This window comes from Pseudomonas sp. PAMC25584 (assembly GCF_058135675.1).
Window position 1 is genome coordinate 6,074,628 of record NZ_CM176870.1, and the last position, 115,343, is coordinate 6,189,970.

100 protein-coding genes and 4 pseudogenes (2 of these 104 cut by a window edge) are annotated in these 115,343 nt (G+C 61.8%); 51 read left to right on the plus strand and 53 right to left on the minus strand.

The window, feature by feature from the left end; all coding sequences use genetic code 11:
• Nucleotides 1-884: the 3' portion of an ABC transporter substrate-binding protein gene (locus tag ACS5Q8_RS28535; RefSeq protein WP_426099905.1), read on the plus strand. The gene continues 709 nt to the left of window position 1, outside the view; only the last 884 of its 1,593 coding nucleotides appear in the window; its start codon lies off the left edge, out of view; it ends in the stop codon at nt 882-884.
• A 44-nt stretch (nt 885-928) separates the two neighbouring features.
• On the opposite strand, the gene radC is transcribed toward ACS5Q8_RS28535, so the two are convergent.
• Nucleotides 929-1,603: a RadC family protein gene (gene radC, locus ACS5Q8_RS28540; RefSeq protein ID WP_247398338.1), complete on the minus strand. Its 675-nt coding sequence runs from the start codon at nt 1,601-1,603 to the stop codon at nt 929-931.
• A gap of 143 nt (nt 1,604-1,746) precedes the next feature.
• Between radC and coaBC the strand changes: the two genes are divergently transcribed.
• The 4 genes and pseudogenes from coaBC to argB all read left to right on the plus strand — a co-directional run bounded on the left by coaBC (nt 1,747) and on the right by argB (nt 6,011).
• Nucleotides 1,747-2,955, plus strand: coding sequence for a bifunctional phosphopantothenoylcysteine decarboxylase/phosphopantothenate--cysteine ligase CoaBC (coaBC, locus tag ACS5Q8_RS28545; RefSeq protein WP_276195448.1), 1,209 nt, complete (start codon nt 1,747-1,749; stop codon nt 2,953-2,955).
• A gap of 5 nt (nt 2,956-2,960) precedes the next feature.
• Nucleotides 2,961-3,416, plus strand: coding sequence for a dUTP diphosphatase (gene dut, locus ACS5Q8_RS28550; RefSeq protein ID WP_276195449.1), 456 nt, complete (start codon nt 2,961-2,963; stop codon nt 3,414-3,416).
• Nucleotides 3,417-3,667: 251 nt separating this feature from the next.
• A pseudogene (locus ACS5Q8_RS28555) lies at nt 3,668-5,083 on the plus strand (phosphomannomutase/phosphoglucomutase); the annotation flags it as partial.
• A 22-nt stretch (nt 5,084-5,105) separates the two neighbouring features.
• Nucleotides 5,106-6,011, plus strand: a complete 906-nt coding sequence (argB, locus tag ACS5Q8_RS28560; RefSeq protein WP_017846055.1) for an acetylglutamate kinase — start codon at nt 5,106-5,108, stop codon at nt 6,009-6,011.
• Nucleotides 6,012-6,081: 70 nt separating this feature from the next.
• Here the strand turns inward: argB and pyrE are convergent, their stop codons facing one another.
• Nucleotides 6,082-6,726, minus strand: a complete 645-nt coding sequence (gene pyrE / locus ACS5Q8_RS28565; protein ID WP_017526814.1) for an orotate phosphoribosyltransferase — start codon at nt 6,724-6,726, stop codon at nt 6,082-6,084.
• Nucleotides 6,727-6,808: 82 nt separating this feature from the next.
• Between pyrE and crc the strand changes: the two genes are divergently transcribed.
• Nucleotides 6,809-7,588, plus strand: a complete 780-nt coding sequence (gene crc, locus ACS5Q8_RS28570; RefSeq protein ID WP_003195493.1) for a catabolite repression control protein Crc — start codon at nt 6,809-6,811, stop codon at nt 7,586-7,588.
• Between the two features lie 59 nt (nt 7,589-7,647).
• On the opposite strand, the gene ACS5Q8_RS28575 is transcribed toward crc, so the two are convergent.
• Together ACS5Q8_RS28575 and rph are read right to left on the minus strand one after the other, a co-directional pair.
• Complete coding sequence (locus ACS5Q8_RS28575) at nt 7,648-8,016, minus strand: DUF4870 domain-containing protein (RefSeq protein ID WP_443695095.1); 369 nt, start codon at nt 8,014-8,016, stop codon at nt 7,648-7,650.
• 22 nt (nt 8,017-8,038) lie between these two features.
• Nucleotides 8,039-8,761, minus strand: coding sequence for a ribonuclease PH (rph, locus tag ACS5Q8_RS28580; RefSeq protein WP_003213280.1), 723 nt, complete (start codon nt 8,759-8,761; stop codon nt 8,039-8,041).
• Nucleotides 8,762-8,990: 229 nt separating this feature from the next.
• On the opposite strand from rph, the gene ACS5Q8_RS28585 reads away from it, so the two are divergent.
• From ACS5Q8_RS28585 to ACS5Q8_RS28610, 6 genes are all read left to right on the plus strand, one after another.
• On the plus strand, nt 8,991-9,854 hold the full coding sequence (locus ACS5Q8_RS28585) for a YicC/YloC family endoribonuclease (RefSeq protein WP_276195450.1): 864 nt from the start codon (nt 8,991-8,993) through the stop codon (nt 9,852-9,854).
• Nucleotides 9,855-9,864: 10 nt separating this feature from the next.
• Nucleotides 9,865-10,485, plus strand: coding sequence for a guanylate kinase (gene gmk, locus ACS5Q8_RS28590; RefSeq protein WP_276195451.1), 621 nt, complete (start codon nt 9,865-9,867; stop codon nt 10,483-10,485).
• A gap of 166 nt (nt 10,486-10,651) precedes the next feature.
• Nucleotides 10,652-10,915: a DNA-directed RNA polymerase subunit omega gene (gene rpoZ, locus ACS5Q8_RS28595; RefSeq protein WP_247398362.1), complete on the plus strand. Its 264-nt coding sequence runs from the start codon at nt 10,652-10,654 to the stop codon at nt 10,913-10,915.
• Between the two features lie 60 nt (nt 10,916-10,975).
• Nucleotides 10,976-13,081, plus strand: coding sequence for a bifunctional GTP diphosphokinase/guanosine-3',5'-bis pyrophosphate 3'-pyrophosphohydrolase (gene spoT / locus ACS5Q8_RS28600; RefSeq protein WP_276195452.1), 2,106 nt, complete (start codon nt 10,976-10,978; stop codon nt 13,079-13,081).
• Nucleotides 13,082-13,105: 24 nt separating this feature from the next.
• A complete protein-coding gene (locus tag ACS5Q8_RS28605) occupies nt 13,106-13,486 on the plus strand; it encodes a RidA family protein (protein WP_003176922.1) in 381 nt (126 codons plus the stop codon).
• A gap of 56 nt (nt 13,487-13,542) precedes the next feature.
• Nucleotides 13,543-14,286: a hypothetical protein gene (locus ACS5Q8_RS28610; RefSeq protein WP_276195453.1), complete on the plus strand. Its 744-nt coding sequence runs from the start codon at nt 13,543-13,545 to the stop codon at nt 14,284-14,286.
• A 155-nt stretch (nt 14,287-14,441) separates the two neighbouring features.
• Here the strand turns inward: ACS5Q8_RS28610 and ACS5Q8_RS28615 are convergent, their stop codons facing one another.
• Complete coding sequence (locus ACS5Q8_RS28615; protein WP_276195454.1) at nt 14,442-15,293, minus strand: SDR family oxidoreductase; 852 nt, start codon at nt 15,291-15,293, stop codon at nt 14,442-14,444.
• A 189-nt stretch (nt 15,294-15,482) separates the two neighbouring features.
• Between ACS5Q8_RS28615 and exbB the strand changes: the two genes are divergently transcribed.
• The 6 genes from exbB (at nt 15,483) to ACS5Q8_RS28645 (ending at nt 22,322) form a co-directional block, all read left to right on the plus strand.
• Nucleotides 15,483-16,493 carry a tonB-system energizer ExbB gene (exbB, locus tag ACS5Q8_RS28620; RefSeq protein ID WP_276195455.1) on the plus strand — a complete coding sequence of 337 codons (1,011 nt, stop codon included), beginning with the start codon at nt 15,483-15,485 and terminating at the stop codon, nt 16,491-16,493.
• A gap of 6 nt (nt 16,494-16,499) precedes the next feature.
• Nucleotides 16,500-16,925 carry a TonB system transport protein ExbD gene (exbD, locus tag ACS5Q8_RS28625; RefSeq protein WP_247408689.1) on the plus strand — a complete coding sequence of 142 codons (426 nt, stop codon included), beginning with the start codon at nt 16,500-16,502 and terminating at the stop codon, nt 16,923-16,925.
• Nucleotides 16,922-17,671, plus strand: a complete 750-nt coding sequence (locus tag ACS5Q8_RS28630; RefSeq protein WP_443695097.1) for an energy transducer TonB family protein — start codon at nt 16,922-16,924, stop codon at nt 17,669-17,671. The genes exbD and ACS5Q8_RS28630 overlap by 4 nt, the downstream gene beginning before the upstream one ends.
• A gap of 168 nt (nt 17,672-17,839) precedes the next feature.
• Nucleotides 17,840-18,760 (plus strand): hydrogen peroxide-inducible genes activator, encoded by a 921-nt coding sequence (locus ACS5Q8_RS28635; RefSeq protein WP_247406180.1) that lies wholly within the window; start codon nt 17,840-17,842, stop codon nt 18,758-18,760.
• Between the two features lie 8 nt (nt 18,761-18,768).
• Complete coding sequence (gene recG / locus ACS5Q8_RS28640) at nt 18,769-20,844, plus strand: ATP-dependent DNA helicase RecG (protein WP_276195457.1); 2,076 nt, start codon at nt 18,769-18,771, stop codon at nt 20,842-20,844.
• A gap of 77 nt (nt 20,845-20,921) precedes the next feature.
• Nucleotides 20,922-22,322 carry an aminoacyl-tRNA deacylase and HDOD domain-containing protein gene (locus ACS5Q8_RS28645; RefSeq protein ID WP_276195458.1) on the plus strand — a complete coding sequence of 467 codons (1,401 nt, stop codon included), beginning with the start codon at nt 20,922-20,924 and terminating at the stop codon, nt 22,320-22,322.
• A 108-nt stretch (nt 22,323-22,430) separates the two neighbouring features.
• On the opposite strand, the gene ACS5Q8_RS28650 is transcribed toward ACS5Q8_RS28645, so the two are convergent.
• The 13 genes from ACS5Q8_RS28650 to tagH all read right to left on the minus strand — a co-directional run bounded on the left by ACS5Q8_RS28650 (nt 22,431) and on the right by tagH (nt 39,908).
• A complete protein-coding gene (locus ACS5Q8_RS28650) occupies nt 22,431-22,805 on the minus strand; it encodes a helicase (protein WP_094774023.1) in 375 nt (124 codons plus the stop codon).
• 124 nt (nt 22,806-22,929) lie between these two features.
• Complete coding sequence (gene tagQ / locus ACS5Q8_RS28655; protein ID WP_276195459.1) at nt 22,930-23,859, minus strand: type VI secretion system-associated lipoprotein TagQ; 930 nt, start codon at nt 23,857-23,859, stop codon at nt 22,930-22,932.
• 84 nt (nt 23,860-23,943) lie between these two features.
• Nucleotides 23,944-25,656 (minus strand): formylglycine-generating enzyme family protein, encoded by a 1,713-nt coding sequence (locus tag ACS5Q8_RS28660; protein ID WP_276195460.1) that lies wholly within the window; start codon nt 25,654-25,656, stop codon nt 23,944-23,946.
• Complete coding sequence (locus ACS5Q8_RS28665; protein WP_276195461.1) at nt 25,649-26,833, minus strand: FtsX-like permease family protein; 1,185 nt, start codon at nt 26,831-26,833, stop codon at nt 25,649-25,651. Before ACS5Q8_RS28665 ends, ACS5Q8_RS28660 begins: the two co-directional genes overlap by 8 nt.
• On the minus strand, nt 26,833-27,537 hold the full coding sequence (locus ACS5Q8_RS28670) for an ABC transporter ATP-binding protein (protein ID WP_276195462.1): 705 nt from the start codon (nt 27,535-27,537) through the stop codon (nt 26,833-26,835). Before ACS5Q8_RS28670 ends, ACS5Q8_RS28665 begins: the two co-directional genes overlap by 1 nt.
• Nucleotides 27,537-30,512 (minus strand): serine/threonine-protein kinase, encoded by a 2,976-nt coding sequence (locus tag ACS5Q8_RS28675; RefSeq protein ID WP_465159682.1) that lies wholly within the window; start codon nt 30,510-30,512, stop codon nt 27,537-27,539. Before ACS5Q8_RS28675 ends, ACS5Q8_RS28670 begins: the two co-directional genes overlap by 1 nt.
• Entirely contained in the window at nt 30,509-31,228 is a 720-nt protein-coding gene (locus ACS5Q8_RS28680; protein WP_276195464.1) for a PP2C family protein-serine/threonine phosphatase, read from the minus strand. Before ACS5Q8_RS28680 ends, ACS5Q8_RS28675 begins: the two co-directional genes overlap by 4 nt.
• Nucleotides 31,229-31,882 carry a type VI secretion system-associated protein TagF gene (gene tagF, locus ACS5Q8_RS28685; protein ID WP_276195465.1) on the minus strand — a complete coding sequence of 218 codons (654 nt, stop codon included), beginning with the start codon at nt 31,880-31,882 and terminating at the stop codon, nt 31,229-31,231.
• On the minus strand, nt 31,879-35,379 hold the full coding sequence (tssM, locus tag ACS5Q8_RS28690) for a type VI secretion system membrane subunit TssM (protein WP_276195466.1): 3,501 nt from the start codon (nt 35,377-35,379) through the stop codon (nt 31,879-31,881). Before tssM ends, tagF begins: the two co-directional genes overlap by 4 nt.
• A complete protein-coding gene (locus ACS5Q8_RS28695; protein ID WP_276195467.1) occupies nt 35,376-36,665 on the minus strand; it encodes a DotU family type VI secretion system protein in 1,290 nt (429 codons plus the stop codon). Before ACS5Q8_RS28695 ends, tssM begins: the two co-directional genes overlap by 4 nt.
• A 6-nt stretch (nt 36,666-36,671) precedes the next feature.
• Nucleotides 36,672-38,006: a type VI secretion system baseplate subunit TssK gene (gene tssK / locus ACS5Q8_RS28700; RefSeq protein WP_276195468.1), complete on the minus strand. Its 1,335-nt coding sequence runs from the start codon at nt 38,004-38,006 to the stop codon at nt 36,672-36,674.
• A gap of 18 nt (nt 38,007-38,024) precedes the next feature.
• Nucleotides 38,025-38,534: a type VI secretion system lipoprotein TssJ gene (tssJ, locus tag ACS5Q8_RS28705; protein ID WP_276195469.1), complete on the minus strand. Its 510-nt coding sequence runs from the start codon at nt 38,532-38,534 to the stop codon at nt 38,025-38,027.
• A gap of 45 nt (nt 38,535-38,579) precedes the next feature.
• On the minus strand, nt 38,580-39,908 hold the full coding sequence (gene tagH / locus ACS5Q8_RS28710; protein WP_276195470.1) for a type VI secretion system-associated FHA domain protein TagH: 1,329 nt from the start codon (nt 39,906-39,908) through the stop codon (nt 38,580-38,582).
• A 393-nt stretch (nt 39,909-40,301) separates the two neighbouring features.
• Here tagH and tssA point away from each other — a divergent pair, with 393 nt between their 5' ends.
• The 11 genes from tssA (at nt 40,302) to ACS5Q8_RS28765 (ending at nt 53,034) form a co-directional block, all read left to right on the plus strand.
• Nucleotides 40,302-41,324 carry a type VI secretion system protein TssA gene (gene tssA, locus ACS5Q8_RS28715; protein ID WP_276195471.1) on the plus strand — a complete coding sequence of 341 codons (1,023 nt, stop codon included), beginning with the start codon at nt 40,302-40,304 and terminating at the stop codon, nt 41,322-41,324.
• Between the two features lie 54 nt (nt 41,325-41,378).
• Nucleotides 41,379-41,885: a type VI secretion system contractile sheath small subunit gene (tssB, locus tag ACS5Q8_RS28720; protein WP_247406909.1), complete on the plus strand. Its 507-nt coding sequence runs from the start codon at nt 41,379-41,381 to the stop codon at nt 41,883-41,885.
• Nucleotides 41,886-41,887: 2 nt separating this feature from the next.
• Nucleotides 41,888-43,384 (plus strand): type VI secretion system contractile sheath large subunit, encoded by a 1,497-nt coding sequence (gene tssC, locus ACS5Q8_RS28725; RefSeq protein ID WP_276195472.1) that lies wholly within the window; start codon nt 41,888-41,890, stop codon nt 43,382-43,384.
• Between the two features lie 90 nt (nt 43,385-43,474).
• On the plus strand, nt 43,475-43,963 hold the full coding sequence (locus tag ACS5Q8_RS28730; RefSeq protein ID WP_247406914.1) for an Hcp family type VI secretion system effector: 489 nt from the start codon (nt 43,475-43,477) through the stop codon (nt 43,961-43,963).
• A gap of 81 nt (nt 43,964-44,044) precedes the next feature.
• A complete protein-coding gene (locus ACS5Q8_RS28735) occupies nt 44,045-44,497 on the plus strand; it encodes a type VI secretion system amidase effector protein Tae4 (RefSeq protein WP_276195473.1) in 453 nt (150 codons plus the stop codon).
• Nucleotides 44,497-44,922: a hypothetical protein gene (locus tag ACS5Q8_RS28740; RefSeq protein WP_276195474.1), complete on the plus strand. Its 426-nt coding sequence runs from the start codon at nt 44,497-44,499 to the stop codon at nt 44,920-44,922. Before ACS5Q8_RS28735 ends, ACS5Q8_RS28740 begins: the two co-directional genes overlap by 1 nt.
• Nucleotides 44,916-45,431, plus strand: coding sequence for a type VI secretion system baseplate subunit TssE (gene tssE, locus ACS5Q8_RS28745; protein ID WP_276195475.1), 516 nt, complete (start codon nt 44,916-44,918; stop codon nt 45,429-45,431). Before ACS5Q8_RS28740 ends, tssE begins: the two co-directional genes overlap by 7 nt.
• Nucleotides 45,428-47,287 carry a type VI secretion system baseplate subunit TssF gene (tssF, locus tag ACS5Q8_RS28750; RefSeq protein ID WP_443696233.1) on the plus strand — a complete coding sequence of 620 codons (1,860 nt, stop codon included), beginning with the start codon at nt 45,428-45,430 and terminating at the stop codon, nt 47,285-47,287. Before tssE ends, tssF begins: the two co-directional genes overlap by 4 nt.
• Nucleotides 47,251-48,294, plus strand: coding sequence for a type VI secretion system baseplate subunit TssG (gene tssG, locus ACS5Q8_RS28755; protein ID WP_465159683.1), 1,044 nt, complete (start codon nt 47,251-47,253; stop codon nt 48,292-48,294). Before tssF ends, tssG begins: the two co-directional genes overlap by 37 nt.
• Nucleotides 48,287-50,944: a type VI secretion system ATPase TssH gene (gene tssH, locus ACS5Q8_RS28760; RefSeq protein WP_443696234.1), complete on the plus strand. Its 2,658-nt coding sequence runs from the start codon at nt 48,287-48,289 to the stop codon at nt 50,942-50,944. The genes tssG and tssH overlap by 8 nt, the downstream gene beginning before the upstream one ends.
• Nucleotides 50,945-51,102: 158 nt before the next feature.
• Nucleotides 51,103-53,034 (plus strand): type VI secretion system Vgr family protein, encoded by a 1,932-nt coding sequence (locus ACS5Q8_RS28765; protein ID WP_276195479.1) that lies wholly within the window; start codon nt 51,103-51,105, stop codon nt 53,032-53,034.
• Between the two features lie 29 nt (nt 53,035-53,063).
• Here ACS5Q8_RS28765 and ACS5Q8_RS28770 read toward each other — a convergent pair whose 3' ends face one another.
• From ACS5Q8_RS28770 to ACS5Q8_RS28840, 15 genes and pseudogenes are all read right to left on the minus strand, one after another.
• Nucleotides 53,064-53,489: a GTP pyrophosphokinase gene (locus tag ACS5Q8_RS28770; protein WP_276195480.1), complete on the minus strand. Its 426-nt coding sequence runs from the start codon at nt 53,487-53,489 to the stop codon at nt 53,064-53,066.
• On the minus strand, nt 53,486-53,716 hold the full coding sequence (locus ACS5Q8_RS28775; RefSeq protein WP_276195481.1) for a hypothetical protein: 231 nt from the start codon (nt 53,714-53,716) through the stop codon (nt 53,486-53,488). The genes ACS5Q8_RS28770 and ACS5Q8_RS28775 overlap by 4 nt, the downstream gene beginning before the upstream one ends.
• Before the next feature lie 234 nt (nt 53,717-53,950).
• On the minus strand, nt 53,951-54,214 hold the full coding sequence (locus ACS5Q8_RS28780) for a hypothetical protein (protein ID WP_276195482.1): 264 nt from the start codon (nt 54,212-54,214) through the stop codon (nt 53,951-53,953).
• Nucleotides 54,215-54,251: 37 nt separating this feature from the next.
• A pseudogene (locus ACS5Q8_RS28785) lies at nt 54,252-54,728 on the minus strand (IS630 family transposase); the annotation flags it as partial.
• A gap of 101 nt (nt 54,729-54,829) precedes the next feature.
• Nucleotides 54,830-55,098: pseudogene (locus tag ACS5Q8_RS28790) on the minus strand (hypothetical protein).
• A 29-nt stretch (nt 55,099-55,127) separates the two neighbouring features.
• Complete coding sequence (locus ACS5Q8_RS28795) at nt 55,128-55,661, minus strand: hypothetical protein (protein WP_276195483.1); 534 nt, start codon at nt 55,659-55,661, stop codon at nt 55,128-55,130.
• Nucleotides 55,658-56,944: a PAAR domain-containing protein gene (locus ACS5Q8_RS28800; RefSeq protein ID WP_465159685.1), complete on the minus strand. Its 1,287-nt coding sequence runs from the start codon at nt 56,942-56,944 to the stop codon at nt 55,658-55,660. Before ACS5Q8_RS28800 ends, ACS5Q8_RS28795 begins: the two co-directional genes overlap by 4 nt.
• A gap of 59 nt (nt 56,945-57,003) precedes the next feature.
• A pseudogene (locus ACS5Q8_RS28805) lies at nt 57,004-57,141 on the minus strand (hypothetical protein); the annotation flags it as partial.
• A gap of 97 nt (nt 57,142-57,238) precedes the next feature.
• Nucleotides 57,239-57,574, minus strand: a complete 336-nt coding sequence (locus ACS5Q8_RS28810) for a hypothetical protein (RefSeq protein ID WP_426102180.1) — start codon at nt 57,572-57,574, stop codon at nt 57,239-57,241.
• Nucleotides 57,567-58,778 (minus strand): PAAR domain-containing protein, encoded by a 1,212-nt coding sequence (locus ACS5Q8_RS28815; RefSeq protein ID WP_426102182.1) that lies wholly within the window; start codon nt 58,776-58,778, stop codon nt 57,567-57,569. The genes ACS5Q8_RS28810 and ACS5Q8_RS28815 overlap by 8 nt, the downstream gene beginning before the upstream one ends.
• A 41-nt stretch (nt 58,779-58,819) precedes the next feature.
• Nucleotides 58,820-59,254 carry a DUF1795 domain-containing protein gene (locus ACS5Q8_RS28820; RefSeq protein WP_276195487.1) on the minus strand — a complete coding sequence of 145 codons (435 nt, stop codon included), beginning with the start codon at nt 59,252-59,254 and terminating at the stop codon, nt 58,820-58,822.
• 247 nt (nt 59,255-59,501) lie between these two features.
• Complete coding sequence (locus tag ACS5Q8_RS28825; RefSeq protein WP_465159686.1) at nt 59,502-60,566, minus strand: hypothetical protein; 1,065 nt, start codon at nt 60,564-60,566, stop codon at nt 59,502-59,504.
• Between the two features lie 267 nt (nt 60,567-60,833).
• Complete coding sequence (locus ACS5Q8_RS28830) at nt 60,834-61,109, minus strand: HU family DNA-binding protein (RefSeq protein ID WP_040071769.1); 276 nt, start codon at nt 61,107-61,109, stop codon at nt 60,834-60,836.
• A gap of 191 nt (nt 61,110-61,300) precedes the next feature.
• Nucleotides 61,301-62,449, minus strand: a complete 1,149-nt coding sequence (locus ACS5Q8_RS28835) for an NAD(P)/FAD-dependent oxidoreductase (RefSeq protein WP_276195489.1) — start codon at nt 62,447-62,449, stop codon at nt 61,301-61,303.
• A 36-nt stretch (nt 62,450-62,485) separates the two neighbouring features.
• Nucleotides 62,486-62,653, minus strand: coding sequence for a rubredoxin (locus ACS5Q8_RS28840; protein WP_276195490.1), 168 nt, complete (start codon nt 62,651-62,653; stop codon nt 62,486-62,488).
• A 197-nt stretch (nt 62,654-62,850) separates the two neighbouring features.
• On the opposite strand from ACS5Q8_RS28840, the gene ACS5Q8_RS28845 reads away from it, so the two are divergent.
• A complete protein-coding gene (locus ACS5Q8_RS28845; RefSeq protein WP_276195491.1) occupies nt 62,851-63,414 on the plus strand; it encodes a chorismate--pyruvate lyase family protein in 564 nt (187 codons plus the stop codon).
• Nucleotides 63,414-64,304 carry a 4-hydroxybenzoate octaprenyltransferase gene (gene ubiA, locus ACS5Q8_RS28850; protein WP_276195493.1) on the plus strand — a complete coding sequence of 297 codons (891 nt, stop codon included), beginning with the start codon at nt 63,414-63,416 and terminating at the stop codon, nt 64,302-64,304. Before ACS5Q8_RS28845 ends, ubiA begins: the two co-directional genes overlap by 1 nt.
• A gap of 32 nt (nt 64,305-64,336) precedes the next feature.
• Here the strand turns inward: ubiA and ACS5Q8_RS28855 are convergent, their stop codons facing one another.
• A complete protein-coding gene (locus ACS5Q8_RS28855) occupies nt 64,337-64,717 on the minus strand; it encodes a COG4315 family predicted lipoprotein (protein ID WP_276195494.1) in 381 nt (126 codons plus the stop codon).
• A gap of 154 nt (nt 64,718-64,871) precedes the next feature.
• On the opposite strand from ACS5Q8_RS28855, the gene phoB reads away from it, so the two are divergent.
• The 3 genes from phoB (at nt 64,872) to ACS5Q8_RS28870 (ending at nt 68,547) form a co-directional block, all read left to right on the plus strand.
• Nucleotides 64,872-65,561: a phosphate regulon transcriptional regulator PhoB gene (phoB, locus tag ACS5Q8_RS28860; protein ID WP_003176964.1), complete on the plus strand. Its 690-nt coding sequence runs from the start codon at nt 64,872-64,874 to the stop codon at nt 65,559-65,561.
• A gap of 91 nt (nt 65,562-65,652) precedes the next feature.
• Entirely contained in the window at nt 65,653-66,978 is a 1,326-nt protein-coding gene (phoR, locus tag ACS5Q8_RS28865) for a phosphate regulon sensor histidine kinase PhoR (RefSeq protein ID WP_276198013.1), read from the plus strand.
• A 228-nt stretch (nt 66,979-67,206) separates the two neighbouring features.
• Nucleotides 67,207-68,547, plus strand: coding sequence for a hemolysin family protein (locus tag ACS5Q8_RS28870; protein ID WP_276195497.1), 1,341 nt, complete (start codon nt 67,207-67,209; stop codon nt 68,545-68,547).
• A 3-nt stretch (nt 68,548-68,550) separates the two neighbouring features.
• Here ACS5Q8_RS28870 and ACS5Q8_RS28875 read toward each other — a convergent pair whose 3' ends face one another.
• From ACS5Q8_RS28875 to ACS5Q8_RS28910, 8 genes are all read right to left on the minus strand, one after another.
• Nucleotides 68,551-69,222 (minus strand): M23 family metallopeptidase, encoded by a 672-nt coding sequence (locus ACS5Q8_RS28875; protein ID WP_276195498.1) that lies wholly within the window; start codon nt 69,220-69,222, stop codon nt 68,551-68,553.
• Nucleotides 69,223-69,465: 243 nt separating this feature from the next.
• Nucleotides 69,466-70,371 (minus strand): response regulator, encoded by a 906-nt coding sequence (locus tag ACS5Q8_RS28880; protein WP_276195499.1) that lies wholly within the window; start codon nt 70,369-70,371, stop codon nt 69,466-69,468.
• Nucleotides 70,372-70,537: 166 nt separating this feature from the next.
• Nucleotides 70,538-71,299: a phosphate signaling complex protein PhoU gene (gene phoU, locus ACS5Q8_RS28885; protein ID WP_276195500.1), complete on the minus strand. Its 762-nt coding sequence runs from the start codon at nt 71,297-71,299 to the stop codon at nt 70,538-70,540.
• 70 nt (nt 71,300-71,369) lie between these two features.
• Complete coding sequence (gene pstB, locus ACS5Q8_RS28890) at nt 71,370-72,203, minus strand: phosphate ABC transporter ATP-binding protein PstB (RefSeq protein ID WP_247404680.1); 834 nt, start codon at nt 72,201-72,203, stop codon at nt 71,370-71,372.
• Between the two features lie 188 nt (nt 72,204-72,391).
• Nucleotides 72,392-74,062: a phosphate ABC transporter permease PstA gene (pstA, locus tag ACS5Q8_RS28895; protein ID WP_276195502.1), complete on the minus strand. Its 1,671-nt coding sequence runs from the start codon at nt 74,060-74,062 to the stop codon at nt 72,392-72,394.
• 15 nt (nt 74,063-74,077) lie between these two features.
• Nucleotides 74,078-76,111, minus strand: coding sequence for an ABC transporter permease subunit (locus ACS5Q8_RS28900; RefSeq protein ID WP_426102258.1), 2,034 nt, complete (start codon nt 76,109-76,111; stop codon nt 74,078-74,080).
• A gap of 472 nt (nt 76,112-76,583) precedes the next feature.
• Nucleotides 76,584-77,570: a phosphate ABC transporter substrate-binding protein PstS gene (locus ACS5Q8_RS28905; RefSeq protein WP_247404674.1), complete on the minus strand. Its 987-nt coding sequence runs from the start codon at nt 77,568-77,570 to the stop codon at nt 76,584-76,586.
• Between the two features lie 241 nt (nt 77,571-77,811).
• Nucleotides 77,812-79,101, minus strand: coding sequence for an MFS transporter (locus ACS5Q8_RS28910; RefSeq protein ID WP_276195503.1), 1,290 nt, complete (start codon nt 79,099-79,101; stop codon nt 77,812-77,814).
• Nucleotides 79,102-79,569: 468 nt separating this feature from the next.
• On the opposite strand from ACS5Q8_RS28910, the gene ACS5Q8_RS28915 reads away from it, so the two are divergent.
• Together ACS5Q8_RS28915 and ACS5Q8_RS28920 are read left to right on the plus strand one after the other, a co-directional pair.
• Nucleotides 79,570-79,974, plus strand: a complete 405-nt coding sequence (locus ACS5Q8_RS28915) for an acyl-CoA thioesterase (RefSeq protein WP_010566936.1) — start codon at nt 79,570-79,572, stop codon at nt 79,972-79,974.
• A 57-nt stretch (nt 79,975-80,031) separates the two neighbouring features.
• A complete protein-coding gene (locus tag ACS5Q8_RS28920; RefSeq protein ID WP_276195504.1) occupies nt 80,032-80,937 on the plus strand; it encodes a D-hexose-6-phosphate mutarotase in 906 nt (301 codons plus the stop codon).
• Between the two features lie 118 nt (nt 80,938-81,055).
• On the opposite strand, the gene ACS5Q8_RS28925 is transcribed toward ACS5Q8_RS28920, so the two are convergent.
• From ACS5Q8_RS28925 to ACS5Q8_RS28945, 5 genes are all read right to left on the minus strand, one after another.
• Nucleotides 81,056-81,592, minus strand: coding sequence for a DUF3299 domain-containing protein (locus tag ACS5Q8_RS28925; RefSeq protein ID WP_276195505.1), 537 nt, complete (start codon nt 81,590-81,592; stop codon nt 81,056-81,058).
• Between the two features lie 78 nt (nt 81,593-81,670).
• Nucleotides 81,671-81,916 carry a GlsB/YeaQ/YmgE family stress response membrane protein gene (locus ACS5Q8_RS28930; protein WP_005792540.1) on the minus strand — a complete coding sequence of 82 codons (246 nt, stop codon included), beginning with the start codon at nt 81,914-81,916 and terminating at the stop codon, nt 81,671-81,673.
• 106 nt (nt 81,917-82,022) lie between these two features.
• A complete protein-coding gene (locus ACS5Q8_RS28935; protein WP_276195507.1) occupies nt 82,023-83,108 on the minus strand; it encodes a 5-(carboxyamino)imidazole ribonucleotide synthase in 1,086 nt (361 codons plus the stop codon).
• 11 nt (nt 83,109-83,119) lie between these two features.
• Nucleotides 83,120-83,611: a 5-(carboxyamino)imidazole ribonucleotide mutase gene (purE, locus tag ACS5Q8_RS28940; protein WP_003195648.1), complete on the minus strand. Its 492-nt coding sequence runs from the start codon at nt 83,609-83,611 to the stop codon at nt 83,120-83,122.
• A 271-nt stretch (nt 83,612-83,882) separates the two neighbouring features.
• Nucleotides 83,883-84,791, minus strand: coding sequence for a LysR substrate-binding domain-containing protein (locus ACS5Q8_RS28945; protein WP_276195508.1), 909 nt, complete (start codon nt 84,789-84,791; stop codon nt 83,883-83,885).
• A 182-nt stretch (nt 84,792-84,973) separates the two neighbouring features.
• On the opposite strand from ACS5Q8_RS28945, the gene aspA reads away from it, so the two are divergent.
• The 8 genes from aspA (at nt 84,974) to ACS5Q8_RS28985 (ending at nt 101,992) form a co-directional block, all read left to right on the plus strand.
• A complete protein-coding gene (gene aspA / locus ACS5Q8_RS28950) occupies nt 84,974-86,398 on the plus strand; it encodes an aspartate ammonia-lyase (RefSeq protein ID WP_017850012.1) in 1,425 nt (474 codons plus the stop codon).
• A gap of 380 nt (nt 86,399-86,778) precedes the next feature.
• Complete coding sequence (locus ACS5Q8_RS28955) at nt 86,779-88,230, plus strand: alanine/glycine:cation symporter family protein (RefSeq protein ID WP_276195509.1); 1,452 nt, start codon at nt 86,779-86,781, stop codon at nt 88,228-88,230.
• Nucleotides 88,231-88,303: 73 nt separating this feature from the next.
• A complete protein-coding gene (locus ACS5Q8_RS28960; RefSeq protein ID WP_465159687.1) occupies nt 88,304-89,281 on the plus strand; it encodes an asparaginase in 978 nt (325 codons plus the stop codon).
• 127 nt (nt 89,282-89,408) lie between these two features.
• The gene (locus ACS5Q8_RS28965) at nt 89,409-94,001 is read left to right on the plus strand and encodes a dermonecrotic toxin domain-containing protein (protein ID WP_465159688.1); all 4,593 of its coding nucleotides are present in this window, start codon (nt 89,409-89,411) and stop codon (nt 93,999-94,001) included.
• A 59-nt stretch (nt 94,002-94,060) separates the two neighbouring features.
• A complete protein-coding gene (locus tag ACS5Q8_RS28970; RefSeq protein WP_276195512.1) occupies nt 94,061-95,053 on the plus strand; it encodes an AraC family transcriptional regulator in 993 nt (330 codons plus the stop codon).
• Nucleotides 95,054-95,186: 133 nt separating this feature from the next.
• Nucleotides 95,187-96,221 carry a histone deacetylase family protein gene (locus ACS5Q8_RS28975; protein WP_465159689.1) on the plus strand — a complete coding sequence of 345 codons (1,035 nt, stop codon included), beginning with the start codon at nt 95,187-95,189 and terminating at the stop codon, nt 96,219-96,221.
• Nucleotides 96,218-97,309, plus strand: coding sequence for a polyamine ABC transporter substrate-binding protein (locus ACS5Q8_RS28980; protein ID WP_465159690.1), 1,092 nt, complete (start codon nt 96,218-96,220; stop codon nt 97,307-97,309). Before ACS5Q8_RS28975 ends, ACS5Q8_RS28980 begins: the two co-directional genes overlap by 4 nt.
• A gap of 111 nt (nt 97,310-97,420) precedes the next feature.
• Entirely contained in the window at nt 97,421-101,992 is a 4,572-nt protein-coding gene (locus tag ACS5Q8_RS28985; RefSeq protein WP_465159691.1) for a dermonecrotic toxin domain-containing protein, read from the plus strand.
• On the opposite strand, the gene pdxR is transcribed toward ACS5Q8_RS28985, so the two are convergent.
• Nucleotides 101,977-103,527 carry a MocR-like pyridoxine biosynthesis transcription factor PdxR gene (gene pdxR / locus ACS5Q8_RS28990; RefSeq protein ID WP_465159692.1) on the minus strand — a complete coding sequence of 517 codons (1,551 nt, stop codon included), beginning with the start codon at nt 103,525-103,527 and terminating at the stop codon, nt 101,977-101,979. The genes ACS5Q8_RS28985 and pdxR overlap by 16 nt on opposite strands.
• Nucleotides 103,528-103,629: 102 nt before the next feature.
• On the opposite strand from pdxR, the gene ACS5Q8_RS28995 reads away from it, so the two are divergent.
• The 3 genes from ACS5Q8_RS28995 to ACS5Q8_RS29005 are packed head-to-tail and all read left to right on the plus strand — an operon-like array spanning nt 103,630 to nt 105,393.
• Nucleotides 103,630-104,268 (plus strand): FMN-binding negative transcriptional regulator, encoded by a 639-nt coding sequence (locus ACS5Q8_RS28995; RefSeq protein WP_276195517.1) that lies wholly within the window; start codon nt 103,630-103,632, stop codon nt 104,266-104,268.
• Nucleotides 104,265-104,711 (plus strand): GNAT family N-acetyltransferase, encoded by a 447-nt coding sequence (locus ACS5Q8_RS29000; protein ID WP_247407830.1) that lies wholly within the window; start codon nt 104,265-104,267, stop codon nt 104,709-104,711. Before ACS5Q8_RS28995 ends, ACS5Q8_RS29000 begins: the two co-directional genes overlap by 4 nt.
• Before the next feature lie 10 nt (nt 104,712-104,721).
• The gene (locus ACS5Q8_RS29005; protein WP_276195518.1) at nt 104,722-105,393 is read left to right on the plus strand and encodes a GNAT family N-acetyltransferase; all 672 of its coding nucleotides are present in this window, start codon (nt 104,722-104,724) and stop codon (nt 105,391-105,393) included.
• Nucleotides 105,394-106,001: 608 nt separating this feature from the next.
• Here ACS5Q8_RS29005 and ACS5Q8_RS29010 read toward each other — a convergent pair.
• On the minus strand, nt 106,002-106,904 hold the full coding sequence (locus ACS5Q8_RS29010) for a homocysteine S-methyltransferase family protein (RefSeq protein WP_443694293.1): 903 nt from the start codon (nt 106,902-106,904) through the stop codon (nt 106,002-106,004).
• 113 nt (nt 106,905-107,017) lie between these two features.
• Between ACS5Q8_RS29010 and ACS5Q8_RS29015 the strand changes: the two genes are divergently transcribed.
• The 3 genes from ACS5Q8_RS29015 to ACS5Q8_RS29025 all read left to right on the plus strand — a co-directional run bounded on the left by ACS5Q8_RS29015 (nt 107,018) and on the right by ACS5Q8_RS29025 (nt 110,092).
• Nucleotides 107,018-107,839 (plus strand): ABC transporter substrate-binding protein, encoded by an 822-nt coding sequence (locus tag ACS5Q8_RS29015; protein ID WP_276195520.1) that lies wholly within the window; start codon nt 107,018-107,020, stop codon nt 107,837-107,839.
• A complete protein-coding gene (locus ACS5Q8_RS29020) occupies nt 107,836-108,666 on the plus strand; it encodes an amino acid ABC transporter permease (protein WP_276195521.1) in 831 nt (276 codons plus the stop codon). Before ACS5Q8_RS29015 ends, ACS5Q8_RS29020 begins: the two co-directional genes overlap by 4 nt.
• 133 nt (nt 108,667-108,799) lie before the next feature.
• Complete coding sequence (locus ACS5Q8_RS29025; RefSeq protein WP_443697397.1) at nt 108,800-110,092, plus strand: autotransporter outer membrane beta-barrel domain-containing protein; 1,293 nt, start codon at nt 108,800-108,802, stop codon at nt 110,090-110,092.
• Nucleotides 110,093-110,181: 89 nt separating this feature from the next.
• Here the strand turns inward: ACS5Q8_RS29025 and oadA are convergent, their stop codons facing one another.
• Complete coding sequence (gene oadA / locus ACS5Q8_RS29030) at nt 110,182-111,990, minus strand: sodium-extruding oxaloacetate decarboxylase subunit alpha (protein WP_247405731.1); 1,809 nt, start codon at nt 111,988-111,990, stop codon at nt 110,182-110,184.
• An 11-nt stretch (nt 111,991-112,001) separates the two neighbouring features.
• Entirely contained in the window at nt 112,002-113,417 is a 1,416-nt protein-coding gene (locus ACS5Q8_RS29035; RefSeq protein ID WP_276195523.1) for an acetyl-CoA carboxylase biotin carboxylase subunit, read from the minus strand.
• 196 nt (nt 113,418-113,613) lie between these two features.
• Between ACS5Q8_RS29035 and ACS5Q8_RS29040 the strand changes: the two genes are divergently transcribed.
• Complete coding sequence (locus ACS5Q8_RS29040; RefSeq protein ID WP_276195524.1) at nt 113,614-114,588, plus strand: LysR family transcriptional regulator; 975 nt, start codon at nt 113,614-113,616, stop codon at nt 114,586-114,588.
• Here the strand turns inward: ACS5Q8_RS29040 and ACS5Q8_RS29045 are convergent.
• Entirely contained in the window at nt 114,518-114,715 is a 198-nt protein-coding gene (locus ACS5Q8_RS29045) for a PA3496 family putative envelope integrity protein (RefSeq protein WP_079444958.1), read from the minus strand. The genes ACS5Q8_RS29040 and ACS5Q8_RS29045 overlap by 71 nt on opposite strands.
• Before the next feature lie 236 nt (nt 114,716-114,951).
• Nucleotides 114,952-115,343, minus strand: the final stretch of a protein-coding gene (hexR, locus tag ACS5Q8_RS29050) for a transcriptional regulator HexR (RefSeq protein ID WP_426102212.1). It continues 475 nt past the right edge of the window; 392 of the gene's 867 nt are visible here — the last part of the coding sequence; its start codon lies beyond the right edge, outside the window — the gene reads right to left on this strand; it ends in the stop codon at nt 114,952-114,954.

Genomic DNA, 115,343 nt, shown 5'->3' on the forward strand with positions numbered 1-115,343 from the left:
TCTTCGCCATCACCCCGGATGCGAACGTGCGCCTGCAGAAACTGCACCGCGACGAATGCCAGATCGCACTGTCACCCAAACCGCTGGATGTGGGCGAAGCCGAGAAAGACCCTGCACTCAAAGTGGAAAAAACCGCAGCATTCATGACCGCATTCGTCGCGATCAACAGCCAGCACCCGCCGCTGGATAAGCCCGAGGTGCGCCAGGCGATCAACCTGGCCTTCGACAAGGGCAGCTATCTCAAAGCCGTGTTCGAAGGCACCGCCGAAGCCGCCAACGGCCCCTACCCGCCCAACACCTGGAGCTATGCCAAGGATTTGCCGGGTTATCCACAGGACATCGCCAAAGCCAAGCTGCTGCTGGAGCGCGCCGGGCTCAAGGACGGCTTCAAGACCACAATCTGGACACGCCCCACCGGCAGCCTGCTGAACCCCAACCCAAACCTCGGCGCGCAACTGCTGCAGGCGGACCTGGCCAAGGTCGGCATCCAGGCTGAGATCCGCGTGATCGAATGGGGCGAGCTGATTCGCCGCGCCAAGGCCGGCGAACACGACCTGCTGTTCATGGGCTGGGCCGGTGACAACGGCGACCCGGATAACTTCCTAACGCCGCAGTTCTCCTGCGCGGCGCTGAAATCCGGCACCAACTTCGCGCGCTATTGCGACCCGGCCCTGGACAAGCTCATCAGCGCCGGCAAGACCACCAGCGAGCAAGGGGTGCGCAGCAAGCTGTATCAACAGGCCCAGGCGCAGATCCAGCAACAGGCTCTGTGGCTGCCGCTGGCGCACCCGACGGCGTTCGCCCTGGCTCGCAAGAATGTCGAGGGATACCAGGTGAGCCCGTTTGGGCGACAGGATTTCTCCAAGGTCAGCGTCAAGCCCTGAGCGACAAGCTGCAAGCCCTCTTGAGGTTTGCAGCTGCTCCGCCCCTACATCCACCCGTATTCCGCCATCGACAATGGATCACCATCCCCCACGATGATGTGATCCAGCACCCGTACATCCACCACTTCCAAGGCTTTTTGCAGAATCTTGGTCAATTTTCGATCAGCCGCACTCGGCTCCACGCTCCCCGAAGGATGGTTGTGGCACAGGATCAACGCCGCCGCGTTGTAAGCCAGGGCGCGCTTGACCACTTGCCGGGGGTAAACCACGGTGGCATCGATGGTGCCCTGGAACAACGCCTCGAAACCCAGTACCCGATGCTTTGAATCGAGAAACAGGCAGCCGAAAATCTCGTGAGGCTCGTGGCGCAACAGCGCCTTGAGGTAGTCACGCACAGCGACCGGGCTCTCCAGCACTGAGTCACCGCGCAACTGTTCGGCCAGGTGGCGCCGGGACATCTCCAGCACCGCCTGCAGTTGGGCAAACTTTGCCGGCCCCAGCCCCAACTGCTGGCTGAACAGCACCTGACTGGCCTCCAGCAACGGGCGCAGTCCACCGAACTGCGCGAGAAGATGGCGGGCCAGGTCCACTGCGCTTCGCCCGGTTACCCCGGTGCGCAGGAAGATTGCCAACAGTTCGGCGTCGGACAAACTCGCCGCGCCCCACTCCAACAGTTTCTCTCGTGGCCGCTCTGCTGCCGGCCAATCACGAATACTCATCTCACCTCCCTGTGCATGTGCGCCGCTGCTGCCTGGCGGACGCTGTGTTATCGTAGCCGCTCTTTTTTGCATGCGATTTCACCTGGGGAGGGGGCGTCGCAGGCGTCACTGAACTGGCTTCACTGAACTGGAAAGGCAAACCAATGCAGCGTCTGTATCGGAAACGCATCGTTCTCGGCGTCGGCGGCGGCATTGCCGCCTACAAGAGCGCAGAACTGGTTCGCAGGCTTCTCGACCAGGGCGCCGAAGTGCGCGTGGTCATGACCCGCGGCGGTAGTGAGTTCATCACCCCGCTGACCATGCAGGCCTTGTCCGGCCACCCGGTTCACCTGGACCTGCTGGACCCGGCCGCCGAAGCCGCCATGGGCCATATCGAACTGGCCAAATGGGCCGATCTGGTACTGATCGCCCCGGCCACCGCCGACTTGATCGCCCGCCTGGCGCAAGGCATCGCCGATGACCTGCTGACCACCCTGGTCCTGGCCACCGACGCCACCGTCGCTATCGCCCCGGCCATGAACCAGGCCATGTGGCGCGACCCGGCCACCCAAGCCAACACTCAACTCCTGCAAAGCCGTGGCCTCAAGGTGTTCGGCCCGGCCTCCGGCAGCCAGGCCTGCGGTGACGTCGGCATGGGCCGCATGCTCGAAGCCACCGACCTGGCGCTGTGCGCCGCCGAGTGCTTCCAGCACCTGGCCATGACCGGCAAGCACGTGTTGATCACCGCCGGCCCGACCCAGGAAAATATCGACCCGGTGCGCTACATCACCAACCATAGCTCAGGAAAAATGGGCTTTGCCCTGGCTGAAGCCGCGGTCGAGGCAGGCGCGCGCGTGACGCTCATCACCGGCCCGGTGCATTTGCCGACCCCCGATCGCGTCACGCGAATCGACGTGGTCAGCGCCCGGGACATGTTGGCGGCCTGCGAGGCGGCCATCCCCTGCGACCTGTTTATCGCTTCGGCAGCGGTTGCGGATTACCGCCCGGAAGTCGTCGCACCGCACAAACTCAAGAAAGACCCTACCAGCGGCGACGGCCTGCTCCTGCAAATGGTGCGCAACCCGGACATCCTGGCCACGATCGCCAGCCGCCCGGACCGCCCGTTCAGCGTCGGCTTCGCCGCCGAGACCGAGCACTTGCTGGATTACGCCGCTCGCAAATTGAAAGACAAAAATCTCGACCTGATCGTTGCCAATGATGTCGCCAACCCGAGCATCGGCTTCAACAGCGAGGAAAACGCCTGCAGCGTGATCGACCGCGACCTGCACGCCACCCTTTTCGCCCAGACCAGCAAGGGCAAGATTGCCCGTCAACTGATCTCTTTTATCGCCCAACGGCTGAACCAGGTTTAATTTACATGCACGCTTTGCAAGCCAAGATCCTCGACCCCCGCATCGGCACCGACTTCCCACTGCCGGCCTATGCCACACCTGGCTCCGCCGGCCTCGACCTGCGCGCCATGCTCAAGCAAGACACCGTCCTTGAGCCGGGCCAGACCCTGCTGATTCCAACCGGCCTGTCGATCTACGTCGGCGACCCGGGCCTGGCGGCGCTGATCCTGCCACGCTCCGGCCTCGGCCATAAGCACGGCATCGTGCTGGGTAACCTGGTCGGCCTGATCGACTCGGACTACCAGGGCGAATTGATGGTGTCGTGTTGGAACCGTGGCCAGACCGCCTTCAACATCGTCGTCGGCGAGCGCATTGCGCAGCTGGTGCTGGTGCCGGTGGTGCAGGCGCACTTCGAACTGGTACAGGAATTCGACGCAACCCAGCGCGGTGCAGGCGGCTTTGGGCATTCCGGCAGTCTCTGACCACGCTGAACCGGGGCGGACGCCACTGTCCGGCCCGGCTCGACGCCACCGCATGGCCTTTCAGGATGAAGAATGCGCGGACCTGACGAACGATATTTCTTCATTAAAATCAAAGCACTACCAGAACATAAGCGCGGAGCGGATGCTCCGATGGCCTTTTTGCACCACGAACTCTGCACCGAAAACGCCGTCATACCCTTCAGTTTAAGCCTGCCGGTCAGCCGCATTAAGGCCAGCCTTGCCTCTCTCAGATGGAGTTTCCCCCCGCGATGAGTACCGCCGCCCGAGTAGCACCGACCTTTCCCGACAGCATCTTCCGCGCCTATGACATCCGTGGCGTGGTGCCCAAGACCCTGACCGCCGAAACCGCTTACTGGATTGGCCGCGCCATCGGCGCCCAAAGCCTGGCCCAGGATGAGCCAAACGTTTCGGTTGGCCGTGACGGCCGCCTGTCCGGCCCCGAGTTGGTGGAACAATTGATCCAGGGCCTGGCCGACAGCGGTTGCCATGTCAGCGATGTCGGCCTGGTGCCGACCCCGGCGCTGTACTACGCCGCCAACGTGCTGGCCGGCAAATCCGGGGTGATGCTCACCGGCAGCCACAACCCTTCGGACTACAACGGGTTCAAGATCGTCATCGCCGGCGACACCCTGGCCAACGAACAGATCCAGGCCCTGCACACACGCCTGAAAACCAACGACCTGACCAGCGGCAAAGGCAGCATCACCAAGGTCGACATTCTTCAGCGCTACTCCGACGAAATCACCAGTGACGTCAAACTCGCACGTCACCTCAAAGTGGTGGTGGACTGCGGCAACGGCGCGGCCGGCGTGATCGCCCCGCAACTGCTCGAAGCCCTGAACTGCGAAGTCGTGCCGTTGTTCTGCGACGTCGACGGCAACTTCCCCAACCACCACCCGGACCCGGGCAAGCCTGAAAACCTGGTGGACCTGATCGCCAAGGTCAAGGAAACCGGGGCCGACGTAGGCCTGGCCTTCGACGGCGACGGCGACCGCGTGGGCGTGGTGACCAACACCGGCGAAAACGTATTCGCCGACCGCCTGCTGATGCTGTTTGCTCGTGATGTGGTGGCGCGCAACCCGAATGCCGAAATCATCTTCGACGTGAAATGCACCCGTCGCCTGACGCCACTGATCAAGGAGTACGGCGGTCGCCCGCTAATGTGGAAGACCGGTCATTCGTTGATCAAAAAGAAAATGAAGGAAACCGGCGCGCTGCTGGCCGGCGAAATGAGCGGCCACGTGTTTTTCAAAGAGCGTTGGTTCGGGTTTGACGACGGCATTTACAGCGCCGCTCGTCTGCTGGAGATCCTCAGCAAGGAAAAATCCACGGCGCAGGAGCTGTTTCAGACCTTCCCGAACGATATTTCTACGCCAGAGATCAATATCCATGTGACCGAAGAGAGCAAATTCAGCATCATTGACGCATTGCACGATGCGCAATGGGGCGAAGGCGCCAACCTGACCTCCATTGATGGTGTGCGAGTCGATTACGCCAAAGGCTGGGGCCTGGTTCGCGCGTCCAACACCACACCGGTGCTGGTGCTGCGTTTCGAGGCGGATACCGAGGCTGAGTTGCAGCGCATCAAGGACGTGTTCCACGCCCAGTTGAAACGTGTTGCCCCTGATCTCCAATTACCGTTCTGATTTTTTTGCACCGGAGCCCTGAATGACCCTCGAACGCGAAGCCGCTGCCAACACCGCCAAGGTCCTGTCCGAAGCGCTGCCCTACATTCGACGCTACGTCGGCAAGACGCTGGTGATCAAATACGGCGGCAATGCCATGGAAAGCGACGAGCTGAAAACCGGCTTTGCCCGCGACATCGTGTTGATGAAAGCCGTGGGGATCAACCCGGTGGTGGTCCACGGCGGCGGCCCGCAGATCGGCGATCTGCTCAAGCGTTTGTCGATCGAAAGTCACTTCATCGATGGCATGCGTGTCACTGACGCGCAGACCATGGACGTGGTGGAGATGGTCCTCGGCGGCCAGGTGAACAAAGACATCGTCAACCTGATCAACCGCCACGGCGGCAGCGCGATTGGCCTGACCGGCAAGGACGCGGAGCTGATCCGCGCGAAAAAACTGACCGTGACCCGTCAGACGCCGGAAATGACCCAGCCGGAAATCATCGACATCGGCCAGGTAGGCGAAGTGATCGGCATCAACACCGACTTGCTGAACCTGCTGGTCAAAGGTGATTTCATCCCGGTTATCGCACCGATCGGCGTGGGCGCCAACGGTGAGTCCTACAACATCAACGCCGACCTGGTAGCCGGCAAAGTGGCCGAAGCACTGAAGGCTGAAAAGCTGATGCTGCTGACCAACATTGCGGGCTTGATGGACAAGCAAGGCAAGGTGCTGACGGGCCTGACCACCCAACAAGTGGACGAGTTGATCGCCGATGGCACCATCTACGGCGGCATGCTGCCGAAGATCCGTTGTGCGCTGGAAGCGGTACAGGGCGGGGTCGGCAGCTCACTGATCCTTGATGGCCGCGTACCGAATGCGATCCTGCTGGAAATCTTCACCGACACCGGTGTGGGCACGCTGATCAGCAATCGCAAGCGTCCTTAAGCGCTGAAAACCAAAAGGCCCCGCTCAATCTGATTGAGCGGGGCCTTTTTATGTGGACGGAGGTTCGGTGTCAGACGCCGAACTGCTCGCGGTACGCCCGCACCGCCGGCAAGTGCTGCTTGAGCTGCGGATCGTCTTCGAGGAACTGCAACACCTGGTTCAAGGACACGATGCTCACCACCGGGATGCCGAAATCACGTTCCACTTCCTGGATCGCCGACAATTCACCATTGCCGCGCTCCTGGCGGTTCAAGGCGATCAGCACGCCTGCCGCCTTGGCACCCTCCTGGGACGCGATGATCTGCATGACTTCACGGATGGCAGTGCCTGCGGTGATCACGTCGTCGATGATCAGCACGTCGCCCGTCAGCGGCGCGCCCACCAGGCTGCCGCCTTCGCCATGGGCCTTGGCTTCCTTGCGGTTGAAGCACCACGGCAGATCGCGCCCATGGTGTTCAGCCAACGCCACGGCCGTCGCAGCGGCCAGGGGGATGCCCTTGTAGGCCGGACCGAACAGAACGTCAAAGGAAATGCCGCTTTCAACGATGGCTGCCGCGTAGAAACGCCCCAACTGAGCCAGGGCCGAACCCGAGTTGAACAAGCCTGCATTGAAGAAATACGGGCTGGTGCGCCCGGACTTGAGGGTGAACTCACCGAAGCGCAAAACACCGCGATCGATGGCAAAACGAATGAAATCGCGTTGATACGCCTGCATGAAAAAAACCTCAGATACCACGGCTTTAGCTAATTAGGTAGACGGCGTGTATCATACACGCACGCGATTTTTGGGGCCATTTATGCGGATCATCAGTGTGAACGTTAATGGTATTCAGGCTGCAGTCGAGCGTGGTTTGCTCAGTTGGCTGCAAGCCCAGAATGCCGACGTCATCTGCCTGCAGGACACCCGCGCCTCCGCCTTTGAACTGGACGATCCAGCCTTCCAACTGGATGGCTACTTCCTTTATGCCTGCGATGCCGAAGTGCCCACCCAAGGTGGCGTGGCTTTGTACTCGCGGTTGCAACCCAAGGCGGTCATCAGCGGCCTCGGCTTCGAGACAGCCGACCGCTACGGGCGCTACCTGCAAGCCGATTTCGACAAGGTCAGCATCGCGACCTTGCTGCTTCCTTCGGGGCAGAACGGCGATGAAGACTTGAACCAGAAGTTCAAGCTAATGGACGACTTCGCCCGCTATCTGGATAAACAGCGACGCAAACGTCGCGAGTACATTTATTGTGGCTCGCTGTACGTGGCGCAACAGAAGCTGGATATCAAGAACTGGCGCGACAGCCAGCAATCGCCGGGCTTCCTGGCGCCGGAACGGGCCTGGATGGACGAGATTGTCGGCAACATGGGCTATGTCGACGCCCTGCGCGAAGTCAGCCGTGAAGGCGACCAGTACAGCTGGTGGCCGGATAACGAACAGGCCGAGATGCTCAACCTGGGCTGGCGTTTCGACTACCAGTTGCTGACCCCGGGCCTGCGCCGCTTTGTGCGCAGCGCACGCCTGCCGCGCCAGCCGCGCTTCTCGCAGCATGCGCCGCTGATCGTGGACTACGACTGGACACTGACCATCTGAGGTCTTTGTCCAGGTACAAAAAAACCGACATCGCTGTCGGTTTTTTTGTGCGCGCCTGCTTACTTGATCAGCCGCCAGGTCCACGGGTAGCGGTAGGCCGTGCCGTTGTTGGCCTTGATCCCGCCAATGATCGTCAGCACCAGCGCCGCGACCACTAGGATCAACATCAACAGAAAGCCGATCACCACGAACCCGAGCACCATGCAGACCAGCCAGGCGATGGCCACGGTGATCTGGAAGTTCAGGGCCTCCTTGCCCTGGTCATCGATCAGCGGGTCCATGTCCTTCTTGATCTGCCACAGGATCAACGGCCCCAATAGGCTGCCGAAAGGGAATACCAACCCCAGAAACGCCGCGAAGTGACACAACATCGCCCACTGGCGCACTTCCTTGGACGGTGTCGGAACAGGCAATTGGCTGTCACTCATGGCGTTTCTCCTTGAAGCTGGCTCAGTCGGCCAGCGCAGCGTTCTGCAGCTCGAAAATCTCGGTCATACCTTTCTGGGCCAGGGCCAGCATGGCATTCAGGTCAGCCGGCTGGAATGGCGCACCTTCGGCGGTACCCTGCACTTCGATGAAACCACCGGTGCTGGTCATCACCACGTTCAGGTCGGTCTCGGCGGCCGAGTCTTCCAGGTAGTCCAGGTCCAGCACAGGCTCGCCCTGGTACATGCCCACCGACACAGCGGCGATCATCTGCTTGAGCGGGTCGCCGCCCTTCAGGCCGCCACGCTTCTTGATCACTTTCAGCGCGTCGACGAGTGCAACCATGGCACCGGTGATGGAGGCAGTACGCGTGCCGCCGTCGGCCTGGATCACGTCGCAGTCGACGTACAGGGTCACGTCGCCCAGCTTGGACATGTCCAGGGCAGCGCGCAGCGAACGGCCGATCAGGCGCTGGATTTCCAGGGTGCGGCCGCCTTGCTTGCCACGGCTGGCTTCACGCTGGTTACGCTCGCCGGTGGCGCGCGGCAGCATGCCGTACTCGGCGGTCAACCAACCCTGGCCCTGGCCCTTGAGGAACCGCGGTACGCCGTTTTCGACGCTGACGGTGCAGATCACCTTGGTATCGCCAAACTCGACCAGTACAGATCCCTCGGCGTGTTTGGTGTAGTTGCGGGTGATGCGGATCGAGCGGAGCTGATCGGCAGCGCGACCACTTGGACGTTTCATAGGGGATACCTGTACGGAGGACGAAAAACTGCCGGGCATTATAGAGCCGCGAGCCGATTCGGGGCACATCTAAAAAATCCGGTTACGAATCGCCGACTTCCAGTGCTTTGTCAGTGCCAGGGTTTGGGGCCAATCGCCCCACTGCGCTACACTCCTGCGCCTTCGCAGCCTGTCGGCTTCAATTTACCCATCAGCCCGCTATTGCGGGACTGCAACGCGAGGTACCTCCATGGTGCACAGCATGACCGCCTTCGCCCGCGTCGAAAAAGCCGGCGCCCAAGGCACCCTGAGCTGGGAACTGCGCTCGGTCAACAGCCGCTACCTGGAGCCGCACCTGCGCCTGCCGGAATCGTTCCGCGACCTCGAAGGCGCGGTACGTGAGGCACTGCGCCAGGGCATTTCCCGCGGCAAGCTGGAATGCACACTGCGCTTTACCGAGGAAACCACCGGCAAACCGCTACAGGTCGACCGCGAGCGCGCCGCGCAACTGGTCGCCGCCGCCGAGACCATTGCGGGCCTGATCAAGCAGCCTGCCGCGCTGAACCCGCTGGAAGTGCTGGCCTGGCCCGGCGTGCTGGTGGCTGACGCCAGCGACCCGCAAGCCCTCAACGCCGAAGCCCTCACCCTGTTCACCCAGGGCTTGAAGGAACTCAAGGCCGGCCGCGAGCGCGAAGGCGCCGAACTGGCCCGACTGATCAACGAGCGCCTGACCTCGATTGAAGCCGACGTGGTCACCCTGCGCGAGTTGGTGCCGCAGATGCTCGCGACCCAGCGCCAGAAGGTCCTCGACCGCTTTGCCGATATGAAGGCCGACCTTGATCCGGTGCGCCTGGAGCAGGAAATGGTCCTGCTCGCGCAGAAGAGCGACGTCGCCGAAGAGCTCGACCGCCTGAGTACCCACATCCTTGAAGTACGCCGCGTGCTCAAGTCCGGCGGCGCCGCTGGTCGGCGCCTGGACTTCCTGATGCAAGAACTCAACCGCGAAGCCAATACACTGGGCTCCAAGGCGTTCGATCCGCGTAGCACCACGGCTGCGGTCAACCTCAAAGTGTTGATCGAGCAGATGCGCGAACAAGTACAGAATATTGAGTAAGGCAACCTCCATGACCCACAGCACCGGCACCCTTTACATCATTTCCGCCCCTTCGGGCGCGGGCAAGAGCAGCCTGGTCAAGGCCTTGACCGACGCTGAAGAACAGATCCGCATCTCGGTATCCCACACCACCCGCGCCATGCGCCCGGGCGAGGTGAACGGCGTCCACTATCACTTCGTCGAGCGCACCGAGTTCGTCAAGATGATCGAGCACGGCGCCTTCCTTGAGCGCGCCGAAGTGTTCGGCAACCTCTACGGTACGTCGCAAAGCCACCTGCAACAAACCCTGGATGAAGGTCACGACCTGATCCTGGAGATCGACTGGCAGGGCGCCGAACAAGTGCGCCAACTGATGCCCAAGGCGCGGTCGATCTTCATCCTGCCGCCGTCGCTCGAAGCCTTGCACCAGCGCCTGACCAACCGAGGCCAGGACAGCGACGCGATCATCGAAGGCCGCATGCGTGAAGCCGTCAGCGAAATGAGCCACTACGTCGACTACGACTACCTGATCATCAATGACGATTTTGCCCACGCACTCGACGACTTGAAGGCGATTTTCCGCGCCAATCAGCTCCAGCAAAAGCGCCAACAGCAGCGTTTCGGCAAATTACTGGCCGAACTGCTCGGTTGATTGGTTCTTCCCAAAACGGCTGCGAGGGCCTTACATTGGCACTTGTAGCGGTTTTCGAGGGCCGTGGAAAAATCAGCGCTTCCCTAAACGCTGGTGTTTTTTTAAACTGTTTAGTCCGCTCGCCCAACCGGGCAGCGCGCATTTTGCATTCGCTCCGAGGAATATCATGGCCCGCGTAACCGTTGAAGACTGCCTAGACCACGTGGCAAACCGCTTTGAGCTGGTCATGCTCTCTACCAAGCGTGCCCGTCAACTGGCCACTGGCGGCAAAGAGCCCCTGGTCCAGTGGGAAAACGACAAGCCTACCGTTGTCGCCCTGCGCGAAATCGCTGAAGGCCTGATGAGCTACGAGTTCATCGCCAACGCCGAAATCGTTGAAGACGAACCGCTGTTTGCCGCGTTCGAAGGCGAGTCCAACGAGGACGCCTAAGCCTATGCCTGGTCGACGTAGCACGGCGCGGAGTCAACGCACGCAGCAGGAGTTCATCCTTTGCCGAGCATAGACGCCCTCGCCGATCGCTTATCGACCTACCTCGGCCCAGACCAGGTCAACCTGGTCCGCCGAGCGTATTTCTACGCCGAACAAGCCCACGACGGCCAACGTCGCCGCAGCGGCGAGGCGTATGTCACCCATCCTCTTGCGGTGGCCAATATTCTGGCCGGCATGCACATGGACCATCAGAGCCTGATGGCCGCGATGCTGCATGACGTGATCGAAGACACCGGCATCGCCAAGGAAGCGCTCTGCGCGCAATTTGGCGACACCGTGGCCGAACTGGTCGATGGGGTCAGCAAACTGACCCAGATGAACTTCGAGACCAAGGCCGAAGCCCAGGCGGAAAACTTCCAGAAGATGGCGATGGCCATGGCCCGGGATATCCGGGTGATTCTGGTCAAGCTCGCCGACCGGCTGCACAACATGCGCACGCTGGAAGTGCTGTCCGGCGAAAAACGCCGGCGCATCGCCAAGGAAACCCTGGAAATCTACGCGCCCATCGCCAACCGGCTGGGCATGCACGCCATTCGTATCGAATTCGAAGACCTTGGCTTCAAGGCCATGTACCCGATGCGTTCGGCGCGCATCTACCAGGCGGTCAAGCGCGCGCGGGGCAACCGCAAGGAAATCGTCAACAAGATCGAAGAGTCCCTGAGCCATTGCCTGGCGATCGACGAGATCGAGGGCGAGGTCAGCGGGCGGCAGAAGCACATCTACGGCATCTACAAGAAGATGCGCGGCAAGCGCCGGGCCTTCAACGAGATCATGGACGTGTACGCGTTCCGGATCATCGTCGACAAGGTCGACACCTGCTACCGCGTACTGGGCGCTGTACATAATTTGTACAAACCCCTGCCGGGGCGCTTCAAGGACTACATTGCCATTCCCAAGGCCAACGGCTACCAGTCGCTGCATACCACGCTGTTCGGTATGCATGGGGTGCCGATCGAGATCCAGATCCGCACTCGGGAAATGGAAGAGATGGCCAATAACGGCATCGCCGCCCATTGGCTGTACAAATCCAGCGGCGACGAGCAGTCCAAAGGCACCCACGCCCGCGCCCGCCAGTGGGTCAAAGGCGTGCTGGAAATGCAGCAACGTGCGGGCAACTCCCTGGAATTCATCGAAAGCGTGAAGATCGACCTGTTCCCGGACGAGGTCTACGTGTTCACGCCCAAGGGCCGGATCATGGAGCTGCCAAAAGGCTCCACGGCGGTCGACTTTGCCTACGCCGTACACACCGATGTCGGCAACAGTTGCATCGCCTGCCGCATCAACCGGCGCCTGGCCCCGCTGTCGGAACCGCTGCAAAGCGGCTCCACCGTGGAGATCGTCAGCGCACCGGGCGCACGCCCGAACCCGGCGTGGCTCAACTTTGTGGTCACCGGCAAGGCGCGCACTCACATCCGTCACGCCTTGAAACTGCAGCGCCGTTCCGAGTCCATCAGCCTGGGCGAACGCTTGCTGAACAAGGTGCTCAACGGTTTCGACAGCGCCCTGGAGAAGATCCCCGGCGAACGCCTGCAAGCGATGCTCAACGAGTACCGCCAGGAAACCATCGAAGACCTGCTCGAAGACATCGGCCTGGGCAACCGCATGGCCTATGTGGTCGCCCGTCGCCTGCTCGGCGAAGGCGAGCAATTGCCAAGCCCGGAAGGTCCGCTGGCGATTCGCGGCACCGAGGGCCTGGTGCTCAGCTACGCCAAGTGCTGCACACCGATCCCGGGCGACCCGATTGTCGGTCACCTGTCGGCGGGCAAAGGCATGGTGGTTCACCTGGACAACTGCCGCAATATCAGCGAAATCCGCCACAACCCGGAAAAATGCATCCAGCTCTCGTGGGCCAAGGATGTCACCGGTGAATTCAACGTCGAGCTGCGGGTGGAGCTGGAGCACCAACGCGGCCTGATCGCCCTGCTGGCCAGCAGCGTCAACGCGGCCGACGGCAATATCGAAAAAATCAGCATGGACGAGCGCGATGGTCGCATCAGCGTGGTCCAACTGGTGGTCAGCGTACACGACCGCGTACACCTGGCCCGCGTGATCAAGAAACTGCGCGCATTGACCGGCGTGATCCGCATCACCCGCATGCGTGCATAGCCCACCTCTTACAAGGAGTCATTCATGACCAAGACTGTTATCACCAGCGACAAAGCCCCAGCCGCCATCGGCACCTACTCCCAGGCGATCAAGGCGGGCAACACCGTCTACATGTCCGGCCAGATCCCGCTGGACCCAAAGACCATGGAACTGGTTGAAGGCTTCGAAGCACAAACCGTACAGGTCTTCGAAAACCTCAAGTCGGTCGCCGAAGCTGCCGGTGGTTCGTTCAAGGACATCGTCAAGCTGAACATCTTCCTCACTGACCTTAGCCACTTCGCCAAGGTCAACGAGATCATGGGCAAGTACTTCGAACAGCCTTACCCAGCCCGCGCCGCCATCGGCGTTGCTGCCCTGCCAAAGGGCGCACAGGTTGAGATGGACGCGATTCTGGTCATCGAGTAAAACACCCGGCGTAGCCTCCACAGGCTGCGCCGACTTCGTTTTAAAAGGATTTCATGATGCGCAAAGCGCTAGTAGCCTCTTCGTTGCTCGCCCTGTTGCTCGGCGGCTGTGCCAGCAACCCCGCCGACCTGGATGTGAGCGGCACCTGGATCAACCAGGTTGCCATCGACGCGGCAGCCAAGGGCGGCCCTTTGCGTGAAGCACTGCAGAGCTTTGGTCCGAACCTCGAATGGGACGTCAACACCAAGGCTATGCAGGCCCGCTACTACAACGGTTTTGAAGTAGCGGAAGGCAAGTTGCTCAGTGAGAAGCCTGGCGCCTGGAGCGTCGACTTCTACGGCAGCGCCGCCACTGAACTCAAGCGCAAAGGCAGGCAACTGCTGCAAGTGGCCAACGACAACGAGCCCGAACAGCTGTTCGCCCGCGCCAAGGAACCCGCACCGGAAGGCGCGCCACTGGGCGCCAACTTCGAGCGCGCGCTGTACGCAGCTTATATGGGCGGCGACTGGAAAATAGCCAGCGGCAATGGCGAAGGCGCCATCGTGCAGTTCCAAGCCGACGGCCAAGTCGCCGGCCTGCCGGGCGCCGATCGATATTCGTTGTGCCTGGCGGGTGATTGCGCCTCCATGAGCGGCGGCTACGACAGCATGTGGCTGCAACAGCACGGCGTGGGCAATCCGTGGATCTTTGTACGCAAGGGCAAGCAACTGGAAATCTTCCAGGCGATCAACACCGCGCATGCTGATGAAGTGCCACAGTTCACGCCAGGCCCTCGCCAATGGATGCTTGAAAAACAATAACCGCCATCACACAGATATGAATGTGGGAGGGGCGGTGCGACGATTCGACTTGCCCCCGATGGCGGCGGTGACAGTCACAGATGCATTGACTGAACCCCTGCTATCGGGGCAAGTCGAATCGTCGCACCGCCCCTCCCACATTTTCTGATCGCGTTTCAGCCCTTCAAGATAGCCGCATACCCTTCACGATAACTCGGATACGTCGGCACCCAGCCCAACGCCTTCGCCCGGGCGTTGCTGCATTGCTTGCTACCGGCACGACGCACACTGGCGTCCTCGGACCACTGCGTCACACCCAGGTAATCGCGCAACCAGGCCACCACCTCGGCCAGCGGCGCCGGTGCGTCATCCACACCGATATAGATCTGATCCAACGAACCGCCCTGCTCCACATGCCGCAACAAAAACGCCAGCAGGCCCGCCGCATCATCGGCGTGAATCCGGTTGCCATATAAGGGCGGATCGATCGCCACGCGATAACCCTGGCGCACCTGAGTCAGCAGCCACTCACGGCCCGGCCCATAGATCCCCGTCAACCGCACGATGCTCGCCGGAATGCCGCTGTTCAGCGCCACTTGCTCGGCCTCCAGCATCACCTGCCCGGAATAGCCTTTTGCCAGGGTCTCAGACGTTTCGTCGACCCATTCGCCCTGCTGCTGCCCATACACACTGCTGCTGGACACAAATAGCAGATGCTTGGGCTCCTGGCCGTAATCCGTCAACCACTCCAACACGTGCTGCAACCCTTGCACATACGCGGCGCGATAACCGGCTTCGTCGTGATCCGTCGCCGCCGCGCAATACACCAGGTAATCCACCCCGCCGATCGGCCAGGTGTCAGGGCAGTCCTTATTGAATAGGTCACCGGCAATGCCGATCACGCCGTCGGGCAGGCGCGAAATATCGCGCCGCAGGCCATGAACCTCCCATTCCGAGGCGAGTAATTGGCTGGCCAGCCGACTCCCCACATCGCCACAACCGGCAATCACAACAGAAGGCGCAGACATCACAAAACTCCGTACTGAAAGGTCTAGATTAGCCGTCACAAGAGACCAGCGGCCAGAAAAAGGGCAAATAAAATTACTGCATTGCTTCTGTTAACAAGAATTACTTGCAATAATAACCACCCATTTGTCCTCGACCTCACAGGGTCTGGAAGGACGATCACTCATTTTTTTCTCTCAGGTCCGGCCAGCATGACACGTCATACAAACCCCGCTTCGCCAACCAGGCTTCACAGTCCGTCTCGCGCCTGGCGCGCGATTGCTGCGTTGCTGTTCAGCGTACTGCTGGCACCGACCGCCGCATTCGCTGATGCCACCGCACCGGCTGCTGCTCCCGCCGAACAAGCACCCCCCGCGAACGTCGCGCAAACACCGGTGCCAAGAAACGCTGACGGCACTGTCGACATCTCCAAGCTGCCGCCAGAACTCAAGACCGCTGTTGAGGGCCTCAATGCGCTGGCCGAAGAGGCGCAAGCCGAACAGAACAACACCCTCGGCATGGCCCACGACCTGTCGCCGTGGGGCATGTACCAAAACGCTGACGTGGTGGTGAAAGCCGTGATGATCGGCCTGGCCATCGCCTCGATCATCACCTGGACCATATGGATCGCCAAAGGCTTCGAGTTGTTGGGCGCCAAGCGCCGCCTGCGCGGCGAAATCGTCCACCTGAAAAAGGCCACCACCCTCAAGGAAGCGAGCGAGAGCGCGACCAAGAAGGGCACCCTGGCCAATACGCTGGTACACGACGCGCTGGAAGAAATGCGCCTGTCGGCCAACACCCGCGAAAAAGAAGGCATCAAGGAGCGCGTGGCGTTCCGTCTGGAGCGCCTGGTGGCGGCCTGCGGTCGTAACATGAGCAGCGGCACCGGCGTGCTGGCGACCATCGGCTCCACCGCGCCGTTCGTCGGCCTGTTCGGCACCGTGTGGGGCATCATGAACAGCTTCATCGGCATCGCCAAAACCCAGACCACCAACCTCGCCGTTGTCGCTCCCGGCATCGCCGAAGCCCTGCTGGCGACCGCCCTGGGCCTGGTTGCCGCGATTCCTGCGGTAGTGATCTACAACGTCTTCGCCCGTTCGATTGCCGGCTACAAGGCCCAGGTATCGGACGCGTCGGCAGAAGTCTTGCTGCTGGTCAGCCGCGACCTCGATCACCTGCCTACCGAGCGCAGCTCGCAACCGCACATGGTGAAAGTGGGGTAATCGGCCATGGGCCTGCATTTGAATCAAGGCGACGACGAACTCGTCGAGAACCACGAAATCAACGTCACGCCATTTATCGACGTGATGCTGGTGCTGCTGATCATCTTCATGGTGGCGGCACCGTTAGCCACCGTGGATATCAAGGTCGACCTGCCCGCGTCCAGCGCCAAGCCTGCGCCGCGCCCGGAGAAACCGATTTTCCTCAGCGTCAAGGCGGACCAGCGCCTGTTCCTGGGCGAAGAAGAAGTCAAAACCGAAACCCTGGGGCCGGTGCTCGACGCCAAGACCCACGGCAAGAAAGACACGACGATCTTCTTCCAGGCCGATAAGGGCGTGGACTACGGCGACCTGATGAGCGTGATGGATGCCCTGCGGGCAGCCGGCTACCTCAAGGTCGGCCTGGTCGGACTTGAGACGGCAGCCAAGAAATGATCACGACGCGCCACAAACTGACGCGTTATGGCACCAGCCTGGCCGTCGTGCTGGGCGTGCATGCCATCGCGATCGCCATCGCGCTCCACTGGTCAGCGCCGCGCACGGTCCAACTGCCACCGGCGGCCATGGTCATTGACCTGGCGCCGATGCCCGCACCGCCGCCACCGGCACCGCCCAAGGTCGTCACGCCGCCGCAGCCGCCGGCCCCGGTGGAAGAGCTGCCGCTGCCGAAACTGGCCGAGGCGCCCAAGCCGACGATCCAGGTGCCCAAGCCGGTCAAACCCAAGCCCAAACCACAGCCGCCCAAGCCGGTGGAGAAGAAGCCCGAACCGCCCAAGGAGAAACCTTCCGAAGCGCCACCGAGCGACACGCCGCCGACCAACACGCCGGCGGAAAAATCGGCCCAGCCCGCGCCGGGCCCGTCGCCGCAACAGGTCGCCGCCAAAGCCTCCTGGGAAGGCGCCCTGCTGGCGCACCTGCAGAAGTACAAAAAGTACCCGCAAAGCGCTCTGAACAGTGGCAAGGAAGGCATGAATCGCTTGCGCTTCGTGGTCGATGCACAAGGCAATGTGCTGTCCTACGAGTTGGTGGGCCGCTCCGGCAACGCCAACCTGGACCGCGCCACCCTGGACATGATCCGCAGCGCCCAGCCATTGCCCAAGCCACCGGCCGACATGGTAAAAAGCGGCAGCATTGAGATCGTCGCGCCGTTCGTTTACAACATCGAGAAGCGTCGCCGCTAAAGGCACGCGCAGGGCTGTGTGAGAGGGGGCTTGCTCCCTCCCACATTGGGTCTTATCGTTTCAGCAAAATCTCGCACATTCCCCGCTCAATCCCAGTCAAAGTTCTGATAACGTGCGTCTATCGATTGCAGCCGGTATGCTTGGCTCGCAACCTCATGGACGCCCGCTATGACTCTTACAGAATTACGCTACATCGTGACCCTCGCCCAAGAACAACACTTCGGCCACGCGGCCGAGCGTTGCCACGTCAGCCAGCCGACGCTGTCGGTGGGTGTGAAAAAACTTGAAGACGAACTCGGTGTGCTGATTTTCGAGCGCAGCAAAAGCGCCGTGCGCCTGACGCCGGTCGGTGAAGGCATCGTAGCCCAGGCCCAAAAGGTTCTGGAGCAGGCCCAAAGCATTCGTGAACTGGCCCAGGCCGGCAAAAACCAGCTGACCGCGCCACTGAAAGTCGGCGCCATCTACACCGTCGGCCCGTACCTGTTCCCGCACCTGATTCCGCAACTGCACCGCGTCGCGCCGCAGATGCCGCTGTATATCGAAGAGAACTTCACCCACGTGCTGCGCGACAAACTGCGCAACGGCGAGCTGGACGCAATCATCATTGCGCTGCCGTTCAACGAGGCCGACGTGCTGACCCTGCCGCTCTACGACGAGCCGTTCTACGTACTGATGCCGGCCTCGCACCCGTGGACGCAGAAAGACACCATCGACGCCGGCCTGCTCAACGACAAGAGCCTGCTGCTGCTCGGTGAAGGCCACTGCTTCCGCGACCAGGTGCTGGAAGCCTGCCCGACCCTGACCAAGGGCCACGACGGCGCCAAACACACCACCGTGGAATCCAGCTCCCTGGAAACCATTCGCCACATGGTCGCCTCCGGCCTGGGCATCTCGATCCTGCCGCTGTCGGCGGTGGACAGCCATCACTACGCCCCAGGCGTGATCGCAGTACGCCCACTCACGCCACCGGTGCCGTTCCGTACCGTGGCGATCGCCTGGCGCGCCAGCTTCCCACGACCCAAAGCCATTGAGATCCTTGCCGACTCGATCCGCCTGTGTTCGGTGGCCAAGCCGCCTGCTGCGAGCTAAGCCGCTGTATGACTGAGCTGTCGCAGGTGTCGGTGACGGCGCTCAAGGGTGTCGGCGAAGCCATGGCCGAGAAGTTGGCCAAGGTCGGCCTCGAGAACCTTCAGGATGTGCTGTTCCACCTGCCCCTGCGCTACCAGGACCGCACACGCGTGGTGCCCATCGGCCATTTACGTCCGGGGCAAGACGCGGTAATCGAAGGCACCGTCAGCGGCGCCGACGTGGTGATGGGCAAGCGCCGCAGTTTAGTCGTGCGCTTGCAGGACGGCACCGGCGGCCTGAGCCTGCGCTTCTATCATTTCAGCAACGCGCAGAAGGAAGGCCTCAAGCGCGGCACCCGCGTGCGTTGCTACGGCGAAGCACGCCCCGGCGCCTCCGGCCTGGAAATCTACCACCCGGAATACCGCGCCATTACCGGCGACGAGCCGCCGCCGGTCGACACCACCCTGACGCCGATCTACCCGCTGACCGAAGGCCTCACCCAACAGCGCCTGCGCCAACTGTGCCAGCAGACCCTGAGCATGCTCGGCCCGACAAGCCTGCCCGACTGGCTGCCCGTGGAGCTGGCCCGCGACTATCAACTGGCGCCGCTGGACGATGCGATCCGCTACCTGCATCACCCGCCGGCCGACGCCGATGTCGACGAACTGGCCCTCGGTCATCACTGGGCCCAGCATCGCCTGGCCTTCGAAGAACTGCTGACCCACCAACTGTCCCAGCAACGCCTGCGCGAGAGCATGCGCTCCTTGCGCGCACCGGCGATGCCCAAGGCCACGCGCCTGCCCGCACAGTACCTGGCGAACCTCGGCTTTGCGCCGACCGGTGCCCAGCAACGCGTGGGCAATGAAATCGCCTACGATCTCAGCCAGCCGGAACCGATGCTGCGCCTGATCCAGGGCGACGTCGGCGCGGGTAAGACCGTGGTCGCCGCCCTCGCCGCCTTGCAGGCGCTGGAAGCCGGTTACCAGGTGGCGCTGATGGCACCTACCGAGATTCTCGCCGAGCAGCACTTCATCACCTTCAAGCGCTGGCTCGAACCGCTGGGCCTGGAAGTCGCGTGGTTAGCGGGCAAACTCAAAGGCAAGCACCGCGCAACGGCGCTGGAACAGATCGCCGCCGGCGCCCCGATGGTGGTGGGCACCCACGCGCTGTTCCAGGACGAAGTGCAGTTCAAGAACCTCGCGCTGGTGATCATCGACGAACAGCACCGCTTCGGCGTGCAACAGCGCCTGGCCCTGCGCCAGAAAGGCGTGGGCGGACGCATGAGCCCGCACCAATTGATCATGACCGCCACACCGATCCCGCGCACCCTGGCCATGAGCGCCTACGCCGACCTCGACACCTCGATCCTCGACGAACTGCCGCCCGGCCGCACCCCGGTCAATACCGTGCTGGTCACCGACACGCGGCGCGTGGAAGTGATCGAGCGGGTACGCGGCGCCTGTGCCGAAGGCCGCCAGGCGTATTGGGTATGCACACTGATTGAAGAGTCCGAAGAGCTGACCTGCCAGGCCGCCGAGACCACTTACGCAGACCTCACCAGCGCCTTGGGCGAACTCAAGGTCGGGCTGATCCACGGGCGCATGAAGCCAGCGGAAAAAGCTGCGGTGATGGCTGATTTCAAGGCCGGCAACCTGCAATTGCTGGTGGCCACCACGGTGATCGAGGTCGGGGTGGACGTGCCCAACGCCAGCCTGATGATCATCGAAAACCCCGAGCGCCTGGGCCTGGCACAACTGCACCAGTTGCGCGGCCGCGTCGGCCGGGGCAGCGCGGCCAGCCACTGTGTGCTGCTGTATCACCCGCCGCTGTCACAGGTCGGTCGTCAACGCCTAAGTATCATGCGTGAAACAAATGACGGCTTTGTCATCGCCGAAAAAGACCTCGAACTGCGCGGCCCCGGCGAAATGCTCGGCACCCGCCAAACCGGCCTGTTGCAATTCAAGGTCGCCGACCTGATGCGCGACGCCGACCTGCTGCCGGCGGTGCGCGATGCGGCCCAAGCCTTGCTCGAACGCTGGCCGCATCACGTCAGCCCGCTACTGGACCGATGGCTGCGGCATGGGCAGCAATACGGCCAAGTGTGACGCCTGTTTCACTTATCCGACCAACATATGTATCAAGCTGGTTATACTCCAAAGACTGTACGAAATTGGATCAGGCCATGTCAGAAGTTGCCCACGCCACCGCCCCGCTGACCGCACCGCCGGTTATTCGAGCGCTGCTCGCGAAGCTCGCCATCAGCTACACGGAAGTCGCCGAACATCCGGGCCTGAACCCTGCGCGAAAGGTCCAAGCGGTGCTGCTGGAGGATGCGGTGGGCGCCCTCATGGTGCTGTTCCCTCAGAGCCAGTTGCTCGACCTCAACCGACTCACCGAACTCACCGGTCGTCGCCTGACGTCGGTGTCACCGGAGCGTATCGAACGCATGCTGGGCAAGCATGACCTGAGCCTGCTGCCCGGCCTGCCGGCGCTGACCAGTTCACCTTGCCTGTATGAAGGCAGCCTGCTGAATGAGCCGAGCCTGCTGGTTCACTCGGGCGAAGCCGGTTTGCTGCTGGAGATTGCCAGCGCCGACTTCAAAACCATGCTGACCAAGGCCAGCGCCGCGCAATTCGGCGAGCCGCTGAGCAACATCCGCCCCAACCTCGACCGGCCCAATGATGACCGCGAGGAAATCACCCAGGCCATGCAGGCGTTCACCGCCCGGCGCATCCAACAGCGCCTGGAAGCGACCATCGAGATTCCGCCGCTGGCCGACACCGCGCAGAAGATCATCAAACTGCGCGTCGACCCCAACGCCACCATCGAAGACATCACCAGCGTGGTCGAAACCGACCCGTCGCTGGCCGCCCAAGTGGTCAGTTGGGCCGCCTCGCCCTATTACGCCTCGCCGGGCAAAATCCGCTCGGTGGAAGACGCGATCGTGCGTGTGCTGGGCTTCGATCTGGTGATCAACCTGGCGCTGGGCCTGGCCCTGGGCAAAACCCTGAGTCTGCCCAAGGACCATCCGCACCACGCCACGCCGTACTGGCACCAGTCGATCTACACCGCCGCCGTCATCGAAGGCCTGACCCGCGCGATGCCGCGCGCGCAACGCCCGGAAGCCGGCCTGACCTACCTGGCCGGCCTGCTGCACAACTTTGGTTATCTGCTGCTGGCCCACGTATTCCCGCCGCACTTCTCGCTGATCTGCCGACACCTGGAGGTCAACCCGCACCTGTGCCACAGCTTTGTGGAGCAACACTTGTTGGGGATCAGCCGCGAGCAGATCGGCGCCTGGTTGATGCGCTACTGGGACATGCCGGACGAACTGTCCACCGCCCTGCGCTTCCAGCACGATCCGTTCTACGACGGCCAATACGCCGAGTACCCGAATCTGGTGTGCTTGGCCGTGCGCCTGCTGCGCAGCCGAGGCATCGGGTCCGGGCCGGATGAAACCATCCCTGACGAGTTGCTTGAACGTTTGGGCTTGAGCCGTGACAAGGCTGAAGAAGTCGTGGCCAAGGTGCTGGATGCCGAGGTGCTGTTGCGCGAATTGGCCTCGCAGTTCAGCCAGGGCTGAATCGGTAGCTTGTTAGATCCCTATCGGGGGCAAGCCCCCTCCCACATTTTGATCTGCGAACACGGTCAAGTGTGGGAGGGGGCTTGCCCCCGATGAATCCACCTCGGTCTACTTCTTTTTCTTCGGCTTCAAATACTTGGTCAACCCCTGGAACCAGATCACCAGCGCCGGGTTGCCCTTGATCTGAATCGACTTGTCCTGAATCCCCGTCATGAACGCCAGTTGCTTGTTCTTCGCCTGCATCGTGGCGAAGCCGTAGGCGGCATCTTTAAAGGCAATGGCGAAGGCCGGCGCGGGGTGAACACCCGAACGGCTGGTGATGCGCTGGTCTTTGACGATGAAATGACGGGCAACCTTGCCGTCGAGGGTCTGCAACTGGAACGCCAGGTCTTTGTCACCCAACTGCTGCTGGAACGCAGGGTTGGTGCGACTGGCTTTGCCCATCATCAGGCCCAGTACCCAGAGGAGAAAACGAAATTTCATGCACACGGCCTCGGTGTAATTATTGAGTGGCCGCAGCAGTGTAGCAATTTGCCAAAAGAACGCCACCGATCTCGCGCTTTAGCGGGAGATCGGTTGGCGTTTAACGCTTATAGCAACAACTTGCTTATACGTTCGGGCAAGGTACCGGTGCCCAGTCGGCCAGGTTTGGATCGCGGCAAGTGCCTTCGATCTGCGCTTTACCGGCGCTGGCGACCTGCTTGCTTTCAGCTTGCTTGGTCTGGGCAGTCTGGAAGGTTTTTTCGGTGGCGACCGCTTCTTTCGGCACCACAGGCAGCGGCGGACGCTTGGTCACGACTTTGCTGGTCGATTTGCCTTTCTTGGCCGGTACGACCGCCGGAGTGGCATCCGCTGTCGCCACGGTGACCACGTCGTTGCGCTGCACGCCAACCTGTTGCAGGTCTTTCTCGTAAGCCTGGGTGTAGTTGTTCAGGTCTTCGCTGGCTTTGCCATTGACCGCGACGATCAAGTCATTGGATTCCTTCAGGCCGGAAACGATTTCCGCCAGGCGCTTGCGGCCTTCGGTATCGTTGACGGTCTTGGCTTTACGGTCGGCCACCAGTTTGGTGAACGCGCTCTGGTAGCACTGCTGCGACGCCTTGGCGTAGGCGGTGCTGCGATCGATGTCGGAGGCGCTTTTGTTCACGTCAGCCGCGTAGGATGCAATACGCTGGTTGTCGTCGGCGACCTGCTTCTGACGCTCGGTGTAGTAACCCGCCGCGCCGCCGACCAGGGCGCCGCCCGCAGCACCGATCGCTGCGTTACGGCCACGCTTCTCGGAGTCGCCGGTCAGGGCGCCGAGCAATGCACCGCCGGCAGCGCCGATGGCCGCGCCGGTAACGACCGACTTGGTCATGTCCGAATCGGTCGTGCGCAGGTGCTGCACCGGCTCATAGCAGTTCGGGTAGTACTCGACCTTGGTGCTCGACGCGACCTTGGAGGCCGGCGACGTGGCGCAACCAGTCAACACGGTGCTGAAACCGGCCGCGATCAGCAGCAGGTGACGCTTGGAAACCGCCTTACGGGAAAAAAGCATAGGTGTGTTCTCTTTTAAGTTTGACTTGCCCAGCACGGCCCACCGCCGCCTGAGTCCCTTCCAAGCTCGCCCGCAAGCCAGCGATCAAGACCGCTGACCGCTGGCTGCGAGCAATTCCTTCAAAATCGTTGCCGGGTCGGCCCGCTGTTGCTTGCGGTAGTCGCCGACATGGCGAACGAACAGTGTCGCGCGCGTCACCAGGCTTTTGCCGAGCACTGGCTTGCGATCCAACTCTTCCTTGATCCGTTGAAACTGTGCCTGGATCACCGCATCGGTGTAGCGCGTGCCGGTGGCCAGGTTGTCGATATAGATCGCCACCGCACCGTCGAGCGCGCTGCGCCCGTTGGCGATGGCCGTGGCAAACAGTTGCGCACTGGCCTCGTCCTTAGCATCCACGGCCTGCTGGCGACTCTTTTGCAGGTTGATCAGGCGGATGTTGTAGTTGTTGATGGTCTCGGCCACCAACGCCGCCGACTGAATCAAGTTGCCCGCCGCTTCTTCGCGTTGCTGGGCGATCAGCGAGACGTTGCGCTTGAGCTCTTCGTTGACCAGCCCCAGCTCGGCTTGCAGCCGTGGGTCGACGCTCGCGGCGATGATGCTGTCCAGGCGCTTGGTCGGGTCCTGGGCGTCATCGATGGCATCGGTCAGCGAGGCCAAGCGGCCCTCTTTCTGCCACTGCGCGAACAGCTCCTTGTAGCGCGAACGCGGCGCCGAGAGCGCACCAATCGCCACGCGAAAACCGGTGGTCTCGTTGCTTTGCTCGGTGCCGTCGGCGGCGAACAACGGGTACTCACGGCGCATGCCAGTGAACAGCGTGCCCTCGCCTTCCAGGTAATTGCCGCCTTTGACCACAAAGCCGCCGTAGGCGCCCTGGCGACGTCCGGCATGTACCAGTTGGAAGGATTCCTGGACCATTTCCGCCGCGTTGCCGATCACATCGAACATACCGATCGGGTTGGGCAGTTTGGTGCCGATGGGCATCAGCCGTGCGGCCTGGCCGGTGCCGCCGGCGACCTGGTTGAACACCGCCCAATCCGCCAGCGGCCCATCGCTTTCACTGCCCTCGATACGCCGGGGGAACAGGCGCCCTTCCAAGTCCTGGCGACTCACGGCCTGCCCCCCGCGCGCGGCGAATTCCCATTCCACTTCGGTGGGCAAGCGCACAAAACCGAGGCCGCCGTCGTCGGCAGAAGCGCCGCGCCCGCTGACCGGCAGCAACTCGCGGTGATATTTCATCAGCCAGGCGCTGTACACCGCCGAGAAGCGTTCGGCTTCAAAGCGCGACAGCTTGACCTTGGGCAAACGCCCGGCCATGCCGCTGGGCGCATCGCACGCGGGCGCCGGTTCGCCACTGGCCAACGATTGCGCCTGGGACATCACCTGGGCGTATTGACGCGCGGTCACTTCGTACTTGCCGATGAAGTACAGCATCGGCTTGAGCGGGGTCTTGGCGTCGGTCTTCGGCATCAGGGGCGCGATGACTTTATTCCAGTCTTTGGGCAAGTCCTTGAGGCTGAACTGGCCGTTGATGAAGTCGCGGCGATAGCCGGAAATAAACGACTGTTGATAGCCCGCCTCGCCTTCGGCAAAGGGGTAGCCGAGGCTGATCTCGCGGTCGTCCAACGTGCCTTGCGCCAGCACGTAGGCGTAGCGGAACACCAGGTTGCCTTCGCACGGTAACGGCAGGCTGACGTCGCCCGGCAACGGTTTGGGGTTGTCGAGCTTATCGCTGGCTTCATCGGCCCAGGCCAGTGAGGCCAGGCTCAGCGCCAAGGCGGCGCCCAGTAACTTATACATCTCGGATTCCTTCAGAAGCCTGGATACGCGCCACGCGCCAGCCGCCACAGGCCGCCGCCACGGCGCTGACGCCGAGCACCGCAACCAGGGCCAGGCCGTAATGACGCACCAACAGGTGGCTGGCGTGTTCGCCCGGCACCTGCACGAATAATTGATTCAACCCTGCCTCGGCCAGGCCATACAGACCCGCACTGAACACGGCAGCCAAGCCAGCGCTGTAGAGCGCCTGCAGCACCACAAAGCGCAACAGCGCGCCGGTGGAAAAGCCCAACAGGCGCAACACCGACAACTCCCTGCGCTTGCGCGCCACGGCGGCCAACGCCCCGGCGAAGATCGCCGCGAACGCCCCGGCCAAGGCCAACCCGGCGATGATCCAAAACACGATTGAAAGGTTGCGGCTCAACGACTGCACCTGGGCGATGCTCGATGCCTGAGTCGACACCCACAGATTCTGTCCGGCGAAATACACCCGCAGCGGCTCCACATCGGTGAGGTTGCGCGCATACAGGCGAAACGCCGGATACACCCGCTGCTCGCCCACGCTGGCCGCGTCGCCGTCCCAGCCCAGCGCGGCTACGGCGCGGCCATCGCGGTAGTCTTCCACCGCTTCCAGCAGGCTCAATTGGGCAAACAGACCGTCGCGGGCGAAGGCCTCCAGCGGCAGTACCGCGAGCACCTGCAAGCGTGTACGCCGGGCTTCGACGCGCCCCGCAACTTGACGAGCAAAACTGGTTTCCAGCCAATCCCCCGGCCGCGCCGCGAGCTTCTCGGCGGCGGTGTGGCTCAGCACGATCTGCTCCAGCCCCTGGGGCATCGGCAAACCGTTGAGCAGCGGATCGCCCGGCGCAGTCGGCAGCATTTCCAGGGTCAATGTGCCCACCTGCGCGGTCGCCGCGATCTGCCGCGTGCGCGGGATGGCGAACGCCACGTCGCCGCGCTGGCCCAACTGCTCGACAAAAGCGCGGCTGAATCGACCACCGCCCAACGGAATAATTTCGCGGGTGGCGGGGTCGGTCTCCAGGCGCTCGGTCAAACTGCTGACCAGTCCGAATTTCAGGCCAAATAGCACCAGCAACGGCGCGATAACGGCGACCAGCGCCAGCACCGAGCAGGCCGACAGCCACGCATCGTTGCGGTAGTCCTGCCAAGCCAGGGAAGCCACCAGGCCGAGGCGCATCAGCACACCTCCCCGAGGGTGGCGGTGACGCCGCCGTCGCTGTCGCGACGGCAAGCGATGCGGCGCACCTGCAAGCCGCTGGCGCGGGCCAGGGGTTCGTCATGGGTGGCAATCACGCAAGCGGCGCGGTGTTCGCGCGCGCGGGCCAACAGCGCCTGCATCACCCGTTCGGCGTTAAGCGGGTCGAGGGACGCGGTCGGCTCATCGGCCAAGACCAATTGCGGCGCATGGGCCAGGGCGCGGGCGCAGCTCACGCGCTGGCGTTGGCCGACCGACAGCGCCGCCGGCTTCTTGGCCAACTGATCGCTGATCTCCAATTGCTCAGCCAGGCGCGCCACGCTGCCATCGTCCTTCAACCCCAGCAATTGCCGGGACAAGGCGATATTGCTGCGCACATCGAGAAAGCCCAGCAACCCGCCGGTTTGCAGCACATAACCGAGGTGCCGGCTGCGCAGGTCGGCCAAGGCGGTCTGCCGATTGGCGCGCCACAAGTCGCCGATGTCGGTCTGATTGAATTCAAACCTGTCCACCTGATCCGGCGCGAGCACCAACGCCAGCAGGTCGAGCAAGGTGCTTTTGCCACACCCGCTCGGCCCGACAATCGCCACTTGCTCACCCGCACGCAGGTGCAGCGCCGGAATCACCAGGCTATAGCGCTGGCTACCGACGCCCCGGCTCTTGTGGACCGCGTTCAGGTTCAGCATTACGGCAGCGTCGACAAGGGCACGCGGTACAACGCATCGCCCGGCTCGGCATCGCCGAAACGGACCCAGTTGGCCACGTCATTGTGGAAGGTTTCATAGAGACGGATCTTCGAATCCAGCTCGTCGATAAAGTCTTCCTGCTCGGCCACGCTCAACGACAGCCATAGATCCTGGGTCATGTTCAGCGACTTGCTGCGGTACGGCAGGCCTTCCAGGTATTCGCCGAGAATGCCGCCATCCGCCAGATTGCCGCCCTTGCGCAGGGCCTGCGGGTCGCGGCTCATATAGGCCGAGGCGCTGGCGATTTCCTGGAAGAAGTCTTTGGGCGAGGTCTGGGTTTTGCGGGCGGCGTCGACGATCAGTTTCAGCGACTGCTGCAGGTCGTTGAGCTGCAATTTGGTCAACATCACGCACACCTGGAACGCCGGCAGCGCCGGGTTGGTCAGGTCGCGGTCGGCGGTCCAGGCGCTGACCAACTGCGGCGCCTGGCTTGCAGTTTTGCGCCCAAGGAAGTCCATGTGCATGGCGTAGCCGACGGCGGCGGATTTATCCGCCAGGCTCGGCGCGGCACTCAACAACGGTACCGGCTGCGGCGTGTCATTGCGCACCTGATGCACAAGGTTGGCGAACACCGTGCCGATCTCATCGACGCGCTCGCCCAACTTGCGCACATCGCCACCCGGCACCTTCGTGTACAGGTCGCCGATCTGCGGGTTGGCGTCGGCGGTGAGGATGCGGTACTGGCTTTCGGCGCCGCCATGGGTTTTCTTGCCGGCATCGGTGCGCAGGTGCAGGGCGTAGATCTTGATCTGCTTGCCCAGCGCCGCCTGGCGCACTTCGGCTTCGTTCATCTGGGTGGCGGCGAACGGGTCGTTCTTGCGCAGCGCGCCGGCGTCGGTGACCAGCAGGATGATACGACCGCCATAGCCGGACCAGTCCATGCCTTCCACTGCCTGCATCACTCCGGCAAACGCGTCCTCGTTGAAGGAATGACTGGACACGGTGGACGCCTTGACGTCACGCGCCAGGTCGAGAAAGCGCTGCGGGTCGCGGCCCTGGTCGAGGGTGATCAGGGTCTTGGCCACGTATTCCAGGCCCGGGGTTTTCTTGATGCTGTTGCGAAAACCCACCAGGCCGAAACTGACGCTGTCCAGCTCGCCACGCTCGGCGATGCGGGTTTGCAGTTCGTGGACCACATCGCGGATCTGGTCGATATACGGCTGCATCGACACGGTGGTGTCGACCACCAACACCACGGCGGTGCGGAAGGCATCAGCGCTGGCGTTGATTACCGGGGTCGCGGGCTTGGCGACTGCGCTATTGCCGGGGTCGATGGACGCGACGTTGAGCAACTGCACCGGCTGGCCGTTTTCGTCGAAGCTCTCTTTGGAATCGAAGATCGGCAACAGGTAGAACTGGTTCTGCGGCACGGCGCTGGCGGCCGGTTCCAGGGCCAGGACCTGGCCGTTGTCGTCGCGGTTGTTCTGCGCCTTGGCCAGCACGCCTTTGGCGGCGGCGGGATCGGCCAGCAGCTTTTCCACTTCGCCGGATTGACGCAGGAACATCACCGGCGCCCGGCCGGAGCGTTCGGTGAACTTGAGCACCAGGCTTTGCTTCCAGTCGCTGACCTGGGCGGCCGGCAACCAACCGCCGCTGCGCCCATCGGTGGCGGCGCCGACGCGCACCCACGGGCTGCCGTCGACGTCCTTGCGCTGATACACGTAGAGCACCGAAAACGCCGGCAGGGCTTTGCCCGGTGCGCTGCCGGCAGCGCTGGAGAGTTTCGCGCCGGGCTTGCTGAGCACGCGCTGGAACAGGGTTTTCTTGCCCACCATCAGCAAGGGTCGTTGACCACCGTCCACGTCGGCGACCACTACAGGCGGCGCGACCTTGGGCACTACAGCAGCCGGCGGCTTGGCAGGCGTATCGCTACCGCTCAACCACCAGTAACTGGCGCCACCAATGGCCAACGCAACCGCCACCGCCACGGCGGCCAACGCCAACACCGGCCCACGGCGCTGCTCGGACACCGTGTGGTGTGGGGTTGGCGGCACCACCGGCTGACGCACGGGTTGTGGCTGGGGTTTATCGGTGGGAATGTCGATGGTGACGGGCGTCATGCCCGCCAGGTCAAAACTCAGCGGAATCGGCAACGGCCGCACCAGCGTGGCGTCCGGCGACTCTGTCGGCAGTTGATCCAGCGCCAGCAGCAACGCCGCCGCATCCGGAAAACGCTCCGCCGGGTCCTTGGCCAACAGCTTGCGCAGCACCTCTTGATAACGCCCGTGATGCAGCGGCAGCTCCGGCAGCGGCTCGGTCAGGTGGGCCAGCGCCGTGGAGAGCGCATCGGTGCCGTTATAAGGCAGCTTGCCGACGAGGATCTCGTAAAGCACCACGCCTAGCGCATACAGGTCCGCACGGCCATCGATTTCCTGGCCACGCGCCTGTTCCGGGCTCATGTAGCTCGGCGTGCCCACGGCGAAACCGGCCTGGGTGAACTGGGTGCGGTCGTCCAGGGATTTGGCGATGCCGAAGTCCGACAGCACGGCGGTGCCATCGGCGCGGAACAGAATGTTCGCCGGCTTGACGTCACGGTGGACCAGCCCTCGGGCATGGGCGTAACCCAGGGCCGAAGCGATCTGGCGGATCAGCGTGAGGCCTTGCTCCGGCGTGAGGCCCGCAGCGATGCGCTCCTTGAGCGTGCCGTTGGGCAGGTATTCCATGGCCATGTAATACAGCTCACCGACATTGCCGATGTCATGGATGGTCACCGTGTGCGGGTGCGACAGCCGCGCCAGGGTCTTGCCCTCGCGCAGGAAGCGTTCGCAGAAACTCGGGTCCGCCGCCAGCGCTGCAGCCATCACCTTTAACGCGACCTTGCGCTCCAGCGAGCGCTGGGTCGCCAGGTACACGCTGGCCATGGCGCCTTCGCCGATCTCGCCTTCGATGTCGTAGCCCGGGATCACGATGTTCATGCCGATACCTTCACGACGATGGCGGTGATGTTGTCCGGTGCGCCTCGGTTAAGCCCCAGGTGGACCAGGCTGCGCACGATTTCATCCGGTGCGTCATGGTTGAGCACTTCACGGATCTCATGATCTTCGACGGTCTTGTTCAGGCCATCGCTGCACAGCAGGTAGCTGTCGCCGGGGGCGATCAGCAGGTCGACCACCGCCAGTTCCAGTTGGGCTTCCACGCCGATGGCGCGGGTGACGATGTTGGCGCGCGGATGCACGCGGGCATCGGCCTCGCTGAGCAGGCCGCTGTCTTGCAGGTCCTGCACGTAGCTGTGGTCGCGGGAGACGCCGTCGAGCACGCCGTCGCGCAGGCGATACAGGCGACTGTCGCCGGCCCACAGGCACACGCCGCGCAAGCCGCGTGCGGCGAACACCACCACGGTGCTGCCCATCATGGTCACGCCACGGTTGGCGGTTTCTTCACGCACGGCCGCGTTGACGCGGATCAGGTCATTGCGCAAGGCCGCCGAGTATTCCTCGAGGGAACGTCCCAGCGGCACACTGCGCAGGCTGTCGACGATCAGGCTGCTGACGTAATCCCCGGCGGCATGCCCACCCATGCCGTCGGCTACCACCCACAGGCGACTCTCGGGCAGGTCCAGGCACGCGTCTTCATTGACCTGGCGAACCATGCCCACATGGCTTTTGCTCGCGGATTTGTACGTCGACCCCATCTACATCACACCTTCTTGTCCGAGCAAAAACTGCGCAAAATCGCGGGTGGCAGGCAAGCCCTGACACCGCAATAAACCCGGGGAAATCGTCTGCGAACCACGGCCCCACCACAGGCTGGCGCCGTCGCAGGCCTGTTCGGCGAGCGCGGTCATGCGTGCATGGGGCACGGTGGCGGCGACCCGCTGTAGCCCGGCGAAACGGCTGTCCACCGCGCGCAGTTCAGTCGCCGGCAAGCCCAGACTGTCGACGCCGTCGTTGAAACGGTCGAAGGTGGCGCCGGCGTCCAGGGTACTGAGCAACAGCTCTTCGGCCTCTTCAAACCAGCGGTCCGGGCCACCTACCAGGGACGCCGGGTTGGTGTCGTGATCGAGCAAGGCGACCACGGCCAGCGGGAAATACCGCCCGACCCGGTCGATGCTCGGCATCACCACACCCGCCGCCGCGTTCGGCCCGCACACGCCGGGCGCGAGAACAAAGCGCCACAGCGGGCTGACCAGGTACACGTTGAGCCAGTCGGCACCCAGGCTGTGTTGGCTGGCGAGCAAACCCGCCGCCAGCCAGCTGTCCCACGGGCCGATAAAACTCTGCGGCAAGGCGCGGCTGACAAAATCCCCGCGACTGGCCAACTTGCCGTAGAAGCCCAGCGTCGTCATAACCGCTCCGGCAGGCTGAAGCCACTGAGCACGCGGCTTTTGAACGGATTGAAGGCGCTGTTGGCGCGCAATTCGTAGGCGATGCTCGCACCGTCGACCCGCAGGCGCAGGCTGAAGCGATCCGGCGCATTGCCGGGCGTGAGGTCCGATTGTTCGAGCAGGCGGAACCAGGCCCACGGGCCGTCCAGGGTCACGCCGGAACGGCCGCTGGCCGACGGCGGCATGATCGAAATACGCACCACGCCAATGCTGCCGGGGTTCGGCCACTGCATCGCCACCGGGCGGCTCGGGCCGTGGTCGTAGCTCAATTGCTGGCCGTCCAGGTCAAGCAGGAACTGGGTGATGCTGGCGTCCATCGCCACCGGCTTGAGCTCAAAACGCACGATCGGCTGAGTGCCGCCTGCGCGAAAGAACGCGTCACGGATCGTCGCGGCACGCTGGAAGGTTTGCAGCACGCCCGGCGCAATCCCGAGTTTCTGAGCGGCGCCCGGCTGCCAGCGCCAGGTCTGTGCGGACGTATCCACGTAGGGCTGCAGGTATTTGCGGAAGTAGTTATCCATCACCCCGCCCACGCCGAAGAACTGGCCGAAATCATCCAGCGTGGCGTCACGGGCGCTGCCCGGCGACATCGGATAACGCCCGGCCAGGGACTGGCGATACACGTTCACCACTTCGCTGACCCAGGCCGCGTTCAGTTGGTTACGCACGCCGCCCATCATGCTGTTGGTGGTCGAGTTGACCACCGACTTGACCATGCCCTGCACCAACGGCGGCTGGCGCTCGGCGTTCAGGCTGACCCGCGTGGCTGCAGCCGCCGCCTGGTTCTTCGCCTCGCCGAGCAAGGCATCGCCGCTGGCGCCGACCATGGCGCTGACTTGCACGTACAGCGCGTTCATGTCGGCCAGCAGGCCGTCGATGGCCGCCGGCTCGCCTTCGTTCTTGCTGACGATGCTGTTGAGCTCGGCAAAGTGCGCGGTCACCGGGTCGTCCGCCGCAACCGGCGCATTTGCGCTGGGCTGCTCCTGGCCGAGCAGGTTGCCCAGGCGCTCCTTGAGCTTGTCCACCCCGCCTTCAACCGGCACGCCCTTGGCCGCTAACTGACGCTCTTGCGCCTGCAAGTCGGTTTCGTTGGCCACCGCAACCAGCAGCTTTTTCAGCGGCGAGGTCGGCCCGGAAATCACCCGCAGCACGTCCGCTGCCTGGGCCACGCTGGTGATCGGCACAAAGTCGATGTCGGCCAGCAACGCATCCCACTGACGCTGATAGTCCTGGAAGTACAGGCGACGCACGTCGGCAGCCAGGCTGACCACGTTCTGCTGGTCGGCCTGTTCCTGGCCAAGCACCCATTGCTCTTCGGCCAGGGTGCCGGTCTGGTTCAGACTGCTCAGCAGGAACGCCTGGCGATAGCCTTTGGCGGTGAAGAAACCACTCAACGGCTCGCCCAACGGCTTGCCGCTCTTGCGGCTGAACACCAGCGCAGCGTCGCGGCCGGCGGCTTCGTTGAGGCGGAAGTCAGCAATGCCTTCGGGCAGTTTCTGGCGTTTGACCCGGTCATACACGCGCTGGGCCACCGGCAGTTGTCGCAACTGCCGACGCAGGTCGTCGATCAAGCGCGGGTCGAGGCGTGCGCTAGGCGGGTGGCGTTCAAACAACGCCTGCATGTGTTCGGCCAGCGCTTGGCGCTGATCGGCAGGCAAATCGCGCGGCAGGTTGCGATCCCAGTCGAGGGCGATCCAGGCTTTGATGAAGTCCGGGTCGTAATGCTCGGTGTCGGCGAGCATCAGGTAAGCCTTGAGCCCTTCGTAGAGGAAGTCGGAATTACCGCCGCCGTGCAGTTGCTCCTCGATGCGCGTCACCAGGCGTGGCGCTAAGACGGCAATCAACAGCTTGCGATAAACGCTGGCGGATTCGGCTTCGAGCATATCGCCTTGATACAGGCCCAGGCCCTCGGACCAACTTGGCGAATCACCGGCGAGGTGTTTCACCGCGTTGAGCAACGGCAGCACGGCGAGCACTTCGCGCTGTGCCGGGCTGAGGTTCTGTACGGCCTGGCCCAGGGGGGCGACCTTCTGGTCGACCTGGGCGATATACGCCTGGTTGGCGCGATAACTGACCCACCACAGGCTGCTGACCACGATCACCAGCGCCACGGTGGCCGCGAGCACGCCGCGCGCGATCCATTTGCGCCGCCGTTCGACCTGCGGGTTGACGCCCACCAGCCCGCGCTCGGCAAAGGCTACCGCGCTGAACAGTTTCTCGATGAAGTAACTGCGCCCGCTGCCGCTCTGACGCGCGAGGTGCTGGCGGTCCAGGTTCATGCTCTGGGCCATGGCGCCGATCAAGCGATCGATCGGGCTGCCTTCCTGGGTGCCGCTGGTGAAGTACACACCGCGCAGCAATACGCGCTCTTCAAAGGCGTTGGGTTTGAACACGCCTTCGAGGAAACCTTGCAGGCAATCCTTCAACGCGCCGAACTGCTGCGGGAAGCCGTAGATCAGGTCGCGCCGTGCCGGGTCGCGCTCCTGTTGCAGGCGTTCGACCAGGCGTTCGTTGAGGCGCTGTTCGAGGCCGGCAAATTCGCTTTGCAGGTGGGCCAGCGGGCTGTCGCCGTGCTTGCCGTCGTCCAGGGCAAAGGTCATGCCCCACACCTGGGCGCGCTCTTCTTTGCTCAGGTTGTCGAAGAACTCCATGAAGCCCGGCACCAGGTCGAGCTTGGTCAGCATCAGGTAGATCGGGAAGCGCACGCCCAGTTGGGTGTACAGCTCCTGGATACGCAGGCGAATCGCTGCCGCGTGGGCAGCGCGTTCGGCATCGCTGCCCAGCAGCAGATCCGACAGGCTGATGGCGATAAAGGCACCATCGATCGGGCGGCGCGAACGCTGCTTTTTCAATAGGTCGAGGAAGCCCAACCAAGCGGCTTTGTCCACCGTGGAGTTGCTGTCCTGGGTGGTGTAGCGGCCGGCGGTGTCGAGCAATACGGCCTGGTCGGTAAACCACCAGTCGCAGTTGCGCGTGCCTCCGACGCCGCGCACCGCACCGGCACCCAATTGGGCCGCCAGCGGGAAATGCAGCCCGGAATTGACCAGCGCGGTGGTCTTGCCCGAACCCGGCGGGCCGATGATCACGTACCACGGCAGTTCGTAGAGGTTGCGCCGCTCATCACCGCCGAGCTTGGCTTTTTTCAGCAGGGCCAGGGCTTCGTCCATGCGCTGGCGCAGGGTGGTGAGTTCTTCGGCGGTGGCGACGCTGTTGGGGTCGGCCGGCGTTTGCGCGGCCAGGCTGCGCATCACTTCGGCGGCCTGGTGGCGGGCCTGGAGGATGCGGAACACGCGGTAGGCGAGCCACACCGCAAACACCAGAATGATCAGCGCCCAGCGCCGCCCTTCGGGCATCAGTACGTCGAGCAACGGCCCGACAAACCAGATGATCAGGCTCAGGGCGATCAGGCCCAGCAACGGGATTACCCAGCGAATCATGAAACTGAAAAACGCCTTCACTCGACGCCCTCCGCGAGTACGGTGATTTCAACCCGACGATTGCGGGCACGGCCTTCGGCGGTGGCGTTGGTGGCCACCGGCTCGGTGTCGCTTCGGCCCTCGGCACTGAAGCGATCGCCCTGGCCGGTCTTGGCCGCAAGGATCTCCAGCACCGACTTGGCCCGCGCTTCGGACAAGGCCCAGTTGGACGGGAAGCGCAGCGTGGCAATCGGGCGGTTGTCGCTGTGCCCGGTGACGCGCACCTGGCCCTTGACCTTGCGGATCGCGTCGGCAATGCGCAGCATCAACGGCTGGTAGTCATCGACGATGCTGGAGCTGGCCGAGGCAAAAAGCTCATCACCGCGGATAGTCACGACGGAACGGTCGACCTTGTCTTCCACCGCAACGCGACCGGCCTTGATGTCTTCCACCAGAAAACCGGCCAGACGCGGGCGCTCGATCACTTTCGGCTGCGCCACGGGGCGGTCGATGGCCTGCACCGGGATCTCGCCCAGGGCATGGATATTCTTGAACACCGGCTCGGCGTCCGAAGCCAGCTTCATGCGCAGGCCGAACAGCAACGCCAGCAGCAGCGCCAGGCCGATGGCCACGGCGATCCACGGCGGCATGAACTGCGCCAGGCGATCGCGTACCACGCTCACGCCGCGCCAATGCGGCGACAGTTCGCGCTCATGCTCGCCACGTGCGCTGCGAATTGCCGCCGCGGTGCGTTCACGCAGGGCTTCCAGTTGGCTGCGCCCATCGTTCATCACGCGGTAGCGGCCTTCGAAACCCAGGCACAGGCACAGGTACAACAGCTCCAGCAGGTACAAGCGCTCACGCGGGCTTTGCAGGCAATGGTCGAGTAGCTGAAAGACCTTTTCGCCGCCCCAGGCTTCGTTGTGGACCGTGATCAGCAGGCTCTGCTTACCCCAATCGCTGGTGCTGCCCCACGGCGTGCTCAACACGGCCTCATCCAGGGCGGTACACAGCGCGTAACGCGCCAGCAGCACTTCGTTGCGGGCCACGCCAGCAGCTTCGGCGCGCTCTTCGAACTGGCGCAGGTAGGCCAGCAACTGCGCACGCAAACTGGCCGGCGCCGGATGCGCGATGGTGTTGCGCAGGCGTGTCAGCAACGCCAGCAACGGGCCGGCGGCGCTTTCCAGCGGGTTCAGGCCTTGGCTTTGGCCGGTAAGGATCGGCGCGGCCGGCATCGACAGCGGCGCCGGTTCGGCACGCGCAGGAGCAGGCTCCCGGCCACCCGGGCGCGGCATGAACTGGGTGCGGTCATCATCATTGGGGTGCATCGCGGATTATCCTCGGATCGCCCAGAAGGCCAGGTTCAAGCCCGGGAACTGCCCGGCGATATGGAAGGCGAAACCACCGGAATTGCTCAACTGCTGCCAGTGCTCGCTGCCCCGGTCCAGCTCGTAATAGGTCGAGCCTGCGTGGTACGGCAGTTGGCGCGGCGCCACGGGCAACGGCAGCAGGCCGATGCCAGGCAATTGCAGGTTGACCAGGTCGCGAATGTGCTCCACCGAGCCGACCTTGCTCTGCTGGCCGAAGCGCGCGCGCAGGGTTTCGCCGGGCACATCGGCGCGCACCACGAGGATGAAACTGGCGCTGTCGATCAGGGTTTTGTCGGCGAGCATCGCCACGTGGATGCCGTAGGCTTTCTCGACAATCGGGATCGGTGTGGCCTTGCTGTCGATCAACATCGACAGCGCTTCACGCAGAGCCTGCATCACCGGGGCAAAGCTCAGGGCCAGGTCGTCGTGCTGGTACTGCGGGTATTCCTGGGGGCGCCGGCCGGCGGTGGAAAAGGTGGCAAACTCACCCGCCAGGCTGACCAGTTCACTGAACAAACGCTCCGGGTGCAGCGGGCTCAGTTGGCTGAGGTGCTGGATCAGCGGTTGGGCACGGTTGACCAGTTGCAACAGCATGAAGTCGGCGATCTCCGACGCGCCGCCCGCGCCCGAAGCGACCACGCGCCCGGCCAGGGCTTCGCCGCGCTGGTGCAGCAGGCCGAGCAGTTCGCTGCGAAACGCCGTCAGCGGTTTGCTGGCGGCCACGTCGAGTACCGGCGGGATGTAGCTGTCGTCGAGGACCAGCGCACGGTCGGCGCGTTTTTCCTTGATACGTACCAGGCCGATCGCGGCGTAATCGCTGATGCCGTCCTGCGCAGTCAGCAGGCGCAGCGCGCGGGAACCGACGGCCACCGGGGCGCGGTTCTCGAACGGTGCGTTGTCGTCGCGCACTTCGCGCACCTGGCTCACGTAGCGGGCAGCGCCAAGCTCTTCGCCGTCGTCGACGGTGTCGCGGGCCCCCGCGCGCTTGAGCGGCAACGCCAGGTAGACCAGGCCGTCGCGCAGGCTGTCGTCGATATTCAGCGGGCTGGGCGCCAGGTCATCCTGGGGAATATTGAACGGCGTGCCATCGGGCAGCAGGCCGCGTGCCGACACAATCGCCAGCTTGCCCTGGGCCAGCAGGCCCTGATCGATCAGCAACTCGGAAAACCCCCAGGCGCCGGCGGACAACGGGCGACTGCGGGCGTCGATCAGGTTTTCCAGGTAACGGTCATGCTGCTGGAAGTGCTGCGTTCCAATGAACATGCCTTCCGACCAGACCACGCGATTGTTCCAGGACATGGGGGCTCCGATTGCTTGTTATTGGGCTGGGCTGGATGGGGAAACCACGACGTCCGCACGCACGGCGCGCACATCGAGGCTGATCTGGTATTCGGTGTATTGGCGCGGCGGCACGTTGAGCACCGTGCGCCATTGCGCGCGGTCCAGCTCGCGATAGCCCACCAACAGGCCGATCTGGCGGGTGGACGGGTCGAGGTCGCGCTGGATGCTCAGTTGCTGGCCGGGCTGCACCGTCACTTCGTCCTGGTCCAGCAGGTCGAGGCCAAGGGTGGATTGCGCGCGGTCAGCCAGGGCGAAGTAATCCGAACGGCTGAAGGTGGCGGCGTTTTTCAGTTCGAAAATCCGCACCCGCACCGGGGCGGCCTGGCCGTTGGCGCCGGGGTTAAGCCCGGCAATCGCATGAAAGTGCAACTCGACGGCAGCGGTGTTCGCTTCGGCCGAGGCCGCGGCTTCGGGTTTGACAGCATCCTTGGCGCACGCTGTCAGCATCAGCAGGGTGGCTACTGCGAGTAAAAACCTGGGAATCATCCTTCGTCCTCAATGACGTACTTAGCTTTCCGTTTTATCCATGCTTCAGCGACGCTGTCGTGCGCTGTGCTCTTCATAGGCTCGGCTGAATTCGCGGCCGAACAGGTCCTGGAAATCTTCCTGGGCCTCGCGGGAAATATTGCCGTAGAGCTCGGTGAACTGCTGCCAGTACTGGGCCTGGCGCGAGCCGCTGAACAGGCTCGACAGCCCGCCGGGCTTGCCCATGCGCTCTTCCAACTGTGCCGGCTCGAAGCGACTGAGCAGATGTTTGATCGCCGCTTCCACACCGGCCATTACTGCCAACTGGTGAGCGCGCAGATCGTCGAAACTGTCGCGCACCGCGATGTCCGGCGCCATAAACGCCTGGTTGCCATGACGAAGCAGCAGCAGTAACGCTTCGTCGGCATTCGGGGCGAATTTCAACGGATTGTTTTCCGCTGGCTGGATCATCGTTTGCTGCATGCGGAACTCGCCCTTGAGGCTCGCGCGAGCGCGCAACACGTCAATCAGGCCGTCGACCATCAGCCGGTAGCTGCGGCCGATGCTTTCCATCTGGGCTTCGGCCTGGGCCTTGTCCAGGCGCAGTTGGTCCAGGCCGGCACCGCGCAGGAAGGCTTGCAAAAGATCGGGTTGTTGGCTGTCGGCCACGGGGAGCAAGGGCTCAACCACGGGTGGCGGCGGGACAACGGCGGCGGGAGATGGCGGTGGCGGTGCGCTGACCAAGGGAGCTGGCGTGTCGCCAAACAGGTCCCAATCTTCGGGAATGACCGAGCCCGACACGGCAGGTGGCGGGACAACCGGCACGGCCACCGGGGTCGGCGGGCGAAAATCATGTTGCTCGCAAGGCACGTGATCGGCCACGGTCGGCGGCGGCACAGCGGTCGGGCTGAGGAAATCAAACAGGTCCGGCAGGGTGTCCATCGACGACGCGCCCTGGAACTGGGGGGCGATCACCGGCGCGGCTGCCGGTTTACTCACGACGGCGCCCATCAGCGCCTCGAAACTGTTCGGGGAATCACCGGCAAACGGCTGGCTATCCACGGCTTGCACATTGAAATCGATGCGCGCCTGGATTTCGTAATCACCGATGCGGATCAGTTCGCCATCCTGCAAAGGCTCGCTATTACCCCGACGCAGACGGATGCCGGCGTTAACCAACTCCACACCATTTGTGCTGTTATCGGTTAAATAATATCGACCATCTTTGTATTGAATTACACAATGCTGCGAGGAAACCAGACGCTCAGGATCAGGCAATACCCAGTCATTATCCGAGCTGCGGCCGATCGCCATCGAGCCCTGGCTCAAGGATTTTTCGGCACACTGCCCAGGGGTAATCTTGTGATAACTAGTGATAGTCAAACACAGCGACATCTTGCCTCCTTGCTGATACTTCGCGCGCAGTCGATTCCCGGCGGCAACCTTTCCCGAGGGGTCCCGTCAGGTGGTGCGAACGGCTGTTATAACCTGCTTTTTACAGCATGATCACTGATCTTAACCGGCGTCTGTGAGAAAAATCCTGTTTTAGTACGCCTCCTGACTTATCAGTCGAGCAGGTTGCTAAACACCGCACATCTGTCACAGAGGGCGAATAGCTTACCTTGACAAGCCATAACTACTACACCAAAAATGCACAACTTCTTGAATACCAGTGATGGCACATTAGTGGCGTCGCACTTATATGACCAAGAAAACATGCAAAGTTCATCACGCAACTAATGCATGAATTGCCCGCCATCTAACGGGCCGATAGGGAGATCGATTTCAGTGGATGTGCCGTTGCTGCTCGCTGCCGTTTCCGCGACTTCGCCATGTGGCGAAGACATGGAATATGACGCGCAATTTCTACAATTGGAACGTGACGCCAAGGGTCAGCCCGAGCGCAGCATGGGCGACTCCATCCTCCCTGCCGAACCGCCGGACTGGCGCAGCATCCAGCAGCAAAGCCTCGACTTATTGCAACGCAGCAAAGACCTGCGCATCACCCATTTTCTGCTGCAAAGCGCCCTCGCCCTCCAGGGTGTGGCCGGGCTGGCCGACGCGCTCACGCTGATCAACGCACTGCTGCGCGAATACTGGGCCGACCTGCATCCGCACCTGGATGCCGACGACGATAACGACCCCACCGTGCGCATCAACGCCCTGTCCGGCTTGACCAGCGACGCGACGATTCGCCTGCTGCGCGAAAGCATCCTCACGCGCTCGCGCACCTTCGGCCCCGTGAGCCTGCGCGCCGCGCTGAACGCCAGCGGCCTGATGAGTTTCCCCGACGAACAACTCGGCGCCCAGCAGCTCAACGCCGCGTTCCTCGACAGCGACCCCGAGCAACTGCAAGCCACCCGCGACGCCTTGAGCAGCGCGCGTGCCGCCTGCGAAGCCATCGAACAACAGGTCAGCGACCAGGTCGGCTCGGCCCAGGGCGTCGACCTCAGCCTGTTGAAACAACCGCTCAAGCAGGCGCTGCAGATCCTCAGTCAGTTTGTCCCGAGCAGCGAGACCGACAGCCGCGAACCCGAGGCCGTCAGTGACGACAATGCCCCCTCGGTCGACTTCGCCGCCGCCCCTGTCGCACCGCGCCCCAGCGGCGATATCACCAACCGCGATGACGTGCTGCGCAGCCTCGACAAGATCCTTGCGTACTACAGCCGTCACGAGCCTTCGAGCCCACTGCCGGTGCTGTTGAACCGCGCAAAGCACCTGGTGCATGCCGACTTCGCGGCCATCGTGCGTAATCTGATTCCCGACGGCATGTCCCAATTTGAAAACCTGCGTGGCCCGGACGGCGAGTAAGCCGACCAACCGTGCAGTAACAATACCGTCGCTCAAGCGACCAGGAGCAGCAACGTGGCGAAGCAAAGTTCTCAGAAATTCATCGCGCGCAACCGCGCGCCTCGAGTGCAGATCGAGTACGACGTCGAGCTCTACGGCGCCGAGAAAAAGGTCCAGCTGCCCTTCGTGATGGGTGTGATGGCCGACCTCGCCGGTAAACCCGCCGAGCCGCTCGCGCCCGTGGCCGACCGCAAGTTCCTTGAAGTGGACGTCGACAATTTCGACTCGCGCCTCAAGGCCATGCAGCCACGCGTAGCGTTCCACGTACCCAACGAACTGACCGGCGAAGGCAACCTGAGCCTGGACATCACCTTCGAAAGCATGGACGACTTCAGCCCAGCCGCCGTGGCCCGCAAGGTCGACGCGCTGAGCAAGCTGCTCGAAGCCCGCACCCAGTTGGCCAACCTGCTGACCTACATGGACGGCAAGACCGGCGCTGAAGAAATCATCATGAAAGCGATCAAGGACCCAGCATTGCTGCAGGCCCTTGCGAGCGCGCCGAAGCCGGCAGGGGACCAATAATCATGACCGAGAATACCGTTCGCGAAAACGCTCAAAACCTGGGCGCCACCGAAGAAACCAGCGAGTTCGCCTCGCTGTTGCTGCAAGAATTCAAACCGAAGACCGAGCGTGCCCGCGAAGCCGTGGAAACCGCCGTGCGCACCCTGGCCGAACAGGCGTTGGCACAGACGGACCTGGTGTCCAACGACGCGATCAAGTCGATCGAATCGATCATCGCCGCCATCGACGCCAAGCTCACCGCCCAAGTCAACCAGATCATCCACCACCAGGATTTCCAGCAGTTGGAAAGCGCCTGGCGTGGCCTGCACTACCTGGTCAACAACACCGAGAGCGATGAGCAACTGAAGATTCGCGTGCTCAACATCTCCAAGCCGGACCTGCACAAGACCCTGAAGAAATTCAAGGGCACCGCTTGGGACCAGAGCCCGATCTTCAAGAAGATGTACGAAGAAGAATACGGCCAGTTCGGCGGCGAACCTTACGGTTGCCTGGTCGGCGACTACTACTTCGACCAGTCGCCACCGGATGTCGAGTTGCTGGGCGAGTTGTCCAAAGTCTGTGCCGCCATGCACGCCCCCTTCATCGCTGCGGCCTCGCCGACCGTGATGGGCATGGGCTCGTGGCAGGAACTGTCGAACCCGCGCGACCTGACCAAGATCTTCACCACCCCGGAATACGCCGGCTGGCGCTCGCTGCGTGAATCGGAAGACTCGCGCTACATCGGCCTGACCATGCCGCGCTTCCTCGCGCGCCTGCCGTATGGCGCCAAGACCGACCCGGTGGAAGCCTTCGCCTTCGAAGAAAACACCGACGGCGCCGACAGCTCCAAGTACACCTGGGCCAACGCCGCCTACGCGATGGCGGTGAACATCAACCGTTCGTTCAAACACTACGGCTGGTGCTCGCGCATCCGAGGCGTGGAATCCGGCGGTGAAGTGGAAAACCTGCCGGCCCACACGTTCCCTACCGATGACGGTGGTGTGGACATGAAGTGCCCGACCGAAATCGCCATCAGCGACCGCCGTGAAGCGGAGCTGGCGAAGAACGGCTTCATGCCGCTGCTGCACAAGAAAAACACCGATTTCGCCGCGTTCATTGGCGCGCAGTCGCTGCAGAAGCCGGCCGAGTATGACGACCCGGACGCCACCGCCAACGCCAACCTGGCTGCGCGCCTGCCGTACCTGTTCGCCACCTGCCGTTTCGCGCACTACTTGAAGTGCATCGTGCGCGACAAGATCGGTTCCTTCAAAGAGAAGGACGAAATGCAACGCTGGTTGCAGGACTGGATCCTCAACTACGTCGACGGCGACCCGGCGCACTCCACCGAAACCACCAAGGCCCAGCACCCGTTGGCTGCCGCCGAAGTGATCGTGGAAGACGTCGAAGGCAACCCGGGTTACTACAACTCCAAGTTCTACCTGCGCCCGCACTACCAGCTCGAAGGGCTGACCGTGTCGCTGCGCCTGGTATCGAAACTGCCTTCGGCGAAAAGCGCATAACTAGCGGCTGAACTTGCTCTTCTGTGGGAGGGGCTTGCCCCCTCCCACAAAAAACCAAATCGAGTGGCCGAGTCCACACAGGGAGAAAACATGGCTGTTGATATTTTCATCAAGATTGGCGACATCAAGGGCGAGTCCATGGACAAAGCCCACAAGGACGAAATCGACGTGCTGAACTGGAGCTGGGGCATGTCCCAGTCCGGCAACATGCACGTAGGCGGTGGCGGCGGCGCAGGCAAGGTGAACATCCAAGACCTGTCGCTGACCAAGTACGTCGACAAATCCTCGCCGAACCTGATGATGCACTGCGCCAGCGGCAAACACATCGACAAGGTCAAGCTGACCGTGCGCAAGGCCGGTGGCGAAAGCCAGGTCGAGTACATGGTGATCAACCTGGAAGAAGTGCTGGTCACGTCCCTGAGCACCGGTGGTTCGGGCTCCGATGATCGCCTGACCGAAAACGTCACCCTGAACTTCGCCCAAGTGATGGTCGACTACCAGCCACAGAAAGCCGACGGCACCAAAGACGGCGGCGCGATCAAGTTTGGCTGGAACATCCGCTCCAACACCAAGCGCTGATATGAACACCCCCTGGCGCCATGCGCCGGGGGGGTTTGGTGCGTGCTCACATTCGACCCCTTCTTTTTCGGTATCTGAGTCATGGCCAAACCTTCGTTTATTAATGTGTGGAAGGCGTATTCCGATCTTTTAGTTACGTACCCGAAAGCAGATCCTTGCAATGGCCCTTGGGCCAATCAATGCGCTATCCGCATGAGTCTGGCGCTCAACGCCGAGCTGAGCATCAAGGTCAACAAATCTACCTATACGGAGCCCAAGTGTGCGCATGAACACGCCAGGGGTGCCGAGTCGTTGGCTAATTGGCTGTGGAAAAGGCATCTAGGACGACCCGCCATTCTGGGTAACACCGCCGAAGACCGTCGCACGCTGATGGGCAAAACCGGACTTATTTTTTTCAAGGATTGTTTCCAGCAATCAGGCGAGTCCCTGGATAACCGTACCGGCGATCATATTGATCTATGGAACCGAGGAATAACCCAAACCGGCGATCTCTTTTTCCGCTCCAGAGCTGTCTGGTTTTGGGAACTCACATAATGAAAAAACCATTGCTCGCCCTCTGCCTGACCATGAACGTGCTCAGTCTGAACGCACGCGCCGAACATACCGAAACGGCGACGATCGAGGCCGTGTTTGTTGGGCAACCCCTCAAACTGATCGATGACCAGGGTCAGTGCACGTTAGTCAACCCTGATCAAAGCCGTACAAAACTGGATATGGAATGGCCATGCAGCTTCAGCTTGGATAAACATCAGAAATTGCGCGTGGAGACATTCAACGGCGTCCCTATATTTTCAGTTTGGCGTGTTGAGCACATGCCTGCCCCGAGCCGCGACTGCTTGAACAAAATGCAGGCTATTCGCCAAATCCAAGGGCACCTAGAGGTGGCGCCGGTCAGCCTATCGGCATCCTGCGGTTGGGGTGGCGACCAAAAAATGTATGTGGCGCCCTTTACGTGGTAACCGAAATCGCCACCCGCGACCGTCTGCAACCGTCCCTGCTGGACCGGTTGACCGACGACGACCCGACCAATCCGAAGGAAAGCGCCGACAAACGCGTGCTGTCCCTGACCCAATTGAAAGCCTCGGTGCTGCGTGACCTGGCGTGGCTGCTCAACACCACGTCGCTGCTCGATGCCGATGCCACCCTGCACACCCCGGCCGGCACCTCGGTGGTCAATTACGGCCTGCCGGCACTGGCGGGCAACAGTGTTTCCAGCGTCGACATCAAAGCCCTGGAAACCCTCATCTATCAGGCGATCGCCACCTTTGAGCCACGTATTCTGCGCCACACCTTGCGCGTCAAAGCCCGTGTCGGCCATGGCGAGATGAACCACAACGCCCTGAGCTTCGAGATCGAAGGCGACCTGTGGGCGCAGCCGGTGCCGTTGCGCCTGCTGCTGCAAACCGACCTGGACCTGGAGTCGGGCCACGTGCGCGTGGTCAACGCCGACCAGCGGAGACGCCCATGAACCCGCGCCTGCTAGAGCTGTACAACCAGGAACTGCACCACGTGCGCGAAAGCGCCGCCGAGTTCGCCAAGGAATACCCGAAGATCGCCAGTCGGCTGAGCCTGTCCGGCATGGACTGCGCCGACCCCTACGTCGAACGCCTGCTCGAAGGCTTTGCCTACCTCACGGCCCGCGTGCAGCTCAAGCTCGACGCCGAGTACCCGACCTTCACCCACAACCTGCTGGAAATCGCCTACCCGCACTACCTGGCGCCGACCCCGTCGATGACCGTGGTGCAACTGCAGACCGACCCGGATGAAGGCTCCCTGGCCAGCGGCTTCCCGTTGCCGCGCGACACCGTCTTGCGCGCCGCGTTGGGCCGTGAAACCCAGACCTGTTGCGAGTACCGCACCGCTCACCCGGTGACGCTGTGGCCGTTGCAGGTCAGCCACGCCGAATACTTCGGCAACCCCGCCGCCGTGCTCGGGCGCCTGGCGGCCAGCGAGCCGAAAGCCAAGGCCGGTTTGCGCCTGACCCTGCGCACCGGCGCCGAGTTGCCGTTCAACAGCCTCGAACTGGACAACCTGCCGCTGTACCTCAGCGGCGCCGATGAGCAACCGTTCCGCCTCTACGAACAGTTGCTGGGCAACACCTGCGCGGTCTTTGCGCGCAAGCCGGGTGGCGATTGGGTCGAGCGCCTGCCGCAAGACGCGCTGCGCTCGCGGGGTTTTGACGACGCCGACGCGGCCATGCCCGTGGTGGCGCGGGCGTTCCAGGGCTATCGGCTGTTGCAGGAATACTTCGCCCTGCCCCACCGTTTCCTGTTCGTCGAGTTCGCCGAACTGCGCCGCGCAGTCAAACGTTGCAACGGCCAGGAACTGGAACTGATCGTGCTGTTCGACCGTCACGAACCGAGCCTGGAAGGCAGCGTCGGCGCCGCGCAGTTCCTGCCGTTCTGCACCCCGGCGATCAACCTGTTCCCGAAACGCGTGGACCGTATCCACTTGTCCGACCGGGTCAACGAACACCATGTGATCGCCGACCGCACGCGGCCGATGGACTTCGAGATTCACTCCCTGAGCGGCATCACTGGCCACGGCACGGGGCCGGAGCAGCCGTTCCTGCCGTTCTATGCGGTGCGCGACCCATCGCGCTATGGCCGCGACCAGGCGTACTACACCGTGCGCCGCGAGCCTCGGGTGTTGTCCAGCGACCAACGGCGCAACGGCCCGCGCTCCACCTACGTGGGCAGCGAAACCTTCGTCAGCCTGGTGGACAGCCAGCAAGCGCCGTACCGCCACGACCTGCGCCAACTCGGTGTGACAGCGCTGTGTACCAACCGCGACTTGCCGCTGTTCATGAGCGTGGGCAACGGCAAAACCGACTTCACCCTCGCCGACAGCGCCCCGGTGCTGGCCGTGCGCTGCGTCGCCGGGCCGAGCCGCCCGCGGGCCAGCCATGCCCATGACGCCAAGGCCTGGCGCCTGATCAGCCAGTTGTCGCTCAACTACTTGTCCCTGAGCGAACAGGGCCAGGGCGCGGGCGCCTTGCGCGAACTGTTGCGCCTGTATGGCGACAGCAACGACGCCGCCCTGCAATTGCAGATCGAAGGCCTGCGCGAAGTCAGCAGCAAAACGGTGACCCGGCGCCTGCCGATGCCCGGCCCGATCGTGTTTGGGCGCGGCCTGGAAATCACCTTGGAATTCGATGAAAACGCGTTTCGCGGCACCGGGGTGTTCCTGCTCGGTGCGGTACTGGAGCGCTTCCTGGCACGCTACGTGTCGATCAACAGCTTTACCGAGACGGTGATCCGTACCACCGAACGCGGCGAGATCATGCGATGGAAAGCCAAGCCCGGACGTCGTCCGACCCTGTGAGTACCCTGGATGCGATGCACCGGGAGCCCTGGGAATACGATTTCTTCCAGGCGCTGCGGCGTGTCGAGTGCGAATCGCCGGAGCTGCCGCGCCTGGGCCATTCCCTGCGCCTGGCGGATGACCCGCTGCGCCTCGGGCAACAGGCCGACTGCACCTTCGCACCGGCCACCCTGGCCTCGGTCGACCCCGGTGGCGACGGCAAGCCGGCGCGGCTGGAGCAGTTCTTTTTCGGCCTCGGCGGTCCCAACGGCCCGCTGCCGCTGCACATCACCGAATACGTGCGCGAGCGCCAGCGCAACAACGCCGACAGCACCAGCAAGCAGTTCCTGGATATCTTCCATCATCGCCTGTTGAGCCTGTTCTATCGCGCCTGGGCCGAGGCGCGGCCGACCGTCAGCCACGACCGCCCGGACGATGATTACTGGTCGGCGCGCCTCGCCGCCTTGAGCGGTCGGGGCATGCCGAGCCTGCTCAACCAGGGGCTGATCCCCGACACGGCAAAGCTGCATTACAGCGGCCACCTGTCAGCGCAAACCCGCTACCCGGATGGTTTGAAGGCGATCCTTGGCGAGTACTTCGGCCTGCCGGTAGAAATCGAAGAATACGTCGGCCAGTGGCTCGAACTGCCCGAACGCAGCCGCGTTGGTGTCAGCGCCAACCGGCTGGGCGTGGACTTCTGCCTGGGCAGCCACGTGTGGGACCGCCAGCATAAATTCCGTATCCGCCTGGGCCCGCTGAAACTTGATGATTACATGGGCATGCTGCCCGGCAGCCAGCCGTTCAACGAGCTGGTGGCCTGGGTGGCCGAGTACCTGGGCCATGAATTGGATTGGGACTTGAACCTGGTTCTGCAACAACCCGAAGTACCGGCGCTGCAACTCAACGGCCGGTTCCGCCTGGGCTTCAACACCTGGCTCGGCCGCCCTGCGGTTGATGCCAACGACCTAATCCTGGCCCGGCATTACGCCGATCACGCCACCACCTCAAGGAATCCAGAGCATGGGTGAAATCAGTCGCGCCGCACTGTTCGGCAAACTCAACAGCGTGGCCTACAAAGCCATCGAAGCCGCCACCGTGTTCTGCAAGCTGCGGGGCAACCCGTATGTGGAACTGGCCCACTGGTTTCACCAGTTGCTGCAACTGCAGGACTCGGACCTGCACCGCATCATCCGTCAGTTCAACGTGGAACCGGCACGCCTGGCCCGCGACCTGACCGAAGCCCTGGACCGCCTGCCCCGTGGCTCGACTTCGATCACCGACCTGTCCTCCCATGTGGAAGAAGCCGTGGAGCGCGGCTGGGTCTACGGCAGCCTGATGTTCGGCGAAAGCCAGGTGCGTACCGGGTATCTGGTGCTGGGCATTCTGAAGACGCCGAGCCTGCGCCATGCGCTGTTGGGCTTATCCTCGGAGTTCGACAAGATCAAGGCCGAAGCCCTGAGCGAACGCTTTGACGAGTACGTCGGCGACTCGCCGGAAAATGCCCTGAGCGCAAGCGACGGTTTCAACGCCGGCGCCGTTCCGGGCGAAGCCAGCGGTGCGATGGCGCCGAGTGCGATGGGCAAGCAGGAAGCGCTCAAGCGTTTCACTGTCGACCTGACCGAACAGGCGCGCAGCGGCAAGCTCGACCCGATCGTCGGCCGTGACGAAGAGATCCGCCAGTTGGTCGACATCCTCATGCGTCGACGCCAGAACAACCCGATCCTCACCGGTGAAGCCGGCGTCGGCAAAACCGCCGTGGTCGAAGGTTTCGCCCTGCGCATCGTCGCCGGTGACGTGCCGCCCGCGCTGAAAGACGTGGAACTGCGCAGCCTCGACGTCGGCCTGCTGCAAGCCGGCGCCAGCATGAAGGGCGAATTCGAACAGCGTCTGCGCCAGGTCATCGAAGACGTCCAGGCCTCGCCGAAGCCGATCATCCTGTTTATCGACGAAGCCCACACCCTGGTGGGTGCCGGTGGCGCCGCCGGAACCGGTGACGCAGCCAACCTGCTCAAGCCGGCCCTGGCCCGTGGCACCTTGCGTACCGTCGCCGCGACCACCTGGGCCGAGTACAAAAAGCACATCGAGAAAGACCCGGCCCTGACCCGCCGCTTCCAGGTGGTACAGGTGGCCGAACCGTCGGAAGACAAGGCGCTGCTGATGATGCGTGGCGTGGCCTCGACCATGGAGAAACACCATCAGGTGCAGGTCCTCGACGAAGCGCTGGAAGCCTCGGTGAAGCTGTCCCACCGTTACATCCCGGCGCGCCAGTTGCCGGATAAATCCGTCAGCCTGCTGGACACCGCCTGCGCCCGCGTGGCTATCAGCCTGCATGCGGTGCCGGCCGAAGTGGACGACAGCCGTCGCCGCATCGAAGCCCTGGAAACCGAGCTGCAAATCATCGCCCGCGAGCATGCGATCGGCATCGCCATCGGTGCGCGCCAGAGCAACAGCGAAGCCTTGCTGAGTGCCGAGCGCGAGCGCCTGGCCAGCCTGGAAAGCCGCTGGGCCGAAGAGAAAACCCTGGTGGATGAGTTGCTCGCTACCCGCGCCACGTTGCGTGAAAAAGCCGGCGTCGTGGACAGCGGCCACGATGAGTTGCGTGCGCAATTGGTCGACTTGCAACAGCGCCTCACCGCGCTCCAAGGCGAAACCCCGCTGATCCTGCCGACCGTGGATTACCAGGCCGTAGCCTCGGTCGTCGCCGACTGGACCGGCATCCCGGTCGGCCGCATGGCGCGCAACGAACTGGAAACCGTGCTCAACCTCGACCAGCACCTGAAAAAACGCATCATCGGCCAGGACCACGCCTTGCAGATGATAGCCAAGCGCATCCAGACCTCTCGCGCCGGCCTCGACAACCCGAGCAAGCCGATCGGCGTGTTCATGCTGGCCGGCACCTCCGGCGTGGGCAAGACCGAAACCGCCCTGGCCCTGGCCGAAGCCATGTACGGCGGCGAGCAGAACGTCATCACCATCAACATGAGCGAGTTCCAGGAAGCCCACACCGTGTCGACCCTCAAGGGCGCGCCACCGGGCTACATCGGCTACGGCGAAGGCGGCGTGCTAACCGAAGCGGTACGGCGCAAGCCCTACAGCGTGGTGCTGCTGGACGAGGTGGAAAAAGCCCACCCGGACGTGCATGAGATCTTCTTCCAGGTGTTCGACAAGGGCGTGATGGAAGACGGCGAAGGCCGGGTGATCGACTTCAAGAACACCCTGATCCTGCTGACCACCAACGCCGGCACCGAGTTGATTTCCCAGGTCTGCAAAGACCCGGCGAACATTCCCGAGCCGGAAGCCATCGCCAAGGCCCTGCGCCAGCCGCTGCTGGAAATTTTCCCGCCCGCCCTGCTCGGCCGACTGGTGACCATCCCGTATTACCCGCTGAGCGACGAGATGCTCAAGGCGATCACCCGCCTGCAACTCGATCGCATCAAGAAGCGTGTGCAGAACACACACAAAGTCGCCTTCGACTACGACGACGCGGTGGTCGATTTGATCGTCTCGCGCTGCACCGAGACCGAAAGCGGCGGGCGCATGATCGACACGATCCTTACCAACAGCCTGCTGCCGGACATGAGCCGTGAATTCCTCACGCGCATGCTCGAAGGCAAGGCGCTGGCGGGTGTGCGGATCAGTAGCCGGGATAATGAATTGCACTATCAGTTCAACGATTGACCTGACGAAACACGATCAAATGTGTGGGAGGGGGCTTGCCCCCGATAGCGGTGAATCAGTCACCACATGCATCAACTGACACACTGCTATCGGGGGCAAGCCCCCTCCCACATTTGCAGCCGGTTTCTTCAGCTATTACGCAATTTACGGGTTAACCGATGCTATTCAACCAAGCCTCACGCCTAGCCAAAATCACCAGCCCCCTCGGGCCGGACGTGCTGCTGCTCAATCAAATGGGCGGCGGCGAAGAGTTGGGTCGGCTGTTCACCTACGACCTGCAACTGACTTCCCTGGACGCCAACATCGACCTCAACCAGTTGCTCGGCAAGCCGATGAGCGTCGGCGTGCAACTGGCAGACGGCGGCGAGCGGCATTTCCACGGGATCGTCGCGCAGTGCAGCCAGAGCATCGACCAGGGCCAGTTCGCCAGCTACCAGGTGACGCTACGCCCGTGGCTGTGGTTGCTGAGCCGCACCTCGGACTGCCGGATTTTCCAGAACCTGGGCATCCCGCAGATCATCAAGCAGGTGTTCCGCGACCTGGGTTTTTCCGACTTCGAAGACGCCCTGAGCCGGCCATACCGCGAGTGGGAATACTGCGTGCAGTACCGCGAAACCAGCTTCGATTTCGTCAGCCGCTTGATGGAACAGGAAGGCATCTACTACTTCTTCCGACATGAACAGGACCGCCACGTGCTGGTGCTGGCCGATGCCTACGGCGCCCACACCACGGTGCCGGGCTACGCGTCGATTCCGTATTACCCCAAGGACGAGCAGCAACGCGAACGCGACCACATGCACAACTGGCACCTGGCGCAGCAAGTGCAGCCGGGCTCGCTGGAGCTCAACGACTACGACTTTCAGCGCCCCAGCGCCAGCATCGACGTGCGCTCGGCCATGCCGCGCCCGCACACCGCCGGCGACTACCCGCTGTACGACTACCCCGGCACCTACGTGCAAAGCGCGGACGGCGAACACTACGCGCGCACCCGCATCGAAGCGCTGCAAACCCTGCATGAACAAATCGAATTCAGCGGCAACGCCCGCGGCCTCGGCTCCGGCCACCTGTTCAGCCTCACCGGCTTCAGCCGCCAGGACCAGAACCGCGAATACCTGATCGTCGGCATCCGCTACAACATCCATCAGGAAAGCCTGGAAAGCGGCGGCGGCTCAAACTCTGCGCAGTACGAAAGCAGCCTCACCTGCATCGACGCCCAACAAAACTTCCGCCCGCTGGCCAACACCTATCGCCCTATCGTCAAAGGCCCGCAGACCGCCCTGGTAGTCGGCCCCAAAGGCGAAGAAATCTGGACCGACCAGTACGGCCGCGTGAAGGTGCATTTCCACTGGGACCGCCACGACCAATCCAACGAAAACAGCTCGTGCTGGATACGTGTGTCGCAGTCCTGGGCCGGCAAGAACTGGGGCTCGATGCAGATCCCACGGATCGGCCAGGAAGTGATTGTGAGCTTTCTGGAAGGCGACCCGGACCGGCCGATCATTACCGGGCGGGTGTACAACGCGGAGCAGACGGTGCCCTACAAACTGCCCGAAAATGCCACACAAAGTGGTATGAAAAGCCGCTCCAGCAAGGGCGGCTCACCCGCCAACTTCAACGAAATACGCATGGAGGACAAAAAAGGCGCCGAGCAACTCTATATCCACGCGGAGCGTAATCAGGATATTGCCGTAGAAAATGACGAAGGCCATTGGGTGGGTCACGACCGCCACAGCACTGTGGATCACAACGAGATGGTCAGAATCGGCAATGACCGCCTGCGCGCGGTGTTGGCTAACGATGCTTTGCATGTCGGCGGGGCCAAGAGCGACAGTATCAACACCCAATACCTGATCGAGGCAGGATCGCAAATTCGGCTGGTCTGTGGAAAGAGCGTGCTGGAGTTCAATGCCAGTGGCGAGATCAACATCTCGGGTACCGCGTTCAATATTTACGCCAGTGGTAACGGCAATATTGATACAGGCGGCCGGCTGGACCTCAATGCGGGTAATGCTTGTGCCGTGGATAACAAGGGTAAAGGCATCAAAAGCGTTATTGATGCAGCGGTGAAAGCCTTCTTTCCCAAACGCTGACAAGGCAGACAGAGCGCCTGCCCAGTTGATCAAGTCGACAGCAAAAGATACCGCAGCGCCTTGTGATACTTGGCGATCCGTTCCAGGTCCTTGGTCTCTAGCGTGGGCAATCGCGTGAGGTTGAGGTTGTCCCGGATGTCTTCGATTTTCACCTTGCGCGCCAACTCATCAGGCCAAATCCTCGCGATAAAGTCTTCGTAGACTTCGCCGGGACGCTTTGAGAGACAGTCGATGGCATGTATCACGTGCTCGCTGAGGCCTAATTGTCTTAATTCATCCAGGGTGACATTACTGTCTTCGACAACATCATGCAGAACGCTGACAACCTGCTCGTCCAATGTCTCGAATTTCAACATCAAGCGCAGCGGGTGCAGAATGTAAGGCTTGCCAGACTTATCCACCTGCCCTGCATGAACACGACAGGCCAGCGCAATAACGGCGTCGAGAATACTCATTGACGTGGAAATCCTTTTTCATATTGCTCACGAGTGATTTCCCGGCCCGAGCACAACGCTTCCCGATACAGACGATGGTCAGGAACAACCGGTTCAGTACGTTCTTGTGCGCCATAGAACTTGACGTATATTTTTTTCTCTCGGTGATCCCAGCGATACATGACTTCTTCGAAGTTGTAGTCGATGAAAACATCCCGGGTCAAAAACGCTTCAAAATCAATTGCCACTGCTCCCCCTTATCGTGTCGTAATAGGCTTTGCTCTGATTGGCAATGGCTTTTGCTTCGGCACTGTTTGGGTCCAGCACTCGCCACTCCTCATAGTACTTGTGGCCCAGCCCACCTTCGACATTGGCTTTCGCCGCTACCGCATTGTAAGTGTCATCACCCAACAACCTGCCGAGCGCGTCAGCGCTCCTTTCCACAGATCCTTTCAGAAGTGTGGGTAGACGATGTTGAAACGTCAGATCGCCGTGCCTCGGTTCGTTCCCGGCTGAATCAGCAACAGCTCATCCAACTCGCGCTTGCGGCAACGTATAACGAACGGTAGAGCAGCGTCCGGGTCACGCTTGAACAGTTCAAAAGTTGCCCGATCAATTTCATAATATTCCTCGTAATCGACCATACCGTTACTGACCGGTATGGATACGTAAAAACGACCCGATTCCTTTTCGATTCCCACGGAAAACATGTGTTCCCGACTTACAAAAACATCCTGAAATTTCATGATCACCTCTAGGGTGCTGTCTCACAAATAAAGCTTCTCATGTCTGTGAGGTCATTGCCTCACGGGCTCGCTGTATCTTGTTCAAAATATCTTCCCCCTTGGCGTTCCAGACGTAGCGAGTCGGCTGCGCATTACGCAGTGCCAGGAACGTGTTGATTGAGCTTTCCAGTTCGCGAACTGAACTGAAACTGCCATCACGCAGGTAGACCGTGATATCGCGAAAGAAGCGTTCAACCATGTTCATCCACGAGCTGGATGTCGGGGTGAAATGCATGTGGAAGCGTTTGTGCTTCTCAAGCCACGCCTTCACTTTTGGATGCTTGTGCGTGGCATAGTTGTCGACGATCAAATGCAACTGAAGATGCTTGGGCGTTTCTCGATTGATCTTCTTGAGAAACTCCAGCCACTCCTGATGCCGATGTTGGCGCTCAATGCTGCTGATCAAATGCCCCTGAAGATAATCCAGCGCGGTGAACAAGGTGACGGTGCCGTGGCGGACATAATCCGAGCACTGACTGACCACAGAAGCATAGCTTAGGTTAGAACCTTATTTCAGAGACAGCACACTAGCGTGGGCAAGCAACACATCGTCTCAATGAATGCCTTATCAAAACATCAGATCGCCGTACCACGATCTGTACCCGGTGGGATAATCAAAAACTCATCCAGTTCACGCTGGCGGCAATGGTTCACAAATGGTAGCGCAGCCTCTGGGGCATGGCTGAAAGGTCAAAAGTCGCCCGGTCAATTTCATAATATTCCTCGTAGTCGGCCATGCCATTGCTGACTGGAATCGATACGTAGAATCGGCCTGAAATTTCTTCAACGCCTAAAGTGAACCTATACTCACGTCTTACAATAATGTCCCGCAATTGAATCAGCATCTGCTCTTTCCACAAATATCTTTCGTGCCTCAGATATTAAAAGGCACAAAATCTGGCCCGCCGAGTTTGTCCCTTACAACCAGAGCGGTACGCATCAACGGATCCCATAGACCGTGCTGACTGTTCCAGGCAGCGCCCGCCCAACGTGTATCAACGACAAGTGCTGCCTTGTTGGCTTCAAGTTGCGCCTGAAGCGCTAGTGCAACGGCACTCATGTCGATTTCGAACAACCCGGCATAAAGACCTTGTGGTTGTGCGTGCTTTTTGCTCAGACAAAAACGGTAGTACCAGACCCAAACCGCCGCCGCATAGATCGCCCGATTACGATCAGGGTAAGTCGCCAGAATTTTCAGCAAAGCCGCCACAAAGCGCGCGGGAAACAGGGGATCGTGGGTCTGCTGCCAGTAACGCAGCAGCAGCAGATCGAACGCTGCGACGATATTCTGCGGCTCATCGTTATCGCTTTTGGCTTCCTGGAAGTAGAACGGCTCCCCCACGAGGAATTTGTCTAATTCGTCATTCGCCAGGGCCAGTAGCAGTACGTTGTCTAGATTGGCACTCATTGAAGTCTCACTACATCAGGGTTCGCGAGCAGAATATTAATGTCATTACCGTGTGGAATGCCCACATTGTCCATTACCGCTTCTCGCATGCCACCAGGGTAGGTCCGTCCGCCGGGACGCCATAACGAATTGACCCCACGCTCATTACCGGTGGGCATGATCACCTTGGGGTTATCCAGGTTCATCATATAAATCTCCTTGCCGGTAAAAGTGCCCGGGTCATAGCCGAGGGCCGACTCCAATACTGATATATCGCCCGTCTTTTTAAATTCGCCAACCACACCATGCAAATCTGACTTGGCCATAACGTACTTGGATGGGCTAAAGGTCGCATACATCGGATTGGCGATATCGTCCGGGGTGAACAGGAAAGCCCCCCCTTCATCCTGGAAGACCTTCAGATGCTTAGAGATATAGGAGGCTTCAAGGTAATCGGCGGGATTCGGCCGGCTGGATCGAGGAATCGCCAGAATATCGTCTTGCGTAAAACCCGGTTTGTACCTCACTTTGGGGGACGTACCGATTTTCGCCATTTTCGGGCCAAGTCCCAAAAGCGCCATCCCGGCGACGCCTTGCAACAAGTCCCGATAGCCAGGCCCAAGGCGATCCCCCAGGTCCCCGAGTAAGGCCATGCCACCCATCATTGCACCACCGATCACCACAAACCCGACCAAGGCGGCAAAGCCTGCCATCGCCGCAAGAATTGCAGCTCCGCCCATGGCCACGATGCCGAGCGCTTCAAATCCAGTGTGCATCCAACCTTCGATATCAAGAACAAACGCAACCGAAACTGTCGGCCCACCGATAAACGTATTGGGGCTGCCACTCTTGATATGCGCACCGCAGACCATTTTGCTATGCAAGCGGGCCGCCGGCTTGCCGTTGATAAAGACCGTGGCACTGCCTTCGGCGATCAATACCGGAAACGGCCACATTGGGTGACTCATCGGAAAACCGGTACAGGACGAGGCGATGTCCTCTCCCGCTCGCATCGCATTGAGGCCATTGATATAGACATTGAAACTGCCCTTCAACAACGTCCCCGTGGTAGGTTCGGGCAGGTTGAAAAGGGTATTTAGACCTTTGACGATTTGGAACATCGACAAACCGCCCGCAGCGATCGAGCCTGCCATGATCGCCACCGCCACCCCACCTGTGGCAACGGTAGCAGCGATGACTGCAGCTCCAATCAATGCGCCGGCCACAGCGCCGGCGATCATCGACATGACCCCAAAACCGTGGGCTATTTCATCACCCAAGCGTGCTGCCGCCTGCGCATCCATCGCGTACCTCTACCTTCTTGATCCACTCGTGTTGTATCTACGCAGAACACATCACCTGATCAAATATCGGAAACCCGCGGTTTCAGCGAATTCATGACAATCCTCCAAGCCTTCTCATGATGAACAAGATCATCGGAGGTAGTTGTCAATATCGTGATCAAAACGGCGGGTTTACGCTCTATAAAGACTTGTCGCAGGTGACTCGATAGATCGCAAATATTCGGACAACGCAGGGTAACGGGACAAACCGCTGCCCAACGGTAAACCTACCGCGCGGCAGGGCAAGCAGTAGCATCAGACACTCGTAAGGCGATATTGGCCAGGTTCCGTCCAAGCGACTCGCCAAAAGCTACCACTGAGAAGACCCAAGTCATCCCGAAGGTATTCAAAGACCTCAGCAGGGCACCATTCCTTACCTGCTGAGAAGGCAACTTCCAGTAAACGCAAGGCATCAAACACTTGAGCTTTCTGTTTATCATCCAGCACATCCAAAATGTAAACGTCATGCTCTGCCGTTTGCGAAAACCCAATAGCGCGCAAAGCAGGACCCAGGTTGGGATCCATCACACGAACACGCACTGCATCGGCGTCTGCTTTTTCCACATAGGCCTTTAACATCTCATTAGTCACTGACAAATACCTCAGTTATCGTTTTAATACCACTTGCATCCTTTGTGGGAATAGACTCAACAACCATTTCTGGAGCCCCTCCTGGCAAGTGTTTGCCTGGCCCTAAAAAGTGCTTATTTCCTTCCAAGGGACTTCTGGGCATACGGTCAACAATATTATCCACCTGCCTCACTTTAAAGCCGCCCTGCAGTGAACCATCTTCCAGACCGAAAGCGCGCTCCAATTCTGCCGCTTTCTTTGTACTTATGGTTACTTTGGAGCGCCCTGCAAGATCACCTATAACATCAGTGACACCCTTTTTATCGGAAACAAAGCTGCCGCCCCGACCAATCGTTGGATATTTATCCCATGAGGTCGGGCTGACGTTAAAACCGGTATTGTCCTGGAGCATTTGTTCTTGTCGCTGGCGAGCCAACAAGGTTCGCTCGGTGGCGGTCATCGGCCTGCGCGCCAATCTTGGGCTTGCGCCCAGCAGTGCCAAACCAGCGATCCCCTGCAACAAGTCTCGGTAACCCGGTCCCAGCCGGTCGCCAAGATCGCCGATAAGTGCCATGCCTCCCAACACCAAACCACCGACAATCACGACTTCAACCAGAACAGCCAACCCCACCATAGCGGCCATAACCAAACCAGCGCCTGCCGCAAGCAGCCCCACAAGTTCCAGCCCAGAATGCATCCAGCCCTCGATATCCAGCACAAAGGCTACCGAGACGGTTGGCCCGCCGATAAAGGTATTTGGGCTGCCGCTCTTGATATGGGCACCGCACACCATTTTGCTGTGCAGGCGGGCCGCCGGCTTGCCGTTGATAAACACGGTGGCGCTGCCTTCGGCGATCAACACCGGGAAGGGCCACATCGGGTGATTCATCGGCAGCCCAGTGCAGGACGAGGCAATGTCTTCGCCGGCGCGCATCGCATTGAGGCCGTTGATATAGACGTTGAAACTGCCCAACATCAGCTTGCCGGTGGTGGGCTCAGGTAGGCTGAAGATAGTGCTCAGGCCCTTGACCACCTGGAACATCGACAGTCCACCCGCCGCAATCGAGCCGGCCATGATTGCCACCGCCACTCCGCCGGTAGCAACTGTAGCAGCGATGACTGCGGCACCAATCAATGCTCCTGCCACTGCGCCCGCCAGCATTGCGGCGACGCCAAATCCGTGGGCTATTTCATCACCCAGGCGGGCTGCTGCTTGCGCATCCATTGCGTCAATCTACCGTATTGGTTATACCGGCCGTGTGCGAATCAGGTGCCTGACACAAGGGGTTTGAGGCTGCTCATGGCAATTTTCCAGGCGGTCTCGTGATGAACCAGGTCACTCGGCGTGGTCGTCAATGTGGTAATCAGCACAGCCGGTTTTCGTTCGATAAACATCTGGCGCAACATCAGTTCGCGCCCCTCACGCTTCCAAGTGTAATCCAGCAGTGTGGCGGCATGGGCATGCAGCACCGTGTCCCAACGCTGGACCAACTTGAACTCAGGCAATTGCTGCTCTGCGCTCTTCACTTGTTTGTCGACGTAATCCGCAAAGATCGCGTCGCCTTGGGAGGCATCACGACTGATGACAAAACTGGCTTCCTTGGCGCCGCCAACGGCAGGCAGCTTGAAGATATTGATACTCTGGTCCTGCCAGGTATCAGGGATGTCGAGGTCCGCTTCTTGAATTCTGTAGAAGGTCACAGTGATCGCTTTCCATGGATGTGAGTGACTCGGGAAAGCGCAAATACTCGGGTAATGCGCCACAACAATCAAGCCGAGGGCGATTCCCAGGTCCCGTCCCACCAAAAATGGGCACCCAACCCAGTCAGCATGCCCATTTTTCCTACCGACCCGCCATCCTTCGAGACCGCACCGCTATCAAAATTTGACGGAAAGGGCGGACGGGCCTAAAAAGTCCGCCACTGTCCAATCTTGAATCGAGCGTTTATCAACTATCCTCTACATCAGCCTCCGCGTTCTTTACCAGTCTCTTGAGCATTCTGTTCATGTGCGTGTAGCGCTGTTCAATAGTATCCATTCGAGACTTGTCAGTCGGCGCGTCTGACGATTTAGGCGCTTCATACGGTGTGTAAATAACTCCGTATCGTTTACCCAGGTCTTGCATCTGGGTTTCTATGCCATTCATGTTTTTTTCAAGACTGCCTAAACGCCCGCTTGTGTCCGTTGGTGCATCAGCCCGTTTACCAACGGCCTTAGCCTCAGGCCCTTCGTTAATAGAAATGATTTGGTTGGCCATCGTCTCTGTTTTTATTTCACTTTCTTCGAGGCGCGCGTCTATTTTTTGCTTTTCTGTCGCGGCCGGATCTACGGTTGTGGTCGTGCCGTCCGCGTTCTTTTTTTCCGCACCTGGCATTGCCGCTTGCGCTTGAATTCTATCCAAGATGGCTTTGGAGGCTAGCTGTTCCCCCACGCTCAAGGGGATATTAACCAGTGAGCTTACCCCCCCACTTATAAGGGAGCTGCGCGCGTTGGCCGCAAGTTCAGAAGAGAGCGATTTGAACCCATTTTTATTGTGCAAATTGCTAATATCTTGCGTATTTTTTAACGAATCCTTAATACCAGCCGACCCAACTTTTGGCTTTGTCTGTGACCCAGAACCTGGACGAGCCCCTCCCACCGTCCCTTTATTTGACGGAGTACCGGAACCTGAATTAGATCCCCCTCCATTATTTCCGTTATTTCCGCTACCTCCGTTATTTCCGTTAATCCCGTTATTTCCGTTAATCCCGTTACCTCCGCGTATTCTTGTCGGGCTCCTCCTAGAGGTGCTGGCGCCCTTAGCACCACTTAATTCCGCAGCCCCCACCTTCTCATTACTTGCCGTAGGATATTCAATGCCCCCTCCGTTACCCGCGCTCGAACCATATACAATCTTGGAGTGGTCAGCCGTTTGCGGCCCATTACCCGACGTCAATGGCGCGGAGTTGCCTGGCACGGTTGTCTGAGGTAACGGAGCGATTGGGGGGAGATAAGTTTCATTGGTAAGTTTCATTGAGACACCTCTTGAAAATAGTCTTGAGCGCGTCCCTGCAACCTCGACTTATACGTGGCACCCCGTAACAGTTAAGTTCCACCGTTTCAATAATCGCCCTTTACACGTATTAATAGACGCTGCACGCCTACCACTCATAACCCTATAAGCCGTCAGCACCTTCCTTGCGCCTCAATCGCTTTGCCACGCGCACAAAAAATGGGCACCCAACCCAGTCGGCGTGCCCACTTTTTCTACCACCCCGCCCCCTTCGAGACGATACCGCTATTACGGGTTGACGCTGTCTTTGAGCGACTTGCCCGGCTTGAACGCAACGGTATTACTGGCCTTGATTTTCACCGGCTCACCGGTTTGTGGGTTTTTGCCGGTGCGGGCGCCGCGGTGGCGTTGCAGGAAGGTGCCGAAGCCAACCAGGGTGACGCTGTCCTTGCGGTGCAGGGCGCCGGTGATTTCTTCGAGAACGGCGTTGAGGACGCGACTGGCCTGTTCTTTGGTGAGGTCCGCTTTTTCAGCGATGGCGGCTGCGAGTTCTGGTTTACGCATAAGTGAAGCCTCTTTGACGGTTTTTTGTTGTTATGTCCGTGCTGCTCTCTAGTGGAGCAGCGCCCAAGGCGCCGCAGGCTCTACTCTGCGGCAGACGGGAGTGAGGATGGCATGCCCTCGGACGCCGCGCCAGTCTCGCGGCGACCTTTCTAGGGTGAAAAACAGGGTTATTCCGACAGAACGACCGGTATTTATGCCAGCAAAGGCGGAAGTTCTTTGTTCAACGCCAGTTTTTCCATCACGGCGCTGCCGGTCAGCGCATAACCCAGCAGGCGGCCGCTGGTGTCGCGGCACAGGGCCTTGATGTCGGCGCCCTGCCCTTCGACGCTCCACACGCCTTCGGTACCCCGTGGCGGTGGCGAAACGACCAGCGGGCAGACCGGGGTTTTCACGGTGACCGGCATCGGCCCGTAGCTGACGGCCGTGGCGTTGCCCGCCAGGGTCTGGGCCAGGGCGCGGGCGCAGCTCATCAGCGGCATGACATACAGCAGGTTCAGGCCATCGACCTCGGCGCAGTCGCCCAGGGCATAGATGTTGGCGTGGGAAGTCTTGAGGTGGCGGTCGACCATGACCCCCCGGTTGATCTGCAGGCCAGCAGCCGCGGCCAGATCGACGCGCGGGCGCAGGCCGATGGCCGAGACCACCAGGTCGCAGCGGACCACTTCACCGTCCGACAGGTGCGCTTCCAGGCCCTCGGCGCTGCGTTGCAGGCGGTTGAGCACCGGGCCGAGGTGGAAGCGCGCCCCAAGGCCTTCCAGCCCGGCCTGCACCGCTGCGGCGGCCGCAGGGTGCAGCAGGGTTGGCATGACTTGCTCGCACGGCGCCACCAGGTCGATTTCATAGCCTCCGAGGATCAGGTCGTTGGCAAATTCGCAGCCGATCAGGCCGGCGCCGAGTAGCAGGACGCGGCGTTTACCGACGGCTGCCGCGCGAAAGCGTGCGTAGTCTTCAAGATCATTGATCGGGAAAATCAGCTCTGCAGCGTCGCCTTCGACCGGCACTCGCACGGTTTCCGCGCCCCAGGCCAGGACCAGGTCGCGGTAGGCCACCGCTTCTTCACCGATCCACAGGCGCTTGTGGCCCGGGTCGATGCCGGTGATACGGGTATGGGTGCGCACTTCGGCCTTGAGTTGCTCGGCCATGGCGCCAGGTTCAGCCATGCTCAGGCCATCGGCTTCCTTGTTCTTGCCAAAGCCGGTGGAGAGCATGGGCTTGGAGTAGGAGCGCCCATCATCCGCGGTGATCAGCAGCAACGGGGTTTCGCTGTCGAGCTTGCGAAACTCGCGGGCCACGTTGTAACCGGCCAGTCCTGTGCCGACGATCACGACAGGTGCGTTCATTCCTTTCTCCTCGTAGTACGTTTCGTAAATTCGCGATTACGCGATTTCGATCATTTCGAAATCCATTTTGCCCACGCCGCAGTCCGGGCACAGCCAGTCTGCCGGAACGTCCTGCCACAGGGTGCCCGGTGCGATTCCGTCATCCGGCCAGCCGTCCGCTTCGTTATAGATCAGGCCGCAGACTACACATTGCCACTTCTTCATTTACTTGCTTCCTCAGGGGCCAGGCAGGTTGGCCGACGGTCGATAGATCTCGCGTTGCCGTGCGGCTCAGCGCGTTTTGTACTGATCGGAGCCTGCAGATGCAAGCACGATCGACGCAAGGCACCGGTTCAGCCCGGCAAAAGAGCCGGGCGCCATGGTAAGCTCGCGGCCTCTTTTGCCGCCAATATTGACGCACCGTGCCGCACTCAATCGCCCCTCCCGATGCTTGCCAATGGCTGACCCAGAGCCTTCTGAGCCCCCTGCCTGCGCCGTTGACCCTTGACTGGCTGTTCGACGAGGGCTCGCTGACGCGGCGGCTGACGCGGCTGTCCCGCGACGGCTTCAGCGTGACGCCGCTGTTCGAAGGCTGGCAGCCGCTGCGCGATGACGAATGCGCGGCGCTGGACCTGCCCGTGGCCAGTATCGGTTGGGTACGCGAGGTGTATTTGTGCGGGCATGCCCAGCCGTGGGTGTTTGCCCGCAGCGTGGCGTCGCGCAGTGCGTTACAAGGCGACGGGCTGCATATGGACGAACTGGGGAGCCGCTCCCTGGGCGAACTGCTGTTCTGCGACCGCGCGTTCACGCGCCAGGCGATCGAGGTCTGCCACTACCCACGCCCATGGTTGCCCACGGCGGATCAGGTCGACGGGCTGTGGGCGCGCCGCTCGCGGTTCGACCGTGGGACGCTGAGTGTATTGGTCGCCGAAATCTTCCTGCCGAGCCTGTGGCAGGCGGTGCATGACCACCCGGAGAACTGCTGATGTATCAACGCCTGCTCAAATCCTTGAACCGTCTGAACCCCAGGGCCTGGGATTTCATTCAGTTGACCCGCATGGATAAACCCATCGGCATCTACCTGCTGCTGTGGCCGACGCTGTGGGCGCTGTGGATCGCCGGCAAGGGCTCGCCTTCCTTGATCAATATCGTGATTTTCGTGCTCGGCGTGGTGCTGACCCGCGCCGGTGGCTGCGTGATCAATGACTGGGCCGACCGCAAGGTCGACGGCCATGTGAAGCGCACCGAGCAACGCCCGTTGGTCAGCGGCAAGATCAGCTCGAAAGAGGCGCTGGTATTTTTCGCGCTGCTGATGGGCATCAGTTTCCTGCTGGTGCTGCTGACCAACGCGACGACCATCCTACTGTCCCTCGGCGGCCTGGCGCTGGCGGCAAGCTATCCGTTCATGAAGCGCTACACCTATTACCCGCAGGTGGTGCTGGGCGCGGCGTTTTCCTGGGGCATGCCGATGGCGTTCACCGCCGAGACCGGCAGCCTGCCTGCCGCCGCGTGGCTGCTGTATATCGCCAATGTGCTGTGGACGGTGGGCTACGACACCTATTACGCCATGACGGACCGCGACGACGACTTGAAGATCGGCGTGAAATCCACCGCCATTCTGTTTGGCGACGCCGACCGGGTGATCATTCTGACCCTGCAAGGCCTGGCGCTGGCATGCCTGTTACTGGCAGGGGCGCGGTTCGAGTTGGGCGGCTGGTTCCACTTGGGGTTGCTGGCGGCGGCGGGCTGTTTTGCCTGGGAGTTCTGGTACACCCGCGACAGGGACCGGATGAAGTGCTTCAAGGCGTTTTTGCACAACCACTGGGCAGGGTTGGCGATCTTTGTCGGGATTGTCGCGGATTACGGGTTGCGATGAGGGGCCAGGCCCCTCATCGCTAGGGGGTTGAACTAAGGCTTGGCGACTTTCCAGGCCCCGTCCATCTTGCCTTCACCGGTCATGTCACCGGCCTTCTTGTCCATGACGAAGGTGTAGAGCGGCTTGCCGCTGTAGGCCCATTGACTCTTTTGATCGTCACGGGTGACCACGGTCCACTTGCCCATGGGCTTGTCGGTGGACGCAGCTGTCAATGGCGGCCAGTTGGCAGCGCACTTATCGTTGCACATGGATTTGCCATTGGCATCCTTGGCAAAGGTGTAGAGCGTCATGCCCTTTTGATCGACCAGTATTCCGTCTTTGGTCATCGCAGGGTCAGCCGCGAATGCCAGGGTCGGCAGCGTCAACGCCGCCGTGACCAGCAGGGCCTTCCAGGAAAAAGTACTGTAAGTCATCGGAACCTTCCTTTTGTGGTTGTCAGGATTCGGACTCAAAGCGTAGTTCACGGAGGCGGGAATTGCGCGAGCAGCTAAATTACTGTCACACGACTGCAATAATTCCGTTATCTAATGCGGCGCAAGACAGTTAAATGACAAGAGGACTTTAGGCATGGTTGGCAGGAGCATTCTGATCGTCGACGACGAAGCGCCCATTCGCGAGATGATCGCCGTCGCGTTGGAAATGGCCGGCTATGACTGCCTGGAGGCCGAGAACTCGCAGCAGGCCCATGCCATTATTGTCGACCGCAAACCGGACCTGATCCTGCTGGACTGGATGCTGCCCGGCACCTCCGGCATCGAACTGGCCCGCCGCCTCAAGCGTGACGAGCTGACCGGCGATATCCCGATCATCATGCTCACCGCCAAGGGCGAAGAGGACAACAAGATCCAGGGCCTGGAAGTCGGCGCCGATGACTACATCACCAAGCCGTTTTCCCCACGGGAACTGGTCGCACGCCTGAAAGCCGTACTGCGCCGTGCCGGCCCTACCGATGGCGAAGCACCGATCGAAGTCGGCGGCCTGTTGCTGGACCCGATCAGCCACCGCGTGACCATCGACGGCAAGCCCGCCGAGATGGGCCCGACCGAATACCGCCTGCTGCAGTTCTTCATGACCCATCAGGAGCGCGCCTACACGCGCGGCCAGTTGCTGGACCAAGTGTGGGGCGGCAACGTGTACGTGGAAGAACGCACCGTGGACGTGCATATCCGTCGTCTGCGCAAAGCCTTGGGCGATGCCTACGAGAATCTGGTACAAACCGTGCGCGGCACCGGCTATCGGTTTTCAACCAAAGGTTGAGCCGCAAGCTGTCAGCTACACGCTTCAAGTAAAAGCCGCTCACGCTTACTTGAAGCGTGAGGCTTGAAACTTTTCACTGGCCGAAGGACCGATCGTGAACCAAAACTGGCATGGCACGCTTATCCGCCACCTGCTGCTGTTGATCACCGGCTGTCTGCTGGTAGGCCTGCTCAGCGGCCAATACGGCTGGAGCCTGGCCGTCGGCATTGGCCTTTACCTGGGCTGGACCCTCAAGCAATTGCTGCGCCTGCATGAATGGCTGCGCCAGCACAAACCCGATGAAGCACCACCCGACGGCTATGGCCTGTGGGGCGAGGTGTTTGACAGCATCTACCACCTGCAACGCCGCGACCAACGGGTGCGCGGGCGCCTGCAAGCGGTGATCGACCGCGTACAGGAATCCACCGCCGCGCTGAAAGACGCGGTGATCATGCTCGACAGCGACGGCAACCTCGAATGGTGGAACCGCGCCGCCGAGACCCTGCTGGGCCTCAAGACGCCCCAGGACAGCGGCCAGCCGGTGACCAACCTGGTCCGCCACCCGCGCTTCAAGGAATACTTCGAGCAGGAAAATTACGAAGAAGCCCTGGAAATCCCCTCGCCCACCAACGACCGCGTGCGTATCCAGCTGTACCTGACGCGCTACGGCAACAACGAACATTTGATGCTGGTACGCGACGTGACCCGCATCCACCAGTTGGAACAGATGCGCAAGGACTTCGTCGCCAACGTCTCCCACGAGCTGCGCACACCCTTGACGGTGATCTGCGGCTACCTGGAGACGCTGCTGGACAACGTCGACGAGATCAACCCGCGCTGGAGCCGTGCCCTGCAGCAGATGCAGCAGCAGGGCTCGCGCATGCAAACCCTGCTCAATGACTTGCTGTTGCTGGCCAAGCTGGAGGCGACCGATTACCCGTCGGATAACCACCCGGTAGCGGTGCAAAGCCTGTTGCAGACCATCAAGAACGACGCCCAGGCGCTCTCCGGCCAGCGCGGGCAACAGATCACCCTAGAAGCCGACCCGTCGATACTGCTCAAGGGCAGCGAAGGCGAATTGCGTAGCGCGTTTTCCAACCTGGTGTTCAACGCTGTGAAATACACCCAGGACAAGGGCAATATCCGCATCCGCTGGTGGGCCGACGCGCAGGGCGCGCACCTGAGTGTGCAGGACTCCGGCATCGGCATCGACGCCAAGCACCTGCCGCGCCTGACCGAGCGCTTCTACCGCGTCGACTCCAGCCGCAACTCCAACACCGGCGGCACCGGGCTGGGCCTGGCGATCGTCAAGCATGTGCTACTGCGCCACCGCGCCCGCCTGGAAATCAGCAGCGTACTCGGCCACGGCAGCACCTTTACCTGCCATTTTCCGCCGACCCAGGTGACCCGTTCGCGGATGGTCGTGAATGATGAGTAACCCGGACACTCTACAAACCTAATTGTGGGAGGGGCGGTGCGACGATTCGACTTGCTCCCTCCCACATTTAGTTTGGCATTGTGTTGTTCCGAAGAAGGCATTCCAGGCCCCACCGGGCAGCAACCACTAGGCAAGCGCTGCGCCAGCCGCTACATTGGCCGACTTGCGTCTGCCTTTCAGGCGCTCCTGTCACCCCTATTGAACACACGGAACCCGCAAAACCCCATCATGGACCCTTCCCCAAGTATCACCCTCGCCACGCTCTTCGCCGATTTCGGCATGATTCTCTTTGCACTGATCCTGGTACTGCTCAACGGTTTCTTCGTTGCGGCGGAGTTTGCCATGGTCAAATTGCGGTCCACGCGGGTCGAGGCCATCGCCCACACCAACGGTTGGCGCGGGCAGATCCTGCGCACCGTACACAGCCAGCTCGACGCCTACCTGTCGGCCTGCCAGCTGGGTATCACCCTCGCCTCCCTGGGCCTGGGCTGGGTCGGTGAGCCGGCCTTTGCGCATATCCTCGAACCGCTGCTGGGCGCCGTCGGCGTCGAGTCGCCGGAAGTGATCAAGGGCGTGTCGTTCTTTTCCGCCTTCTTCCTGATTTCTTACCTGCACATCGTGGTCGGTGAACTGGCCCCCAAATCCTGGGCCATTCGCAAGCCGGAATTGCTGTCGCTATGGACGGCGGTGCCGCTGTACCTGTTCTACTGGGCCATGTACCCGGCGATCTACCTGCTCAACGCCAGCGCCAACGGCATCCTGCGTATTGCCGGGCAAGGCGAACCCGGCCCGCACCATGATCACCAATACAGCCGCGAAGAACTCAAGCTGATCCTGCACTCCAGCCGTGGCCAGGACCCTAGCGACCAAGGCATGCGCGTATTGGCCTCGGCCGTGGAAATGGGCGAGTTGGAAGTGGTGGACTGGGCCAACTCGCGGGAAGACCTGGTAACCCTGGACTTCAACGCCCCGCTCAAGGAAATCCTCGCGCTGTTCCGTCGCCACAAATTCAGCCGTTATCCGGTGTATGACGCGCAGCGCAACGAGTTTGTCGGCCTGCTGCACATCAAGGACCTGCTGCTGGAACTGGCGAACCTGGACCATATCCCCGAGTCGTTCAACCTGGCCGAACTGACCCGCCCGCTGGAGCGCGTGTCGCGGCACATGCCGCTGTCGCAGTTGCTGGAGCAGTTCCGCAAAGGCGGCGCGCACTTCGCCCTGGTGGAAGAGGCCGACGGCAATATCATCGGCTACCTGACCATGGAAGACGTGCTCGAAGTGCTGGTGGGCGATATCCAGGACGAACACCGCAAGGCCGAACGCGGCATCCTCGCCTACCAGCCGGGCAAACTGCTGGTACGCGGCGATACGCCGCTGTTCAAGGTAGAACGCCTGCTGGGCGTCGACCTCGACCACATCGAAGCGGAAACCCTGGCCGGGCTGGTCTACGACACCCTCAAGCGGGTGCCGGAAGAGGAAGAAGTGCTCGAGGTTGAAGGTCTGCGGATCATCATCAAGAAGATGAAAGGGCCGAAGATCGTGCTGGCCAAGGTCCTGCTGCTGGACTGACCCTCAATTGCCCAATGCAAAATTGGGCAGCACCCCCACGGGCTGGTTGAACTCATACGGGATCGACACCAGCCCCGCCTCGGTACTCTGCTGCACCACAAAGTGCAGGTGCGGCCCGCTGCTGTTGCCGGTATTGCCCGACAACGCCAGCGCACTGCCCAGCGCCACCCGCTGCCCGACTCGGACGCTCACCGAACCTTGTTTGAGGTGCAGGTACACGCCCTGGGTGCCGTCATCGTGCCGCACTCGCACGAAATTCCCTGACGCATCGTTGCCGCGCCCAGCCTGGCTATTTTCGATCTTCACCACCACACCGCTGCGCGCCGCAATGATCGGCGTGCCTTCGGGCATGGCAATGTCCATGGCGTAGCGGCTTTTCGCGTCGGTATGGCTGAAGTTGCCGTTGGGGCCTTGGGTCAGGCGAAAGGGTCCACCGCGCCAAGGCAACGGGTAGCGGTAGGCTTGCAGCGAGTAACCGGGTTTTGGCCGCTCAAGCACCGGCCGTTGCACACGCTCGGCCCTGCGCTCCTGGATCACGAACGCTTGGGCGCCGGGGGTTTGCCGGTCGCTGAAAAACACCTCGCCGTTGGCGTCGGTGGATTTGTAGAGGGTCATGGCCGGGGTCGACGTGGCGACCGTGGCCAGCCCACAGAACAGCAATAGGCGAAGGAGCATGGCGCGAACCTGCCGGGGAGACTGAACGGCAGGCTAGCAAGCCTTGATGACAAGACTGTGTGAGGCTCAACCCGGACTGCAGCCGGATACGATAGCTGCAACAGCGAACTTCAAATGTGGGAGGGGCGGTGCGACGATTCGATTTGCTCCCGATTGAGCGGTATCAATCAGCTTATGCGGCGACTGACCCACTGCCATCGGGAGCAAGCCCCCTCCCACACGGGACGGGTGGCGGGCTGTGAATCAGGCGCCCGGCACAAAATGCTTCTGCGCCGTACCCCGCGCGATCAGCCGCGAGATGTAGTCCAGCTTCTGCGCGTCCTGGTCGATAAAGCGGAAGGTCAGTTGCAGCCAGTCACTGTCGGGCTTGGGCTCGAAGGCGACGATGGCGTGCAGGTAGCCGTTGAGCCGCGCGACTTCGGCGTTGTCGCCTTGCTCAAGGTCGAGCACCGCGCTTTCCAGCACTTGGGGCAGGACCTCACTGCGACGGACCACCAGTAGCGCTTCCTTGATGCTCAGGCCCTTGATCACGCATTGCTGGGTGCCGCTGGACAGCCGCAACTGGCCCTGTCCACGACCGCTGGCAGGCGCAGCGGCCGAGGCCGCCTGTACGGGCGGGCTGTTGAGCAGGCCTCTGCTCGGGGCAGCCGCCGCCACTGGGGCGGACTTGACCGCTTCAGGCTTGCCACCGGTCAGGGCGCTCAGGGAGTCGTTACCGAAGGCTGAGTTCATCTTGGTCGGTGCGCTGGCGACCAGGGCGTCGAGGCGACCGACCTTGTGCAGGGCGTGCTTGACCTTGGTCAACAGCTGTTCGTTGGTGAACGGTTTGCTGACGTAGCCGGAAACCCCGGCCTGGATCGCCTGCACCACGTTTTCCTTGTCGCCACGGCTGGTCACCATCACGAACGGCATGGCTTTGAGCTGCGGTTGCTCACGGCACCAGGTCAACAGCTCCAGGCCGGACATCTCGGGCATTTCCCAGTCGCACAGCACCAGGTCGAAGGTTTCGCGCATCAGGACGGCCTGGGCCTTTTTACCGTTCACTGCATCTTCAATCTTGATCCCTGGGAAGTAGTTGCGCAGGCACTTCTTCACCAGGTCGCGAATAAACGAGGCGTCATCCACCACCAATACACTGACTTTACTCATCGACCCTTTATCCTATAAAAACGCGGCACGCAGAACGCCTGACTAATGGCATTTTGCCAAAACTCTGTAGTCACGTTGGGTTTTCTTTCGCCCTACGCGTAAAAAAATCAGCTGCCACAAACGAAAACGCCCGACCAAAGGCCGGGCGTTAATTTCTCGGGCAACCTTACTTATCGTCAGATTCACCCGGAACATTAGGGATTTGATCAGTTGACCCTTCAACTTCGGCTTTCATGCGCTTGAGGCCCATGTGCCGCACGTCCGTGCCACGCACCAGGTAGATCACCAGCTCCGAAATATTGCGCGCGTGGTCACCGATCCGCTCCAGGGAGCGCAGCACCCAGATAATGCTCAAGACCCGCGAGATAGAGCGCGGATCTTCCATCATGTAGGTGGCCAGCTCCCGCAGCGCGGTCTTGTATTCGCGGTCGATGATCTTGTCGTACTGGGCCACCGACAACGCCAGCTCGGCGTCGAAGCGGGCAAACGCGTCAAGGGCATCGCGCACCATATTGCGCACCTGGTCGCCGATATGCCGCACTTCCACATAACCGCGCGGGGCTTCGCCTTCTTCGCACAGTTGGATGGCGCGGCGAGCGATTTTGGTGGACTCATCGCCGATACGCTCCAAGTCGATCACCGACTTGGAAATGCTGATGATCAAGCGCAGGTCGGAAGCCGCCGGCTGGCGACGGGCGAGAATGCGCAGGCATTCTTCGTCGATGTTGCGTTCCATCTGGTTGATCTGGTCATCGATCTCACGCACTTGCTGGGCCAGGCCCGAGTCGGCCTCGATCAACGCGGTGACTGCATCGTTGACTTGCTTCTCCACCAGCCCGCCCATCGCCAGGAGGTGGCTGCGCACTTCCTCAAGCTCGGCGTTGAACTGCGCGGAGATGTGATGGGTAAGGCCTTCTTTACTAATCATGTTGGCGTCCTTGGAGCGTCCGGAAAGGTGCGGAGAACCGCAGCGTCAATGCAATCTGAACCACAGCATCCTAGCCGTAGCGACCGGTGATGTAGTCTTCGGTCTGTTTCTTCGCCGGATTGGTGAACAGGGTATCGGTATCGCCGAACTCCACCAGCTTGCCCATGTACATGAACGCGGTGTAGTCGGAAACCCGCGCCGCCTGTTGCATGTTGTGGGTCACGATGACGATGGTGAACTTGGACTTGAGCTCGTAGATCAGCTCTTCGACTTTCAGCGTCGAGATCGGGTCGAGTGCCGAGCAAGGTTCGTCGAGTAGCAGCACTTCAGGCTCCACGGCGATGGTACGGGCGATCACCAGACGTTGTTGCTGGCCGCCGGACAGGCCGAGTGCGGACTCGTGCAGGCGGTCTTTGACCTCGTCCCACAGCGCCGCGCCTTTAAGGGCCCACTCGACCGCTTCGTCGAGGATGCGTTTCTTGTTGATGCCCTGGATACGCAGGCCGTAGACCACGTTTTCATAGATGGTCTTGGGGAACGGGTTAGGCTTCTGGAACACCATGCCCACCCGGCGACGCAGCTCGGCCACGTCTTCGCCCTTGCGGTAGATGTTGGTGCCGTAGAGGTTGATCGCACCGTCCACGCGGCAACCGTCGACCAGGTCGTTCATGCGGTTGAAGGTGCGCAGCAGCGTGGACTTGCCGCAGCCCGACGGGCCGATAAAGGCGGTCACGCGCTGCTTGGGGATATTCATGCTGACGTCGAACAGCGCCTGTTTGTCACCGTAGTACAGGCTCAGGCCCGGCACTTCGATGGCCACGGTTTCCTGGGCCAGGCTCAGGCTCTGCTTGTCGCGACCCAGGGCAGACATGTTGATGCCGTGGGAATGGGTTTCGTGTTGCATGGGATGCTCCCTGTGCTACCAATTCGTTTCGTTGAACCGCCTGGGCGGTTTACTCAAATTCTGCGTGTAGCGCGGTCCAGTGTGGGAGGGGCTTGCCCCCGATAACAGTGTGTCAGCCGGTATATGTGTTTCTGATACGCCGCCATCGGGGGCAAGCCCCCTCCCACATTGAATCCGCGTCACTTCAATTAGCTATCCAACGCTTTATATTTTTCGCGCAGGTGGTTACGAATCCACACCGCCGACAAGTTGAGCGTGGCGATCACCAGCACCAGCAACAACGCGGTGGCGTACACCAGCGGCCGTGCGGCCTCGACGTTGGGGCTCTGGAAGCCGACGTCATAAATATGGAAGCCCAGGTGCATGATCTTCTGGTCCAGGTGCAAGTACGGGTAGTTGCCGTCCAGCGGCAGCGACGGGGCCAGCTTGACCACACCGACCAGCATCAGCGGCGCCACTTCACCGGCGGCACGGGCCACGGCGAGGATCATGCCGGTCATCATCGCCGGGCTGGCCATCGGCAGCACGATCTTCCACAGCGTTTCCGCCTTGGTCGCGCCGAGTGCCAGGGAGCCTTCGCGCACGGTGCGAGGAATCCGCGCCAGGCCTTCTTCGGTGGCCACGATCACCACTGGCACCGCCAGCAGCGCCAGCGTCAGCGACGCCCACAACAGGCCCGGCGTGCCGAACGTCGGCGCCGGCAGGGCTTCGGCGAAGAACAGGCGGTCAACCGAGCCACCCAGTACATACACGAAGAAGCCCAGGCCGAACACGCCGTAAACGATGGCCGGTACACCCGCCAGGTTGTTCACGGCGATGCGGATGATCCGCGTCAGGGTGTTCTGCTTGGCGTATTCACGCAGGTACACCGCCGCCAGCACGCCGAACGGGGTCACGATCATCGCCATGATCAGGGTCATCATCACGGTGCCGAAGATAGCCGGGAAGATCCCGCCTTCGGTGTTGGCTTCCCGTGGGTCGTCGCTGAGGAATTCCCAGACCTTGCTGAAGTAGAAGCCGATCTTGGTCATCGTGCCCATGGCGTTCGGCTGATAGGCGTGCACCACTTTGCCGATGCCGATTTCCAATTCCTTGCCGTTCGCATCGCGGGCGGTCAGGGCGTCGCGGTTGAACTGGGCGTGCAGGTCGGCCAGGCGCGCTTCGATGTCCTGGTAACGGGCATTCAGTTCGGCGCGGCCTGAGTCCATGTCGGCCTGGGCGGCGGCGTCGAGCTTGCCTTCCAGCTCCAGCTTGCGACCGTGCAGGCGGATACGTTCGAGACCGGCGTTGATCGCGCCGATATCGGACTTCTCAAGGGCCTTGAGCTGGGCCGCCAGCTTGTTCACGCGGTCGACACGGGCCTGCAGCTCCGGCCACGCGGCCTCGCCTTCCGCGATGACCTTGCCATCCTGCTTGACGTTGACCAGGGTGCCGTAGAAGTTGCCCCATTCACGGCGCTCGATGGTCATCAATTCCAACGGCCGGGTCTGGTTTTTCAGCCATTCGCCGATGATCCACGTGAAGTCGTTACCGTTCAGATCGCGGTTGCCGACCTTGATCAGCTCGCGGGTCATGAATTCCGGGCCCTGATCGGGCACGGGCAGGCCAGCGCTTTTCAGGCGCTCGCGCGGCACTTCTTCTTTCTGCACCACTTCGCCGATGACGATATGGTTTTCCTGGCCCGGTACGTTGTAGTTGGCCTGGATCAGGTCAGCCGGCCAGAAGTGGCCCAAACCGCGCACCGCAATCACCGCCAGCAAACCAAGGGTCATGATGACCGCGATGGACACCGCGCCACCGCTGATCCAGACGCCGGGGGCGCCGCTCTTGAACCATCCATTCAGGGAGTTCTGTTTCACAGACTTCTACCTTTCTTAAAGCGACGAGTATTTCTTGCGCAGACGCTGACGAATCAGCTCGGCGAGGGTGTTCATGATGAAGGTGAACAACAGCAGCACCAGCGCCGAGAGGAACAGCACGCGGTAGTGACTGCCGCCCACTTCCGACTCGGGCATCTCCACCGCGACGTTGGCCGCCAGGGTGCGCAGGCCTTCGAACAGGTTCATCTCCATCACCGGGGTGTTACCGGTGGCCATCAGTACGATCATGGTCTCGCCTACGGCGCGGCCCATGCCGATCATCAGCGCCGAGAAAATCCCCGGGCTGGCGGTCAGGATGACCACGCGAGTCATGGTCTGCCACGGCGTGGCGCCCAGGGCCAGGGAGCCCAGGGTCAGGCCGCGCGGCACGCTGAACACGGCATCTTCGGCGATGGAGTAGATGTTCGGGATCACCGCGAACCCCATGGCCAGGCCAACGACCAGGGCGTTGCGCTGGTCATAGGTGATGCCCAGGTCGTGGGAGATCCACATGCGCATGTCGCCGCCGAAGAACCAGGTTTCCAGGTACGGGCTCATGTACAGCGAGAGCCAGCCCACAAACAGGATCACCGGGATCAGGATCGCGCTTTCCCAGCCATCGGGAACCCGCAGGCGAATGGACTCAGGCAGGCGGCTGAAGACAAAGCCGGCCACCAGGATACCAATCGGCACCAGCATCAGCAGGCTGAAAATCCCCGGCAGATGCCCTTCGACATACGGCGCGAGGAACAGGCCGGCGAAGAAGCCGAGGATCACCGTCGGCATCGCTTCCATCAGCTCGATCACCGGCTTGACCTTGCGGCGCAGGCTCGGGGCCATGAAGTACGCGGTGTAGATCGCCGCCGCAACGGCCAGCGGTGCGGCCAGCAACATGGCGTAGAACGCGGCCTTCAGCGTACCGAAGGTCAGCGGCGCCAGGCTCATCTTGGGTTCGAAGTCGGTGTTGGCGGCGGTCGATTGCCAGACGTATTTAGGCTCGTCGTAGTTTTCGTACCAGACCTTGCTCCACAGCGCGCTCCACGACACTTCCGGGTGCGGGTTGTCGAGCAGCAACGGTTGCAGCTTGCCGCCGGCTTCGACGATCACGCGGTTGGCCCGTGGCGACAGGCCGAACACGCCCTGGCCGTCGACCACCGGGTCCACCAACAGGGTGCGGTGGGCGGTGCTGTGGAACACGCCGAATTTGCCGGAAGCGTCGAGGGCGGTGAAGCCTTTGCGACGTTCTTCGGCAGTGATTTCAACGATGGGCGCAGTGCCCATCTCGAAGGTGCGGATCTGCTTCAGGCGCTGTTCGCCATCCGGGTCACGGGCCATGAACCACTGGGCCAGGCCACCCTTGGAGTTACCGACGATCAGCGAGATACCGCCCACCAGTTGGGTACTGGCGGTGATTTCGGCACCGCCATCCTCCAGCAGTTTGTAGCGACCGTTGAGGCTCTTGTCGCGCAGGCTGAACACATCGGCCAGGGCACGGCCGTTGATCACGTACAGCCACTGCTGGCGTGGGTCGATGAAGATCGCCTTCACCGGCTCGGTCATCTGCGGCAGCTCGATGCGCTTCTGCTCGCTGGTGACCTCGCCGGTCATCATGTTTTCTTCACGGCTCAGGGACAGCACGTTCAAGCGCGAACCGGCCGAGCCGGCCACCACCAGCGATGTGTCGGTGGCGTTCAGCGCGACATGCTCCAGCGGGCGACCGGCGTCATCCAGCACGATCGGGGTTTCGCCGTAAGGGTATTCGATCGCCGGGCTGATGGTCTTCTTGCCGTCCGGGTAGGACACCTTGTAGGTGTGGCGGAACACCAGGGACTGGCCATTGGACAAACCGAGGATCACCAGCGGGCTGCCCGGCTGGTCTTTACCAATCGACACCACGCTGACGCCGGCCGCCAGCGGCAGGTCGACGCGCTTGAGTTCGGCACCGGTGCCCACGTCGAAGAACAGCGCCTGGCCCTTGTCGGAAACCCGCATGGCGACCTGGTTCTGTTCTTCCAGAGAGATCATCAACGGCTTGCCCGCGTCTTGTATCCACGCCGGTGTCAGCGCGGCTTCCTTGGTCAGCGAGGCGCCTTGGAACAAGGGCGCGACCACGTAGGCCAGGAAGAAGAAGATCAAGGTGATAGCGCCGAGAACGGCGAGGCCGCCGACCAGCACGTACCAACGGGTCAGGCGATCCTTGAGCGCGCGAATGCGGCGCTTGCGTTGCAGCTCAGGCGTATTGAAGTCAATGCGCTTGGGGGGAGAAGTCGTCGTCATGGTGGAATTGGCCAGATCATTCATGCGCACACCCTAGCGATCCTGTATGACAGAAAGATGACAGTGCAGTGACGCAAAAAATCCGCCGCTTAGCAGGGCTGGCAGCGGACCAAAAAATTCGCAGGTTCTGTAGGAGCGAGCTTGCTCGCGAAGAACGTTAACGATAAGCGCCGCTTCTGAATAAACGCGGTGCTCTATCGCCACTCGCTCCTACAGAAAGGCCGGTTTTACCCGGCCTAGCAACTTAGTTGCCTTCTTTCAGACCCAGGTCAGCCAGGGCCTTGGCGGCTACTTTGGCTGGCAGTGGGATGTAACCGTCTTTCACTACTACTTCCTGGCCCTGCTTCGACAGCACCAGTTTCACGAACTCAGCTTCCAGTGGAGCCAGCGGCTTGTTCGGGGCTTTGTTGACGTAAACGTAGAGGAAACGCGACAGTGGGTATTTGCCGTTCAGGGCGTTTTCTTCGCTGTCTTCGATGAAGTCAGTGCTGCCTTTCTTGGCCAGGGCCACAGTCTTCACGCTGGCGGTCTTGTAGCCGATGCCCGAGTAACCGATGCCGTTCAGCGAGGAGCTGATCGACTGCACGACCGAAGCCGAGCCAGGTTGTTCGTTCACGTTAGGCTTGTAGTCGCCTTTGCACAGGGCTTCTTCCTTGAAGTAGCCGTAGGTGCCGGATACCGAGTTACGACCGAACAATTGCACTGGCTTGTTGGCCAGGTCGCCGGTCACACCCAGGTCGCCCCAGGTTTTCACGTCGGCTTTGCTACCGCACAGACGAGTCGAGGAGAAGATCGCGTCGACTTGTTCCATGGTCAGGTGCTTGATCGGGTTGTCTTTGTGGACGAACACGGCCAGGGCATCCACGGCAACCGGGATAGCGGTTGGCTTATAGCCGTACTTCTGCTCGAAGGCAGCCAGTTCAGTGTCCTTCATCTTGCGGCTCATCGGGCCCAGGTTGGAGGTGCCTTCAGTCAGCGCAGGTGGCGCAGTGGCAGAACCAGCAGCTTGAATCTGGATGTTGACGTTCGGGTATTCCTTTTTGTAACCCTCAGCCCACAGGGTCATCAGGTTAGCCAGGGTATCGGAACCGACGCTGGACAAGTTGCCCGACACACCAGTGGTCTTCACGTAAGCCGGAATTGCCGGGTCAACACCAGCGGCCACCGCGTGGGCAGTCGCAACGCCAGCAGCGACAAAAGTCATTGCCGCCATCAAACGCTTCAGTTTCATGCCTTACTCCTAGCAGATAGTGATAGTTAGATCGGGACCAAGTATCGGTAGGCCGTGTGAACACTCTATGTCCGGAATATGACAATTAGATGAAAGGCCAGTATTGCGAGAAAAAGCGGCTGCAGGCGGCAAGTGCCGAAAAGACGGGGATGGCGAGGCGGTTGAAGCGATGACGCTGAAACACTCTGTAACCTATGATCGCTCCTACGCTACTGCGCAGGAACGATCTTCAGATGCTTGATTACCTGCCGCGCTTCCACAGATACCCACCCACCCCCATCCCCATCACACACAGGACGGCAACGTAGTAGGCCGGGCCCATCGGGCTTTCCTTCATCAGCAGCGACACCGCCAACGGCGTCAGCCCGCCGAACACGGCGTAGGCCACGTTGTAGGAAAACGACAACCCGCTGAAACGCACCACCGGCGGGAAGGCTTTGACCATCACGTAAGGCACCACGCCGATGGTGCCGACAAACAGGCCGGTCAGGGCGTACAGCGGGAACAGCCAGTCCGGGTGGTCCAGCAGGCTGTGATACAGCGTCCAGGAGGTCGCCAGCAACATCGCGCAGCCGGCCAAGAGTATGCGGCCGGCACCGAAGCGGTCGGCCAGGGCGCCGGCGCCAATGCAGCCCAGGCTCAGGGTCACGATGGCCAGGCTGTTGGCTTGCAGCGCAACGGTCGGGCTGAAGTGATAGAGGGTTTGCAGCACGGTCGGGGTCATCAGGATGACGACCACGACGCCGGCCGACAGCAGCCAGGTCAGCAGCATCGACAGCACGATGGCGCCACGGTGGTCACGCAGTACCGCGCGCAGCGGCAGTTCGGCGGCGAGCGTCTTGCGTTGCTGCATCTCGGCGAAGATCGGCGTTTCATGCAGCCAGCGGCGCAAGTACACCGACAGCAGGCCGAACACACCGCCGAGCAGGAACGGGATGCGCCAGGCGTAATCCGAGACCTGTTCCGGGCTGTAGAGCGTGTTGATGGCGGTGGCCACCAGCGAACCCAACAGGATGCCGGCGGTGAGGCCGCTGGTCAGGGTGCCGCAGGCGTAGCCAATGTGCCGCGGCGGGACGTGCTCGGAGACGAACACCCAGGCGCCCGGCACTTCGCCGCCGATCGCCGCGCCCTGGATCACGCGCATCAGCAGCAACAGGATCGGCGCCCACAGGCCGATCTGCGCGTAGGTCGGCAGCAGGCCCATGATCAGGGTCGGCACGGCCATCATGAAGATGCTCAGGGTGAACATTTTCTTGCGGCCCAGCAGGTCACCGAAGTGCGCCATGATGATGCCGCCCAGGGGGCGCGCCAGGTAGCCGGCGGCGAAGATGCCGAAGGTCTGCATCATACGCAGCCACTCGGGCATGTCGGCCGGGAAGAACAGTTTTCCGACCACGGTGGCGAAAAACACGAAGATGATGAAATCGTAGAATTCCAGCGCCCCGCCCAAGGCAGACAGCGACAGGGTTTTGTAGTCGTTGCGGGTCAGCGGGCGCGACGGTTGCGCACTGCTTGCGGGCACGGAGGACATGGCAAGGCTTCTCTTATAGTAATCAGCGTAATAGGGACGGCACGCCCTGGGCTTGCGGCGGTCTGGCAAGATAACAAATCGCCGGAAAAAGCACAGCGCCGAACGCTTAACCGTCCAGACAGGCGAAATACCCACGGCGCAGAGAGTCCGTCAACCTGGGCAGAAGAACAGTTGCCGGAAAAAGCTCCATTACAGCGTCTATTTACCGACCAAATGAGCGCCCAGAGGTCGTCGCGACGCCAGCGTCTCGATATACTCGGCCCTTGCAAGCGCCAGACCCGCAGTCTTGAGGGGCTGCTGTGCCAAAACGCCGTTGGGTGCCATCCAGCCGGTTTGGCAGAGTTTCCCTTTAGTACGCCTTACGAGAAACACAGCTCGCGTCGTGCGTGGGTGCTGGAATGTTTTTCTACGAGACGACTATCCACTTGAAACACCCATGAAGCGTCACGGCTCAGAGGCACCCTCGGCATGATCGAACTCGAACAAGAAGATCCCATTCCGCAAGGCGATCTCGCCCTGCAAATCACCGCGCTTCCGCGTGAAACCAACGGTTTCGGCGATATCTTCGGCGGCTGGCTGGTCTCGCAGATGGACCTGGCCGGAACGGCGATGGCCAGCAAGGTCGCAGGCGGGCGTGTGGCTACCGTGGCCATTGATCGCATGGCGTTCCTGGTGCCGGTGGCCGTGGGCGCGCAATTGTCCTTCTATACCCAGGCGCTGGAAATCGGCCGCAGCTCGATCCAGATGATGGTCGAAGTGTGGAGCGACGACCCGCTGTCCAGCGAATGGCGCAAGGTCACCGAGGCGGTGTTCGTGTTCGTCGCCATCGATGGCAGCGGCCGTACCCGTTCGGTGCCGTCGCGGGCGCGTTAAACCTCGCCGGGTTTTGACGGTCAATTGCCCATTGCCTGCCATTGAGAGTGCTTTGTTATGCCCACGCCCCACGTTGAAACCGTGAAAATCGACGAGCTGGACTGCTGGCGCATCCGCCACAACGGTGCCGAACTGATGGTGGCCCAACAGGGCGCGCACATCTTCAGCTACCAACGCGCAGGCGAGCAGCCGCTGATCTGGCCGAACAAGGCCGCCGTCTTCAAGGCCGGCAAAGGTATCCGCACCGGTGTACCGGTGTGCTGGCCGTGGTTTGGCGTGTTCGACCGCAACCCGCACAGCGTGCAGGCCATGCGCCAGAGCGATCAACCTGCGGGGGCCCACGGTTTCGTGCGTACTGCGATCTGGGAATTGGCCACGACCGAACTCGACGGCGACGGCGACGCGCTGCGCGTCGATCTGGTACTCCCCGTACCTGCGGGCGGCTTTCCCGGCTGGCCCCATCAGGTCGACCTGAAGCTGAGCCTGCGCTTGGACGATCAACTGCACATTCGCCTGACCAGCCATAACCATGGCCACGAAACGGTGACCCTCAGCCAGGCGCTGCACACCTACTTCGCCGTAAGCGACGTGCGCAACGTGCAGGTCGAAGGCCTGGACGGGTGTTCGTATATCGATACCGCCGACGGTTGGGCCACCCGGCAACAGGCGGGGCTGCTGCACTTCAGCGCCGAGACCGACCGCATCTACCTCGACACCCCCGCTCAGCTGAACATCGTTGATAAAGACTGGCAGCGCCGCGTCCAGCTCACCAGCGAAGGTTCCCGGTCGACCGTGATCTGGAACCCCTGGACCGAACGGGCCAAGGCCTTCGACGACATGGCCGACGACGGCTGGCAGGGCATGTTGTGCATCGAGACGGCCAATGTGCTGGATGATGTGGTGGCGTTGGCGCCGGGCGAAAGCCACACGCTGGGCGTGAGCATCATCAGTCTCGAGCTGTAAACCCAATCAAAATGTGGGAGGGGGCTTGCTCCCGATAGCAGAGGGTCAGTCAGCACATTTGTGTCTGATAGACCGCTATCGGGAGCAAGCCCCCTCCCACATTGTTATGCGTTGGGTTTTAGAGATCCGACTCCTTCACCGCCCGCACCTTCTGCGCATCCAACGCATACGCCGCATCGGCCAGGTCATTGTTGACCGTCTCCACCTTCACCGTGCCCGTGACCCACAGCGGCGTGTAGATATCATCCAGCTTCAACCCCTTGGGGTAACGCACCAATACCAACTGGTTCGGCGGCGGTGGCGGCACGTGGATGCATGCGCCGGGGTACGGCACCAGGAAGAACAGCGTACTGCGGCCCTTGGCGTCGGTTTCCAAGGGCACCGGGTAACCGCCGATGCGGATGTTCTTGCCGTTCATGGCGGCCACGGTCTTAGTGGAATACATCACCGCCGGCAACCCCTTGCTCTGCTTCAAGCCACCTTTGTCGGTAAAGGTGCCCTGGGCTTCGGGGGAGTTGTGGTCGATTTCCGGCATCTGTTCGAGGGCTTTCTGGTCCGACAGCGGCATCAGGTCCAGCCAGTCGGTTTCCGGCAATTCGCCAGCATGAGCCAGGCCAGGGCCCAACAGGAGAAACATCAAGAGGAGACGGCGCATGGAGGAGCTCGACAAGGTAAACAGTGCCGGCATTCTAGCCCTCTGCGCCTGCGCAGCGCAGAGGACTTTGTCGCTCGATTACTTCTTTTTGATCAGGCCGTAGATCACCAACAACACAATGGCGCCGACCAATGCGCCGATGAAGCCCGCGCCCTGGCCTGCCTGGTAGATACCCAGTGCCTGACCGCCATAGGTGGCGGCAAGGGAGCCGGCGATACCCAGCAGGATGGTCATGATCCAGCCCATGCTGTCGTCGCCGGGCTTGAGGAAACGCGCCAGCAGGCCGACGATCAGGCCGATAAAGATGGTTCCGATGATACCCATGGCATTTCCCTCTGATTGAATGTGGGTCATGACAAAGCCTAGTCAGGCTTTATCATCCTGCCATCAGAGAGACGGCGGCCGGCAATGGTTCCCGCCGCCCCCAGGATTATTGCTCGGCGATCAACGCCTCTACTTTAAGGATCTGCGCTTGCAGCGTCGCACGGTCCTGGCAGCGCAGGTTGGCGTGGCCGACCTTGCGCCCGGCCTTGAAGGCCTTGCCGTAGTGATGCAGGTGGCAATCGTCGATGGCGACGACTTTTTCAACCGGCGGTACCACACCGATGAAGTTGAGCATGGCGCTCTCGCCCACCTTGGCCGTAGAGCCCAGCGGCAAGCCCGCCACCGCGCGCAGGTGGTTCTCGAACTGGCTGCACTCGGCGCCTTCGGTGGTCCAGTGCCCGGAGTTGTGGACGCGCGGGGCGATTTCGTTGGCCTTGAGGCCACCGTCGACTTCAAAGAACTCGAACGCCATCACGCCGACATAATCCAGTTGCTTGAGCACACGGCTGGAATAGTCTTCGGCCAGGGCCTGCAACGGGTGATCGGTACTGGCCACGGACAGCTTGAGGATGCCGTTGTCGTGGGTGTTGTGCACCAGCGGGTAGAAGCGGGTCTCGCCATCGCGGGCACGCACGGCGATCAGCGAGACTTCGCCGGTGAACGGCACGAAGCCTTCCAGCAGGCAGGCCACGCTGCCCAGCTCGGCGAAAGTACCGACCACATCGGCGGCGGTGCGCAGGACTTTCTGGCCCTTGCCATCGTAACCCAGGGTGCGGGTTTTCAGCACGGCCGGCAGGCCGATGCTGGCGACGGCGGCGTCCAGGTCCGCCTGGGACTGGATATCGGCGAAGGCCGGGGTAGGAATGCCCAGGTCCTTGAACATGCTCTTCTCGAACCAGCGGTCACGGGCGATGCGCAAGGCTTCGGCGCTCGGGTACACCGGCACGAACTGCGAGAGGAAGGCCACGGTTTCGGCCGGGACGCTTTCGAACTCGAAGGTCACCAGGTCGACTTCGTCGGCCAGTTGGCGCAGGTGGGCCGGGTCGCTGTAGTCAGCGCGCAGGTGTTCACCCAACGCGGCCGCACAGGCATCCGGCGCCGGGTCCAGGAAAGCGAAGTTCATCCCCAGCGGCGTTCCCGCCAGGGCCAGCATGCGACCCAGTTGGCCGCCACCGATTACACCGATTTTCATCGTCAACAACCTCAGGCGATACGTGGGTCTGGATTGTCCAGCACGCTGTCTGTTTGTTCAGCACGGAATTTTTTCAGCACCGCGTGGAACTGCGGGTGCTTGGCGCCCAGGATGCTGGCGGACAACAACGCGGCGTTGATCGCGCCGGCCTTGCCGATCGCCAGGGTTGCCACCGGAATACCGGCTGGCATCTGCACGATGGACAACAGCGAATCCACGCCCGAGAGCATCGACGACTGCACCGGTACGCCAAGCACCGGCAGGTGGGTCTTGGCCGCACACATGCCCGGCAGGTGCGCTGCACCGCCGGCACCGGCGATGATCACCTCGATGCCACGGGATTCTGCTTCATCGGCATACTGGAACAGCAAATCCGGGGTGCGGTGGGCAGAGACCACTTTCACTTCATACGGAATGCCGAGTTTTTCCAGCATATCGGCGGTGTGGCTAAGGGTGGACCAATCGGACTTGGAGCCCATGATCACGCCAACCAATGCACTCATCGTCGTGCCTCTTCTCTCTGGGCGCCCGCAGGCGCGTCAAAAAACAACAAGCCACGCGGGAAATCCGGCGTGGCTTGGTGTACGAATTAAGGCCGGTTGGACCGGCCGAAGGCCGCGCAGTATACCGTAATAACGCAGATAAACAGCCCCTCGGTTGACCATCTGTCTAGCGGCGCAAACCAACGATTTTATTGACTTAAGAGTCAGCGAAAACACCAAAAATCCCTGTGGGAGGGGGCTTGCCCCCTCCCACCGTTGAGCGGTGTTGGGCTCAAGTAGTCTGCGCCGCGCCACCTTCCAGCTTGCGCCACAACAACCGCACATTCGCCTTGCGCACCAACGCACAGCGGTACAAACGAATCTCCAGCGGCACGTGCCATTGCGACCCGCCGCACACCACCAGCTCACCGCGGGCCAGTTCCGCCCGCACACTCAGTTGCGGCACCCAGGCAATGCCCAGGCCTTCCAGGGCCATGCTTTTGAGGCTGTCGGCCATCGCGGTTTCGTAAACCGTGGTAAAGCGCAAGGCACGTTGGCGCAACAGCAGGTTCACCGAACGCCCCAGAAATGCTCCGGCGCTGTAGGCCAGCAGCGGCACACTGCCTTCCCCTTCCAGGTCGAACAATGGCTTGCCCTCGGCATCGGCGGCGCACACCGGGAGCATTTCGGTATTGCCCAGGTGCAGTGACGGGAAGATCTCCGGATCCATCTGCATCGCCGCATCCGGGTCGTAGAACGCCAGCATCAAGTCGCAACCGCCTTCGCGCAGGGCATGCACGGCGTCGCCGACGTTGGTGGCGACCAAACGGGTCGCAATGTTCAAACCCTCGTTGCGCAGTTGCGCGATCCAGCGCGGGAAGAAGCCCAGCGCCAGGGAGTGGGCCGCCGCCACTTGCATGACTTCGCCCTGCCCGCCTTCCAGATGGTGCAAATGGCGCAGCACTTCACCGAGCTGCTCGACCACCGTGCGCGCGGTCACCAGGAACAACTGCCCCGCCGCCGTCAATTCCACCGGCGTGCGCGAGCGGTTGACCAGGGTCAGGCCCAGTGCGGCCTCCAGGCTGCGGATACGGCGACTGAACGCCGGCTGGGTGACAAAGCGTCGCTCCGCCGCCTGGGAAAAACTGCGCGTCGCCGCCAGGGCGCTGAAGTCTTCCAGCCATTTGCTCTCAAGGTTCATCAGTTCCTCCCACGGGTGCGCACCATTTTGGCCCACACGCCCGCCATGATAGCCGGGTCACACGACCATTATGCCGTTTGTGCATAGGCCAGTGCTTAACAGCATTGGCCCAAAAACTTCCACAAGCCTAGCATTCACAGCGTTCCGGCTAGTTCCGGGTCCATATCGAGATGATTTCCATCATGTCCTCCGCTGCATCATTCCGCACAGAAAAAGACCTGCTTGGCGTACTCGAAGTACCTGCCCAAGCGTATTACGGCATCCAGACCCTGCGAGCGGTGAATAACTTCCGCCTCTCGGGCGTTCCGATTTCGCATTACCCGAAATTGGTGGTCGGCCTGGCAATGGTCAAGCAAGCAGCCGCTGACGCCAACCGCGAGTTGGGCCAGCTCAGCGAAGCCAAGCACGCAGCCATCAGCGAAGCCTGTGCCCGCCTAATCCGCGGCGACTTCCACGAAGAGTTCGTGGTGGACATGATTCAAGGCGGCGCCGGCACTTCAACCAACATGAATGCCAACGAAGTCATCGCCAACATCGCGTTGGAGGCCATGGGCCACAACAAGGGCGAATACCAGTACCTGCACCCGAACAACGACGTGAACATGGCGCAGTCGACCAACGACGCCTACCCAACCGCGATCCGCCTGGGTCTGCTGCTGGGCCATGACGCGCTGCTGGCCAGCCTCGACAGCCTGATCCAGGCGTTCGCCGCCAAGGGCGTCGAGTTCAACCACGTGCTGAAAATGGGCCGTACCCAATTGCAAGACGCCGTGCCGATGACCCTCGGCCAGGAATTCCGCGCCTTTGCCACCACCCTCAACGAAGACCTGGCCCGCCTGAAAACCCTGGCGCCGGAGCTGTTGACCGAAGTGAACCTGGGCGGCACCGCCATCGGCACCGGCATCAACGCCGACCCGCGTTACCAGGCCCTGGCCGTACAACGCCTGGCCACCATCAGCGGCCAGCCGCTGGTTCCGGCGGCGGACTTGATCGAAGCCACCTCCGACATGGGCGCCTTCGTGCTGTTCTCCGGCATGCTCAAGCGGACTGCGGTGAAGCTGTCGAAGATCTGCAACGACCTGCGCCTGCTGTCCAGCGGCCCACGTACCGGCATCAACGAGATCAACCTGCCGGCACGCCAGCCAGGCAGCTCGATCATGCCCGGCAAGGTCAACCCGGTGATCCCGGAAGCCGTCAACCAAGTGGCCTTCCAGGTCATCGGCAACGACCTGGCCCTGACCATGGCAGCCGAAGGCGGCCAACTGCAGTTGAACGTGATGGAACCGCTGATCGCCTTCAAGATCTTCGACTCGATCCGCCTGCTGCAACGCGCCATGGACATGCTGCGCGAGCACTGCATCGTCGGCATCACCGCCAACGAAGCGCGCTGCCGCGAACTGGTGGAGCACTCCATCGGCCTGGTCACCGCGTTGAATCCGTACATCGGCTATGAAAACGCCACCCGCATCGCGCGTATCGCCCTCGAAAGCGGCCGCGGCGTGCTGGAACTGGTGCGCGAAGAAGGCTTGCTCGACGACGCCATGCTCGACGACATCCTGCGCCCCGAAAACATGATTGCCCCACGTTTGGTCCCACTGAAGGCCTAAGCGTTTGTTGCACCGCTCACCAGGTTGAGGGACTAGACACCTCTCACCTTTTGAGGGCCCGAAGGCTCGTTCTTCAGGCCCTTTTTTTTGCCTCAAGGTTGTGAAATGACGCCCATAAAAATTCCAATATTGCCCGTGCCCGCCACCCCTTGGCTGAAACCTTTAATCAGCCCAGGCAGACGGATCACGTTCGCCTAGGTATAGTGCCGCCCCTCTTCGCGCCAACGGTCGTCGGTAACGAGGCCCGGACACACGCGAAACCGCATGAATAACAACACCCGCAAAAGGATTGGGTCGAACCGTCGCGCACTGCCTGGTGCCAAGCGACAGCGTCGAACCGTCCTGCGTTTGCCATTAGAAAAATCAGCGAGGAACACTCCATGCTCGAAGTCATCAACGACTTCCTCTCCGGGAAAGTACTGATCGTGCTCATTGTCGGGCTCGGCGGCTACTTCACGATCCGCTCGCGTTTCGTTCAGTTGCGTCACTTTTTCCACATGTTTTCGGTGTTTCGCGACAGCCTGAAAAACAGCTCCGACCAGCTCAGCTCGTTCCAGGCGCTGATGCTCAGCCTGGCCGGCCGCGTCGGTGCCGGTAACATCGCAGGCGTCGGCATTGCCGTGACCCTGGGCGGCCCGGGTGCCGTGTTCTGGATGTGGGTCACCGCGTTGGTGGGCATGTCCTCGAGCTTTATCGAGTGCTCCCTCGGCCAACTGTATAAGCGCACCGACGCCGAAGGCACCTTCCGTGGCGGCCCGGCCTATTACATCCAGCATGGCCTGCACAAACGCTGGCTGGGCATGGTGATGGCGTTCCTGCTGCTGGTGACCTTCGGTTTTGCGTTCAACGGCCTGCAAGCCCATGCCGTGACGCATTCGCTGAACAATGCCTTCGGCCTCGACACCACCTACACCGGCCTGGCCCTGGCGGCATTGCTGGGCCTGGTGTTCATCGGCGGGATCAAGCGGATCGCCTCGATCGCCGACCTGCTGGTGCCGGTCAAGACCCTGGTCTACATCGCCGTGACCCTGTACGTGATCGTGCTGCAATTCGACCACGTGCCGGCCATGCTCGCGACCATCGTCAAGAGCGCGTTCGGCCTCGACCCGGCTTTCGGCGGCCTGGTGGGCAGCGCGATCATCATGGGTGTGAAGCGCGGCGTGTTCGCCAACGAAGCCGGTTTGGGCAGTGCGCCTAACGTGGCAGCAGTCGCGTCGGTGGAACACCCGATCGCCCAAGGTGTGGTGCAAGCGTTCAGCGTGTTCCTCGACACCTTCGTGATCTGCACCTGCACCGCGTTGCTGATCCTGCTCTCCGGTTTCTACACCCCAGGCTTCGAAGGCGACGGCATTGCCCTGACCCAGAACTCCCTGGCGGCCGTGGTCGGCGAGTGGGGCCGGATGTTCATCTCGGTGGCCCTGGCGTTGTTCGTGTTCACCTCGATCATGTACAACTACTACCTCGGCGAGAGCAACCTGCGCTTTTTGGTCGGCAACAACCGCAAGGTGCTGATGGGCTACCGCGCACTGGTGCTGGTGCTGATTTTCTGGGGTTCCATTGAGAACCTGAGCACCGTGTTTGCCTTTGCCGACATCACCATGACGATGCTGGCATTCGTCAACCTGTTCGCCCTGGCGTTCCTGTTCAAGATTGCCATGCGCATCCTGAACGACTACGACAACCAGCGCGCAGCGGGCATCAAGACCCCGGTCTTCGACTCCAGCCAGTTCCCCGACCTGGACCTGGACCGCAACGCCTGGCCGGCCAACCCGGTGAAACCGGAGCCTGCCGCTAAAGCGCCTGCTGAATCGATCGCGCTGGCGCAACGCTAAGCGTAGATGACACGCCGCCTGGCCTTGGGCATGCTCTGGGCTTGGCGGCGTTTTTCGTTCAGGAGATTTTTCGATGCAAGCAGCTAACAACGTCATGGTGCTCTACACCGGCGGCACCATCGGCATGCAAGCCAGCGCCAACGGCCTGACCCCCGCATCCGGTTTCGAAGCCCGTATGCGCGAACAACTCGCCAACCAGCCCGTGCCTGCATGGCGCTTCCGGGAAATGGCGCCGCTGATCGACAGCGCCAACATGACCCCGGCCTACTGGCAGCGCCTGCGCACCGCCGTGGTCGAGGCCGTGGACGACGGTTGCGACGCGGTGCTGATCCTGCACGGCACCGACACCTTGGCCTACAGCGCGGCCGCCATGAGCTTCCAACTGTTGGGCCTGCCGGCGCCGGTGCTGTTCACCGGCTCCATGCTCCCCGCCGGCGTGCCGGACAGCGATGCCTGGGAAAACGTCAGCGGTGCGCTGTTGGCCCTGGGCCAAGGCCTGGCGCCGGGTGTGCAGTTGTACTTTCACGGCACGCTGATGGCGCCGACACGCTGTGCGAAGGTCCGCAGTTTCGGGCGCCATCCGTTTGCCGCGCAGCAACGCAACGGCGGTGTGGCCAAGGCCGAGGCACTGCCCGCTGCATTGGATTACCGTCAGCCCAAAGCCCTGGCCAACGTCGGCGTGCTGCCGCTGGTGCCGGGCATCGCTGCCGCGCAACTGGATGCGCTGATCGGCAGCGGCCTCAAGGCACTGATCCTGGAATGCTTCGGCAGCGGCACCGGGCCCAGCGATAACCCCGAGTTCCTCGCCAGCCTCCAGCGCGCACAGGCGCAAGGCGTGGTCGTGGTCGCCATCACCCAATGCCATGAAGGCGGCGTGGAACTGGACGTCTACGAAGCTGGCAGCCGTTTGCGTGGCGTGGGCGTGTTGTCCGGTGGCGGCATGACCCGTGAAGCCGCGTTCGGTAAGTTGCAGGCCCTGCTCGGTGCTGGCCTCGCGACCAGCGAAGTGCGCCGCCTGGTGGAACTGGACCTGTGCGGTGAGTTGGCCTGAATCAGGTCGCAACCTGAGTAAAAAACCCCGGCCAACTACATAGTTAGCCTCCTCCGTGCCTTGCCACTTTCTAGCATGCCGAAGCTGTTCTTCCGGCAGCGTCCATGAAATGGCAAGGCAGGAACCCATGAGCCAACAAACGTCTACCCCCCCGCACAGCCCCACCGATACGCTGATCACTCAACTCTGCGTCGGCCCCGCCTTCCGCGAAGCCGCCAGCGCGTTGCTACGGCGCTCGTTGCAAGAACTCTACCCAGACCTCGGCATCGACCCGGACATCGCCATGGTCGGCACACCGGTATGGGACGTTGTCGACGACGAAATCGTCGCCCGCCCCACCGGGTACCAGCCCCTTACCGACATCCTCACCCACCAGGCCGTCTCGGGCGAACCCACGCTCTATATCGAAGGCGTGCACTTCCTCATTCAGCAGAAAAACCAACAACCCACCGCCCACCTGCCGGTGCGCATCACACAGATCGCCACCCTGATCAACCTGCTGGCGCCCCTGATGCTCACCGCCTATCAGGAACAACAAGTGGCGTTCTGGAACACCAGCAATGGCAACTCCGGCACCCACTGGCAAGCCCTGTCCAGCACGCTGCGGTCGCTGTGGAACGTAACCCGTGTCGAGGGGTGGGACGCGCAGGACTGTGCCATGGCCCGCACGCTGTACGCCGCGCCTGAACTGACGCGCCGCCAGGTCGGCGACGACTTCGCCAGCCGCGCCTACCTGGTGGACGTTGATCAGGTCGACGGCGCAACCGTGACCCACTTGGGCGTGCTGTCGATCGCCGTGCTGATCGGCAGCTATGAAGGGGAGACCCTTATCCTCACCTACTCGCTGCTCAACGGTTACGAAAAGTTCACCTCGCTGGAGCAACTGGGCCGGAGCTTGCCCGACTACCTCAACCGCCAATCGCGCACCCATATCCAGTGGCGACTGTTCGAACCCACGGGGCATTTTTTCGATCACCAGGCTTGCACGCTGATCGCCCATCAGCTCGCCTTCATTGCGCAACTCGACGTTCAGCAACTGAGCCGCACCGACCCCAGCGAGTCCTCACTCAACCTGCCACCGGCCACCAAAGAGCTGGTGGGTGAAAAGCAACCCGACCTCAAACCCTATCTCGACGCGCTGCCCAAGTGGCTGACGTCTGCCTCCACCACCGACCTGAGTCTCTACGCCCGCTATCTGAAAGACCTCGCCGCCCTGCACAGCCTCAACGCCGGCAAGTCCTATGACGACGACATCCCGCAGATCCAGACCTACGCGCTGGACAGGCTGCGCGCCGAGATGCTTAAGGAGCACGCCGACGCGGCGAACCTGCACTTGGATAACGTCGAGATTCAGGTGCGCAGCCTGATCGTCTGGGGCAGTTTCACCCTGCCGGGCAAGGTCGACACCAGCCTCTTCAGCCTGGCCGACCTGGCCCTGCAAAACCTGATCAGCCTGCCCCTCGGCGACAAAAGCATTCGCCTGCGCAACGGCGGCGCCCTGCCTGAGTGGCTGACCGTGGCCTACATCGAAAGCCTGATCCTGCGGGTGGACATCGGCCAACACTACCCGGCCCTGGCCAAAAGCAAGTTGCTCGACAACGCCCTCGAATCCACCCGCCGCCAGGGCCTGTACAGCAGCCATTTACGTATCCAACTGCCGCTGCAGGCGTTGCAATACAAAATCAGCCAACGCGCCGGGGTCGACGAGCTGGGATATCGCTACGTCGCTGCCGTGCTAGCGCCAGAGGCGGCGGACCGCCAGGTCGACGGGCAAACCATCGTCCTTCGCCCCCTGGCCTTCGCACCGAAAAACCGCGGCGCAGGCACGCAAGACGTGGTCGCCAACATGTTTGTGATAGGCCCCCAAGACCAGAGCGCCGGGCCCTGCCTGTTGTATCGCCCGATGGCCGAGCTGCAACTGCTGCAATACCCGTCACCGGCTGACCTCCTGTATGCGATCCGCCAATCGCGCCATCTGCGCGACTCGGTCCTGGCCTGGCTGCCGGACAGCGTGCGCGACGACTATGCCCGCTACGCGTTCCCCGGCGAGCTGCCCTCACCCTGGGCCGTCGTGGAGCTGCTGCTGGACCCGGTCAAACTCTATACGATGAGCGGCCCCATGGATCTCGGTACGCAAGTGCTCAGCGGTGACCTGCCCGGCGAGCTGTTCAAGGCCAACGCCAACGCGCTGATCACGCTGGCGGACCGTCAGTCGGCGTCGAACGCCGAAAGCCGCTGGGCGTCGTTCAAGCAGGCGGGCTGGCTGATCTTCAACGCGGCGCTGCCGTTCCTGGGCCGAACCGTGAACACCGCCGCCTGGATCTGGCAGATCCTGGATCAACTACAAGCGGTGGTCGACGCGCAGCAGCAGGACAAACCGGCTGAATGGTCCGCCCTGGCGGCATTACTGCTCAACCTCGGGATGGTGCTGACCCTGCACATCGCCAGCCGCAACGCACCGTCAGAGCCCCGCCTGGCCAAGGAAGAACCCGCGCCGAAACTTCCCGTCGAGCCCGAGGTGATCGCCAAGCCCGTAACGATCAAACAGTTGGCCAACCTCTCGGCACCTGAACTGCCCGGCAATCACCCGCATGCCCTGCACACGCTTGCCGCGATCAATCGCAATGCCAGCGACCTGGGCAGCCTGCTGGACAGTTTCAAGGTCGAAAAGCCGGGGGTGCGCAGCAAAGCCTCGGCGCGCATCGGCCCTCAACGTCACCTCTACCCACTGCTCGATAAATGGTACGCACAGGTCGGTGAACGCTGGTTCGAAGTGACGGTGGACGAGAATGACGACGTGCAGATCGCCGACCCCAAGCAACCAATGCGCAACGGCCCCTTTCTGATCGGCAATCTCAAGGGCGAGTGGTTCATCGACACCCGGCTGCGCCTGCGTGGTGGCGGCTCAAGGAGCCTGGAGCGCAAAGCCCGGGCGGCAGCCGAACGCAAGGCAAGCCAACTGCGCGCCCCGATCACCACCTTCGAGCAACAGAAAAAGACCGCCCAGGAAACCCTGCAAAAGGCTCATCAAGCATTGGTTGACGCCCCGTCGACCTCGGCCCAGGCCGCGCAAAGGGCCTACCTCAATCAACTGGAGGCCCAGCGCACAGACTACGAAACCGCCCTGCAAAACCTCAAAGAGTTGAATGTGGTTGCCCCAACGCCCGACTACCTGCACCGCGCCGTGGGGTATGTCAAAGCTCAACTGAGCCTCAGTTGGACCGGCCTCAACGAGGTGCTGAAAGCCTTTACCCCCAAATTACGCATAACCTTGGACCACATCGCGAAGCAGGCTGCCGATGCACGCGTGCGCAACATCCCCGATGCGCTCGAAATGAACGAAACGCTGCGCGGCATGGTTGGGCGCCTGGATTACTTCGAAACGCGCTTCAACGAACTGCGTGACTTGCCCGGCGAAGGCCTGCGCCTGATAAAGGACACCAAAAGCCTGCTGCCCGCCTACAGCAGCGGCGACCTCAAGGCGTTGCAAGTGACCTTGGCCCGCAACCTGTGCCTGCGCGAAAACACCACCCTCAGCGCACCGCTGGCGTGGACGGCCATCGACCATATCGTCGATGCCTGCGACATCGCCATCCAGGCCCTACGCGACACCTTGCGCGAGCACAGTGACAAGCGAATCGACGAACAGATCGAGACCCTGAGCAGCCTGATCGAACAGTTCACCGTGCTGGGCGAGCGCCTGCAGGACTTCCCCACCGAATTCCCCAGCGTCTCGCTGGCGGAACCACTGACCCGACTGCGCGACCAACTCGATGAGTACACCAAGCGCGCCAGTAACCATCTTGCGCATTTAGCCGACCGGCGCAGCACGCTGAGAGCCACCCCCAGCCCGCCGCCCACTCCGCCACGCGCGCAGAATAAATTCATCCGCACCCGTTACCACGGCATGGTGGTGGGCGAGCCGCAGTTGTCCGACGCGGGCCTGGACACCGGGCTGGTGGATGTTCGCTCGCCCCTGTCCAACACCGTGGTGGCCACGTTTCACGAAAAACCGGACGGCTTTTGGGTGCAACGGGTCAGGAGCGAACAGACGGTGAGCACGCCCATCGACCTGCAAACCAGCGTGGACACCGGCCAGGACCTGCTCGACGGATTACCGGACTTCAAACAACGGATCACCGGGCTGGCCAGTCAAGCCCAGCGCACGCCCATCGGCATCGAATACTTGTACCATCAACACGCCCAGCGCCTGGAACAAGCCACGCGCAACATCGAGCAAGCCCTGACCCAGAAGAACCTCGCGCAAGGCGACGTGGCCCTGGCCAGCACCGTCAAAAAGGCACTCAGCGACGCCGCGACCACCCTCTATCAACACTCCATCGAGAACGTGCTGAGAATGACTCAACAGCACCCGCCCACCCCCTCCGGCGTGCAATGGCTCAAGGCCCGCAACGCGATCACCATCAAAAAAACCATCAGCCGACGGCGCATCAAGTCCATCAGGCCCGATTACCTGGACGAATACACCATCACCGAAAGCAGCACCCATAAGGTGCTGTGGTATGCGCATTTTCACTACTCGACCGACTGGACCACGTCCCGGTCGTTTATCCGCGCACGCCTCAAGACACCACGAGAGCACAGCCTTGGCGCGGCAGCCGATACCACCAAAGGCCTGAGCAGCACACAACGCGTGGCATTCCACCGCAGCGAGATCAACGAGAGTCAGGCCGCAACGTTATTTTTCAACCCGGCCTGACACGCAGACGACGGCACACAACTTGCTCCTTCACCGCACCAGACCCGTTGGAGCCGTCGATGCTGCACGCTCATCTCACCACCCTCAACGCGGTGTCGCTGGTGCTCAACACCTTCAAGGCCGAAGGGCTGCCCAGCGAGGCCTTGCTCGCGGGCAGCGGCATCTGCGCCGCGGACTTGAGCCGCGCCGACACGCGCATCACCACCAATCAGGAAATGCGCGTATGCGCCAATGCCGTGGCCCTGCGCCGGGATGTCGGCCTGGCGCTGGGCCGCCAGATGCATGTGTCGGCCTACGGCATGCTCGGTTACGCACTGCTGACGAGTGCCACCTTCGGTGACGCTTTGCGCCTGGCACTGCGGTATCCGGCGCTACTGGGAACACTTTTCGAACTGAGCCTGGAGGCGGACGGCGAGCGCATCTGGTTCACCGCCAGTGACTATCGGGAAAACCCGGCCATGCAGATGTTCAACGTCGAACTGTGCCTGGCCTCGCTGAAGGTGATCTGCGACGACCTGCTCGGCCAGCCCCTGGCGCTGCTTGGCGCGCGCTTTGAATACAACGCGCCGGATTATCGGGCGCGCTACAGCGAGTGTTTCGCCTGCCCGCTGCAGTTTGACGCCGGCACCAACGCGTTCGCCTTCGACAAGCACTGGCTCGACCAGCCCCTGCCGCTGGCCGACGCCGTGACTCACCAGGCCATGGCCGAGCGTTGCCGCAAGCAGAACCTGGAGTTCACCGGCCGACAGGCGTGGCTGGGCAGAATCCGCCAGTTGCTCGCCAGCCAACTCGGCGCCGCGCCGGGGATTGAAGGCCTGGCCGCGCAGATGAACTGTTCACCGCGCACCCTGCGCCGGCACTTGCATGACCTGGGGTGCAGCTATCAGGAACTGCTCGACGAACTGCGCTTCGAGCGGGCCAAGCAATGGCTGGCCACGGATGAATTGCCGATCTACCGCATCGCCGAGCAACTGGGGTTCAGCGAAACCGCCAGTTTCCGGCATGCCTTTGTGCGCTGGAGCGGCGTGGCGCCGAGCCAATTTCGCGCATGACGCCCCATTAATGGGCGAATTGCGGACACACAATTTGGCCCGATTTATCCCCTTTTGGCCGCTCCTGCCGTTCTCATAAAGCGCGTCGCCCGCAAGACTGCAAGCACCGATACCGCCTGCGGAGAACAACAAAATGCTGACGATCTACTCGGACGATCACCACCTGCACCACGGCCGTTGTGAACTGATGGACGGGCAACTGATGCCCTGCTTTGAAATGCCCTCGCGCGCCGACCACGTACTGCAACGGGTCAAAGAGCGTGGGCTGGGCCCGGTCCTTGCGCCGCAGGACTTTGGCCTGGCGCCGCTTGAACGTGTCCACAGCCGCGACTACCTGGACTTCTTCAAAGGTGCCTGGCAACGCTGGACCGCACTCGGCAAGGACGGCGACCTGTTGCCCTACACCTGGCCCGCCCGCACCTTGCGCCGCGTGTTGCCCACCAGCCTGCACGGCCAACTCGGTTACTACAGCTTCGACGGCGGCGCACCGATTACCGCCGGTACCTGGCAAGCCGCCTACAGCGCCGCCCAGGTCGCGCTGACCGCGCAACAAGCGATCCAGCGCGGCGCCCACAGTGCGTTCGCCTTGTGCCGCCCGCCGGGGCACCACGCCGCCGGCGACTTGATGGGCGGTTATTGCTACCTCAACAACACCGCCATCGCCGCCCAGGCGTTTCTCGACCAGGGCCAGCGGAAGGTCGCGATCCTCGACGTGGACTACCACCACGGCAACGGCACTCAATCGATCTTTTACGCGCGCAACGACGTGCTCTTTACCTCGATCCACGGGCACCCGGAGGCAGAGTTCCCGTTTTTCCTCGGCTACGCCGACGAACGCGGAGAAGGCGCCGGGGAAGGCTTCAACTTCAACTATCCGTTGCCGGCCGGTTCCGACTGGCCGCACTGGAGCGCAGCGCTTGACGAGGCTTGCACAGAAATCGAGCGTTACGCCGCCGACATCGTCGTCGTGTCCCTGGGCGTGGACACGTTCAAGGACGACCCCATCTCGCAGTTCAAGCTCGACAGCCCGGACTACCTGGCCATGGGCGCACGCATCGCACGCCTGGGCAAACCCACGCTGTTTGTGATGGAAGGCGGCTACGCCGTAGCAGAAATCGGCATCAACGCCGTCAACGTTCTCGAAGGTTTTGAGGGGTCCATCCAATGAACATGCTCAAGTCGCTCGTCCTCTGCGCCGCCGTTCTCGGCGGCGCGGCCCATGCCGAAGAGAAAACCCTGCGGGTCTACAACTGGTTCGACTACATCACGCCCAAGGCGCTGGAAGACTTCAAGGCGCAAAACCCCAACGTCAAACTGGTGTACGACATCTTCGACACCAACGAGGCGCTGGAAGCCAAGCTGCTCACCGGCAATTCCGGGTACGACGTGGTGGTGCCGTCCAACGTGTTCCTCGCCAAGCAGATCGAAGCTGGGGTGTTCCAGCCCCTGGACCGCAGCCAACTGCCGAACTGGAACCACCTCGACCCCAAGCTGATGAAGCTGATCGAGGCCAACGACCCCGGCAACAAGTTCGCCGTGCCCTACATGTACGGCACCATCCTGATCGGCTTCAACCCCGACAAGGTCAAGGCCGCGCTCGGCGCCGATGCGCCGGTGGACAGCTGGGACCTGATCTTCAAGGAAGAGAACATCAGCAAGCTCAAGCAGTGCGGCGTCGCGCTGCTCGATTCGCCGTCCGAGATCCTGCCGCTGGCCCTGCAACACCTGGGCCTGGACCCCAACAGCAACAACCCCAAGGACTATGAAAAAGCCGAAGCGTTGCTGATGAAAATCCGCCCGTACATCACCTACTTCCACTCCTCCAAATACATGGCCGATATCGCCAACGGTGACATCTGCGTGGCCGTCGGTTACTCCGGCAGCTTCTCCCAGGCCGCCAACCGCGCCAAGGAAGCCAAGAACGGCGTGACGGTGGACATGCGCCTGCCCAAGGAAGGCGCACCGATCTGGTTCGACATGCTCGCCCTGCCCAAAGGCGCGAAAAACCCGCAGGACGCCTACACCTTCATCAACTACCTGCTGCAACCGCAGGTGATCGCGCCGATCAGCGACTTCGTCGGTTATCCCAACCCGAACAAAGACGCGACGGAACTGGTCGACCCTGCGATCCGCCACAACCCCAACCTGTACCCCACCGAGGCGGCGATGGCCACGCTGTATACCTTGAAACCCCTGGGCCGCGACGCCGAGCGCGCCAGGACACGGGCCTGGACCAAGATCAAATCGGGGACCTAGGGGCGCCCCGCTATCTAACTACCACCGCCTGACGGGCCTGCGCTCTAACGTGGTCGAGGTCTCGGGTTGCATCCAGCAGCCCTCCTCACCGCGCCCGTCAGGAGCCCTCCCTTGCCCTCATCGCCCCCCAATGCCAATGACCTGTTGACTCAACTGACCACCGGCCCCTCCTTGCGCGAAGTCGCGGCCGCCACCCTGCGCTCGAGCTTGCGCGGGCTGTACCCGGATCTCGACATCGACCCCGACCTGACCGTTGTAGTGACGCCGCACTGGCAGATCACTGCCGGGGCGATCCTGCCCGGCGCCCCGAAATTTCAGTCGCTGACCGGCGCGTTGTACCGCAGTGCAACGTCCGGCGTGCCGGTGACCTGGATTGACGGCGAGCACTACCTGATCTATCAATCTGCCGCCGGGCCGAACGTGCATCTACCGATCAAAGTAGATGCCGTCGGCCGCCTGATCAATGAGCTGGCACCCTTGCTGCGCGTCGCGTACCAGGAGCAACAGCTCGCGTACTGGAACGAAAGCGACCACCACAACGGCCCACGTTGGCGCACCTTTGCCAACGCCTTACGCGCGATCTGGAATGTCGACAGCGTGGAAGGCTGGGACGAGGATGAATGCAACGTCGCCAGGAGCGTTTTTCACCACCCGGATTACGCCCAGCGCTTGCCCCAGGACAAATACGCGACCAAGGCTTATCTGATCGACGTCGACCTGGAGCACGCCACCCAGGTCAAACACCTCACTCTGTCGGCATTGGCGGTGCTGGTCGGGCGTCTTGGCGAGCGTGACATCATCCTCAGCTATTCGATCGCCGATGGGTTCGCCGCCTTCAAAAGCCTGCCAGCGCTTGGCGATGCCCTGAGCATTCAAGTCGCCAATCCACAGGCGGCCAAGCTCCACTGGCGATTGTTCCAACCCTCCGGGGACTTTTTCGAACAGCAGGCCTGTGCGTTTATTTCCTTGCAGATTCAGGCGATCGGCGTAATCGCGCTCGACAGCGATGAGCTGATCCCAACCATGATGCAAGACAAGCCAGGCAGCGAAATCGCCCTTCGCGCCCCGCTGAATCAAAACAGAATCGGCTGGGTTCATCGTGCCTTGCCCGACTGGATACTTAGCGCATCCTCGTCGGACCAGGCCACCTACGGGCGCTACATGATGGACCTGGCGGCCCTGCACCTGCGGCACGCCGGTAAAGCCTTTGATGACGGGATCAAGCACATCGGCGATTTTGCCCTGGATGCGATCCACACCCTGATGGTCAAGGACCACCCCAGCGTGGCCCGCACGACGCTGGACAGCGTGCGGATCAGCGTCACCAGCGTGCAGGTCTGGGGCACCCTGATTGTGCCGGGAAATACCCAGACCCAAACCTTTACTCTGGCCGAATTGGCCCTGGAAAACCTGATAGCCCTGCCCTTGGGCAACAAAACCGTCCGTTATGAAAGCGGCAGCGCCGTACCCACCTGGATGACGGCGTCCTACCTGGAACGCTTGATTACCCAGGCGAACGTCGGCGTGTACTACCCGGCCCTGGTCAAGCGCACATTGCTCGACGACCCGGCCGAGTCCACGCGGCGGCAACATCTCTACACCGCTCAGTTACGCCTGCAATTACCGTTACTGGCGTTGCACTATAAGGTCCGCCGTTTCCATGGCCTGAGCGAACAGGGCTATCGGTATGTCTGCGCAGCGATGAATCCAGACAGCGCAGCGAGTGTGGTCGACGGCACGGCGGTGGTCATCCGCCGCTTGTCCCTGCTCCCCAAACGCCGCCTGAGCTCGGCCGTCGACGTCGTCGGCAACATGTTCGTCATCGGCCCTCAAGACCCGAAAAAAGGCCCTTGCCTGCTCTATCGTCCGCTGTCCAACCAACCGTTGATGCAGTTCCCGTCACCGACCAACTTGCTGTACGCGATCAAACAAGACACGCCATTGCGCCAATCGGTCCTGGCCTGGCTGCCCGACAAGGTGCGAACGGTTTATGCACAGTTTGTGTTTCCCGGCAGCCTGCCCTCGCCGTGGGTATTTACCAGCATGCTGAACGACCCGCTGAACGCACTGGTGATGACCGGGCCCATCGAACTGGGGCGGGAAGTGGTGCGCAACGACGACTTCGCCACACTGTTCCAAGCCACTGCCGACGCGCTGGTCACCCTGGCCGACCGCCAATCGGTGTCGAATGCCGAGGCGCGCTGGGAGAGTTTCAAGCATGCCGGGTGGCTGATGTTCAATACCGTGCTGCCGTTCATGGGCCGCGCCGCGGGCGCCGCGACCTGGATCTGGCAATTGATGGATGACCTGCAACAGATGGTCGACGCCAATGAGATCGGTGACCGTTCAGCCGGGCTCTCGGCGCTGGTAGATATCTTGCTGACGCTCGGCGTGGTGTTGGCGACGCATGTCGCCACGGCCCACCAGCCTGAATCGCCCATCGAGAAACCTGCCAAGCCGCCGGCATTGCAGGCGCAGGAGACCACGGTAGAGGTCGTCCAAAAGCCGGATATCACGACGGCAGAACTGCCCGTCGACCACGAACACACCCTGCACATCAGTGGCGCCTTGAACCGCAGCGCACTGAGCCTGGGTACGTTCCTGGACGGTTTCGCGCTGCCCAAGCCCGATCAATTGGGCACACAACAGACAGTGGAAGGCCCCCATCAGCATCTCTACGCCAAAGACACCCACTGGTACGCCCCGGTGGGTACACGCTGGTTTGAAGTCATCGTCGACGAAAACGACGCCGTGTTGATCATCGATCCGCACCAACCCGGCCGACGCGGCCCCCCGCTGATTGCCAATCGCCTGGGTCAATGGTTCGTCGACACGCGCTTGCGCCTCCGTGCAGGCGGCCTGCGCAGCCGGCGCAAAAAAGGCGAAGCCCTCAGGCCACCTAAAATCAACGATTTACGCCAGCATCTGGCGACCTTCGACAGCGAGCGCCCCCAACGCCAACGCGATATTGAGGCCCTGCAAGGCGCCATCGACCGCACAGCGGACGACGCCAAAGCAGTCGCCAGAACCACCTTTCTCGAACAAGTGGATACACGCCTCAAAGAGATCGACGTGCCGATTTCCCAGCTCAAATCCCTGAATATTCTCGACACGGTGCCCAACTATCAGAACGCCATGGTCGGCTACCTGGAACATCAGCTATTTCTGGCGAGCTCCGCCATCAGCGAACAACAGATCCCGTTTCGCGAACAACTGGAAGCCATACATGGCCACCTCGACACCGAGGGTTTTGAAGAAGACGCCTTGCCTGCCGCTCACTACCGCGCCATGTACGCCGCGACGCAGGCCATGGTGGAGCGGATGGACTATCTGCAGGCGCGCTTCAAGGAGGCCCGCACCCTGGGCGTGCCAGGGGTCAAGCTGATCCAACTCTACGAACCGCACCTGCCCACGTATGCCGTTGATGATCTCAAGGCGTTCAGGATTACCCTGGGCCACTTCCTGTGCGTGTCAGAAAGCCAATCGGCCACACGCGCCGATGCCAGAGAAGCCTTGCACCGTATCGTCGATGTGGCGGAACTGGCGGTCCAAAGCGCCAGAGGCGCCATGAAGCCGGGCAACGTAGCGCCGCCGGCTCAGTTGATCGAGACCCTGGATAGCCTGATGGATCAGTTTTCCAGGGTGGACCAGAACCTGGTGGATCTGCCGGCGGAATTTCCCAACGACCTCAACAAGCCTCATCTGGAAAGCCTGCGCAAGCAGGTTGACGAATTCGCGCAACTCACTGAGAAGCAACTGACGACCCTGCTTCGCGAACGCAGAGCCATGGAGCCCACCGCAGGCCCGTCGCGCCCGGCCCCGAGGGCGAAGAAAAAATACATCAAGACGCGCTCCAAGGGTGTGGTGGTCGGCGATGAGCGTGAAAGCCCCGCCGAAGACGGCAAGACCCTGGTCGACGTGAAGGAACCCCTGACCGGCAAGGTGATTGCAACCTTCCATGAGAAAGAGCCGGGTGTTTGGGTCGAACGCGAACTGAAGCCCAAACCCGTTACCCGCACCCAGGCGCGTAACTTGGCAATCAGCATCAGCGACGGTCAGGCGCTGGTCGATGGGGTCGGCGCCTTTATCGCCAACAAGGAAGCCTGGGCGAAGGAAACCCGACAACTGCCGGTGGAAATCGAAGAACGCTTCCACCAGCACGCCAAAAAACTCGAACGGGCCAGCCAGGATATCGAAGAGGCGCTGACCTCCAGCAACCAGACAGAAAGCGCCTCGCCATCAGCCGCGTTGACTAACCGCAGCCTCAATGAGGCGATCACCCGGCTCTACCGGGAAGGCAAGCGGGTCATGATCGAGGTGCTCAAGCGCCGGCCACCGGAGGCGGCGCACGTCGAATTGCTCTTGCGCGAGGGCGCCGTGACGGTCGACCCGCCTGTCGGCCCCCGCACCCGACTCAGGGGGCGCGACAAGGGTTTCCTGCAGGAATATGCAGTGGTGGACGCCAACACCAAACGCCCGTTGTGGTACGCGCACTTTCACTACCCCACCCTCACCGGGCCGGAGGAAGCCTACACCGCAGCCCACCTGAAAAATCGGCAACAGCGACTGATGGGTGGCCGGTTCGAACCCTTGAGCGACATCGCCGTGTACCGCAGTGAAATCGGCCTGCATCTGGCCCGCTCGCTGTTCCTTAAAGCCAAGCCGCCTCAGCCCGCAGCCTGACCTGTCCAGGCCTCGCGCAACCGCCCGAGCGCCTGGCGGATCGCGGCCTCAGGCACCGCGGCAAAACCCAGCACCAGGCCGGCGCGCTGATCGGCCGATGGCCCGGCCTGCGTCAGCCAATAGCTGCTCAGGCCATTGACCTCCACGCCCACCGCGCGGGCCTGCGCCACCAGTTGTTGTTCGCGGGCGAGGCTGTCCACCCGCACGGTGAGGTGCAGGCCTGCGGCACTATTGGGCAGGCTGCCCACCCCCGGCAGCTCGCCCGGCCAGCCCTCCAGCAGTGCGTTACGCCGGCTGAGCGCAGCGCGGCGCATGCGCCGGATATGCCGCTGGAAGTGCCCCGCCGCCATGAATTCCGCCATCACCGCCTGGGTGCTGACCTCCGAATGCCGCACATCCACGGCGCGGCGCTGGGCGAACGCGTCGACCAGCGTCGGCGGCAACACCAGATAACCCAGGCGCAGCGCCGGGAACGCGACTTTGCCGAACGTCCCCACATACAGCACCCGCCCGCTGCGATCCAGGGCCGCCAGCGGGGCCAGCGGCGCGCCGCTGTAACGGTACTCGCCGTCGTAGTCATCCTCGACGATCCAGCCACCGCTGCGTTCGGCCCAGGCCAGCAACTCCAGGCGCCGGGCCAGGCTCATGACCACGCCCAGCGGGTACTGATGGGACGGGGTGACATACGCCAGGCGGCAGTTATCGAGGCGGTTCAATACGCTGCAGTCGATCCCCTCGCTGTCCACCGCCACACCCTGCAGCTGCGCACCGGCCAGGGCGAACGCATGACCGGCGGCGCGGTAGCCGGGATTTTCAATCGCCACGCTATCGCCGGGGGTCACCAGCAACTGTGCACAAAGGCTAATTGCCTGCTGTGCACCACTGGTGATCACAATTTGCTCAGCCGTGCATTGCATGCCCCGCGAACTGCGCAGGTAAGCGGCGATCAGCCCACGCAATCGCTCGTCCCCGGCCGGGTTGCCATAACACAGGCGTTCGAGGTCCGGCTTGCGCCAAAAAGCCGCACTCAGCTTGGCCCAGACGTCAAACGGGAACAGATCGAAGGCCGGAACCCCCACCCGGAATGCCCGTGGTGGACCGGTGGGCGGCAGGGGCAAATGGTTGTTTTCGAGGCGCTCCAGGGCCGCGCTGTGGATAACTTTTTCACGCGGAATATCGGCTTTTTTAGGGTCGATTGTGGATAAGGCTGGGGATAAGCCTGTTGAAAACCCTGTGGACAGTTTTGTGGATAGTTTTTTTGAGCTGGGCAGTTGGGCGACATAAGTCCCGTCGCCCACGCGGCTTTGCGTGAAGCCCTCGGCATACAGCTGATCGTAGGCGCGTACCACGCTGTTGCGCGAAATCGATAACGCCGCGGCCAGGTCGCGCGTGGCGGGCAAGCGCGTGCCGCTGGCCAGTCGCCCGTCCAGCACCCGCTGGCGCAGGGCTTCATACAGCTGGCGGGTCAGCCCCTGACGACGATCCAGCTCGATTCCCGCAGGGTTGAACGACAGCGGCGGCGCAGGGGGCGACATAGGGCAGGCTCCGTAATTGGACCTATAAAATGGGTCCTAGATGGCTCTTACAACGAACCATTAGCCTGCCTAGGATGCAGGCATTCGCCAAGGAATACTTTCATGTACATACCGCGCGCCTTTGCCCTCGACGATTTACCCGAACTGCAACAACTGATCCAGCACACACGCCTGGCGCAGGTGGTGACCATGGGTGAGCACGGCCTGCAAGCCAGCCACCTGCCGCTGCTGCTCAACCCGAACGAGGGCCCGAACGGTACGCTCTACGGCCACCTGGCCAAGGCCAACCCGCAGTGGCACGACCTGCAGAACGGCGGCGAAGCGCTGGTGATTTTTGCCGGGGCCGACGCCTATGTCAGCCCGGCGTTTTACCCGGCCAAGGCCGAGCACGGCAAAGTGGTGCCCACCTGGAATTACCTGGCGGTGCACGCCTACGGCACGGCCGACGTGTTTACCGACGCCGAGCGCCTGCTCGGCGTGGTCAGCGCCCTCACCGACCGCCACGAAGGCCGCCGCGCCCAGCCCTGGAAAGTCAGCGACGCGCCGGCCGACTACATTGAAGGCATGCTCAAGGCCATCGTCGGTTTCGCCTTGCCCATCGAACGCCTGATCGGCACACGCAAACTCAGCCAGAACCGCAGTGCCGCCGACATCCAGGGCGTGCGCGAAGGGCTGGCCACCAGCCTTGACGTGCGCGACCAGACCCTCGCCCGTTTTATTCCTCAAGGAACCCCAGAATGAGCCCGATCGACATCCGCCCGGTCACCGCCGCCGACCACGCCGCCTGGCTGCCGCTGTGGCACGCGTATTTGCAGTTCTACAACACCGAACTGCCGGACGCCGTCAGCCAGAGCACCTGGCAACGCCTGCTCGACGCCCGTGAGCCGACCCATTCCGCGCTCGCCTGGCAAGACGGCAAAGCGGTGGGCATGGTCAACTTCATCTACCACCGCTCCAACTGGAGCATTGAAAACTCCTGCTACCTGCAAGACCTATTGGTGGACCCGGCCCAGCGCGGCACCGGGGTTGGCCGCACATTGATCGAATTCGTCTACGCCACGGCCAAAGCCGACGGCTGCTGCAAGGTCCATTGGCTGACCCACGAGACCAATGCCACCGCGATCCAACTGTACGAACGCATTGCCGAACGCCCAGGTTTCATCCAATTTCGCAAAGGTCTTTAAGGAGCGCAGCATGTCCACCTCTCTCGCCGACTGGCAAGGCGTCCCGGCGCCCACGGTACAACTGCTCGAAGGGCGTTTCATTCGCCTGGAAAAACTCGACCCGGCGCGCCACGCCGACGGTCTGTGGCACGCCCTCGAAGGCCCCGGCGCCGACCCCAAGCTGTGGGACTATTTGCCGTATGGCCCGTTCAGCGACCGCGCCGCGTTCGATGCCTGGCTCAACAACCATGCCCAGCACAACGAGCCGTATTTCTTCAGCGTGATCGACCGCGCCAGCGGCGATGTGCAGGGCATCCTCAGCCTGATGTCCATCGTCCCGGCCCACGGGCGCATCGAAATCGGCCACGTCACCTTCGGCGCGCCGATGCAGCGCTCGCCGAAAAGCACCGAAGCCGTGTATCTATTGGCCAAGCATGCTTTCGAACTGGGCTACCGCCGGCTGGAGTGGAAGTGCAACAACGGCAATGCCCGCTCCAAATATGCCGCCGAGCGGCTGGGGTTCAGTTTTGAAGGGGTGTTCCGCCAGCACATGGTCGTCAAGGGGCAGAACCGGGACACGGCGTGGTATTCGATTCTGGACTCGGAATGGCCGCCGATCGGGGCGGGGTTTGAGCAATGGCTGTCGGAGGCCAACCAGGCAGGTTCGGGGCAATTGAAAAGCCTGGCGGAGTGCCGCGCCTAAATCCCACAGACAGCGCAGCAGCAAAATATGAGAGCGGGCTTGCCCGCGAGGCGGTGGGTCAGTCGAGATTGATTTTCGACTGGCCTACCGCTATCGCGGCATAGGTATCTACACATCCGATGGCGCAGACAACCCCAGTCGTATCGCGAGCGGTTGCTTTGCTTTTGCTCTGTTTTTGATTTTGATCTTAGGCGCCCCGTTAACCACGCTGGCCGAACGCAGGCTTGAATCCGTGGGCAACCCGGCAGGACGCCGGGTTAGCCGTCATGGGCCAGGGATGGCCCATGACGGCGGCCCACGGATTCAAGCCTGCGTTCGGGCATGCCGAGCCTAGGCGAGGCACCGAGTGGTGGGGCAAGAGCGTTTTGCTTACTTTTGCGCTTTTCAAAAGTGAGCCGCCGTAAGGGCGGAACCCATAGCAGCCGTTACCTGAATAATGGATATGTACTCATTCCAACCCGAATAAAGGGTCGGCCCACAGGCCGCCACGGGGGCAAGCTCCATCGCCACAGGTCCGTCGAACTACCCATAAAATGGTGTAGATACCCATGGCTATCGGGGGCAAGCGCCCTCCCACACTCGGTCGTCAGCGCCATCCGCACGGGGTGTCAGTCGGCAAGCTGCTTGGCCAGCACCGCAATATGCTCCGGCCCGATCCCGCAGCAACCGCCTAAATGGCTGGCTCCGCGCTTCTGCCAATCGGCCGCCCATTGCAGGTAGCCCGGCGGGTCAAGGTCTTCGCGCAACGGGTCGAGGCCGTCGTTGGCCGTGGCCTCCTTGGGCTGCGGCGGGAAGGCGTTGGCGTAGGCGCCGATCTGGATCGCCACCCCCAGGCGCTCGAAGGTCTGGCGTGCCGCGTCAATCGCCGCGCCAATCACTTCCGGTTGGCTGCAGTTGAACAACAGCACCTGCACCCCCAGTTGCGCAGCCGCTTCGGCCGCCTCTGCCACCGGCTCGCCGGAACGCAGGCGCGGCACCTCGTCGGTGTCTTCGTCCTTCAGGGTAAACGACAGCCAGAACGGTTTGCCGTCCGCCGGCAGACCGGCATGGATGGCCCGCGCCTCGACAATCGAACTCTGGGTTTCCGCCAGCCACAGGTCAACATAAGGCGCCAAGCCAGTCACCAGGGGCGTCAGCAGCTCGCTGACCCGATCGGCTTCAAACAGGTCGGGCCGATAAGAACCGAACAGTGGCGGCAGGGAACCTGCCACACGTACCGCTTGGCCGGATGCCAGCACCGCACGCCGCGCCAATTCACCGGCCAACGCCGCCAGGGCCTGGCCCTCGGCGGCAAACCGCGCTTCGCCAATATGAAACGGTACAACGGCGTAGCTGTTGCTGGTGATCACGTTGGCGCCGCTCTGGATGTAAGCCGCGTGTACCGCCTCCACCGCCTGCGGTGCTTCACTCAATGCCAGCGCTGACCACTCCGGCTGCCGGAACGGCGCGCCTCGGCGTTGCAGTTCGCGGCCCATGCCACCATCGAGAATTACTGTGCGTGCTGCGGCCATATACTTTTTACTCATAAGCTTATGAAAATAACTCACTATGAGAGTCGCCCTTATAACTATTTAATACGGTAAATTCGCTCCATAACAACTTCTTTTTGATTCGGGTGTCTCTCTTGAAACTAAAACCGCTACTGGCCCTGGGCCTGACCATGCTGGCTGCCTCCACCCAAGCCTTCGGCGGTGCAACCCTGGACCGGGTTGAGAAAAACCACGAACTGGTCGGTGTGCTGATGGAAAGCTACCCACCCTTCTCGTTCCTCAACGAGCAGAACCAGCTCGACGGTTTCGACGTCGACGTGGCCAAGGCCGTCGCGCAAAAACTCGGCGTGAAACTGCGCCTGGAGACCCCTTCCTGGGACGTGATCGCCGCCGGTCGCTGGAGCGGGCGTTACGACATTTGCATCTGCTCGATGACCCCAAGCAAGGCCCGCGCTGAAGTGTTCGACTTCCCGGTGGAGTACTACGCCTCGCCTGCGGTGATCGTGGTCAATGCCAAGGATGAGCGCATCCACGGCGCCAAGGACCTGAGCGGCAAGAAAGTCGGCCTCACCAGCGCCTCCAGCTACGAGAGCTACCTGAACAAAAACCTGGTGATCGAAGGCGCCGAAGACACCCAACTGCAGTACCCGTTCGAGAACGTGCAGATTGCCCCCTACGACACCGACAACGTGGCTTTCCAGGACCTGGGCCTGGGCGCCGGTGTGCGCCTGGATGCGATCCTCACCAACCTGGTCACCGCCCAACCGCGCCTGAGCCAGGACAAGCGCTTCAAGCTGGTCGGCGAAGCGCTGTACGCCGAGCCCAACTCGGTGGCCATCGAAAAAGGCGACCCGCAGTGGGACAGCAAAGTCCGTGAAGTCTTTGCACAACTGAAACAGGACGGCACCTTGAGCAAGTTGTCGCAAAAATGGATCGGTGCCGACATCAGCCAATGACCGCACTCCCCACTCCGCCCAAGCCGCCGACCAGCGCGTCGCGGCTACAGCGACTCTTCGGTTTTCGCACGCGCCTGTACCTGACTTGGGCCGCGCTGTTTTGCCTGTTCGCCAGTTTCTTCCTGAGCTTTGACCTGAAGTTCTCGATCATCCTCGACAAGCTGCCCAACCTGGTCGGCGTGCACCTGGCGCCCAACGGGTTTCTGCAAGGCGCGGCGCTGACCTTGTTCCTGTGCCTGTGCTCGATCGCGGCTTCGTCGGTACTGGGCTTTATCACCGCACTGGGGCGCCTGTCGAAAAGCGCGGTGGCCTTTGGCGTCGCGAGTTTCTATGCCTCGTTCTTTCGCGGTACGCCGCTGCTGATCCAGATCCTGCTGATCTATCTGGGCCTGCCGCAACTGGGCCTGGTGCCGGGCGCCATCGTCGCCGGGATCATCGCGCTGTCGCTGAACTATGGCGCCTACCTGAGCGAGATCTTCCGCGCCGGTATCCTCGGCGTACCCCACGGCCAACGGGAAGCCGCCCTGGCCCTGGGCATGCGCGACAGTGCGATCTTCTGGCACGTCACCCTGCCCCAGGCCATGCGCACCATCATCCCGCCCGCCACCAACCAGTTCATCTCAATGCTCAAGGACTCGTCCCTGATCTCGGTGATGGGCGTGTGGGAAGTGATGTTCCTCGCGCAGTCCTACGGCCGCTCCAGCTATCGCTATATCGAAATGCTCACCACGGCGGCGATCATTTACTGGGTGATGTCCCTCGGCCTGGAACTGATCCAGGCGCGCATGGAGCGGCATTACGGCAAGGGGTATGTGCGACGGGGGTGAGGACTTGTTCAGATGAGTTTTTAATCGCTCTGCACTAGAGACAACTCCCGCAAACCAGGGGTCGAGAGCCTGACAGTTATCGCCCCGCCATCTCGCTAAATTTCCGGCCTCATTCATCAGAGGTTGGGATCACATGTCCTTTACACACCAACGACTTGTACTTGTCATGGCGCTTGCGATCAGCGCCGCCAGCCTTCAACAGGCCCAGGCGCGGGGCGATATCGAATACCGGCCGTATCATTTCCAACCCTATGACGCGCTTGATGCTGAGTGGGCCGACGCGTCGCCTGAAAAAGCCGAACCCATCGACGGTTACCTCACTGGGCAAGCCACCACGCACAATGGCTTGCAGGTCGCCAAGGCCCTGGAACCCGCGCTGGTTCAATTGCTGGCGTCCGGCAAATTGACCTCCGAACAGATCAAAGAGCTGGAAAAGTTCGATGCCGCGCTCGCCAATCATCCCGGCGGCATCGGCGCGGCCCTTGAGCAATTGGCCGGCAGCCAGAACGCCAACCTCGCCGCTGCGACCCAAAACACCACGCAGCAACTGAGCGCCCAACTGCTTTCGATCCTGCGCACCCTGCCCGCCGACGACGATGGCCACTTCTGGCTCAAGGGCCTGGGCAATGACGGCACGCTCGACAAAAAAGCCGGCAGCGCCGGCCTGAAACACGGTACCCAAGGCCTGTTGCTGGGTGCCGACTGGGCGCTGGACCACGCCTGGCGTGTCGGCGTGATGGGCGCCAAATCCAGCAGCCACCTCGACGCCCAGCGTTTCTCCGCCGACCTCGACAGCTGGCACCTGGGCGGCTACGCCGTGCGTCAGGACGGCCCGTTGGCCCTGCGCCTGGGGGCGATCTACAGCAGCCATGACGGGCAGAACAAGCGCAGCGTCAAGCTGCTCGATTACGCCGAGCAGCTCAGGGGTAATTACACCGCCCACAGCCAAACCGTCTTCTCCGAAATGGGTTACCAATTGGGCAGTGCGGATTTCAGCGTGGAACCCTTCGCCGGCCTCGGTTACCAGCGCTATCACCGCGACGGTTTCAAGGAGCGGGGTGGCCTGAGCGCGCTGAACGTCGGCTCACAAAACCAACAGAATCTGAGCAGCACTTTTGGCCTTCGCCTGGCGTCGCTGTATCGGTTCGATAATCAGATGAGCCTGACACCCCACCTCAGCACCCGTTGGAAACACCTCTACGGCGATGTCGACAGCCAGGTCCGCCAATCCTTTCGCTATACGCCGGTGCAAAGCGACGGCTTTACCCTCCAGGGCACGTCGCTGGACCGCAATAGCCTGAACGTCGAGGCCGGCCTGGACCTCGCACTGTCGCCGCAACACACCGTGGGCCTGACCTACGCCAACGAAACAGGCAACCATAGCCGCAATCAGGGCCTGATGGGCCAGTGGCAAATGAAGTTCTGACCCCCGCAGCACCCGACGGCCAAATGGCGCGCAAAAAAAAGGGGAGCACCTGCTCCCCCGAGGATTAAGCGGTAGTGTCGAAGGCTGGATCAGCCTTCGATTTCAATCAGGATTTCGCCAGGGTTCACCCGGTCGCCCTTGGCCACGTGAACGGCGGTCACCTTGCCGGCAATCGCTGCCTGCACTTCGGTTTCCATCTTCATCGCTTCAGTAATCAGCACCGCCTGGCCGGCCTTGACCACGTCGCCTGGCTTGACCAGCACGTCGACGATATTGCCCGGCATCGTGGTGCTCACATGGCCTGGCTCGGTGGCTTGCTTGCGCTTGCTGCCGCCACCGCCGACGAACTCGTTGAGCGGTTCGAACACCACTTCTTCGGGCATGCCGTCGATGGACAGGTAGAAGTGACGCTTGCCTTCAGCCTTCACGCCGACCCCCGTGATGTCGACGCGGTAGCTTTCGCCGTGGACGTCGATGACGAACTCGGTCGGCACGCCTTCGCCACCGACACGGGCCACGCCGCCGGCTTCCGGGATCGGCAGCAGCACTTCAGGGGTCAGGGTACCGGCGTCGCGTTCTTCGAGGAACTTGCGGCCAATGTCCGGGAACATGGCGTAGGTCAGCACATCTTCTTCAGACTTGGCCAACGCACCGATTTCACCGCGCAGCCTGGTCATTTCCGGCTTGAGCAGGTCGGCCGGGCGCACGTCGATCACGTCTTCGCTGCCGATGGCCTGGCGACGCAGTTGCTCGTTCACCGTGCCCGGCGCCTTGCCGTAGCCGCCTTGCAGGTAGAGCTTCACTTCGTTGGTGATGGTCTTGTAGCGCTCGCCGGCCAGCACGTTGAAGAACGCCTGGGTGCCGACGATCTGCGAGGTTGGGGTGACCAGCGGGGGGAAACCAAGGTCTTCACGCACGCGCGGAATTTCAGCCAGCACTTCGCCCATGCGGTTGAGTGCGCCCTGCTCTTTGAGCTGGTTGGCCAGGTTGGAAATCATCCCGCCCGGCACCTGGTTGACTTGCACGCGGGTGTCGACCGAGGTGAATTCGCTTTCGAACTGGTGGTACTTCTTACGCACGGCATAGAAGTACAGGCCGATTTCCTGCAACAGTTCCAGGTCGAGGCCGGTGTCGAATTCGCTGCCTTTAAGGGCCGCGACCATCGACTCGGTACCAGGATGGCTGGTGCCCCAGGCGAAGCTGGAGATGGCGGTGTCGATGTGGTCGGCACCGTTTTCGATGGCCTTGAGTTGGCACATCGCGGCCAAACCCGCCGTGTCGTGCGAGTGGATGAACACCGGCAGGCTCTGCTCGGCTTTCAGCGCTTTGACCAACTCGCCAGTGGCATACGGCGTCAGCAGGCCGGCCATGTCCTTGATCGCCACCGAGTCGCAACCCATGGACTCCATTTGCTTGGCCTGGGCCACAAACGCGTCGATGGTGTGTACCGGGCTGGTGGTGTAGGCAATGGTGCCCTGGGCATGTTTGCCGGCGGCTTTGACCGCTTCGATGGCCACGCGCAGGTTACGCACGTCGTTCATCGCGTCGAAGATGCGGAACACGTCGATACCGTTGACGGCGGCCTTGGCGACGAAGGCTTTAACCACGTCGTCGCTGTAGTGGCGGTAGCCCAGCAGGTTCTGGCCGCGCAGCAGCATTTGCAGGCGCGTGTTAGGCAACGCGGCGCGCAGTTTGCGCAGGCGCTCCCACGGGTCTTCTTTCAGAAAGCGCACGCAGGCGTCAAAGGTCGCGCCGCCCCAGACTTCCAGGGACCAGTAGCCGACTTGGTCGAGCTTGTCGCAGATCGGCAGCATGTCTTCGGTGCGCATGCGGGTGGCCAGCAACGATTGGTGGGCGTCGCGCAGGATGGTGTCGGTGACAAAGATCTTCTTGCTCATTGTTATATTCCTCACAGGCCTGCGTGGGCGGCGATGGCGGCGGCGATGGCCAGGGCCAGCTCTTCGGGTTTGCGCTTGATCGAGTAGTTGGTCAGCTCGGGGTGGCTTTCCACAAAACTGGTGTTGAACTGGCCGCTGCGAAATTCCGGGTTGCGCAGGATTTCCTGGTAGTAGGCGGCGGTGGTTTTCACGCCTTGCAGGCGCATGTCATCCAGGGCACGCAGGCCACGGTCCATGGCTTCTTCCCAGGTCAACGCCCAGACCACCAGTTTCAGGCACATGGAGTCGTAGAACGGCGGGATGGTGTAGCCGGTATAGATCGCCGTGTCGGTGCGCACGCCGGGGCCGCCGGGCGCGTAATAGCGGGTGATCTTGCCGAAGCTCGGCAGGAAGTTGTTCTTCGGGTCTTCGGCGTTGATCCGGAACTGCAACGCAAAACCACGGTGCTGGATGTCTTCCTGCTTCACCGACAGCGGCAGGCCCGAGGCGATACGGATCTGCTCGCGAACGATGTCGATCCCGGTGATTTCTTCGGTGATGGTGTGTTCCACCTGCACCCGGGTGTTCATCTCCATGAAGTACACCTCGCCTTCGGCGAGCAGGAACTCCACGGTACCGGCGTTCTCGTAGCCCACCGCCTTGGCCGCGCGCACCGACAGGTCGCCGATGTAGGCGCGCTGTTCAGGGGTCAGTTGCGGGCTCGGGGCGATTTCGATGAGCTTCTGGTTGCGGCGCTGGATCGAGCAATCGCGCTCGAACAGATGCACCACGTTGCCAAAGCTGTCACCGAGGATCTGCGCTTCGATGTGCTTGGGATTGACGATGCATTTTTCCAGGAACACTTCCGCCGAACCGAAGGCCTTGGTGGCTTCGGAAATCACACGCGGGAAGGCTTGCTCCAATTCTTCGCGGCTGTTGCAACGACGAATGCCGCGACCGCCACCGCCGGAGGTGGCCTTGAGCATCACCGGGTAACCGATACGGTCGCCTTCGACGAGGGCTTCGGCGATGTCGGCGACGTTGCCTTCCGTGCCGGGAGTGACCGGTACGCCGGCCTTGATCATGCTGCGGCGCGCTTCGGTCTTGTCACCCATGCGGCGAATCACTTCCGCCGATGGACCGATGAATTTAATCCCACGTTCGGCGCAAATATCCGCCAATTCGGCGTTTTCCGACAGGAAGCCGTAACCAGGGTGCAACGCATCGCAACCGGTTTCCACGGCCAGGTTCACCAGCTTGCGCGGGTTCAGGTAACCGGCCAGGGGCTCGGCCCCGATGCTGTGGGCCTCGTCGGCACGCTTGACGTGCAACGCGTGGCGGTCGGCGTCGGAATAGACCGCGACCGAGCGAATGCCCATCTCGGCGCACGCACGCACGATTCGGACGGCAATTTCACCACGGTTGGCGATCAGGATCTTTTTTATCACTTGGAAATTCCCTTGAGCCGATTGCTGCGTTCTTCGACCCGCTAGACCCGGGTCGGCGCGTGACTAAATGTTTCAAGCCAGTCGCGAGACACACACTAAGCCCGTTGAGAGATTAACAAAAATCAATAATTATTGGGTCGTGCATAAGTAAAGACTTATAGTTGGCCGATTGAACGCGACCGAGGGGTTTTAAAAAATGCGTAAGTCATTGATGAGGCTGACATTACGTCAACTTCAGATTTTCAATGAGGTGTGTGATTTGCGCTCCTACAGCCGTGCGGCTGAGGAAATGTCCCTAACCCAACCGGCCGTTAGCCTACAAATTCGCCAGTTGGAAGAGCTGATCGGCCAGCCACTGTTCGATTACGTCGGCAAGAAGCTCTACATGACCGAGGCGGCCGAAGCCCTGCAACGGGCCAGCCGCGATATTTTCGGGCGCCTGGAAAACCTCGATATGCAGTTGTCGGACATGCAAGGCTCGCTGCAGGGTCAGTTGAAACTGGCGGTGGAATCCAGCGCCAAGTACTTCGTGCCGCACCTGTTTGCCGCGTTCAAGCGCCTGCATCCGGAGGTGCAATTGCATCTGACGGTGGTCAACCGCGCCCAAGTGATCCGCCGACTGTCGGACAACCGTGATGACCTGGTGATCATGTCCATGGTGCCCCAGGACATGGGCCTCGAATTCCTGCCGTTCCTCAACAATCCGATTGTCGCCGTGGCGCCGCCCGACCACCCCTTGAGCCTGCAGGGGCCGCTGCGCCTGAAAGACCTGGAGCCTTACACGCTGCTGCTGCGCGAACCGGGCTCCGGCACGCGGCTGGCGTGCGAGGAATACTTCAAGGAAAAACGCGTGCACTTCACCCAGACGGTGGAAGTCGCCTCCGCCGAGGCGCAGCGTGAGTGCGTAGTGGCCGGGTTGGGCGTGGCCTTGTTGACGCGCCACGCCCTGAACCTGGAACTGGCCACCGGCGGGCTCAAGGAGCTGCCGGTGGAAGAGCTGCCGCTGTACCGCAGTTGGTGCCTGGTGCAGGCCAAGGCCAAGCGCCTGTCACCGGTGGCCCATGCGTTCCTGGGCTTTATCCGCAGCGAGCGGGTGCAGATCAGCGTGCTGGCTGAGCGCTTCGCTGGGCAGCCGCGGGTGCCTGCCAGTGCAGTTCCGGGTAGTCCGTGATGCTTTGCAGCAATTGGCGTTGATCACAGCGGTCTTCGATTGCGCGACGGAACGCCATGCGGCGCTGGTCTTCCTGCTGACGACGGGTCTTGACGGAGCTGTTGCTATCTTCGTAGGGCCGGGCCATTTGGAGTCTCCCAATGCGAGTGCGGGGAGTTCAGGATGGGCGTGGGGGATGACGGTTTGGCGGCGCGGGGATGACAGGACGATGAATCTTCTGGACAGGCAAGAAATGCAAATGTGGGAGGGCGCGTGCTCCCGATGACGAAGTGTCAGTCGACATCCAATCGACTGATCCACCGCTATCGGGGGCAAGTCGAATCGTCGCACCGCCCCTCCCACATTTGGATCGCCGTGTGGCGCTTAGTCGTCGAGGGCTTTAACGGACTTGGGCGAGAGACGCAGGCTGCGCAAGCTGCGCTTCACGCTCTTGAGGTGGTTGACCAGGCTCGGCCCGCGCGCCATGGCCACGCCCATCGCCAGCACGTCGATCACCACCAGGTGGGCGATGCGCGAGGTCAACGGAGTGTAGATTTCGGTGTCTTCGTGAACATCGATCGCCAGGTTGATAGTGGACAGTTCCGCCAACGGCGTCTGGCTCGGGCACAGGGTGATCAGCGTGGCGCCGCTTTCACGCACCAGGTTGGCGGTGATCAGCAAGTCTTTGGAGCGGCCGGACTGGGAGATACAGATGGCTACGTCGGTCGGCTTCAACGTCACGGCCGACATCGCCTGCATGTGCGGGTCGCTGTAGG

Excerpts from the sequence above, each read along its gene's own strand:
- ACS5Q8_RS29040 (WP_276195524.1), top strand. The coding sequence starts at position 113,614 with ATGCGTAAGTCATTGATGAGGCTGACATTACGTCAACTTCAGATTTTC.
- ACS5Q8_RS28825 (WP_465159686.1), bottom strand. The coding sequence starts at position 60,566 with ATGAAACTTACCAATGAAACTTATCTCCCCCCAATCGCTCCGTTACCT.
- ACS5Q8_RS28855 (WP_276195494.1), bottom strand. The coding sequence starts at position 64,717 with ATGACTTACAGTACTTTTTCCTGGAAGGCCCTGCTGGTCACGGCGGCG.
- ACS5Q8_RS28660 (WP_276195460.1), bottom strand. The coding sequence starts at position 25,656 with ATGTATAAGTTACTGGGCGCCGCCTTGGCGCTGAGCCTGGCCTCACTG.
- ACS5Q8_RS28955 (WP_276195509.1), top strand. The coding sequence starts at position 86,779 with ATGCTCGAAGTCATCAACGACTTCCTCTCCGGGAAAGTACTGATCGTG.
- pyrE (WP_017526814.1), bottom strand. The coding sequence starts at position 6,726 with ATGCAGGCGTATCAACGCGATTTCATTCGTTTTGCCATCGATCGCGGT.
- tssG (WP_465159683.1), top strand. The coding sequence starts at position 47,251 with ATGGAAAGCCAAGCCCGGACGTCGTCCGACCCTGTGAGTACCCTGGAT.
- pstB (WP_247404680.1), bottom strand. The coding sequence starts at position 72,203 with ATGCAACACGAAACCCATTCCCACGGCATCAACATGTCTGCCCTGGGT.
- ACS5Q8_RS28780 (WP_276195482.1), bottom strand. The coding sequence starts at position 54,214 with ATGAAATTTCAGGATGTTTTTGTAAGTCGGGAACACATGTTTTCCGTG.
- ACS5Q8_RS28910 (WP_276195503.1), bottom strand. The coding sequence starts at position 79,101 with ATGTCCTCCGTGCCCGCAAGCAGTGCGCAACCGTCGCGCCCGCTGACC.
- tssC (WP_276195472.1), top strand. The coding sequence starts at position 41,888 with ATGACCGAGAATACCGTTCGCGAAAACGCTCAAAACCTGGGCGCCACC.
- crc (WP_003195493.1), top strand. The coding sequence starts at position 6,809 with ATGCGGATCATCAGTGTGAACGTTAATGGTATTCAGGCTGCAGTCGAG.
- tssH (WP_443696234.1), top strand. The coding sequence starts at position 48,287 with ATGGGTGAAATCAGTCGCGCCGCACTGTTCGGCAAACTCAACAGCGTG.
- tagH (WP_276195470.1), bottom strand. The coding sequence starts at position 39,908 with ATGTCGCTGTGTTTGACTATCACTAGTTATCACAAGATTACCCCTGGG.
- tssJ (WP_276195469.1), bottom strand. The coding sequence starts at position 38,534 with ATGATTCCCAGGTTTTTACTCGCAGTAGCCACCCTGCTGATGCTGACA.
- ACS5Q8_RS28615 (WP_276195454.1), bottom strand. The coding sequence starts at position 15,293 with ATGTCTGCGCCTTCTGTTGTGATTGCCGGTTGTGGCGATGTGGGGAGT.
- ACS5Q8_RS28905 (WP_247404674.1), bottom strand. The coding sequence starts at position 77,570 with ATGAAACTGAAGCGTTTGATGGCGGCAATGACTTTTGTCGCTGCTGGC.
- pdxR (WP_465159692.1), bottom strand. The coding sequence starts at position 103,527 with ATGTCGCCCCCTGCGCCGCCGCTGTCGTTCAACCCTGCGGGAATCGAG.
- oadA (WP_247405731.1), bottom strand. The coding sequence starts at position 111,990 with ATGAGCAAGAAGATCTTTGTCACCGACACCATCCTGCGCGACGCCCAC.
- ACS5Q8_RS29010 (WP_443694293.1), bottom strand. The coding sequence starts at position 106,904 with ATGGCCGCAGCACGCACAGTAATTCTCGATGGTGGCATGGGCCGCGAA.
- rpoZ (WP_247398362.1), top strand. The coding sequence starts at position 10,652 with ATGGCCCGCGTAACCGTTGAAGACTGCCTAGACCACGTGGCAAACCGC.
- ACS5Q8_RS28675 (WP_465159682.1), bottom strand. The coding sequence starts at position 30,512 with ATGAACATCGTGATCCCGGGCTACGACATCGAAGGCGAGATCGGCGAA.
- ACS5Q8_RS28915 (WP_010566936.1), top strand. The coding sequence starts at position 79,570 with ATGATCGAACTCGAACAAGAAGATCCCATTCCGCAAGGCGATCTCGCC.
- ACS5Q8_RS28665 (WP_276195461.1), bottom strand. The coding sequence starts at position 26,833 with ATGCGCCTCGGCCTGGTGGCTTCCCTGGCTTGGCAGGACTACCGCAAC.
- ACS5Q8_RS28695 (WP_276195467.1), bottom strand. The coding sequence starts at position 36,665 with ATGCACCCCAATGATGATGACCGCACCCAGTTCATGCCGCGCCCGGGT.
- ACS5Q8_RS28605 (WP_003176922.1), top strand. The coding sequence starts at position 13,106 with ATGACCAAGACTGTTATCACCAGCGACAAAGCCCCAGCCGCCATCGGC.
- radC (WP_247398338.1), bottom strand. The coding sequence starts at position 1,603 with ATGAGTATTCGTGATTGGCCGGCAGCAGAGCGGCCACGAGAGAAACTG.
- dut (WP_276195449.1), top strand. The coding sequence starts at position 2,961 with ATGCACGCTTTGCAAGCCAAGATCCTCGACCCCCGCATCGGCACCGAC.
- ACS5Q8_RS28575 (WP_443695095.1), bottom strand. The coding sequence starts at position 8,016 with ATGAGTGACAGCCAATTGCCTGTTCCGACACCGTCCAAGGAAGTGCGC.
- ACS5Q8_RS28670 (WP_276195462.1), bottom strand. The coding sequence starts at position 27,537 with ATGCTGAACCTGAACGCGGTCCACAAGAGCCGGGGCGTCGGTAGCCAG.
- ACS5Q8_RS28840 (WP_276195490.1), bottom strand. The coding sequence starts at position 62,653 with ATGAAGAAGTGGCAATGTGTAGTCTGCGGCCTGATCTATAACGAAGCG.
- ACS5Q8_RS28925 (WP_276195505.1), bottom strand. The coding sequence starts at position 81,592 with ATGCGCCGTCTCCTCTTGATGTTTCTCCTGTTGGGCCCTGGCCTGGCT.
- ACS5Q8_RS28645 (WP_276195458.1), top strand. The coding sequence starts at position 20,922 with ATGTCAGAAGTTGCCCACGCCACCGCCCCGCTGACCGCACCGCCGGTT.
- ACS5Q8_RS28960 (WP_465159687.1), top strand. The coding sequence starts at position 88,304 with ATGCAAGCAGCTAACAACGTCATGGTGCTCTACACCGGCGGCACCATC.
- ACS5Q8_RS28730 (WP_247406914.1), top strand. The coding sequence starts at position 43,475 with ATGGCTGTTGATATTTTCATCAAGATTGGCGACATCAAGGGCGAGTCC.
- rph (WP_003213280.1), bottom strand. The coding sequence starts at position 8,761 with ATGAAACGTCCAAGTGGTCGCGCTGCCGATCAGCTCCGCTCGATCCGC.
- tagF (WP_276195465.1), bottom strand. The coding sequence starts at position 31,882 with ATGACGACGCTGGGCTTCTACGGCAAGTTGGCCAGTCGCGGGGATTTT.
- ACS5Q8_RS28795 (WP_276195483.1), bottom strand. The coding sequence starts at position 55,661 with ATGAGTGCCAATCTAGACAACGTACTGCTACTGGCCCTGGCGAATGAC.
- ACS5Q8_RS28765 (WP_276195479.1), top strand. The coding sequence starts at position 51,103 with ATGCTATTCAACCAAGCCTCACGCCTAGCCAAAATCACCAGCCCCCTC.
- ACS5Q8_RS28930 (WP_005792540.1), bottom strand. The coding sequence starts at position 81,916 with ATGGGTATCATCGGAACCATCTTTATCGGCCTGATCGTCGGCCTGCTG.
- ACS5Q8_RS28835 (WP_276195489.1), bottom strand. The coding sequence starts at position 62,449 with ATGAACGCACCTGTCGTGATCGTCGGCACAGGACTGGCCGGTTACAAC.
- ACS5Q8_RS28995 (WP_276195517.1), top strand. The coding sequence starts at position 103,630 with ATGTACATACCGCGCGCCTTTGCCCTCGACGATTTACCCGAACTGCAA.
- ACS5Q8_RS28650 (WP_094774023.1), bottom strand. The coding sequence starts at position 22,805 with ATGAAATTTCGTTTTCTCCTCTGGGTACTGGGCCTGATGATGGGCAAA.
- ACS5Q8_RS28870 (WP_276195497.1), top strand. The coding sequence starts at position 67,207 with ATGGACCCTTCCCCAAGTATCACCCTCGCCACGCTCTTCGCCGATTTC.
- exbD (WP_247408689.1), top strand. The coding sequence starts at position 16,500 with ATGGGCCTGCATTTGAATCAAGGCGACGACGAACTCGTCGAGAACCAC.
- ACS5Q8_RS28945 (WP_276195508.1), bottom strand. The coding sequence starts at position 84,791 with ATGAACCTTGAGAGCAAATGGCTGGAAGACTTCAGCGCCCTGGCGGCG.
- ACS5Q8_RS28975 (WP_465159689.1), top strand. The coding sequence starts at position 95,187 with ATGCTGACGATCTACTCGGACGATCACCACCTGCACCACGGCCGTTGT.
- ACS5Q8_RS28830 (WP_040071769.1), bottom strand. The coding sequence starts at position 61,109 with ATGCGTAAACCAGAACTCGCAGCCGCCATCGCTGAAAAAGCGGACCTC.
- ACS5Q8_RS29005 (WP_276195518.1), top strand. The coding sequence starts at position 104,722 with ATGTCCACCTCTCTCGCCGACTGGCAAGGCGTCCCGGCGCCCACGGTA.
- ubiA (WP_276195493.1), top strand. The coding sequence starts at position 63,414 with ATGTATCAACGCCTGCTCAAATCCTTGAACCGTCTGAACCCCAGGGCC.
- ACS5Q8_RS28880 (WP_276195499.1), bottom strand. The coding sequence starts at position 70,371 with ATGAGTAAAGTCAGTGTATTGGTGGTGGATGACGCCTCGTTTATTCGC.
- ACS5Q8_RS28680 (WP_276195464.1), bottom strand. The coding sequence starts at position 31,228 with ATGGGGTCGACGTACAAATCCGCGAGCAAAAGCCATGTGGGCATGGTT.
- ACS5Q8_RS28610 (WP_276195453.1), top strand. The coding sequence starts at position 13,543 with ATGCGCAAAGCGCTAGTAGCCTCTTCGTTGCTCGCCCTGTTGCTCGGC.
- argB (WP_017846055.1), top strand. The coding sequence starts at position 5,106 with ATGACCCTCGAACGCGAAGCCGCTGCCAACACCGCCAAGGTCCTGTCC.
- ACS5Q8_RS28935 (WP_276195507.1), bottom strand. The coding sequence starts at position 83,108 with ATGAAAATCGGTGTAATCGGTGGCGGCCAACTGGGTCGCATGCTGGCC.
- recG (WP_276195457.1), top strand. The coding sequence starts at position 18,769 with ATGACTGAGCTGTCGCAGGTGTCGGTGACGGCGCTCAAGGGTGTCGGC.
- ACS5Q8_RS28920 (WP_276195504.1), top strand. The coding sequence starts at position 80,032 with ATGCCCACGCCCCACGTTGAAACCGTGAAAATCGACGAGCTGGACTGC.
- coaBC (WP_276195448.1), top strand. The coding sequence starts at position 1,747 with ATGCAGCGTCTGTATCGGAAACGCATCGTTCTCGGCGTCGGCGGCGGC.
- purE (WP_003195648.1), bottom strand. The coding sequence starts at position 83,611 with ATGAGTGCATTGGTTGGCGTGATCATGGGCTCCAAGTCCGATTGGTCC.
- ACS5Q8_RS28965 (WP_465159688.1), top strand. The coding sequence starts at position 89,409 with ATGAGCCAACAAACGTCTACCCCCCCGCACAGCCCCACCGATACGCTG.
- ACS5Q8_RS28585 (WP_276195450.1), top strand. The coding sequence starts at position 8,991 with ATGGTGCACAGCATGACCGCCTTCGCCCGCGTCGAAAAAGCCGGCGCC.
- phoB (WP_003176964.1), top strand. The coding sequence starts at position 64,872 with ATGGTTGGCAGGAGCATTCTGATCGTCGACGACGAAGCGCCCATTCGC.
- exbB (WP_276195455.1), top strand. The coding sequence starts at position 15,483 with ATGACACGTCATACAAACCCCGCTTCGCCAACCAGGCTTCACAGTCCG.
- ACS5Q8_RS29045 (WP_079444958.1), bottom strand. The coding sequence starts at position 114,715 with ATGGCCCGGCCCTACGAAGATAGCAACAGCTCCGTCAAGACCCGTCGT.
- ACS5Q8_RS28875 (WP_276195498.1), bottom strand. The coding sequence starts at position 69,222 with ATGCTCCTTCGCCTATTGCTGTTCTGTGGGCTGGCCACGGTCGCCACG.
- gmk (WP_276195451.1), top strand. The coding sequence starts at position 9,865 with ATGACCCACAGCACCGGCACCCTTTACATCATTTCCGCCCCTTCGGGC.
- tssF (WP_443696233.1), top strand. The coding sequence starts at position 45,428 with ATGAACCCGCGCCTGCTAGAGCTGTACAACCAGGAACTGCACCACGTG.
- ACS5Q8_RS28980 (WP_465159690.1), top strand. The coding sequence starts at position 96,218 with ATGAACATGCTCAAGTCGCTCGTCCTCTGCGCCGCCGTTCTCGGCGGC.
- ACS5Q8_RS29000 (WP_247407830.1), top strand. The coding sequence starts at position 104,265 with ATGAGCCCGATCGACATCCGCCCGGTCACCGCCGCCGACCACGCCGCC.
- tagQ (WP_276195459.1), bottom strand. The coding sequence starts at position 23,859 with ATGCTTTTTTCCCGTAAGGCGGTTTCCAAGCGTCACCTGCTGCTGATC.
- ACS5Q8_RS28740 (WP_276195474.1), top strand. The coding sequence starts at position 44,497 with ATGAAAAAACCATTGCTCGCCCTCTGCCTGACCATGAACGTGCTCAGT.
- ACS5Q8_RS28815 (WP_426102182.1), bottom strand. The coding sequence starts at position 58,778 with ATGGATGCGCAAGCAGCAGCCCGCCTGGGTGATGAAATAGCCCACGGA.
- ACS5Q8_RS28970 (WP_276195512.1), top strand. The coding sequence starts at position 94,061 with ATGCTGCACGCTCATCTCACCACCCTCAACGCGGTGTCGCTGGTGCTC.
- ACS5Q8_RS28635 (WP_247406180.1), top strand. The coding sequence starts at position 17,840 with ATGACTCTTACAGAATTACGCTACATCGTGACCCTCGCCCAAGAACAA.
- ACS5Q8_RS29025 (WP_443697397.1), top strand. The coding sequence starts at position 108,800 with ATGTCCTTTACACACCAACGACTTGTACTTGTCATGGCGCTTGCGATC.
- ACS5Q8_RS28770 (WP_276195480.1), bottom strand. The coding sequence starts at position 53,489 with ATGAGTATTCTCGACGCCGTTATTGCGCTGGCCTGTCGTGTTCATGCA.
- aspA (WP_017850012.1), top strand. The coding sequence starts at position 84,974 with ATGTCCTCCGCTGCATCATTCCGCACAGAAAAAGACCTGCTTGGCGTA.
- tssK (WP_276195468.1), bottom strand. The coding sequence starts at position 38,006 with ATGTCCTGGAACAATCGCGTGGTCTGGTCGGAAGGCATGTTCATTGGA.
- ACS5Q8_RS28735 (WP_276195473.1), top strand. The coding sequence starts at position 44,045 with ATGGCCAAACCTTCGTTTATTAATGTGTGGAAGGCGTATTCCGATCTT.
- phoU (WP_276195500.1), bottom strand. The coding sequence starts at position 71,299 with ATGATTAGTAAAGAAGGCCTTACCCATCACATCTCCGCGCAGTTCAAC.
- ACS5Q8_RS28630 (WP_443695097.1), top strand. The coding sequence starts at position 16,922 with ATGATCACGACGCGCCACAAACTGACGCGTTATGGCACCAGCCTGGCC.
- ACS5Q8_RS28800 (WP_465159685.1), bottom strand. The coding sequence starts at position 56,944 with ATGGATGCGCAGGCGGCAGCACGCTTGGGTGATGAAATAGCCCACGGT.
- ACS5Q8_RS29020 (WP_276195521.1), top strand. The coding sequence starts at position 107,836 with ATGACCGCACTCCCCACTCCGCCCAAGCCGCCGACCAGCGCGTCGCGG.